This is a genomic window from Streptomyces sp. (assembly GCF_031181705.1).
Classification (GTDB): domain Bacteria; phylum Actinomycetota; class Actinomycetes; order Streptomycetales; family Streptomycetaceae; genus Streptomyces.
The window spans coordinates 1-90,517 of sequence record NZ_JAPSKN010000004.1; the positions used below are offsets into that span (position 1 = coordinate 1).

Sequence of the window (90,517 nt, forward strand, 5' to 3'; positions counted from 1 at the left end):
CCGGGTCTGGACTTCGCGGACGCCTTCGACGACCTGGACTGAGCGCGGTACCTGGACTGAGCGCGGTACGCCGGGACCGTGAGGGCAGGGCCGCGCCGCACCCGGCGTCGTCCACATGGACCCGGCGCCGTCCACAGGACCCCGTCCCCCGGGGCACGAACGGCTAGGCTCGCGCCCGTACGAGACGAGCCGTAACCGGGAGACCCATCGATGGCCAAGAAGCGACCCCAGACGAAGGCCAAGCGCCCGCAGACCACGGGCGGGGCCGCCGCCGTCGGCACCGAGGGAGACGTTCCGGTCGTCGGCGCCCGCGAACCCTGCCCCTGCGGCAGCGGCCGCCGCTACAAGGCCTGTCACGGCCGGGCCGCGGCCCACGCCGTGACCGAGCTGGTGCGCCGCCCCTTCGAGGGCCTGCCCGGCGAGTGCGACTGGGTCGCCCTGCGCGAGCTGGTCCCGGCGGCCACGGTCGAACTGCCCCTGAAGGACGGTCTGCCCGAGGGCGTCCCGGCGGTCACGCTGGCCACGGTCCTGCCGATGGCCTGGCCCGCCCTGCGCCGCGACGACGGCTCGGTCCTGCTCGGCCTGCAGAACGACACCTCGTCGGGCGACATCAGCCGCGACCTCGCCGACACCCTCCAGCGCGCCCTGGAAGCGGAGCCGGGCACACCGGTGCAGGGCCGCCGCGCCCCGGCCGACGGTCCGCGCCTGCAGGACCTGCTCGACCCGGAGGGCGGCTTCGAGCCAGAAGTGCACAGCGGCTTCGAGTTCTGGGTCCCGGACCCGCAGAACGCCACGCCGGAGGTGGCCGCCTCCCTGGAGCGGGCCAACGCCGCGGCCATCCCGACGGTCAAGCTCCGGGGCGTGGACGCCGCGTACTGGTGCCAGACGCCGGAGAAGAACCACCTGCGGTGGGTCATGCCGCACCCCGAGGAGCAGCTTCTGGACGCTCTCGCGCGGTTGCACGCCGCGGGCCGTTCCAGCCTCGGCGAGGGCACCCGCCTGGTCGGCTCCTTCCGCGCTCACGGGCTCACGGTGCCGGTCTGGGACCTGCCGAGCGGCGTCTCGGCCGAGGACGTGGAGAAGCCGGCGGCGGAGTTCGCCGAGCGCCTCGCGACAGCCCTGGCCGCGGACGCGCCGCTGACGGCGGACGAGCGCCGGGCACGGGGCGGGCTGACCAACCGGCAGGTCACGCTGAGCTGAGGCCCGGCGCGCGGCAGGCCGGCCGGGACACCGCCCGGCCGGTCCCCCGTGCTCCCGGCGGGTCACAACTCCCGTGGGGGACACGCCAGTCGGTGACTGGAAAGGGCGAGATCGAATTTGCGAACCGCCGATCTCTTGTTACCGTTCCTGTAGCCCGGTTGCTGGTGCATCCCCCGTCGCCAGCAACCGGGTCTTTTCATGGACCCGGCCGCTCACGCCACGCGGTTGCGTGTCAACTCCCCGTTTGCGTTGGTCAGTTGCTCCCGGACCGCAGCAGCAGCGGCCCCTGTCCGGCCCGCCGGGCGAACTCCGCGATCGCCGTGTACGCCACCGGCTCGCCCCGTGCGGGCTCCCGGGGCGTCTCGCAGGTGCCCGGCTCGTCCTCGGCGCCCACCGCGCAGGTGATCCGCACGGTCCGGGCCTGCGGCCCCATCAGGGTGAGCGCGGCGTCGAGCGCCTCACCGGTGGCGTTGCGGTAGTAGGTCCGCGCCCAGGTCCGCGCGCCCTGCGTCATCACACAGGTCTGCGCCTCGACGCCGTCGGGGGAGGAGAGTTCGGGACCGCAGCGCACGGCGGTCGCCAGGCCCTGGCCGAGCGTGGGAGGGTGCGGGACGGCGGACGACGCCCCGGGCGCCTTGCCGTCGGGCGGGGAGGAACGCCGCCCGACGTGTTCCGTGCCGGAGGCGGCCGTGCCGCCCTCGGACCGCACGGCTCCCGCTGCCGCCACCGCCAGCGGCAGGGCGACCGCGCACGCCACCCCGACCCCCGCGAGGGCGAGCAGTCGGGTCTTACGGGGGTCCCGGCGGCGGCCCCGGGAATGACGCGGCATGGCCCCGGAACTTAACGCGCCGGGGCGTGTGCGGCGCCCGGCGCGCCCGACGGTCCTAGAACTCGGGCGCGCTCACACCCGTACGAGTGAGGGCCTCGACCACGGCGTCCACCACGGCCTCGACATCGGGCACCCACGGGGAGGCCGAGCCGGGCAGTGGCGCCCGCTCCCAGCGGATCTCGCCCTGGCCCGTCTCGGAGGGCGGCAGGGCCAGGTAGCCGCCCTCGCCGTGGAAGCGGAGGGAGCCGGGCACGAAGTCCTTGGCGTAGAGCAGTTCGCCGAGCTGCTCCATGGAGTACGGCTTGACCAGGATCGCCCAGCGGGTGGGCGAGGCGACGACCGGGCCGAGCCGCATGCCCGCGTGGTCGAGGACCTTCAGGGCGCGGGCGGCCGGGAGGGCCGGCAGGGAGACCGCGCAGGGGGCCTTGCCGCCGGTGGCCAGGACGATCGGCGCCGCCGGGCGGTTGCTCCACCACCAGCGGACCATGCGCCCGTCGGTGGTGGCCGCGAGCAGGCCTGGGTCGAAGGGATGCGCGCCGGGCACCGTGCAGTCGGGGTCGGGGCAGCTGCAGCGGGAGTGCCCCTGCGGGTCCGCCGCGACGCCCGGCAGCACGGGCCACTGCCATTCCGTCGCGTAGGTCAGGGCCGCGCCGATCAGCTCAGGCCTCCCGTCACTGCGCTGGAACAGGAGCCTGCGTCGCCTTCCGGGGATCTCGCGCATGAGCGCTCGTCCTTTCCGTTGCACGCCTGGCAACACGGTGGTCCATCACAACATGTGTCGATCACTTCACTGTGCGTACCTGTTGGCGCATCACACCCCTGCTTGAGGCAAGGGGAACCCCTATGGGTCGAGCAAGGGCTGCCTCCGCGGCCGTCCCGCCCATACTGCGTCCATCAAGAGCACGGGCGTGGCGTAGGGGTGGCGAAGTATGGCGTTTGCCGTCGCGCGTATTTCTCTCCGCCTCCGCCGCGGGAGGATGGGGCACGGTCGTCGGTGGATAGGACGCCCGGTTCCGTCACCAGGTTCCGGATGGTTCCCAACCACCCCTGGCCTTCTCCGAGTACGTACCCATCACGACCGTTGTGACGCTCCGTCGAGCAAGCCCAGTCGACCGCAATAAGCCGTCCCCTGCGGCAGTTTTAAGCCAACTTTGCATTTCCGCAAGAGGAAGGGGAGTTGTTCTCTCGAACCTCACGGACACCAGGAATCCCAGCAGGACAATGCTGGACATCTCCTCACGAGTGCGTGTACATGTGGAGCCACTGCTGGCGGCGCAGAATGACATGGGGGTTTGCGATGCTTTTGAGCAGTACGCGCCGGTCGGAAGGCCGGACGCCATGAACGCCCCGCACCCTGCGAAAGTGGCTGGAATCGATTCAACGGTTCCGGCCCCCGCACACACTGTCGCGCCCGTCACGGGTATCACCCCGGCCGCCCCGGCAAACCCACCCGCCCCACCCGGCGCGGTGCTCCAGGACCGTCTCGCCGGCTGGGTGTCCGACCTCACCACCCTGCACGAACTGACCGAACGGCTGGCCCGCACCACCGCGCTCGACGAGGCGCTGCACGAGACGCTGCGAGCGGGCGCCGCCCTCGTCGGCGCCCGGCGCGGCCTCGTCGTCCTGGAACCGGGCGACGGCCTCGGCCCGGACACCACCATCGGCCTGGGCCTGGCCCGCGCCGACCTGGGCCACATCGAGACCGTGCCCCGCAGCTCCCTGTCCCACGGCCGGATCCTCGACGGGCTGCCGGGCGGCGAGGCCGCGATCGCCCAGCCCGACCTCTTCGCCGAGGAGAAGCTCGACCCCCGCCACCGCGAGGTCGCGGCCCGCCTCGGTTACGCCGCCAGCTACGCCCTCCCCCTGACCCCCGAGACCGCAGGCCGTCTCGGCGCAGCCGTCTGGCTCTACGACGAACCCGCCGAGCCCAGCGAGCGCCAGCGCCACCTCGCCGGCCTGTACGCCCGCTACGCCGCCGAGCACCTCGCCCGGCTCCTGGAACTGGAGCGCACACGCGCGTCCATGGCGACCATGTCCGACGAGCTGCTGCCCTCCCGGCTGCCCCGGGTGGCCGGTGTCCAGCTCGCCGCCCGGCACCGCACCGGCCCGCGCGGCGGCGGCGACTGGTACGACGCGCTGCCGCTGCCCGAGGCCGCCCTCGGTCTCGCGGTCGGCTCCGTCACCGGCGCGGGACCCAGCGCCGTCGCCGCGATGGGGCGGCTGCGGGCCTCCCTGCGCGCCTACGCCGTGATGGAGGGCGAGGACCCGGTCGCGGTCCTGTCCGACCTGGAGCTGCTGCTGCGGCTGACCGAGCCCGCCCGCTCGGCGACCGCCCTGTTCGGTTACTGCGAACCGGCCGCCCGCAAGATCACGCTGGCCGGTGCCGGCCACAGCCCGCCGCTGCTGATCGGGCAGCGGCGCACGGAGTTCGTGGAGACCTCCGTCTCCGCCCCCCTCGGCATGCTCGCCTGCTGGGAGGCGCCCAGCGTGGAGATCCTCGCCGAGCCCGGAGAGACGGTTCTGCTCTACACGGACGGGCTGCTGCACCGCACCGGCGAGGCCACGGACCGGGCCTTCGCCCGGCTGCACGCGGCCGCTGCCGGGGTGCCCCGGGCGCTGCGGGGCGATCCGGGCGCGATCGCCGACCACGTCCTGCGCAGCGTGCTGCCGGACGGGCTGGACGCGGCGCGGGGGACGGAGGACGTCGTGCTGCTGGCGGCGCGCTTCGAGTAACGCTCCTCGTCACCGGCCCCGGGCCCCCTTCCGCGCCGCCGTACAGTGGACGGTGGTCCAGTGCCGTATCGAGGAGGATGACCGTGGCCGAGGATCTCGCGGAGACCCCGGAGACTGCCGAAGAAGAGCCGATCAAGCAGCGGAAGAACGGACTGTACCCCGGCGTGTCCGACGAGCTGGCCGAGAACATGAAGAGCGGCTGGGCCGACACCGAGCTGCGCGACCTCGAGCCCGTCCCCCAGGCCGCCGAGACCGCCGCCCGCCGGGCCGCGCTGTCCGCGCGCTTCCCGGGCGAGCGTCTGGTGATCCCCGCGGGCAACCTCAAGACCCGCTCGAACGACACCGAGTACGCCTTCCGCGCCTCCGTCGAGTACGCCTACCTCACCGGCAACCAGACCGAGGACGGCGTCCTGGTCCTGGAGCCCAAGGGCGAGGGCCACGAGGCGACGATCTACCTCCTGCCGCGCTCCGACCGCGAGAACGGCGAGTTCTGGCTGGACGGCCAGGGCGAGCTGTGGGTCGGCCGCCGCCACTCCCTCACCGAGGCCGAGCAGCTCTACGGCATCCCCGCCTCCGACGTGCGCGAGCTGCCCGGGAAGCTGCGCGAGGCCACCGGCCCGGTGCGTGTCGTGCGCGGTTACGACGCCGGTATCGAGGCCGCGCTCACCGACAAGGTCACCGCCGAGCGCGACGAGGAGCTGCGGGTCTTCCTGTCCGAGGCGCGCCTGGTCAAGGACTCCTTCGAGATCGGCGAGCTGCAGAAGGCGGTCGACTCGACCGTGCGCGGCTTCGAGGACGTCGTGAAGGTCCTCGACAAGGCCCAGGCGACCTCCGAGCGCTACATCGAGGGCACGTTCTTCCTGCGCGCCCGCGTGGAGGGCAACGACGTCGGCTACGGCACGATCGCCGCGGCCGGCCCGCACGCCTGCACGCTGCACTGGGTGCGCAACGACGGCCCCGTCCGTTCCGGCGACCTGCTGCTGCTCGACGCGGGCGTCGAGACGCACACCTACTACACGGCCGACGTGACGCGCACGCTGCCGATCAGCGGCCGCTTCAGCGAGATCCAGCGCAGGATCTACGACGCCGTGTACGACGCCCAGGAGGCCGGGATCGCGGCGGTGAAGCCGGGCGCCAAGTACCGGGACTTCCACGACGCGGCCCAGCGGGTGCTGGCCGAGCGCCTCGTGGAGTGGGGGCTCGTCGAGGGCCCGGTCGAGCGGGTGCTGGAGCTCGGGCTGCAGCGGCGGTGGACGCTGCACGGCACGGGCCACATGCTGGGCATGGACGTGCACGACTGCGCCGCCGCCCGGACCGAGACGTACGTGGACGGTGTGCTGGAGCCGGGCATGTGCCTGACGGTGGAGCCGGGGCTGTACTTCCAGGCCGACGACCTGACGGTGCCCGAGGAGTACCGGGGAATCGGGGTGCGGATCGAGGACGACATCCTCGTGACGGAGGACGGCAACCGGAACCTCAGCGCCGGGCTGCCCCGGCGCTCCGACGAGGTCGAGGCGTGGATGGCCGCCCTCAAGGGCTGATCCCCCGCCGGAAGGCACCAAAAATGCGCAGGTCAGCGCTGGTTGACGTGTGAGATCATGACCGACCTTGCCGGGCCGAATCGGGGAACGGGCGCGATCATCATGAAGAACGTTCAGACGGCGCTGACCATGCAGGACGCCATCCTCACCCTGCAGAAGTACTGGAGCGACAACGGCTGCATGATCACGCAGCCGTTGAACACCGAGGTCGGAGCCGGTACGGCGAACCCGGCCACGGCCCTGCGGGTGCTCGGCCCGGAGCCGTGGAGCGTGGCCTACGTGGAGCCCAGCGTGCGGCCGGACGACTCGCGCTACGGCGAGAACCCCAACCGGCTGCAGACCCACACCCAGTTCCAGGTGATCCTCAAGCCCGACCCGGGCAACCCGCAGGAGCTGTACCTCGGCAGCCTCCGGGCCCTCGGCGTCGACCTCAACGCGCACGACGTGCGGTTCGTCGAGGACAACTGGGCCTCCCCCGCGCTCGGCGCCTGGGGGCTGGGCTGGGAGGTCTGGCTGGACGGCATGGAGATCACCCAGTTCACCTACTTCCAGCAGGTCGGCGGCGTCGCCCTGGACCCGGTGTCGGTGGAGATCACCTACGGCCTCGAACGCATCCTGATGAACCTCCAGGGCGTGTCCCACTTCAAGGACATCGCCTACGCGCCGGGCATCACCTACGGCGAGGTGTTCGGTCAGAACGAGTACGAGATGAGCCGGTACTACCTCGACGACGCCGACCTCGACACCAACCACCGGCTGTTCGACGCCTACGCGGCCGAGGCCCGCCGGCTGCTCGACCTGGAGCTGCCGGTACCGGCGTACACGTACGTGCTCAAGTGCAGCCACACCTTCAACGTGCTCGACGCGCGCGGCGCGATCAGCACCACCGAGCGGGCCAAGGCGTTCGCGCTGATGCGCGGCCTGACGCACGAGTCGGCCAAGCTCTGGGAGCGGCGGCGGGCGGCGCTGGAGCATCCGCTCGGGGTCGCGCCCGCGCCCGCCCCGGCCGTACGGGCCCCGCTGCCCAAGGTGCCCGGCGTCGAGACGCTGCTGTTCGAGATCGGCGTGGAGGAGCTGCCCTACGCCGACGTCGTCGCCACCACCGAGGCGGTGCGCGAGTCGGTCACCGCGAAGCTCGCCGAGACACGGCTCGGGCACGGGGCGATCACGGTGATGGCCACGCCGCGCCGGATCGTGATCACCGTCGACGGTGTGCAGCCGCGCGAGCGGGACACCGTGCGGACCGTGCGCGGCCCCAAGGTCGCCGCCGCCTTCAAGGACGGCGCCCCGACGCCCGCGCTGCTCGGCTTCGCCCGCAGCCAGGGCGCCGAACCGTCCGACGTGCGGATCATCGAGGTCAAGGGTGTCGAGTACGTGTCGCTCACCCGGCACGAGTCGGGGCGGCCGGCCGTCGAGGTGCTCAGCGACCTGCTGGCCGAGGTGGTGTCCGGGCTGCGCGCCGGGCGGAACATGCGGTGGAGCGACCCGGGCCTGTCCTTCTCGCGTCCGGTGCGCTGGCTGCTGGCGCTGCTGGGCCGTACTCCGCTGCCCGTGGTGGTCTCCTCGCTCTCCTCGGGCGACACCACGCGGGTGCAGCGGCAGGCGCCCTACCCGGAGGTCCGGGTGACCTCCGCCGAGGGCTATCCGCACTTCCTGCACATGCACGGCATCCTGCTCGACCGGGAGGCCCGCCGCGGGGCGGTGGTGCGCGGGGCCCTGGAGGCGGCGGCCGAGGTGGGCGGACGCATCGACGTGGAGGACCAGGCCGGGCTGATCGACGAGATCACCGACATCCTGGAGTTCCCGTACGCCGTGCGCGGGTCGTTCGACGAGCGCTACCTCGAACTGCCCGCGAGCGTCCTGACCACCGTCATGCGCAAGCACCAGCGCTATCTGCCCGTGCTGGACGGCGACCGGCTCATGCCGTACTTCGTCACCTTCGCCAACGCCCTGTGCGACGACGACGTGGTGCGGGCGGGCAACGAGGCGGTGCTGCGGGCGCGGTACGAGGACGCCGCGTTCTTCTGGCGGGCGGATCTGAAGGTGGCGCCGGAGGAGTTCCGCCGCCGGCTGGACAAGCTGACCTTCGAGGACCGGCTCGGCACGGTCGCCGACCGCGCCGGGCGGCTCGGCTCGCTCGCCCTTGACCTGGCCGGACGCGCCGGGCTGCCGGAGGAGACCGTGCAGGTGGTGCGGCGGGCCGGGGCGCTGGCCAAGTTCGACCTGGCCTCCCAGATGGTGATCGAGTTCTCCGGTCTCGCCGGGGTGATGGCCGAGGAGTACGCCCGCCGGGCCGGCGAGTCCCCCGAGGTCGCCCGGGCCCTGGCCGAGATGGAGCTGCCGCGCTCCGCCGGAGGCGCCCTGCCCGCCGGGGACGCGGGTGCCGTGCTGTCGCTCGCCGACCGGTTCGACCTGGTGACGGGCATGTTCGTCATCGGGGCGGCGCCGACCGGGAGTTCGGACCCGTACGGGGTGCGGCGGGCCGCGATCGGGCTGCTCAACGTGTTGCGCAGCGTCCCGGCCGTGGCGGGGATCCGGGTGGGTGACGGGCTGCGCGCCGCTGCCGTGCGGTACGCGGCGCAGGGCGTGGCGGTGCCCGCCGACCGGGTCGCCGAGGCCGCCGAGCTGATCACCCGGCGGTATGAGCAGCAGCTCACGGACGCCGGGCACGAGCACCGGCTGGTGCAGGCCGTGCTGGTGTGGGCCGACCGGCCCGCGCACGGGGACCGGACGCTCGCCACGCTGGAGCGGCATGTCGGCAGCGAGGCGTTCGAGGCGCTCGCCGCCGCGTTCCAGCGGGTGGTGCGGATCCTCCCCGAGGACGGTGTCGACGGGGCCGATCCGTCCCTGCTGACCGCGCCCGCCGAGCTGCGCCTGGCCGAGAGCGTGCGGACCGTGCGTCAGGCCCTGGAGGGCCGTGAGGACGATCTCGGCGCGCTGATCGAGGTCTCCGCCCCGCTGGTCGAGGCGATCGGCATGTTCTTCGACGAGGTGCTGGTGATGGATCCCGACCCGGCCCTGCGGGCGGCGCGGCTGGCGCTCCTGACGGAGGTGGCGGGGCTCGCGCGGACGACGCTGGACTGGGGAGCGCTGTAGGGCGCACTGCGCAGGGGACACGGCGGTGTTTCACGTGAAACACCGCCCTGCCGGGCCGGTCAGACCGCCATCAGCGGTGCGTCCTCGCGCCACTTGAGGACCTTGTCGAAGCTCACCACGGCTCCGCCCCGGCCCGGCTTGTTGCCGATGTGGACGTGGTCGGCGAGCTCCTCGATGAGGCACAGCCCCCTGCCGTTCTCGGCGTCGGTGGGCGCCGGCCGGACCGGGGGGCGGGACCGGGGGGCGGAGGCCGCGGGGAATCCGGGGCCCGCGTCGGCGACCTCGATCCGGCACTTCTCGCCGTCGAGGTAGGCGGTGACCCGGTAGGCCTCCGAACCGGGGCCGCGTCCCGTGTCCCCGCCGTGCTCCACGGCGTTCGCGCAGGCCTCGCTGAGGGCGACGGAGAGGTCGTAGGAGATGTCGGGATCCACGCCCGCGGTCTCCATCGTGCCGATCAGCAGGCGGCGGGCGAGCGGCACGCTCGCGGCTTCGCGCCGCAGATGGAGTGACCACCAGATGCTCATGCTCCAGCCTCCTGGCCGCGGCTCGACATACCGTTACGTATTGCCCTCCGTGCCCGCGTGTAAGCGTGAAGTTGACGTGAGGCCGCCCATACGGCGGATGCGCACTGGTCCTGATCGGTGTATGTGAGGCGGGCGGCGGCGCAGCGGGGAGCGAGGATCGGCGCAACCGGGGGCGCGCCGGACCAGAGCGTGACGTTCCGGTCGTACGGCATCTTGTGGACCTGCCGCACGGGAGCGGCGGGGCCAGTGCGATGATGAGCCCGCCATGCTTGCCCCCCACACGCCCACGAAGCGCTCCGGAGCCACGCTCCGGATCCTGCGGGCCGCGGTGTTCGCCGCGGTCTGCGTCGTGCTGGCCGGGGCAGGTCACGCACTGGCCTCCTGCGACGGCATCCCGCTGTGGACGCTGGGTGCCGGGTTCCTCGGCGTGGCCGCGGTGGCCGTCCCGCTCGCCGGGCGCGCCCGCACGCTGCCGGGCATCGCCGCCCCGCTCGCGGTCGGCCAGACGGTGCTGCACATGCTGTTCGGCCTGGGCCAGCACGGTACGGCCGCCGTCGCCGCACCGCGGCCGGCGGGTCTGAGCGACGCCGCTCTGGTCCAGCAGGCCGCGCGGTTCGTGTGCGGCACGACGGCGGCGGCGATCAGCCCGGCACAGGCCCACAGGATCCTCACCGACGCCAGGGTCCAGCCGCCCGCGGGAGCGCACACGCACCTGGCCACGGACGCCGCGTCCGGGGCGCCGGTCCCGCTGTGGCCGTCCCTGCCGATGCTGCTCGGTCACGTCCTCGCGGCGCTCGCCGCGGGCTGGCTGCTGCGCCACGGCGACCTGGCGGTGCTGCGCCTGGCCGAACTGTCGGCGCAGGGTGTCGCCGAAGGGGCGCTGATCCGCTCGCTGCGGGCCGCGCTCGCGCTGGTCCGAGTCCTGCGCGCCGGCCTGCCCGGCGCGCCCGAGAACCGTCCGCGCCCGGCGCACGCCCTGCGGCCCGTGCCCCCGATACCCCGCACCATCGCGCTCCAGCACACGGTGATCCGGCGGGGCCCGCCCGCCGCGACGGCTTCCGCAGCCGCACTCGCCCTCGCCGCCTGACACGACGCGACCGCCACCGCTCCGCCGTCCCGGAATCCCGGTTCTTCGAGCCCACGGATGCCCGGACACCCCGGAGGAGGGGCCGCCGTCGTGCGGCACGCGCGCGTGCGCGTTCCCTCTTCCTCATCCCGACTCACAGCGGAGTGCTTCCTTCCATGAAGGCTTCCCGTATCGCCGCGGCCGGTGCCGCCGCCGGTGTCACCGTCCTCGCCCTGGCCGCCCCCGCCTTCGCGCACGTCACCGTGCAGCCCGAGGGCACCGCCGCCAAGGGCGGTTACGCGGTCGTCGACTTCAAGGTGCCGAACGAGCGCGACGACGCCTCCACCACCAAGCTCGAGGTCACCTTCCCGACCGACCACCCGCTGGCCTCCGTCATGCCCGAGCCGATGCCCGGCTGGAAGATCGAGGTCACCAAGTCCAGGCTGGACAAGCCGCTGGAGATGCACGGCGAGAAGATCACCGAGGCGGTCTCCAAGGTCACCTGGACCGCCGACGGCAAGGGCATCGAGCCCGGCTACTTCGAGAAGTTCCCGCTCTCCGTCGGCCAGCTGCCCGAGGACACCGACCAGCTGGTCTTCAAGGCCCTCCAGACGTACTCCAACAAGGAGGTCGTCCGCTGGATCGAGGTGCCGCAGGAGGGCCAGGAGGAGCCCGACAACCCGGCCCCCGTGCTGGAGCTGTCCGCCGCCTCCGAGGACGGGCACCACGACGCGGCCGCCGGCGACGACGCCGACTCCGAGTCGGCCGAGAAGGCCTCCGCCGAGACCGCCGCGGACGACTCCGGCTCCTCCGACGGCACGGACACCACCGCCCGCGTCCTGGGCATCGTCGGCATCGTCGTCGGCGCGGCCGGTGTCGCCTACGGCGTGCTCGCCGGACGTCGGCGCAGCAACGCCTGACGCCGCTTCCCCGCACGGCGCGCACCGGAGCACGCCCCGGTTCACGGGGTCACCCCGGTGCGCGCCGGGCCACCGACATCTGGGACATTTCTCTATGCGCACCAAGACCTTCGCCGCGGCCGCCCTGCTCGCCGCCGCATCCCTGACCCTGACCGCCTGCGGCAGCGGCGACGACAGCAACAAGCCCGTCGCCGTGGTGTCGGAGGAGGCCGGTACCGACAAGGCCGCCACGGTCCTCGACAAGCCCTTCGAGAAGCCGGACCTGGTCCTCACCGACACGCAGGGCAAGAAGTACGACCTCCGCGAGGAGACCGCGGGCAAGCCCACGCTGATCTACTTCGGCTACACGCACTGCCCCGACGTCTGCCCGCTGACGATGAACAACATCGCCGTCGCCACGAAGCAGCTGCCCAAGGCCGAGCAGGACGACCTGCGCGTGGTGTTCGTCACCACCGACCCCGAGCGCGACACCCCGGCCGAGCTGGGCAAGTGGCTCAAGGGCATCGACTCCCGGTTCGTCGGCCTCACCGGTGACTTCGCCACCGTCCAGGCCGGTGCCCGCACCCTCGGCATCTCCATCGATCCGCCGCACAAGGACAAGAACGGCAAGATCGTCTCCGAGCACGGCACCCAGGTCATCGCGTTCTCGCCGAAGACCGACGGCGGCTATGTGCTCTACGGCGAGGACGCCACCGTCCAGGACTACACCAAGGACCTGCCCAAGATCGTCAAGGGGGAGAACCCGTGAGGCGCCTCGGCCCGGCGGCCCTCGTCATAGCAGGGGCCCTGGCCCTGGCGGGCTGCGCGGACTCGGACGCGGGCGGCGACGGCGGCCCGGGCGGCGAGGCGGAGCTCTCCGTCGGCTCCGCCTACATGCCGCAGCCGGTCTCCGAGGAGTTGGCGGCAGGTTTCCTCACCGTCACCAACAAGGGCGGTGCCGCCGACGAGCTGACGTCGGTCTCCAGCGACATCGCCGGCCGGGTCACCGTGCACGAGACCACCGGCGGGGCCATGCGGGAGGTCAAGAGCCTCAAGATCCCAGCCCATGGGCGGCTGGTGCTGAAGACCGGCGGCGACCACCTGATGTTCGAGCAGCTCAAGCGCAGGCCGAAGGAAGGCCAGACCGTCTCCGTCGAGCTGCGCTTCGCCCACTCCGACCCCGTCGAGGTGGAGATGCCGGTGAAGGCCGCCACCTACACCCCGACGACCGGACACTGACGGAGGGACCCCTGTGACCCCGACCATCGCCCCCCGCGTCCGGACCCTGGTGCTGCTGCTCCTGGCCGCGGTCTGCGCCCTGCTCGCCGGGGCCGGCCCGGTCTCCGCGCACGCCGCGGTGACCGGCAGCGACCCCGCGCAGGGGGCGGTGGTCGACCAGGCCCCGTCCCGGATCTCGCTCAGCTTCTCCGAGCAGGTCGCGCTCTCCGACGACTCGCTGCGCGTACTCGACCCCGACGGCAAGCGCGTCGACACCGGCAAGCCGTCCGTGGTCGGTGGCACGACGTACGCCGTGCGCCTGCAGCCGGGCCTGTCCGACGGCACCTACACGGTGGCCTACCAGGTCGTCTCGGCGGACAGTCACCCGGTCGCCGGCGCCTACACCTTCTCCATCGGTGCCCCCTCCAAGACGAGCGTGGCCGTCTCCGGGCAGGGAGCCGACGACGGCGTCGTCGGCTGGCTGTACAACTTCGGCCGGTATGTGTCGTACGCCGGGTTCATCGTGATGGCCGGCGGTGCCGCCTTCGTGCTCGCCTGCTGGCCGCGCGGGTCCGGGGTGCGGCCGGTGCAGCGGTTCGTCGTCTCCGGGTGGCTCGCGCTGACCGCCGCGACCCTCGCCCTGCTCCTGCTGCGCGGCTCCTTCACCGGCTCCGGGAAGGTCACCGACATCGTCGACCTGTCCCTGCTGGGGCAGGTGCTGCAGACCAAGACCGGCGCGGCCCTGGTCTCCCGGCTGCTGCTGCTGGCCGCCGCCGCGCTGTTCATCGCCGTGCTGTTCGGCGCGTACGACAAGCGTGAGGACCCGCAGGAGAAGCGGGACCTGACCTTCGGGCTCGCCATCGGCGGTGCCGTCGTGGCCGCGGGGCTCGCCGCGAGCTGGGCGATGTCCGAGCACGCCTCGGTCGGCATCCAGGCGGGCATCGCCATGCCGGTCGACGTCCTCCACCTGCTGGCCGTCGCCGCCTGGCTCGGCGGACTCGGCGCGCTCCTGGTCGCCCTGTACCGTGCGCCGGCCGGCACCCCCGTCGACGCGTCCGCCGTACGCCGCTTCTCCCGGGTCGCCTTCGGCAGCGTGCTCGTGCTCATCGTGACCGGGACGTACCAGTCGTGGCGGCAGCTCGGCTCCTGGTCGGCCTTCACCGACACCCGGTACGGCCAGCTCCTCCTGGCCAAGATCGTTCTCGTCGTCGTCCTCCTCGGCGTCGCCTGGATCTCGCGCCGGTGGACGGGCCGGCTGGCGCAGACCGTGCCGGCTGCGGCGGAGCGGCAGAAGGTACGGGCCGGGGCGGGGGCCTCCGGTGACACGGAGGCCGCCCTCGACGCGGGTGTGGCGCCTGCCGGGGAGTCCGCCGCCGAGGAACCCGGCGCGGGGAAGTCCAGTGCCGAGACCCCCACCGGGACCCCCGCCGAGCCCACCGACGAGACCCCCGCCGAGCCCGCCGACGCCGAGCGCGCCGCCCAGCTCGCCCGGCAGCGGGCCGCGCGGGACGCCGCCCGGCAGAAGCGGCTGCGGGACGCCGACCCCAACCGCTTCGGGCTGCGCCGCTCGGTGCTGGCCGAGGCCGGCGTCGCGGTCGTCCTGCTCGCCGTCACCACCGTGCTGACCCAGACCGAGCCGGGGCGTACGGAGCAGGAGGCCAAGGCGGCCACCTCGTCCTCCTCGTCGTCCTCCACCGCCGACGCGGCGACGTCCGGGGCGCTCACCCTGAACATGCCCTTCGACACCGGCGGCCAGGACGGCAAGGGCGTCGTCACCGTCGACCTCGACCCCGCCCGCGTGGGCGCCAACGAGATGCACGTCTACGTGGAGCGACCAGACGGCCAGGCCTTCGACATCCCCGAGGTCAAGGTCGAGTTCACCCTCGAGGCCAAGGACATCGGGCCCCTGCCCGTCGTCCCCGACCACCTCGCTACCGGACACTGGTCGGCGAACGGAGTGCAGATCCCCATGGCCGGCGACTGGCAGGTCGACGTGACCGTGCGGACCTCCGACATCGACGAGGTGACCGTCACCAAGAACGCGCAGATCGGCTGAACGACCATGCCCGACCAGTCCTTCCCCCAGGCCCGCAGCCCCGAAGCCGCCCCGGACCGCACCGAGGCGGCCTCCGCCCGCGAGGGCATCTCCCGGCGACGGCTGCTCGGCACCGCCGGCGCCACCGGACTCGTGCTCGGCACGGCGGGCGCCGCCGCGGGATACGCCGCCGCGCCCTCCGAGGCGGCCGCTCCGCTCACCTCGCTCGGCACCGACCGGGCGATGTTTCACGGGAAACATCAGCCCGGCATCATCGACGGCCTCCAGGCCCGTGGCCATCTCGTCGCCTTCGACCTGGCGGCGGGCGCCGGCCGCAAGGAGGCCGCCGCCCTGCTCCGCCGCTGGTCGGAGACGGCCCGGAGGTTGATGGCGGGCGAGCCGAGCGCCCACGGGGACACCGACGTCGCCCGCGACGCCGGCCCCTCGTCGCTGACGGTCACCTTCGGCTTCGGGCACAGCTTCTTCGCCCGGACGGGCCTGGAGAAGCAGCGCCCGGTGGCGCTGGACCCGCTGCCCGAGTTCTCCTCCGACCGCCTCGACAAGAAGCGCAGCAACGGCGATCTGTGGGTGCAGATCGGCGCCAACGACGCCCTGGTCGCCTTCCACGCCCTGCGCGCGATCCAGAAGGACGCGGGCCGGGCCGCCAGGGTGCGGTGGCAGATGAACGGCTTCAACCGCTCGCCCGGCGCCACCGCCCACCCCATGACCGCCCGCAACCTCATGGGCCAGATCGACGGCACCCGGAACCCGAAGCCGGACGAGCCCGACTTCGACCAGCGGATCTTCGTCCCGGAGAAGGGTGAGCCGGCCTGGATGGCGAACGGCTCCTACGCCGTCGTCCGCCGGATCCGCATGCTCCTCGACGACTGGGAGAAGCTCTCCGTCAAGGCGCAGGAGGACGTCATCGGGCGCCGCAAATCCGACGGGGCCGCGCTGTCCGGCGGTACCGAGACGACCGCGATGGACCTGGAGAAGACCGACGCCGAGGGCAACCTCGTCGTCCCGATCAACGCCCACGCCCGCATCACCCGGCCCGACCAGAACGGCGGCGCCGCGATGCTGCGCCGCCCGTTCTCCTTCCACGACGGCATCGACGCCGACGGAGTGCCCGACGCGGGCCTGCTCTTCATCTGCTGGCAGGCCGATCCGCTGCGCGGCTTCGTCCCGGTGCAGCGCAAGCTCGACCGGGGCGACGCCCTGTCGCCGTTCATCCGGCACGAGTCGAGCGGGCTGTTCGCCGTGCCGGGCGGGGCGGCGGAGGGGGAGTACGTGGGGCAGAAGCTGCTGGAGGGGTGAGAGTGGGTCCGTGGGCGGAATTGCGGGGATAGCGCTTCCGCGGGCCTATTAGGGTGAGGTCATGCCAGCGAGCTATGCGTATCTCGGCCCCGAGGGCACCTTCACCGAAGTCGCCCTGCGCACGCTTCCCGAGGCCGCCACCCGGGAGCTCATCCCGTACGTGTCCGTCCAGTCCGCGCTCGACGCGGTACGCGCCGGCGAGGCCGAGGCCGCGTTCGTGCCGATCGAGAACTCCGTCGAGGGCGGCATCACGACCACGCTCGACGAGCTCGTCGCCGGGGCCCCGCTGATGATCTACCGCGAGGTGCTGCTCTCCATCACCTTCGCGCTGCTCGTCCGCCCGGGCACGAAGCTGTCGGACATCAAGACCGTCTCCGCGCACCCGGCCGCCCAGCCGCAGGTGCGCAACTGGCTGAAGAAGCACCTGCCGGACGCGCACTGGGAGTCGGCCGCCTCGAACGCGGACGCCGCCCGGCTGGTCCAGGAGGGCCGGTACGACGCCGCCTTCGCCGGGGAGTTCGCGGCCGCCCGCTACGGCCTGGAGGCCCTGGAGACCGGCATCCACGACGCCGAGAACGCCCAGACCCGGTTCGTGCTGGTCGGCCGGCCCGCCCGGCCCGCCGCCCCGACCGGCGCGGACAAGACCTCCGTCGTGCTGTGGCAGCGCGACGACCACCCCGGCGGCCTGCGCGACCTGCTCGGCGAGTTCGCCACCCGGGGCATCAACCTGATGCTGCTCCAGTCCCGGCCGACCGGCGCCGGCATCGGCAACTACTGCTTCTGCATCGACGCGGAGGGCCACATCTCCGACCGCCGGGTGGCCGAGGCCCTGACGGGCCTGAAGCGGATCTGCCTCCAGGTGCGCTACCTCGGCTCGTATCCGCGCGCCGATGTGCAGCCGGAGCAGGTGCGGCAGCCGCGGCCGGGGACGTCGGACGAGGAGTTCGTGGCGGCGGCGGACTGGGTCGCGCGGTGTCAGGACGGCCGCTTCTAGGCTGGTCGCCGGCCGGTCCACCGGCCGGTCGTACCTGCTGATGGTCGTTATCCACAGAAGTTATCCACAGGTTCGCTTCTCGACCTGGGGACAAGTCGACAACGAACCATGAGTCAGTCGACAAATCGCCCTAGAGGCTCCTGATGCGTCCATCGGCGGGCAGGTCACCCTTCGTCCACCGTTTCCCCTTGCGTAACTCTTTGGGGTGACCCGTTTCCACTCGAAAGTGAGGATAGAGGGGGTTTGCGGTGGGAATTCTCAAGGACGGCCGCGTCTTGCGGAGTGATCAATTCCGAAGTCCACAGATCTTCCACACAGCCTGTGGATAACTCTTCGGCGCATGTGGATTCCTGTGGACAACCGAATCCCAAGTCCCGCTCCCCACAAGGGATTCAGGTCAATGCGGCGCCCGCCGGATGCCTCGTTCCGGGGAGAGGCGTCTCCTTTATTGACACGGCACGCAATTCACTCATAACGGTACGTAAGACCCGACGGGAATAGTGAGTCGTGGGCGGTCATCCCACACCGGTAGCCTGGAGCGCGTGATTGACCTTCGCCTGCTCCGTGAGGACCCCGACCGTGTGCGCGCCTCCCAGCGCGCCCGTGGAGAGGACGTCGCGCTCGTCGACTCCCTCCTGTCTGCCGACGAGCGGCGCAGGTCGTCCGGCGTCCGCTTCGACGAGCTGCGCGCCGAGCAGAAGGCGCTCGGCAAGCTGATCCCCAAGGCGTCCGGGGACGAGAAGGCAGAGCTGCTGAAGAAGGCGAGCCAGCTCGCCGCCGACGTCAAGGCCGCCGACGCGGAACGCGACGCCGCGGCCACCGAGACCCAGGAGCTGCTCCAGAAGCTCGGCAACCTCGTCCACCCGGACGTGCCCGTGGGCGGCGAGGAGGACTTCGTCACGCTGGAGACGCACGGCACGATCCGTGACTTCGCCGCCGAGGGCTTCGAGCCCCGGGACCACCTGGAACTCGGCCACCTCCTCGGCGCGATCGACGTCGAGCGCGGCGCCAAGGTCTCCGGCTCGCGCTTCTACTTCCTCACGGGGGTGGGCGCCCTGCTGGAGCTCGCCCTGGTGAACGCGGCGATGGCCCAGGCCACGGCGGCCGGCTTCACGCCGATGCTGACCCCGGCCCTGGTCCGCCCCCAGTCCATGGCGGGCACGGGCTTCCTCGGCCAGGCCGCCCAGGACGTCTACCACCTCCAGGACGACGACCTCTACCTGGTCGGCACCTCCGAGGTCGCGCTCGCGGCGTACCACATGGACGAGATCCTCGACGCCGACCGCCTCCCGCTGCGCTACGCGGGCTTCTCGCCCTGCTTCCGCCGCGAGGCCGGCTCGCACGGCAAGGACACCCGCGGCATCTTCCGCGTGCACCAGTTCGACAAGGTCGAGATGTTCTCCTACGTCACCCCGGAGGACTCGCAGGCCGAGCACCAGCGGCTGCTGGAGTGGGAGAAGCAGTGGCTGACCTCGCTCGAGCTGCCGTTCCGGGTCATCGACGTCGCCTCCGCCGACCTCGGCTCCTCGGCCGCCCGCAAGTTCGACTGCGAGGCGTGGATCCCCACCCAGGGCAAGTACCGCGAGCTGACCTCGACCTCGGACTGCACGGAGTTCCAGTCCCGCCGGCTGTCGATCCGCGTCCGTGACGGCAAGCAGGTCCGCCCGCTGGCCACGCTGAACGGCACGCTCTGCGCGGTCCCGCGCACCATCGTGGCGATCCTGGAGAACCACCAGCAGCCCGACGGCTCGGTGCGCGTGCCCGAGGTGCTGCGCCCGTACCTGGGCGGCCGGGAGGTCCTGGAGCCGGTGGCCAAGTGAGCGACACGGCCCCCTCCGGCGGCTTCCCGTACAAGCTGGTCGCCACCGACCTCGACGGCACGCTGCTGCGTTCCGACGACACGGTGTCGCAGCGCACCCGTGACGCGCTCGCCGCCGCCACCGCGGCGGGCGCGGCGCACATCGTCGTCACCGGCCGCGCGGTCCCCTGGACCCGGCACATCCTCGACGACCTGGGCTACGAGGGTCTGGCCGTCTGCGGCCAGGGTGCGCAGGTGTACGACGCCGGCGCCCGCCGCCTGCTGACCTCGGTCACGCTGGACCGGCAGCTCGCCGGGGTGGCCCTGGCCAAGATCGAGGCGGAGGTGGGCCCGCTGTACCTGGCCGCGAGCCGCGACGGCCTGGACGGCGAGGTGCTGGTGGGCCCGGGCTACGCGGCGCACGGCAAGCTGCCCGCGACCCCCTTCACGGACGCGTCGGACCTGTGGACCGCGCCCCTGAACAAGCTCTACATCCAGCACCCGACCCTGTCGGACGACGAGCTGTGCGAGGCGGCCACCCGGACCGCCGGCGGTTTCGTCACCGTCACGATGGCGGGCCCGGGCATCGTCGAGCTGCTCCCGCTGGGCCTGTCCAAGGCCACCGGGCTGTCGCTGGCGGCCCGCCGCCTCAAGCTGAAGGCGGCCGACACGATCGCCTTCGGCGACATGCCCAACGACATCCCGATGTTCGCCTGGGCCTCCTACGGTGTCGCCATGGCCGACGCCCACGCGGAGCTGAAGGCGGTGGCCGACGAGGTGACGTCCTCCAACGAGGAGGACGGGATCGCGGTGGTGCTGGAGCGGTTGCTGGGCTGAACCTTCGTGACGCGGTGCGGCGGAGGATGCACGGATCGAACGTGCGCGGGCTTCAGCCCGACCATGGCTTAGCAAGCCAGTGCCTTACCACTCGGCCAATCCTCCGGGTGGGCGGCCCACGCGAGGTGCGAGTCGCGTGCTCGAAGCGGCCGCCCCGGGCAGCTCCCCGTGCGGGGCGGGCTCCACGGAGGGGTAGCGACTACTCCGGAACCCGCCGCGGGCTGCCCTGAAGGGAGCTGGACGTACTGCCGTGCATGGACATCGTCCCGCTCCTCCCCAGACCGTGGCGCCGGGCTCCTCGCCCGGCAGGGACACGACTACTCTGCCTGCCGGGCGAATGGGACGCCACCGATTAAATCGGCGGGCGGGGGCCACCGGTCGGCGGGCATACGGCCGGTCGGGGGCACAAGCCACCGGGCGGGGGCGCATGCCACCGGGCGGCAGCCGAGGGAGGATCAGGCGGCGGGGCAGGGGACCGGACCGGACGGCGCGGACGTCGGACGTCGGACTGCCAAGGCACGGGACCGGACGGCGGTCGCTAGCGCTTGCGCCTGCGCCACCTGCGCCGCCTGACCTTGCTGAAGAACCAGCCCGCGGGCGGCTCGTCGGAGCGCCAGGGCTGCGGCTCCGGTGACTCGCGGCGCCAGCGCGCGGCCAGCATCCGGGCCCGGGCCGACGGCTCGGAGGTCTCGGCGGAGCGTATGAAGTCGTCGTCCAGGACGAGGCCGTCCCAGGTGTCGTCCCCGGACCCGGATCCCGGGTGCCCGCGGTCGTCGTACTGAGCCCTCTCGCCCGCCATGTGTGTCCCTCCCGGCCGTCCAACTCCCGTGCGGTGGCGCTATGTCCTGTTCGCCCAGTGTGCCTCGACGGGGGTGAAGCCCCCGTCAAGGCCGGGGCACGTCACTCCTCGCCGGCCAGCGTGAGCGAGCGCAGCTTCTGACCGGCGTACCAGGTGGCCAGCACCGTGACGGCGACCAGCAGCACCGTCGCCGTGGTCAGGCCCACGTCCGAGGTCACCAGCTCCCCGCCGGCCACCTTCTGCGCCACCGCCAGCGACCACTGCTGGACGCTCAGCGTGCGCGCGCCCGGCACCAGGGAGCCGAACAGGGCCTCCCAGACCAGGGCGTAGACGAGGCCGAACACCACGGCGTGCCGCGAGACCGTGCCGAGCAGCAGGAACAGGGCCGCGTAGGCGATGGACGCGACCAGGGCCGCCACCGTGTAGGCCACGGCGATCTGCTGGCCGTTGCCGTTGAGGATGAAGCCGGCGATGAGCGTCGGCACCGCGGAGAAGACCATGGTCACCGCGATGGCCACGATCAGCTTGGTGAAGATGATGGTCGGCCGCTTGATCGGCTTGGACAGCAGGTACACCACCGAGCCGTCGTCGATCTCCGGGCCGATGGCGCCGGTGCCGGCGATGACGCCGATGATCGGCACCATGGTGGCCAGGGCGAGGCCGCCGAGCAGGTCGGACGCCGTCTGGTCGTCCGCTCCGGCCAGGGCGCGCACGGCCACGGCGATCACGATGAGCAGCAGCGGCAGCGCGCCGAGGATGAGGGCCCGGCGCCGGCCGAGCAGGGCCCGGTAGGTGAGCCGGGCGACTGTGGGGTCGTACATCAGGGCCTCCTACGCCGCGACCAGGTACGAGAAGACGGACTCGAGGGACTCGTCGGACGGCGAGACCGTGAGCAGCCGGATGCCGTGGTCCCTGGCGACCCTGGGCAGCAGCGCGGTGAAGCGGCCGAAGTCGACGGCCTGGATGCGCAGGGCGCCCTCGGCGTGGTCGACCTCGATGCCGGACGTCGACGGGTCGGCGATCAGCGCGGCCGCGAGAGCCCGGTCGTCGCTGGAGCGCACCAGGTAGCGGTGCGGCCGGTCGGTCATCAGGCGGCGGATCTTGCGGAAGTCGCCGCTGGCGGCGTGCCGTCCGGCGACGACGACCTCGATGTGCCAGGCGAGTTGCTCGACCTCTTCGAGGATGTGCGAGGAGAACAGCACCGTGCGGCCCTCGTCGCCCATGCGGCGCAGCAGGTCCATCAGCTGCATGCGCTGGCGCGGGTCCATGCCGTTGAACGGCTCGTCGAGCAGCAGCAGCGACGGGTCGTGCACGAGGGCGGAGGCCATCTTCACGCGCTGGCGCATGCCCTTGGAGTACGTCTGGATCTTGCGGTCCTGCGCGTACTCCATCTCGACCGTGGCCAGGGCCTTCTGGGCCGCCTTGGCGCCCAGGCCGTGCAGCTCGGCGTTGGCGAGGACGAACTCCTTGCCGGTGAGGAAGTCGTACATCGCCTCCCGCTCGGGGACGACACCGATGTGCTTGTAGATCTGCTCGTTGCGCCACACGGCCTGGCCGTCGAGGGTGACCGTGCCGGTGGAGGGGGCCAGGAAGCCGCCCATCATGTTGATGAGGGTGGACTTCCCGGCGCCGTTGGGGCCGAGCAGGCCCGTGACGCCGGGGCCGATGGTCATGGTGATGTCGTTGACGGCGACCACGTTGCCGAACCAGCGGGAGACGTGGTCGATGGAGAGCGTGGTCACAGTCCCACCTTCTTGTAGCGGCGCATCAGGAGGCCGTAGCTCGCCGCGATCAGGCCGAGGGCGACGAGGACGAAGACGACGCCCTCGGCGTTGCCCGGACCCACCCCGCCGGGGAAGGCCGAGGTCGCGCCCAGGAACGCCGACTGCACACCGTCGACCAGGGTGATCGGCGAGAACAGCCCGATCCACGGCACGGCGTCGGCGCTGCCCTGGGCGTCGGCGATGGCCTGGAGGGTGGAGACCGCGCCGTAGGTGATGGTCAGCACGGCGATCACGGCCGCGATGCCGAAGCCGCGGCGCGGGGTGAAGGACGCGATGACCAGGCCGATGCCGGCGAAGAGCAGTGAGAGCAGTGCCACGGAGACGAGTCCCTGTGCGAATCCCTTGGTCTGGTCGGCGAAGTCGAGCTTGGCCAGCAGCGCGCCGACGTAGAGCACGAGCAGGGGAGCGGCCGTGAGGACGAACAGCGCCGAGGCCAGCGCCGCGAACTTGGCGCGGACGTAGTCGGCGGTCTCGATCGGCCGCGAGAAGTACAGGGGTACGGTCTTGAAGCGCAGGTCCCGCGAGACCGACTGGGGTGCCTGCGAGGCGACGTACAGGCTGATGACCGCCTGCATGACGATCGCGTAGCGCGTGTAGTCCAGGGGCAGATCCTTGGCCTTGGTGGCGACCGCGACGGCGACCATGATGGCCGCGGGCACGCACATCACCACGAACAGCAGCATCGGCAGGACCTTGGACTTCACCGAGCGGCCGAGGCCGTAGGCGCCGCGCAGCGACTGCGAGTACAGCGAGCGGCGGGCGTAGGCCCGGCCCAGGCGGGGGCCGTCGTAGCTGCGGTAGCCGATGTTGTGGATGCGGGTCTGGTCGCCCGGTGCCGGGGCCGGTGTCCCCGTGGAGTGCTCAACCGCCATGGCCGACCGCCTCCTTCCGCTGCTCGTGCCGGTCGCCGGCCGTGAAGACCTCGGAGATGTGGTGCCGGCGCTGCTCCATGCGCACCAGGCCGAGTCCGAGGTCGGCGATCACATCTCTGACCAGGTCGTAGGTCTCCTCGCCCTGCGCGCTCAGGTGCAGGACGTGGCCCGCGCCGGGCAGGCCGCTGCCGTCCTCGACGCTCACCCCGCGCGCGTGCAGCGCCTCGCGGACCGCTCGGGTGCCGTCCGGGTGCTCGTCGGTGTCGGTGACCTCGATGGCGAGGGTCGTGGTGATCTGCGTGAAGTCCGTGGTGGAGCTGGAGCGCAGGAGCGTGCCGCCGTCGATGACGACGACGTGGTCGCAGGTGCGCTCCAGCTCGCCCAGGAGGTGCGAGGTGACCAGGACCGAGATGCCGAAGTCGGTGTGGATGCGGCGGATCAGGCCGAGCATCTCGTCGCGGCCGACCGGGTCGAGGCCGTTGGTCGGCTCGTCGAGGAAGACCAGCTGCGGGTCGTGGACGAGGGCCTGCGCGAGCTTCACGCGCTGCTTCATGCCGGTCGAGTAGCCGCCGATCGGGCGGTAGCGCTCCTCGTACAGGCCGACGTGGCGCAGGGTGTCGGCCGTGCGCTCGCGCGCGGCCGTGGGCGGCAGGCCGGACATGCGCGCCATGTGGACGACGAACTCGGTGGCCGAGACGTCGGGCGGCAGGCAGTCGTGCTCGGGCATGTACCCGACCCGCTCGCGGATGGCGGCGCCCTCGGTGGCGACGTCCAGGCCGAGCACTTCGGCACGGCCCTCGGTGGCGGGGGACAGACCCAGCAGGATCTTGATCAGTGTGGACTTGCCGGCCCCGTTGGCTCCGACGAGTCCGGTCACACCGGGCCCGACGTCCACGGAGAGCCGGTCAAGCGCGGTCACCCGGGGGAACCGCTTGCTCAGGCTTTCGGTCGCGATCACAGTCACCCTTCGAAGGTAGGGGCCGTGCGCGTGGCGGTCGTCACTCCGCAGAGCTGTCTTGGGATCAGTCTCGAGTATTACGGGCCCTTAGGGGACCTGGTTCTTGAGAGTTACCACGGGCGGGGAGCCGCTATTGACGAACTCTCTAACAACTGCCAGATTCGCCGGATGACGTTGCTCACGGGTGCGCGGGAGCGCCGGGTGCACACCGGCGGAGTCGAGCTGTGCGTGGCCGAGCTGGGTGATCCGGAGCGGCCCACCGTCGTCCTCGTGCACGGCTACCCCGACAGCAAGGAGGTGTGGTCGCAGGTCGCCGCACGGCTCGCCGGGGACTTCCACGTGGTCGCCTACGACGTCCGCGGCCACGGCCGGTCCACCGCCCCGCGGCCCCTGCGCGGCGGGTTCACGCTGGAGAAGCTGACGGACGACTTCCTGGCCGTGGCGGACGCCGTGAGCCCGGACCGGCCGGTGCACCTGGTCGGGCACGACTGGGGGTCGGTGCAGGCCTGGGAGTTCACCACCGTCCGGCGCACCGAGGGCCGCGTCGCCTCCTTCACGTCGATGTCCGGGCCGTCCCTCGACCACTTCGCCCACTGGATCGACCGGCGTGTGAAGCGCCCCACTCCGCGCCGGGTCGGCCAGCTCCTCGGACAGGGCGCCCGGTCCTGGTACGTCTACCTGCTGCACACGCCCGTGCTGCCCGAGCTGGCCTGGCGCGGCCCGCTCGGCAAGCGGTGGCCGAAGGTCCTGGAGCGGGTGGAGAAGGTGCCCCGGGGCGACTACCCCACCTCGTCCCTGCCTTCGGACGCCGCCCACGGGGCCTGGCTGTACCGCGACAACGTCCGGCCCCGGATGCGCAGCCCACGTCCGGACGCGTACGCGCACGCGCCCGTGCAGGTCATCACGCCCCTGGCGGACCGGTTCCTGTCGGAGCGGCTCGACGAGGAGCTGGAGCACTGGGTTCCGCGGCTGACCCGCAGGACGATCCAGGCCGGGCACTGGATCCCGCGGACCCGCCCGGACCGGCTGGCCGCGTGGATCGGGGAGTTCGTGACGTCCGTGGAGGGCGGAAGCACGCCACAGACGGCCGGCGGGACGCACGCCGAGCGGTTCTCCGGGCAGCTGGTGCTGGTCACCGGCGCGGGCAGCGGCATCGGGCGGGCCACGGCGCTGGCCTTCGCCGAGGCCGGCGCACGAGTGGTGGCCGTCGACCGGAACGCCGAGGCCGCGGCCCGCACCGCCGAGTCGTGCCACCGGGCCGGTGCGCCCGGGGCCTGGGCGGAAACGGCCGACGTCTCCGACGAGCGGGCCATGGAGGAGCTCGCCGAGCGGGTCACCGGCGCGTACGGCGTGGTGGACGTCCTGGTCAACAATGCCGGGATCGGGCTGTCCGGCTCCTTCTTCGACACCACGACGGAGGACTGGAGGAAGGTCCTCGACGTCAACCTGTGGGGCGTGATCCACGGCTGCCGGCTGTTCGGCCGGCGGATGGCCGAGCGGGGGCAGGGCGGCCACATCGTCAACGTCGCGTCTGCGGCGGCCTACCAGCCGTCCCGGGCGCTGCCCGCCTACAGCACCTCCAAGGCGGCCGTGCTGATGCTCAGCGAGTGCCTGCGCGCGGAACTCGCCGGACAGGGGATCGGCGTGACGGCGGTCTGTCCCGGCTTCGTCGACACCGCCATCACGTCGACGGCACACTTCGCCGGGGTCGAGGGGCCGGAGGAGAAGCGGCTCCAGCAGCGGGCGGCCCGCCTGTACGGGCTGCGCGGCTACCCGCCGGAGAAGGTCGCGCGGGCTCTCCTCCGGGCGGTCGCGCGTGACGAGCCGGTGGTGGCGGTGACGCCGGAGGCCAGGACCGCCCGGATGCTGGCGCGGCTCGCGCCGGGGGTGCTGCGCAGGATCGCGAGGGTCAGGCCTCCCCTGTGACAGGACGCCCAAAATCCCTGTCCGGACCGCCAGTTGTCCACAGAGCCGGCCATTTTTCCTGTGGATAACACCACTTGGTTGTGGATCAAACCTGAAGAGTGAAACTCGATCGCGTGATTCACGTCTCTCCCCCACCCTGGTGGGATGGACAACCTCGGCGGGATGGACGAGAGACGCACCGTGAAGGTGTCGAAGTACCTGTCGAAGCATCTGCGCCACCAGCCGGAACGGATCGGGCTCGCTCTCGACGAGGCCGGCTGGGTGGAGATCGACACCCTGATCGCCGCGGCCGCCGCCCACGGCTTCCGGTTCACCCGCGCGGAACTCGATCATGTGGTCGCCACCAACGACAAGCGGCGCTTCGCCGTCGAGGGCACGCGCATCCGCGCCAGCCAGGGCCACAGCATCGAGGTCGGCCTCGGCCTGCCGACGGCGGCCCCGCCCGCGTACCTGTACCACGGCACGATCGTCCGTCATCTGGAGGCGATCCGGGCCGAAGGGCTGCGGCCGATGAACCGGCATGCCGTGCATCTCTCAGCGGACCGTGAGACGGCGACCCGTGTCGGCGCCCGCCGCGGCCGGCCGGTCGTCCTGACCGTGGACGCGGGCGCCATGCACCGCGACGGCCACGTCTTCCACGTCAGCGCGAACGGCGTCTGGCTGGCCCAGGCCGTGCCCTCACGCTATCTGCGCTTCCCGGACCCCGCTGACCTGCCGCGTTCCTCCGACTGGCCGAGGTGACCGTTTCACGTGAAACACGGCGGACCCGCCGGACTCCCTTAGGCTCGTCGGCATGAGTCTGCGTCTGAGCACCGTGATCCTCCCGTACCGCCGCTGGCACGAAGGCGGCCGTACGGCCTGGACCCGTGCCGAGCAGCTCGGCTTCCACACCGCGTACACCTACGACCACCTCTCCTGGCGCACCTTCCGCGACGGCCCGTGGTTCGGTGCCGTGCCCACCCTCACCGCCGCCGCGACCGTCACCGACCGGCTGCGGCTGGGCACGCTGGTGACCTCGCCGAACTTCCGGCACCCCGTGACCCTCGCCAAGGAGCTGATCACCCTCGACGACATCTCCGGCGGACGGGTCACGCTGGGCATCGGCGCGGGCGGCTCCGGCTTCGACGCCACCGCGCTCGGGCAGGAACCGTGGACGCCGCGTGAGCGCGCCGACCGCTTCGCCGAGTTCGTCCCGCTCCTCGACCGGCTGCTCAGCGAGGACGCGGTGTCGTACGAAGGCGACTTCTACGCGGCTCACGAGGCCCGCAACATCCCCGGCTGTGTGCAGCGCCCCAGGCTGCCGTTCGCGGTGGCCGCGACCGGGCCCCGCGGGATGCGCCTCGCCGCCCGGTACGGACAGGCATGGGTGACCACCGGCGACCCCAGGCTGTACGAGAACGGCACTCCTGAACAGTCGCTTCAGGCCGTCCGCGCACAGACCGACAGGCTCGCCGACATCTGCGCCGAGACCGGCCGCGACATGACCGGCCTCGACCGGATCCTGCTCACCGGGTTCACCCCGGAGCGCACCGGCCCGCTGCGGTCGCTGGACGCCTTCGTCGACTTCGCCGGACGGTACGCGGAGCTGGGGTTCACGGAACTCGTGATCCACTGGCCGATCCCCGACTCGGACTTCGCGGCCGACGAGAAGGTCTTCGAGCAGATCGCCATGGAGGCACCGGCGCAGCTGCGCTGAGCGCTTGGCGAGGCCCGGGCAGGAAGCCCTGGTGACGGCGGTATCCACTCACCTGTGCACGGCCCCGCACGCCCGTGCAGGCATATGCGGGACAATGGCCGGGTGACCTCAGCGACCCGACAGCACGAGACAGCGGCCGAGACCCTCCCCCCGCGGCTGATCGCCACCGACCTCGACGGCACCCTGCTGCGCGACGACAAGTCGGTGTCCCCGCGCACGGTCGCCGCGCTGGCCGCCGCCGAGGAAGCGGGCATCGAGGTCTTCTTCGTCACCGGCCGGCCGGCCCGCTGGATGGATGTCGTCAGCGACCATGTGCACGGCCACGGCCTCGCCATCTGCGGCAACGGCGCCGCCGTCGTCGACCTGCACGGCGGCCCCGGGGCCCACCGCTTCGTGAAGGTGCGCGAGCTGGCCCGGGGCAACGCCCTCGACGCCGTGCGGCTGCTGCGCGAGGCGGCGCCGGGCACGGTGTACGCGGTGGAGCAGACGTACGGCTTCTACCAGGAACCGGCGTACCCGAAGCTGCACATGGAGATACCCGACAGCCTCGCCCCGGCCGAGGAACTGCTCTCCGCGGATCACCGGGCGGCCGGCGAGCCCGTGCTGAAGGTCCTCGCCTACCACCCCCAGCTGGACCCCGACGCCTTCCTGACCCTGGCCCGGCTCGCCATCGGGGAGCGCGCCAACGTGACCCGCTCCAGCCCCAGCGCTCTGCTGGAGATCAGCGGCCCCGGGGTCTCCAAGGCCAGCACCCTCGCCCTGTGCTGCGCCGAGCGCGGCATCTCGCACGAGGAGGTCGTCGCCTTCGGCGACATGCCCAACGACGTGGAGATGCTCACCTGGGCGGGCCGGTCGTACGCGATGGGCAACGCCCACCCGGACGTCATCGCCGCCGCCTCGGGACAGACCGTCGCCAACAACGAGGACGGGGTGGCGGTCGTGATCGAGCGGTTGGTGGCCGAGCGGCTCCGGCCGCGCGGCTGACCGGTCAGAGCAGCACTCCACGCGCCGCGAGCCAGGAGACCGGGTTCACCGCCGAACCCGACTCCGGCGTGACCCGCGCCTCGAAGTGCAGGTGCGGCCCGGTGGAGTTGCCCGTGGTGCCCGACTGGCCGATCCACTGGCCCGGATCGACCTGCTCGCCCTGGTCGACCGCGACGGACGCGAGGTGGGCGTACTGGGTGTAGTAGCCGCCCGCGTGCCGCAGCACGATCTCCATGCCGAAGGGCCCGCCGCAGGAGACCCTCACCACCCGCCCCGCCCCCACGGCCCGCACCGGCGTGCCGATCGGCACCGCGAAGTCCTGCCCGGTGTGCCGGTTCGCCCACCGGGCACCGCCGCTGCCGTAGGACGCGGACAGCGTGTACGTCTCCACAGGAGCGACCCACGCGCTCGTGAACGCCGTCTCCGGCTGGTCGAGCCGGACGGCTCCGCGGCAGGCCCCGGCGGCGACCGCGGCGTCCGCCTCTCCTTGGAGCTGTGAGCGGGCCGACTCCAGCTTCTGCTCGATGTCCGCCTTCAGCGCGGCCAGTTGCGTGTTCCGCTTCTCCAGGGCCTGCCACTGGGCCGCGGCCTTCGCCTCGTCCGCGGCGAGCCGGGCCTCGGCCCGGCGGTTCTTGGAGATCGCGTTGTTCACGGCGAGATCGGCCTGTGCGAACGCGTGGTGACCGCGCATCAGGCCGTCGGGGCTGTCGGCCAGGATCATCTGAGCGGCCACCGGCAGGCCTCCGCTCGTGCGGTACTGGGCGCGGGCGATGCGGCCCAGGTCCTCGTGCAGGGCCGCGATGTGCCGCCGCTGGGTGCCGAGGAGTTCCTCCGCCCGCCGGGCCTTGGCCCGTTGCTCCTCCGCCTCCTCGCGGCCGGCCTCGTACACCTGCGTCGCCACCGCGGCCTCCTCGTACAGCCGCACCACCTCGGCGCTGAGACCCGTAACCCCGCCCCCGCTGTGCATCTCGGGGCCCCCGGCGGGATCGGCGGCTTCCTCGTCCGCGGCCATGGGCCGGGCCCCGAGGACCGCCAGCACGCACAGCAGGACCGGAACGACCACGCGGTGGCGGCGAAGTGAACGCATGTCAGAGATCGTCGCCCAGGATCGGGGCCCGGTCGCGCTCATGTCGTACGGCCGGGGGACCGGCTGAGCCGAACGGCTCAGCACGGCACCCCGGCCGGCCCGCTTAGGGCACGACGACGAGCGACTCCGACGCCGCCTCGCGCTCGGCCATCTCCCGCAACGGCCCGTCCACCGCCACCAGCTCCGCATACCGCCCGCGCTGCACTACCCGTCCCCGGTCCAGCACGATCACCTCGTCCACCGCCTCAAGACCCGCCAGCCGGTGGGTGATGAGCAGCGTCGTGCGGCCCTCGGTGGCGGCCAGCAGGTCGGCGGTGAGCGCGTCGGCCGTCGGCAGGTCCAGGTGCTCGGCCGGTTCGTCGAGCACCAGGACGGGGAAGTCGGCGAGCAGCGCCCGGGCCAGAGCCAGTCGCTGCCGCTGCCCTCCGGACAGCCGCGCCCCGTGCTCGCCGACGAGGGTGTCGAGCCCTTCGGGCAGGCTGTCGGCCCAGTCCAGCAGCCGGGCACGGCCGAGCGCGGCACGCAGGTCGTCCTCGCCCGCGTCCTTCCGGGCCAGCAGCAGGTTCTCGCGCAGCGAGCTGTCGAAGAGGTGCGCGTCCTGTGCGCACAGCCCGACGAGCGCGCGGACGTCGTCACCGTGCAGCGCGTACGCGTCCACGCCCGCGAGCGTGTACGCGCCCGTGTGCGCGTCGAGGAACCGCAGCAGCACCTGGGCCAGCGTCGTCTTGCCGGAGCCGGAGGGGCCGACCACGGCGATCCGGCGGCCCTCGCCGAGGGTCAGGTCCAGCCCGGTGAGCGCGTCCCGGCCCTGCCCCGCGTGCCGCGCGGCCAGCCCCTTGACGACCACCGGGAAGGGCGACGCGGGCGCCTGCCGGGGCCGCTCCGGCTCGACCACCGGCTCCGGCGCGTCCAGCACCTCGAAGACCCGCTCGGCACTGCGGCGCACCCGCTGCCGGTACTGCACGGCGAGCGGCAGCCCCAGCACGGCCTCGAACGCGGCGAGCGGGGTCAGCACGACGACGGCCATGGCGACACCGTCCAGCCGCCCGGCGGCGACGGCCTGCGCCCCCGCCAGTGCCGCGGCCGTGACGGTCAGGCCGGAGATCAGCGCGGTCAGCCCGTCGCCCAGTGCCGTGGCCTTGGCCGCGCGCGAGGCGATCCGGGTGAGTGCCCCGTCCGCCTCACGGGCCTCGGCGGTCCGCGCGGGCAGGGCACCGGCGACGGTCAGCTCAGCGGTGCCGGTGAGCAGATCGGCCACCCGTGTCGCCAGCACCCCGCGGGCCGGTGCCAGCCGGTGTTCGGCCCGCCGGGCCACGGCACCGGTGAGCAGCGGCACGCCCACGCCCGCGGCCAGCAGCCCGGCCGCGAGCAGGGCCCCGGCCTCGGGCAGCAGCCACGCCGTGAAGCCGACGGACGCGGCCGAGACGACCACGGCCGCCCCGGCCGGGAGCAGCCACCGCAGCCAGTAGTCCTGCAGCGCGTCCACGTCCGCCACGAGCCGCGAGAGCAGATCACCCCGGCGGGTCCGGCGCAGCCCGGCGGGCGCGAGCCGCTCCAGCCTGCGGAACACCGCGACCCTGGTGTCCGCCAGCATCCGCAGCACGGCGTCGTGCGACACCAGCCGCTCGGCGTACCGGAACACGGCCCGCCCGATGCCGAAGGCCCGCGTCGCCGTCACGGCCACCATCAGGTACAGCACGGGCGGCTGCTGGGAGGCGCGGGAGATCAGCCACCCGGAGGTGGCCATCAGCCCCACGGCACTGCCGAGCGCGAGACTCCCCAGCAGCAGAGCGAGCCCGAGCCGCCCGCGCCGGGCACCGGACAGGGCCCGGACACGCGCGAGGACACCGCCGGAGGCAGGCAGGCCGACCGGCTCGGCCACGGCAGCGGGCACCGTCGGGCCGGTTCCGGCCGACCGCGCTCCACGGATCGCGGCAGGCGCGGTGGGCGCCCCGGATGCCTCCGGTTCCGCCAGCCGCACCACCCGGTCCGCCACCTGAAGCAGCGCCGGCCGGTGCACCACCAGCAGCACCGTCCGCCCGGCCGCCAGCCGCCGCACCGCCGCCACGACCTCCGCCTCCGTGGCACCGTCCAGCGCCGCCGTCGGCTCGTCGAGCAGCAGCACGGGCCGGTCGGCGAGGAACGCCCGGGCCAGCGCCAGCCGCTGCCGCTGCCCGGCGGACAGGCCCGCCCCGTCCTCGCCGAGCACGGTGGCGGCGCCCTCGGGCAGCGCGTCCACGAACTCCAGCGCCCCGGCGTCCCGCAGCGCCCGCCGCACCGCCTCGTCGTCCGCGTCGGGCCGCGCCAGCCGTACGTTCTCGGTGATGGTCCCGGCGTACAGGTGCGGCCGCTGCGGGACCCAGGCGATCCGGGACCGCCACTGGTCCAGGTCCGCGTCGGTGAGATCGACTCCCCCGGCCAGGACCCGCCCCTCGGCCGGGGTGACGAATCCGAGCAGGGCGGCGAGCAGCGTCGACTTGCCGGCACCGCTCGGGCCGACCAGCGCGACCGTCTCCCCGGGCTCGACCCGGAACGTCACCTCACGGACGGCGTCACCCGACCGGCCCGGGTACCGGACGGTCACGCCCTCGAAGGCCAGCGTGCCCTCGGGCACGGCCCGGGAGCCGGACACCGGCAGGGGTGTCTCCAGGACCTCGAAGATCTCCTCGGCCGCGGCGAGCCCCTCCGCTGCCGCGTGGTACTGCGCCCCGACCTGCCGCAACGGCAGATACGCCTCCGGCGCCAGGATCAGGATCACCAAGCCGATGTAGAGGTCCATCTCCCCGTGCACCAGCCGCATGCCGATCGTCACGGCGACCAGCGCCACCGAGATCGTCGCGAGCAGTTCCAGTGCGAAGGAGGAGATGAAGGCGATCCGCAGCGTCCGCATGGTCGCCCGCCGGTACTCGGCGGTGATCCGCCGGATGGACTCGGCCTGGGCCTTGGCCCGCCCGAAGACCTTCAGCGTCGGCAGCCCGGCGACGACGTCCAGGAAGTGCCCGGACAGCCGCGACAGCAACCGCCACTGACGGTCCATCCGGGACTGGGTGGCCCAGCCGATCAGCACCATGAAGACCGGGATGAGCGGCAGGGTGCCCACGATGATGGCCGCCGAGACCCAGTCCTCGGTGACGATCCGCGCCAGCACCGCCACCGGCACGACCACCGCGAGCCCCAGCTGGGGCAGGTACCGCGAGAAGTAGTCGTCGAGCGCGTCGACGCCCCGGGTGGCCAGGGCGACCAGCGATCCGGTCCGCTGCCCGCTCAGCCAGCCCGGCCCCAGCCGGGTGGCACGCTCCAGCAGCCGCCCCCGCAGCTCCGACTTGACCGCCGCGCTCGCCCGGTGCGCGGCGAGCTCGGTGAGCCAGCCGACCAGCGCCCGCCCGGCCGCGACGGCGACCAGGAGGAGCAGGGGAGTGCCGAGTTCGGACACCGTCCTGCCGTGCTGGAAGGCACCGACCACCACCTCGGCGATGAGCATCGCCTGCGCGATGACCAGCCCGGCCCCGAGCGCTCCCAGGGCGACGACCGCCACCAGGAAACCCCGGGTGGCACGGGCGTAGCGGAGCAGACGCGGATCGATTGGTTTCACGTGAAACACACCTCAGTGCGCGGGATCGGCGATGTGCTGCGTACCGATCCGCTTGCGGAAGACCCAGTACGTCCAGCCCTGGTAGACCATCACGAGCGGCGTGGCGACCGCCGCGCACCACGTCATGATCTTCAGCGTGTACGGGCTGGACGAGGCGTTGGTGACCGTCAGGCTCCAGTCCGGGTTCAGCGTCGACGGCATGACGTTCGGGAACAGCGTCAGGAACAGCACCGCCACCGTGGCCACGATGGTGAGGCCGGACAGGGTGAAAGCCCAGCCCTCGCGCCCGGCCCGGGCCGCGACCAGCGCCATGACCAGCGACGCGACGGCCACGACCACGGCGACGAGCGATGCCCCGTCACCCCGGTCGGACTGCGTCCACAGCAGGAAGACGAGAGCCAGCAGGGCGGTCACCGCTCCGACGCGCAGCGCCAGCTTCCGCGCCCGCTCCCGGATGTCGCCGACGGTCTTGAGCCCGACGAACACCGTCCCGTGGAAGGTGAACAGCGCCAGCGTCACCAGGCCGCCCAGCAGCGCGTACGGATTGAGCAGGTCCAGCACGCCACCGGCGTAGTTGAAGTCCTGGTCGATCTTCACGCCGCGCACGATGTTGCCGAAGGCCACGCCCCACAGGAACGCGGGCAGCAGCGAGGTCCAGAAGATCGCCGTCTCCCAGTTGCGCTGCCAGTTCTCCTCGGGTCGCTTGACGCGGTACTCGAAGGCCACGCCCCGGACGATGAGGCAGACCAGGATGAGCAGCAGGGGCAGGTAGAAGCCGGAGAAGAGCGTGGCGTACCACTCGGGGAAGGCGGCGAAGGTCGCGCCGCCCGCCGTGAGCAGCCACACCTCGTTGCCGTCCCAGACGGGCCCGATCGTGTTGATCAGCACCCGCTTCTCGGGCCGGTCGCGGGCGAGCAGCCTGGTGAGTACTCCGACGCCGAAGTCGAAGCCCTCCAGGAAGAAGTAGCCGGTCCACAGGACGGCGATCAGAACGAACCAGACGTCGTGCAGTTCCATGACGGTGCAGCTCCCTCGGCCTAGTAGGAGAAGGCCATCGGCTTGTCGGCGTCACGGAGTTCGCCGCCGATCTTCGTGGGCGGGTTGAGGTCGGCCTCGGTGAGCTCGGGCGGGCCCGCCTTGACGTACTTGACCAGCAGCTTGACCTCGATGACGGCGAGGATCGCGTACAGCACGGTGAAGACGATCATCGAGGTGAGGACCTCGGCCTGGGAGACACCGGGGGAGACCGCGTCCCGCGTCTGGAACAGTCCGTAGACGACCCACGGCTGGCGGCCCATCTCGGTGAAGATCCAGCCCCAGGAGTTGGCGATCAGCGGGAAGGCCATCGTCCAGACCGCCACCAGCCAGTACAGGCGGGTCAGCCGCGGCCGCAGCGGCGTGCGGAGCAGCACCAGATGCGGCACCTCGTCGTCCCCGGTCCGGAACGCCGCCGGCAGCAGGAACTTCTTCCGGGTGAGCCACAGTCCCAGCAGGCCGATCGAGAACGACGCCATGCCGAAGCCGATCATCCAGCGGAAGCCCCAGTAGGCGACGGGGACGATGGGCTTGTAGTCGCCGGGGCCGAACTTCTCCTGGAGCGCCTTGTTGGTGTCGTTGATGCCCGGCACGTACGACTCGAAGTCGCTGTGGGCCAGGAAGGAGAGCAAGCCGGGTATCTCCAGGGCGACCTTGTTGTGGCCCTTGTCGACGTCGCCGTACGCGAACACCGAGAAGGGTGCCGGCTTCTCGCCGTTCCACAGCGCCTCGGCAGCGGCCATCTTCATCGGCTGCTGCTCGTACATGACCTTGCCCAGGGTGTCCCCGCTGACCGCGGTGAGCAGACCGCCGACGGCGACGGTGACCAGCCCGAGCCGGAGCGAGGTCCGCATCACCGGGATGTGCTTCTTGCGCAGCAGGTGGAAGGCGGCGATCCCCACCATGAAGGCGCCGCCGGTCAGGAACGCCGCGGAGAAGCTGTGGAAGACCTGGTTGAGCGTGGTGTTCTGGGTCAGCACCAGCCAGAAGTCGGTGAGCTCGGCCCGGCCCTTCTCGCCGTTGATCCGGTAGCCGACCGGGTGCTGCATCCAGGAGTTCGCGGCGAGGATGAAGTACGCCGACAGCAGCGTGCCGATCGAGACCATCCAGATGCAGGCCAGGTGGATCTTCTTGGGCAGCTTGTCCCAGCCGAAGATCCACAGGCCGATGAAGGTGGACTCGAAGAAGAAGGCGATCAGGGCTTCGAAGGCGAGCGGCGCACCGAAGACGTCACCGACGAACCGCGAGTAGTCCGACCAGTTCATTCCGAACTGGAACTCCTGCACGATGCCGGTGACCACACCCATGGCGATGTTGATCAGGAAGAGCTTGCCCCAGAACTTGGTCGCCCGGAGGTACTTCTCCTTCTCCGTCCGCACCCAGGCGGTCTGCAACCCGGCCGTGAGCGCGGCCAGCGAGATCGTCAGGGGGACGAACAGGAAGTGATAGACGGTGGTGATGCCGAACTGCCATCGCGCCAGGGTCTCCGGCGCCAAAGCCAGGTCCACGTCGCCGCTCCTTACCTACGCTTGTGAAAGCGTTCACATTCACAAGCCATTATGCAGCACGCACTTTCGACGGGCGGACGGGGGCCTGTGTGATGCTCGTCAACCCTGACGTCCAGGGCGCGAGGGTGCCGGTTTCACGTGAAACAAGAGGCCGGGCATGCAGCGAGCCGGCCGGCGCCACGCGCCGACCGGCTCCGCCTCCCTCTCCTGCTCAGCCGCTAGAGCTCCTTGTGGAACCCTTCCGCCACCTTCAGGAAGATGTCGTTCGCCTCGGCCTCCCCGACCGTCACCCGCACACCCTCGCCCGGGAACGGCCGGATCACCACACCGGCCTGCTCGCACGCCTCCGCGAAGGCCACCGTGCGCTCCCCCAGCCGCAGCCAGACGAAGTTGGCCTGGGTCTCCGGCACCGTCCAGCCCTGGGCGCGCAGCCCGTCGACCACGCGCGTGCGCTCGCACACCAGCGAGCCGACCCGCCCCAGCAGCTCGTCCTCGGCCCGCAGCGAGGCGATCGCCGCCTCCTGCGCGAGCTGCGTCACGCCGAACGGCACGGCCGTCTTGCGCAGCGCCGCCGCCACCGGATCGTGGGCGATGGCGAAGCCGACCCGCAGCCCGGCCAGGCCGTACGCCTTGGAGAAGGTCCGCAGGACGCAGACGTTGGGCCGGTTCCGGTACAGCTCGACACCGTCCGGCACCTCGGGGTCGCGGATGAACTCGCGGTAGGCCTCGTCGAGCACCACCAGCACGTCACCGGGGACCCGGTCCAGGAACCGCTCCAGCTCCGCCCGCCGCACGACCGTGCCGGTCGGGTTGTTCGGGTTGCAGACGAAGATCAGCCGGGTCCGGTCGGTGATCGCGTCGGCCATCGCGTCCAGGTCGTGCACGTCACCGTCGGTCAGCGGCACCTGCACCGAGGTCGCGCCGCTGATCTGCGTGATGATCGGGTACGCCTCGAAGGACCGCCAGGCGTAGATCACCTCGTCGCCGGGGCCGGAGGTGGCCTGGATGAGCTGCTGGGCGACGCCGACCGACCCGGTGCCGGTGGCCAGGTGGGACAGCGGCACACCGAACCGCTCGGACAGCTCGTTCATCAGCCCGGTACAAGCCATGTCCGGGTAGCGGTTGAAGGAACAGGCCGCCGCCGTCACGGTCTCCATCACACCGGGCAGCGGCGGGTAGGGGTTCTCGTTGGAGGACAGCTTGTAGGCCACCGGCCCGCCGGCCGCGGCCGGCTTGCCCGGCTTGTAGGTGGGGATTCCCTCCAGCTCGGCGCGCAGCTTCGGGCTCGTCTCGCTCACCGCAGTCCTCCTCGCGAAGACCGGCGGCCCCTGACCGCCGCCGACATCCAATACTCCTCACCTTATGAGGATTCGGCGCCGCTGCGTATAGCCACGACGAACCGGCGGATGCCGACCTCCCGTGTCCCACCGGCATCACGGGCATCACCGTACGAAGGCGTACGAATGTGGGGGCGCGCCGCACATATATCTACGCGCCGGTGATGCACGCCGTGGCGCGCATCCCCCGTGCAGGTGAGTTGAGACCTCTTCGCAACCTCGGTGCCTTGGCAGGCCCGTGCGGGGCGACACGTCACGTCCTGGCATGAGAGCGCTCAACTCCCTTGCTTTCCACGGTAATTGATCCTTAATGATCATGCAGAAACGTGCCTGTCAACGCGTGCATATGCGTCCGCACTACCCCACCGCATGAGCCCTACTATCGGCTCGCCATGACAGCAGCAGGGAAGCACCAGGTGAGCCGCGCGGAAACCTCACGGCGAGGCAGCCGGCCGGGTCGGGCGGGTATCAGAGACGTGGCCGCCGCCGCCGGAGTCTCCATCACGACCGTCTCCGACGCCCTCAACGGCAAGGGCCGGCTCCCGGACGCCACCCGGCGCCACGTCCGCGAGGTCGCCGACCGGCTGGGCTACCGGCCCTCGGCCGCCGCCCGGACCCTCCGTACCGGCAAGTCGGGCCTCATCGGCCTGACCGTGACCACATACGGGGATGAACCTTTCACCTTCACCGAGTTCGCGTACTTCGCCGAGATGGCGCGCGCCGCCACCTCCGCCGCGCTCGCCCGCGGGTACGCCCTCGTCATCCTGCCCGCGACCTCCCGCCACGACGTGTGGTCGAACGTCGCCCTGGACGGCACGGTCGTCATCGACCCCTCCGACCAGGATCCGGTCGTCAGCGAGCTCGTCCGGCAGGGCCTCCCGGTCGTCTCCGACGGCCGCCCGGCCGGCGCGCTGCCGGTCACGGCCTGGGTGGACAACGACCACGAGGCCGCCGTCCTCGGCATCCTCGACCACCTGGCCGCCGCCGGCGCCCGCCGCATCGGCCTGCTGACCGGCACGACCACGGACACGTACACCCACCTGTCGACCACGGCGTACCTGCGCTGGTGCGAGCGCGTCGGCCAGGATCCGGTGTACGAGGCCTACCCGGCGCACGATCCGTGCGCGGGCGCCGTCGCCGCCGACCGGCTGCTCGCCCGGCCGGACCGCCCCGACGCGGTCTACGGACTGTTCGACCCGAACGGCACCGACCTGCTCGCCGCCGCCCGCCGTTACGGCCTGCGCGTCCCCGACGACCTGCTGCTGGTCTGCTGCAGCGAGTCCACCGTCTACGCCAGCACCGAGCCGCCGATCACCACGCTCTCCCTGAAGCCGCGCCGCATCGGCACGGCGGTGGTGCAGCTGCTGATCGACGCCATCGAGGGTGTGGAATCCGACCATCCGGTGGAGCAGGTGATACCGACGGAGCTGATCGTGCGCACGTCGTCCCAGCGGCGCCCGCCGCGCACGACGGTCAGCCCGCCGCGTTCCCCCGAGGACACCTAGGCCCGCAGCCGGGCCGGGAAAAGGGCGCCCTCCTGGGGAGAAACAGGGCCGGTCCCCCGGAGAGACGGCACCGTTCTCGCGAAGAGAAGAAGAGCGAGGACGGTCACACGGTGGTCGAAGCCCGGCCCAATCGGGGCGAAAGCCGCGGTGAACTGGAGCCTTGCTCTGATTCACCACCCCTGGGTCATCACATGGCGCGATCCGCATTCCTATGATGGGCCCACGACACCGGCGGGCCGCTACGACCAGGCAGTCCGATGCGGTGCAGATGCGGCGCGATGGTGGAGGGGTCGATGACTCAGGGGGCCGGTCAGGGACCCGAGGTGGAGCGGACGGCGACGTTGCGCGACTTCCGGGTGCCCGCGTACGTCCACGAGACCGGTCCGTACGTCCACAGCGTCCACCCCGGCGAGGTCGCTCCGCCGCCGGAGGAGACCTATCCCGAGGGCTACACGCCGACCGAGCGTGACCTCCCCGTCATCAACCGGGGCGACACTGTGCAGGTGACCGTCGACCCCGAGACCACCGTCACCCCGCCGGCCTCCACCGGGCAGGGCCCGCTGTACGTGGTGGGTGACGTGCACGGCTACCTCGACCAGCTGGTGGCCGCCCTCCAGGAGAAGGGCCTGCTGGACGCCGCCGGGAACTGGTGCGCGGGCACCGCCCGGCTGTGGTTCCTCGGCGACTTCACCGACCGCGGGCCGGACGGCATCGGCGTCATCGACCTCGTGATGCGGCTGTCCGCCGAGGCCGCCGCGGCCGGCGGCTACTGCAAGGCGCTCATGGGCAACCACGAGCTCCTGCTCCTCGGCGCCAAGCGGTTCGGCGACACACCCGTCAACTCCGGCGCCGGCACCGCCACCTTCCAGGCGGCCTGGCTGCTCAACGGCGGCCAGAAGACCGACATGGACCGCCTCCAGGACCACCATCTGCAGTGGATGGCCCGGCTGGACGCCGTCGAAGAGGTCGACGGCCACCTGCTCGTGCACTCCGACACCACCGCCTACCTCGACTACGGCCGCTCCATCGAAGAGGTCAACGACACCGTCCGCGAGACGCTCACGCGCAACGACGCGGACGAGGTCTGGGACCTGTTCCGCAAGTTCACCAAGCGGTTCTCCTTCCGCGACGAGGGCGGCGCGGAAGCCGTGCGCTCCCTGCTCGATACGTACGGGGGCACCCGGATCGTTCACGGCCACAGCCCCATTCCGTATCTGCTGGGCGAGGTCGGCTCCGAGGAGGACGAGGACCGCACCGACCCCGTCGTCGAGGGACCGCACGTCTACGCCGACGGACTCGCCATCGCGATGGACGGTGGCGTGACCATGGCCGGAAAACTCCTGGTCCAGCAACTGCCGCTGGCCACGTGAACGTTCACTGGGCAGGCGTGTCCCGTCACCGGTCCGGACCGGTGACGGGTCAATTTCGGTAAACCCCCTGTCACCGGCCACCGTCACCGCTCTACCATCGGCTTATCCGTAGCAGGCTCCCCTCCGTTTCTGCCCGACGGCTCGTCAGCATGCCGAGCCACAAGCCCTACGGAGCATCGGGGGATGCAGATGAACAGCGTTCCGCAGCACCTGCTGAGCGAGGACCGCCAGGAATACGAGCGGATCCTCGATGAGGCGCTGCGCTCCGCACCACACCGCCCGGACCTCGCCGCCGTCGGACAGCGGCTCAACTCCGAACAGCTGCGCACCATGGCACTGAACGCCACCGCGCTCGTCACGGCCGCCGCGTCGGCCGAGTACCAGCACTACGTCAAGGTCCGCGACGAACTCCGCCAGCCGGCGTCATCGAGCTCGCCGTCCGTGCGCGAGTCCGGTGCCGGCGAGCCGGGCACGGGCGGCTCCGGGATCGCCGCGACCATGGGGGAGGTCGCGGCCGAGACCGCGGGCGCGGGCGCCGTCGCCGTCGTCGCCGTCCTCGCGCCGGTCCTGGCCGGAACCGCCGCGGCGATCTTCCTGCTCGTCGGCTACATCCTGCAGATGCTCGACCCGGAGCAGGGGTTCGCCCGGACCATGCTCACCACGGGCTGGGTCTTCGGCGCCGTGGCCGCGGTGGCGATCCTCGTCGCCGCCGTGGGACTGCTGCTCACGGCCCTGCGCAACAAGCCGACGGCGGAGGGCGGTCCTCACGACGCACGGCAGCGAGAGGTGGAGCAGGCCAGAGAGGCCTGGCGGGAGGCGCTGCTGGAGCGCGGCATCCTGCCCTTCCTGCGGGAGGCGCTCGCGGATCCGGGCGCGGCCGCCGCGCTGCACCCCACGTCCGCCCCCGCGCCGGTCAGCCGCATGCCGCACCTCGGCTACGACCGCCCGGGTTTCACCAGCCCGGACGACGGCAGCCGCGGCTCGCGGCCGAGCTTCAGCAGTCCGGACTACACCAGCCCGGACTTCGGAGGACCGGAGCACCAGCCGGAGTAGCCGTCGGCACGCGTGCCGGCACCCGTCGGCTTGCGCTTTCCCTGCGGGGGCGAGCTTTGGGCAGCGCAAACCGGACATTCCGGCAGCGCGTCCTGAGCGGCGTCGGAGGGCCTGCCCCGCGGCCCGCTCGACCGTGCGGCGGCTGAAGGCGTGCACCAGCGCGAGGTGGTAGAGCGCCGGTGCCGTCCGGGGCCACCGGTGGAAACGGTCGTCGCCCAGCAGGTACCGGACGACCGCCACGGCTGCTGGAACAGCACGGCGAACCCCCTGCCGGGGCCGGCCCACGACGCCGTTGGCACATCGATCCCATCCAAGTCTGTGACCTCGGGGATCTCGGGCCGGGCCGGCTTCGCCGTGCTGTTTCCGTGACGCGGTCCTTGAGTCCGGGTCAGTCCGCGATCGGCAGGTACACGCGGTTGCCGCTCGCCGCGAACTCCTTCGACTTCTGGACCATGCCCTCCTCGATCTCGGTCCGGCTGCCCCCGTGTTCACGGCGGATGTCCTGCGAGATCTTCATGCTGCAGAACTTCGGGCCGCACATCGAGCAGAAGTGGGCCGTCTTGGCGGGTTCCGCCGGCAGGGTCTCGTCGTGGAACTCCCGTGCCGTGTCCGGGTCGAGGGCCAGGTTGAACTGGTCCTCCCACCGGAACTCGAAGCGGGCGTCGGACAGGGCGTCGTCCCACTCCTGCGCACCCGGGTGTCCCTTGGCCAGGTCGGCGGCGTGGGCGGCGATCTTGTAGGTGATGACGCCGGTCTTGACGTCGTCGCGGTTCGGCAGGCCCAGGTGCTCCTTGGGCGTGACGTAGCAGAGCATCGCCGTACCCCACCAGGCGATCATCGCGGCGCCGATGCCGGAGGTGATGTGGTCGTACGCCGGCGCGACGTCCGTGGTCAGCGGGCCGAGCGTATAGAACGGGGCTTCATCGCAGATCTCCTGCTGAAGGTCGATGTTCTCCTTGATCTTGTGCATCGGGACGTGGCCCGGGCCCTCGATCATCGTCTGTACGTGGAAACGCTTCGCGATCCGGTTGAGTTCCCCGAGGGTCCTCAACTCCGCGAACTGCGCCTCGTCGTTGGCGTCCGCGATCGAGCCGGGCCTGAGGCCGTCACCGAGGGAGTAGGTGACGTCGTACGCGGCGAGGATCTCGCAGAGCTCCTCGAAGTTCTCGTACAGGAACGATTCCTTGTGGTGGGCCAGGCACCACGCGGCCATGATCGAGCCGCCGCGCGAGACGATGCCGGTCTTGCGGTTCGCCGTCAGCGGTACGTACGCCAGGCGCACACCCGCGTGGACCGTCATGTAGTCCACGCCCTGCTCGGCCTGTTCGATGACCGTGTCCTTGTAGATCTCCCAGGTCAGCTCCTCGGCCCGGCCGTCGACCTTCTCCAGGGCCTGGTAGAGCGGCACCGTGCCGATGGGGACGGGGGAGTTGCGCAGCACCCACTCGCGCGTGGTGTGGATGTTGCGCCCGGTGGACAGGTCCATGACCGTGTCGGCGCCCCAGCGGGTCGCCCAGGTCATCTTCTCGACCTCCTCCTCGATGGAGGAGGTCACGGCCGAGTTGCCGATGTTGGCGTTGACCTTGACCAGGAACCGCTTGCCGATGATCATCGGTTCGATCTCGGGGTGGTTGACGTTGGCCGGGAGCACCGCCCGGCCCGCCGCGATCTCGTCGCGCACGACTTCCGGGGACACGTTCTCCCGGATGGCCACGTACTCCATCTCGGGTGTGATCTCGCCGCGGCGGGCGTACGCGAGCTGGGTGACGGCCTTGCCGTCCCGGCTGCGGCGCGGCTGGCGGGGCCGTCCGGGGAAGACGGCGTCGAGGTTCCGCAGACCGCCGCGGGGTGAGGTGTGCTTGATGCCGTCGTCCTCGGGGCGGACGGGGCGGCCCGCGTACTCCTCGGTGTCGCCGCGGGCGATGATCCAGTTCTCGCGCAGCGGCGGCAGACCCCTGCGGACGTCGGTCTCGACGAGCGGATCGGTGTAGGGGCCGGATGTGTCGTACAACGTGACGGACTGCCCGTTGGTGAGATGCACCTGACGGACCGGCACCCGCAGGTCGGGGCGGGTGCCCTCGACGTACGCCTTGTGCCAGCCGATGGACTTCCCGGCCTCCGCGGACTGTCCGTCCTGAACGGAGGCAGGCGTGCGTGCGTCCTTGTTGGTCATGAGACCTACTCCCTACGCCGGCATTACCCGGTAACAGGTTCGGCGGTCGACGCAGCGGCTTCCGTCTGCCGACGTTCCGTGTGAAACATCACTCGACGTCGGTGATGTTTCATGTGAAACATCGCTGGGACGGAGGTCAGCGCCCTCTCAGCCCGGTGCTCCGAGCTCCCGCGTGTACAAAAGGTGCCTCCACGCTAGCGGCAATCCTGGCGCGGTGAACAGAGGGCCCCCGTCGTTCTTGCGATGATCGGTCGGTGACCACGACACAGCGTCCCCCGTACCCTCCGCCCGAACCGCCCCGCGGATCCGGCGCCGGACACGGCAACGGCCCTGGTGACGGCCGAGAGACCGCCGCCGGGGCCGGGCACGGGCCTGCCCGGGGGGCTGCCCCGGGGCCTGCCCGGGCGCAGGAGCGCGGATACCGGTCGGACTCGGCTTCCGGTGATGCCAGATTCGACGCCCCGGCCTCCGGTGCGGCTTCCGGGAGAGAGCCCGGTGACGGTTCCCCGGGCGAGTACGGGACCGGCTCCGGCGGCGCGTACCGGCCTCGGTCGGATGGCGCGTACTCGCCGCGTGACGACGGCGGGCGCTCACCGCGTGGCAGCGGCGGATACGCGCCGCGCGACGGTGCCCCGTTCGGGCAGGGCGACAGCGGTCGCTACGGTCCGGGAGGCGGTGGCGGGTACGAGCCGGACGACGCGGGCGGCTACGGCCGCGGCGACGGTGGCGGATTCGGGTCGGGCGACCGGGGCGGATTCGGGTCGGACGCCGGTGGCCGCCAAGGCGACGGGTCCGGTGGCGAGTACGGCCCGGGCTCCCCGGGGGCGCGTCCCGGCCCCGGGGGCGGTGGGCAGGGCCCCGGCCCGGGAGGCGGCGGTCACGGCGCCGGCGGAGGTGACGGGCACGGCCACGGTCACGGGTCGGCGCCGGGCGGTGGGCACGGGCATTCCCACAACCACGGTCCGGCCACGCCCGTCTCGACGCATCTGCGCAAGGTCATCGCGGCGATCCTGATTCCGTTCGCCGCGGCGGTGCTGGTGGGTCTCGCCGTGCTGTGGCCCGGCGGCGCCCCGCCGCACGAGCGCACCGGCGTCGGTTTCGACCGACAGACCCAGCAGGCCACGGTCACCGAGGTCGTGGACATCAGCTGCAAGGAGGCCGGTGCCTCGGGCGTCCCGCCGACCGGCGACACCTCCACCGCCGAGGGGTCCTCCGCGGTGCAGCAGGAGAACGGCACCTGCAAACGGGCCACGATCCGGGTCGACAGCGGCAAGGACAAGGGCCGCACCTTCACCGAGATCGTCCAGCCCGACCAGTCCCGCCAACTGCACGAGGGCCAGGAGGTCGTGGTCGCCTACGAGCCCTCGGCGCCGCGGGACCTGCAGTACTCCGTCACGGACGTCAACCGGCGGGTGCCCCTGGCGATGCTCGCCGGCATCTTCGCACTCGCCGTGGTGGCCGTCGGCCGGCTGCGGGGTGTGATGGCGCTGGTGGCGCTGGCCATCAGCTTCCTGATCCTGAACCTGTTCATCCTGCCCGCGATCCTCCAGGGCTCGAACCCGCTGGTCGTGGCGGTGGTCGGCGCGAGCGCCATCATGCTGATCGCCCTGTACCTGTGTCACGGCCTGTCCGCCCGGACGTCCGTGGCGGTGCTCGGCACCCTCGTCTCCCTGCTGCTGATCGGCGTCCTGGGATCGGTGTTCATCGGCTGGGCCGCGCTCACCGGCAACACCGACGACAACACCGGTCTGATCCACGGGCTCTACCCGACGATCGACATGAGCGGTCTGCTCCTCGCCGGCGTCATCATCGGCTCGCTCGGCGTCCTCGACGACGTGACGGTCACCCAGACCTCCGCGGTCTGGGAGCTGCACGAGGCCAACCCGTCGATGGGGTGGCGCGGGCTCTACCGCGCGGGCATCCGCATCGGCCGCGACCACATCGCCTCGGTCGTCAACACGCTCGTCCTCGCCTACGCGGGTGCCGCGCTGCCGCTGCTCCTGCTGTTCTCCATCGCGCAGAGCAGTGTGGGCACCGTCGCCAACAGCGAACTGGTCGCGGAGGAGATCGTGCGCACGCTGATCGGTTCGATCGGCCTGGTCGCGTCGGTGCCGGTCACCACGGCCCTGGCCGCGCTGGTGGTCTCGGCCGACCGCCCGGGAACGGAGACCGCCGCGGAACCCGCCGCGGTGCGCGGGGGGAAGGGGCGGCGCCGCAAGCGCTGATCCCCACGGGCGTGGACCGGATACGGATAAGCGTTCCTGCACGGCCCGGCGGCATCCGGTGAAGCGTTCCTCCACCGTGCCGCCGGCCGAGGTCTCACCCGGCGCCCTGCTCCGCGAGGATGCGGTCGAGGGCCTCGTCGAGATGGGCGTCGAAGTCGGCGAGCGAACCCTCCTGGCCCAACGGGACCAGCTTGTCCGTGCGGTCGAGGAAAGCGACCAGCGGCGCCGTGGACGACCGGAACAGCGCTTGGTCGCTGCCCACCTGAAGCCGGATGAGCACCTCGCCCAGGGCGTCCGGTTCGACCGGCGTGACCCGCACATCGCCCTCGCCGCACGGCCGGCCGACGCCGTCGATCAGCAACTCCCGTCCGAAAGCCCAGGTCACCGGGGCATCACCGGGCAAGTGAAAGGTCAGCCGCACGGCATAGGGATCACTGGTCTCATAGCGCAGCTCCACCGGAATGCGGAAGGAGAGCTCCTCCGACACGAGAAAGCTCATCATGACCTCTGCTTGTACGGACTCGCGCATCGATAACCCCGTCATTCGCCGTCGACTGGCCGGGTACGAACCTCTGACATCTGGTGGAATCTTGCTGAACGTACACAGCAGATCACAAGGAGTGAGTTTTCACATACTGATAGAAAGTGCGAGCGACCCGAGAAGTCGCCCGATCTCGTTCTGCAACTGCCGGGCCACGGGCAGCAGTCGATCCGACTGGTGGGCGGGCAGGGAGATGGCCACCGTCGCCGCCGTGGTGCCCAAGGTCAGCGGAATCGCGGCGCACACCGCGCCCAGCGCGTACTCCTGACGCTCGATCACCGGTTCCATCCGGCGGATGCGCTCCAGGCGTCTCAGCAGGCTGTGGTTGTCCCGCACCGTGTAGGGCGTCAGGGGCTGCACGGGATAGCGGTCGAGGTGATCGCGGCGGGCTTCCTCGTCCAGTTGGGACAGCAGGCACTGGCCGATGGCGTGCGCGTGCCCCGTCTCCCGGAAACCGGCCCACTCCTCGACCGCCGGGTTGCCGGGGGTGTCGGAGACGCACATGACCTCGATCTCGCCCTCGCGGTAGACCGCGTAGTACACGGGCACGCCCAGCGCGTCCCGCCAGCGCGCGAGGGCGTCGACCATCGTGCTGCGACGTTTCTGCCGTGCTCCGCTGCTGCTCAGCAGCTCGGCCGCCTCGCCGAGGAAGAACAGGCCCTTGTCCCGGCGCAGATAGCCCTCGTGCACGAGGGTGCGCAGCAGGTGGTACGTCGTGGGCAGCGCCAGCCCGGTCTCGCGGGCCAGTTGCTTGGCCGGGGCGCCGTATTCGTGCCGGGCGACGGTCTCCAGCAGGCGCATCGCGCGCTGCACGGATCCGATGAGGGTCGCCGGGGGCGAGGGCGGGGAGGGGGCCGCCGAACGGGGTTGCGCGGGAACGGTGTGGAGGTGGACAGGGGCGGTGTCAGCCGGGATCAAGGGTCACTCCCGAGGCGCGAGGGGGCAGCCCGTGCGGAGGAACACGGGTGGGGGTGTACGCCGCTCGCGGGGATGTCCCCGCGTCGAGTTCCGGACTCTATTCGCCTGCCACCGCACGCAGACGGCCCGGGCGGGAAACTTCCCCCGGCCGAGGGAACCGGTGATTCCAGGCGTTTCCCGCTACCCCCACCGGTTTCCCACCGGTCTCACCAGTCGCTGCGCGACGAGGACCCCGCGGTGAACTTCCGTACGACGTAGATCAGTCCGCCGACCAGTGCCACGAAGACCAGCAGCTTGAAGAGCAGTCCGATGACGAAGCCCACCACGCTGGCGATCAGCCCTCCGAACACGACGAGGGCGATGACAGGCACCGCGATCCACTTCACCCACCACGGCAGTCCCGTGAAGATCTCTCGCATCGCCCTCGTCCTTACCTCTCCGCCCGTTCGAGTGCCGGGTCCTGTCGGTCCTTGATGTCCTGCACTCGATGCTAGGTCCGGGACGGGGTGCCACGGGGGCCTCGCACCCCTTGTCCTCCCCTGACCGATCCCCTAGGGAACCCGGGGGCGGCCCCTCAGCTCTCCGGCGGAGAGAACACCACCATGACCCGCAGGTCCTCGGTGATGTGGTGGAACTTGTGTGCGACACCGGCCGGCACATAGATCACGCTGCCGCGTGCCACCTGGGTCGTCTCCATGCCCACGGTGATCGCCGCCCGGCCGCTCACCACGAAGTACACCTCGTCCTGCTCGTGCGGCTTCTGTGGATCCTGCTCGCCCGCGTCCAGGGCGTACAGGCCGACCGACATGTTCCGCTCCCGCAGAAACTGCAGGTAGGCGCCGTCGTTGGCGGCGCGCTCCGCCTCCAGTTCATCCAGCCGGAATGCCTTCATCGCCTTGTCCGCCCCTGCCTCTTGTGCCCTTGTCCGATCAGGTCTGCCACGATCAGACACATGATGAATTTCCTAGTCAAGACGATCGCCAACGCGGGTGCCCTGGCAGTCGCCGTATGGCTGCTCGACAAGATCACCCTGACCGGTGACAGCACGGGCAAGAAGGTCGGCACCCTGATCGTCGTCGCACTGCTCTTCGGCCTGGTGAACTTCCTGGTCAAGCCGGTCGTCAAGCTCCTCAGCCTGCCCCTGCTGATCCTGACGCTGGGCCTGTTCACCCTGGTCGTCAACGCGCTGATGCTTCTGCTCACCTCGTGGCTGGCCGGCAAGCTCGACCTGGGTTTCCACGTGGAGGGCTTCTGGACGGCCGTCCTGGGCGGCCTGATCATCTCGGTCGTCTCCTGGGCGCTGCACGTCGTCCTGCCCGACGAGGACTGAGCCACCGTGACGTACCGCGTCTGTTTCGTCTGCACGGGCAACATCTGCCGCTCCCCGATGGCCGAGGTCGTCTTCCGCGCGCGGGTCGCCGAGGCCGGGCTCGACGGCCTGGTGGAGGTGGACAGCGCCGGCACGGGCGGCTGGCACGAGGGCGACGGCGCCGATCCGCGCACGGTGGCCGTCCTGGCGGAGAACGGCTACTCCACGAGCCACACGGCCCGGCAGTTCCAGCCGTCGTGGTTCTCCCGCCTGGACCTGGTGATCGCGCTAGATTCCGGCCACCTCGGGGCCCTGCGCCGGCTGGCCCCCACGGAGCAGGACGCGCGCAAAGTGAAGCTGCTGCGCTCGTACGACCCCGCCGCCGGTGACGACCTCGACGTGCCGGACCCGTACTACGGGGGGCCGGAGGGCTTCGAGGAGTGTCTTGAGATGGTGGAGGCGGCGAGCACCGGTCTGCTCGCCGCGGTGCGCGAGGACATGGAGGGACGGGCGGCATGAGTGATTCCGTGACGGGTGACCAGGGCGGAACGACGGGAGGCGCGGGCCGGGCGGCCGCGGCCCCCGGTGACGGCACGCGCGCGGTGCGGGCGGGGCTGCCCGAGGCGGTCAAGCACGAGCCCACCCTGCCCGGTCCCGTGTTCGCCGCCCACTTCCACCTGCCGGGCGACCCGACCGGCCCCTACACCTACGGCCGGGACGAAAACCCGACCTGGACGCTGCTGGAGCGCGCCATCGGCGAGCTGGAGGCGCCCGGCGCGGACGATGCCGAGACGCTCGTCTTCGCCTCGGGCATGGCCGCGATCTCGGCGGTGCTCTTCTCCCAGCTGCGCGCCGGTGACGTGTGCGTCCTGCCCGACGACGGCTACCAGGCGCTGCCGCTGGTCCGCGCCCAGCTGGAGGCCTACGGCATCGAGGTGCGCACCGCGCCGACCGGGGGCGACGCACAGCTCGACGTGCTGGACGGCGCGAAGCTGCTGTGGATCGAGACCCCCTCGAACCCGGGGCTCGACGTGTGCGACATCAGGCGGCTCGCCGAGGCGGCACACGCGCGTGGAGCGCTGGTCGCCGTCGACAACACGCTCGCGACCCCGCTCGGTCAGCGCCCGCTGGACCTCGGCGCCGACTTCGCGGTGGCCAGCGCCACCAAGCAGCTCACCGGCCACGGCGACATCCTCCTCGGCTATGTCGTGGGCCGTGACTCCGGGGCCATGGCCGCCGTACGCCGCTGGCGCAAGATCGTCGGCGCGATCCCCGGGCCCATGGAGGCCTGGCTGGCCCACCGTTCGATCGCGACGCTCCAGATGCGCGTCGACCGGCAGTGCGCGACGGCTCTGACGGTCGCCGAGGCGCTGCGCGCTCGGCCCGAGGTGACCGGGCTGCGCTACCCCGGGCTCCCCGAGGACCCCTCGCACAAGATCGCCGCGCAGCAGATGCGGCGCTTCGGCTGCGTGGTGTCGTTCACGCTGCCCACGCGCGCGCGTGCCGACCGTTTCCTCGACGCCCTGCGGCTCGTGGACGACGCGACGAGCTTCGGCGGTGTGCGGTCCACTGCCGAGCGGCGCGGACGCTGGGGCGGGGACGCCGTTCCGGAGGGCTTCATCCGCCTGTCCGTCGGGGCCGAGGATCCGGACGACCTGGTCGCGGACCTTCTGCGTGCCCTGGACGCGTCGGCCGTCTGACCTCCCCGCGGGCGGTCCGAGCCTCCCCCCTCGTGGCTCGGACCGCCCTCCGGTTCCGCGCGCAAGAACCGTCTGACCAAGGCTAGTTGACTCTCTGTCAGTGTCCAATCACGGTAGCGACAGAGACCTATCGACTTATTTATAGTTGGGCGCGGCCGGGGCGCCGGGAGCGGGGGCCGACGACGGGAGGGTGTCAGTGGACCTGGCCTTGCTGCGGACCTTCGTGACCGTGCACCGGGCCGGCTCCTTCACTCGCGCCGCCGCCCTGCTCGGTCTCTCCCAGCCGGCCGTCACCTCGCAGATCAGGACCCTGGAACGGCAGCTGGGTCGCCCCCTGTTCCTGCGGCAGGCCCGCGGCGTGACCCCGACCAGCATCGGCGACGAACTCGCCCACAAGGCCGCGCCGCATCTCGACGCCCTGGTGGAGATCACCGAGACCGGCCTCCACGACCACTCCTCCTTGCGGACGCTGCACCTCGCGGGGCCTTTGGAGTTCACCGCCGAACGAGCCCTGCCCGCGCTCACCGAACTCACCGGCGAGGACGGGCAGGGCTTCGCGCTGCGCGCCTCCTTCGGGAACGCCGAAGAGACCCTGGAAGGGCTTTCCGCCGGGCATCATGATCTGGCCATCAGCACGGCCCGTCCGCGGGGCGCCCTGCTCACGGCGACTGCGCTCTGCGACGAGGAGCACGTCCTGGTCGCCGCCCCGCGCTGGGCCGAGCAGATCGGCACCGGAGATCCGGACCGCAAGCCGGAGCCGTCCCTGGAGCAGGTGCCCGTGGTGGAGGTTCACGAGTCGCTGCCCTTCGTCTCCCGCTACTGGGCCTCCGTCTTCGACTCACGCCCGGCCGCCCCGGGCACGGTCGTCGTCCCCGACCTGCGTGCGGTCCTCGCCTGCGTGATCGCGGGGGCGGGACTGGCGGTGCTGCCGCGGTATCTGTGTGCAAAGGCGCTGGAGCGGGGCGATGTCGTCGCGCTGCACGAGCCGGCGGTGCCGCCCCTGCGCACATACTTCCTGGTCGTCCGGACCGGGACCATGGCCATGCCGCACATCGCGCGGGCACACGACTGGTTGCAGCGGGCGGCGAGCGAGTGGTGCTGAGCCTCTGGCAAGCGAGTGCGGCGGGGGTCACGAAGGCAGGTCGGCCGGGACTCGGGAGCGGGGGTCACGGGGCGCCGGGCCGCTCAGGGAAGGCCCGTCACCCGGGGCACCCGCCCGGTGACATGTCGCGATGTTTCACGTGGAACCAGCCGGGCCACATTTCCCCCATGACCGTCCGACCCGTGGTCAAGCGCACCGCCCGCGCCGTTCTCCTGGACGGTGACGACCTGATCCTGATCAAGCGCACCAAGCCGGGCCTCGATCCCTACTGGGTGACGCCCGGCGGCGGGGTCGAGCCCGACGATCCGACCGTCGTCCACGCCCTCCACCGGGAGGTGTACGAGGAACTCGGCGCGAAGATCGCCGATGCGGTGCCCTGCTTCGTGGACACCGTGGAGCACATCGGGGAGGACGGTGGCGCCACGGGTGTGAAGGTGCAGCACTTCTTCGTCTGCCGCCTGGAGTCCATGGACACCTCCCTCCGCCACGGCCCCGAGGTCGACGAACCCGTCGGCACGTACGAGATCGTGCGCGTGCCGTTCACCCGGGTCGGCATCGCCTCCGTGCATCTCGTTCCGCTGTCGCTGCGGCACTACCTCGACGGCAACATCGAGGGCGTACGGGCCATGCACGCGCCTGACCTGGGCTGAGGCCAGGGCGGATCAGTTCCCGGCGGAGACCAGTTCCTCGAGGGAGTCGTGCCGTATGCGGTCCGACGGGATGCCGATGTCCCTCAGGGCGTCCACACCGCTGCGGATCATCCCCGGCGGGCCCGAGAGGTAGGCGTCGTACTCGTTCCACGGCCCGTAGGCCCGTACGGCGTCCGGGAGCTGCTGGTGCGCCTGCTGGTCGATGATCGCGCGGACCGAGAGCCAGGGGTGGGCCTGCTGGAGGCGGAGCATCGTGTCGATGTCGTACAGGTCGTGGTCGGTGCGGGCGCCGTAGAAGACCTCGACCGGGCGGCGCTCCCCGTGCTCGGCGACATCCTCGACCAGGGCCTTGATGGGCGCGATGCCGGTGCCGCCGCCCAGGCAGAGCAGCCCGCTGTCGGAGGTGTGGTCCACGGTCATGGAACCGGCGGGCGGACCGAGCCGGATGATGTCGCCGGGGCGGGCGCGGTGCACCAGGGCATTGGAGACCCAGCCGGCCGGAACGGCCTTCACGTGGAACGACAGCAGCCCGTCGGAGCGCGGCGCCGAGGCGAAGGAGTAGTGCCGCCAGATCCGCGGCCACCAGGGGGTCTCCACGCTGGTGTACTGCCCCGCGAGGAACGGATACGGCTGGTCGGGCCGGACGGTGACGACCGCGATGTCCGGGGTTCTGAGCTCGTGGGTGACGACCTCGGCGTACCACCAGGCCGGTGCCCGCAGTTCGTCGGCGGCCGCGGCGTCGATCATGATCTGCGAGATGGTGGTGTAGGTCCGGACCCAGGCGGCCTCCATCTCCTCGTTCCAGACCCCCGCGGCGTACTTGCTCAGCGCGCCGATGAGGCATTCGCCGACGGCCGGGTAGTGCTCGGGGCGGGTGCCGTACTTGCGGTGCCCCCGGCCGAGATTCTGGAGGTAGTCGACGAGGACGTCGGTGTTGTCGATGTGCTCGGCGGCCGTGAGCAGCGCCCGGAGCAGCCGGTCCCGTTGGGTGTCCATCGACGCGGGGAACAGTGACCGCAGGTCCGGATGGCGGACGAAGAGCAGGGCGTAGAAGTACGAGGTGACCTTGTCGGCCACGGGGGCGATCTCGGCCATGGCGCGGCGGACGAGGAGGGCGTCCGGGGACGCCTCGGGAGCGCAAGGGGACGGCGCCGGTGCGGGCCGCTGGGCAGGGACACGTGAGGCTGCGGGAGGTGCCACGGCCGAGGCGAAGGGTGCCGGGGTCAGCGTCGTGGGCGCGGGACCCGTCGGCGGGGCCGTGGGCCGGCCCACGGGGCGTATCGCCGCCGGGCGGCGTCCTTCCGCGGGAGCGGGCCGTTGTGCCGGGCCGGGTCCGCTGACAGGCTCCGGCTTCTTGCGGGGCGTGAACCATTCGCCCCCGCCGCCAGAAGTGCCGTTGTCGGCCGACGTGGTGGTCGGAGCGTCCATGGTGTGCCTCGCCTCGAGCATCTTTCGGTCGGTCTGCGCACCTCCCTGTGGGAAGGTGCCTGCTTTCCCCCGTGGACGGGCCGTGTTCCCATCCCTGTCGCGGCCAATGCGGCCACATTCAACCCGTGATCCGGCTCCGTACGGACAAGTAAGGCGGGAGTGTGACATTGCCCGCAGAACTCTCCTCGAGCTTCCCACTCGCCTGGGCGGTTCTCGTCGCATTACCGGAAACGCGGGTCTTCGATCTCTCCGTCCCTTTAGGCTGCATTGCCTGCCCTCGGTCCACACGAAACGGGTCACCCGTCCCTGAAGCGAACCGGAGTCGACCCTACCGGCAGCCGCTGTGCACACAAGTCCCCCCTGCCCCCGTCACGAATGAGAGCAGGACGCGAATCATCGAGGGGCCAACGGGCGCGCGGAATAGACCCATTGCCCCTCCCCGTCGGTCACCTGCTGTTCTTACGTGTTTCACGTGAAACAGCAACTTCGCGTGCACGCGCTCCGCATGCGACTGCAACTGGCCAAAAGCTCGTATGACTCCGCCGAAACAGGTGGACGCCGGGGGCTCCTGTCGGACAGCCTGACCTGCGTGTCGACTCCTTCCCTTGCCGCTCTGCCCATCCGCCGTCTGACGCTGCGCGACCTCGCCGCCTGCGCCGACTTGTCCGAGGACCGGGGGTGGCCGCGGGAGGAGCACAAGTGGGGCTTCCTCCTCACGGCCGGGAAGGGTTGGGGCATCGACGACCCCGACGGCGGCCTGGTCAGCGCCTGCGTCGTCACCGAGTACGGACCGCACGAACGCCCCGCCCTCGCCGCGATCGGCATGGTCCTGGTGGCCGGACGGCATGCCCGGCAGGGCGTCGGACGCCGGCTGATGCGCCACGTCATCTCAGCGATGGGCACCACGCCTCTCACCCTGCACGCGACGCCGAACGGCCGCCCGCTCTACGAGGAACTCGGCTTCAAGGCCACCGGACGGGCGGAGATGGTGGTGGGGCGCTTCACCCCCGGTGGACCGGAGCCGGAGGTCGCCACCCGTGCGGCGACCGCCGAGGACCTCCCGGCGATCCTCCGGCTCGACGAGCAGGTCTTCGGGACCGACCGCACCCACATCGTCACCCGACTGCCCGCCTTCGCGGACCAGTTGCGCGTGGCCGAGGAGGACGGGCGGATCGTCGGCTACGCGGCCGCCTGGCCGAACATGGCGACACACGTCGTCGGTCCGCTCATCGCCCGGGACACGGTCGTGGCCCAAGCTCTCATCGCGTCTCTCGCGGCCCGCACCGACCGCCCGCTGCGCACCGACATCGACGTGCGGCACGAGGAGTTGCTCACCTGGGTGAAGGAGCACGGTCTGGCATCCGTCGCCTTCAACTCGGTGATGACATACGGCCTCACCGAGCTGCCCGGGGACTGGAGTCGGCGCTTCGCTCCGGTCACGGTCGCGGCGGGCTGACGGGCCTGGACACGCCGAACGCCGGCTCCCCGGACATCGGGGAACCGGCGTCGCGATCCGAGGGCCCTGCCGGTCAGGCCAGGGCTTCCACGGCGGCCGTGGCGAAGGCGTGGTCCTGCTCGGGGGCTCCGCCACCGACGCCGATCGCGCCGATGAGGCGGCCGTCGCGGTGCACCGGCACACCGCCGGCGATGAACAGCAGCGGCCGGTCCAGCGCGGTGGGCAGGGTGTGGAAGAGGCCTCCGGGCTGTACGGCGTCGACGAGGTCGGCCGTGGGCGCGTTCAGCTGGAGCGCCGTGTAGGCCTTGCGGGTGCTGGTCTCGCCGGAGATCAGCACGGCGCGGTCGTCCCGCCGGAAGGCGAGCAGGTGCCCGCCCGCGTCCAGGACGGTGACACTGACGGTGACCCCTGCGGCTTCGGCGGCACGGCTCGCGGCGGCGACGAGGGCGTCGGCGTCCTGGGTGGTCAGCGGGGCGACAGCGGTGGTGGTGTTCATGGGGGTGGTTCTCCTGGAGGTTGTGCGGGTGGAACGGGTCGGAGTGGTCCGACCGCTCAGTGGTGGACAGCGGGGCGCTGCTCGGCGGGAGCGGACCCGGTGACGACCGGGCTGGGCGCACCGGCGCGGCGCTCCAGGGCGGCCGAGAGAACGGCCAGGAGCAGGGCGCCGGCGGCGAGGGCGGCGCCGACCCAGTTGGGGGCGGTGTAGCCGAGGCCCGCCGCGATCACCAGGCCGCCGAGCCAGGCCGACAGGGCGTTGCCGAGGTTGAAGGCGCCGATGTTCACCGCGGAGGCCAGGGTCGGGGCGCCGTGCGCCTGGTCGAGGACCCGCTTCTGGAGCGGGGGGACGGTGGCGAAGCCCAGGGCGCCGATCAGCGCGATCGTGACAGCCGACAGGACCTTGTCGTGCGCGGTGAGGGTGAACAGCGCCAGGACGACGGCCAGGGCGCCCAGGGAGACGTACAGCATGGGCATCAGGGCGCGGTCCGCGAACCTGCCGCCGACGAGGTTGCCGCCGACCATGCCGAGGCCGAACAGGACCAGCAGCCAGGTCACCGAGCCGTCGGCGAAGCCGGCGACGTGGGTCATCATCGGCGCGATGTAGGTGATGGCGGCGAAGACGCCGCCGAAGCCGAGGACGGTCATCGCCATCGCGAGCAGGACCTGCACGTTCTTGAAGGCCGCCAGCTCGTGCCGCAGGCGCACACCCTCCGGCTTGGGCATGTCGGGGACGAGCCGGGCGATGCCGATCAGACCGATGACGCCGAGGGCGGCGACGAGGCCGAAGGTGACCCGCCAGCCGACGGACTGTCCGACGAGCGTGCCCAGCGGGACGCCGACGACGTTGGCGACGGTCAGGCCGGTGAACATCATGGCGATGGCTCCGGCCTTCTTGTCCGGGGCGACCAGATCGGCGGCGACGACCGAGCCGATGCCGAAGAAGGCGCCATGAGCCAGCGAGGCGACGATCCGGCCGATCAGCATGACGCCGAAGGCGGGGGCGAGTGCCGAGAGCAGGTTGCCGATGACGAACAGGCCCATCAGCAGCATCAGCATCCGCTTGCGGGAGATTTTGGTGCCGAGGACGGTCATCAGCGGGGCGCCGAACATGACGCCGAGCGCGTAGCCGGTGACCAGGTATCCGGCGGTGGGGATGGAGACCCCGTAGTCGCCCGCGACCTCGGGCAGCAAGCCCATGATCACGAACTCTGTCGTTCCGATCCCGAAGGCCCCGATCGCGAGGGCCAGAAGCGCGAGAGGCATGGAGGGGTAACCTTCCCAGACGATTGCAGGAGCGCTTTGCGTGCGTCCACAATAGTTGCACACGCGGGCTAAGTGCAACCGCCTTATATTGCGCCGGTGCTCTATCCTGGATGTCAGCGGCTCCGGGACGGAGGAACCTCAATGACAGCGACGGACCCCGCGCTCACCGCCCTCGCCCAGGGCTGGTGCGCCCTCTCCCTGCTGCACGGGAGGATCGAGGCCCACATCGAGCGCGCCCTGCAGGCGAAGCACGACCTCAGCGCGCGCGAGTACTCCCTGCTGGACGTGCTCAGCCGGCAGCACGACGGCGACGGCGGCCATCTGCAGATGAAGCAGGTCGCCGACGCGGTCGTCCTCAGTCAGAGCGCCACCACACGCCTGGTGACCCGCCTGGAGGACCGTGGGCTCCTGGAGCGCTACCTGTGCCCCACCGACCGCCGGGGCATCTACACGAACGTCACCGAGTCGGGCCTGAAGCTGCTGGAAGAGGCGCGGCCGACCAATGACGCCGCCCTGCGCGACGCCCTCGACGAGGCGGCGAAGAACCCCGAACTGGCCCCGCTGGTCCGGGTCGTCGAGACGCTGAAGGCCCCGGTGCCCGCATAAGCCGCCCCGGTGCCGCACCTGCGTAGGGTGCACCCATGGGAGATCTCGACATACGCACCGCCGTCGCCGAGGACGTCCCGGCGATCGTCGCCCTGCTGGCGGACGACCCGCTGGGCGCACAGCGCGAGTCACCGGACGACCTCACCCCGTACCTGACCGCGCTGGAGCGGCTCAGCGCCGACCCGAACCAGCGCCTGGTCGTCGCGGTCCGCGAGGGCCGTGTCGTCGGCACGCTCCAGCTGACGATCATCCCCGGGCTGTCCCGGCGCGGCGCGACCAGGTCGATCATCGAAGGCGTGCGCATCCACGCCGAGGAGCGCGGCGGCGGTCTGGGGTCCCAGCTCATCGAGTGGGCCATCGACGAGTCCCGTGCGGCGGGCTGCCAGTTGGTCCAGCTGACCTCCGACAAATCCCGCACCGACGCCCACCGCTTCTACGAGCGGCTCGGCTTCACGGCCTCCCACACGGGTTTCAAGCTCCCGCTCTAACCGGTAGGCCGAGGCGCCCGTGTTTCACGTGGAAAACGGGCGCCTGGCGTCACCTCCCGCTCAGCCGATCCCGCGCCAGCCCTCGGGGTCGACCCCTCCGGGCACCGGAGCCGTCCCGTCGTACGGCTGCCGGGTGAACACGAACGAGCCGAGGTCCAGATGGCTCACGGATCCGTCCGGCCTCCGTACGGCCTTGAGCAGCTCTCCGGCGTAGTAGCCCTCCAGGCCGGTCCAGGTACCGTCCCCGTTCGGGCGGAAGCGCGAGCGGCGCCCGTTGCCGGACAGCGGCTCCAAGGAGGCGAGGCCGTCGGCCGTGAGCCGCAGGGCGAAGGCGTACGTCCCCCAGTACCACTGGCCCGTCAGCTCCAGCGCGGCCGGCTCCACCTCACGCATCGGGGTCCACGGAGCGGGGATGCGCGGCTCCGCCTCGGCGACGATGCGGACGAGGTCGGCGGCGACCGCCGACACCAAGGGGCCCGAGGTGCAGTTGGCCAGGACGACCGCGGCCGCGTCGTCCTCCACGCTGACGCTGATGTTCGCCAGGAAGCCCGGCAGGGATCCGCTGTGCCCCACGAGCAGGCGGCCGTGGCGGTGCTGGATCTGCAGGCCGAGACCGTAGGCGTCGCCGGACATGACGTCCACGGCCTCCGCGGGCGCCGCCGGCGTCCGCATCTCCAGCAGGGACTCGGGGCTCAGCACCCGCTCGTCGCCCCGCACGAGGAAGGCCGCGAACCGGGCCAGGTCCGCGGTGGTCGACCAGAGTTGCCCGGCGGGTGCCATGCGACCGAGGTCCTCGGCGGGCTCTGGCAGCAGCACGTCGGCCCAGGGGTGCACCGCCCATCCGCCCGCATGCGGGGTACTCGGCCGTGCGCTCGTCCGGTCCAGCCCCAGGGGTTCGAGCACTTCGCGCCGTAGTGCCTCCTCCCAGGAGGTCCCGCGCAGTTCCTCCACGAGCGCGCCCAGCAGCGCGTAACCGGGATTGGAGTAGTGGTGCCGTCGGCCGACGGGGTGCAGAAAGGGCTGCTCGCCGAGGACGTCGGACAGCTCCGGCCGCAGGGATCCCGGGGTGCGTTCCCACCAGGGCTCGGGCGTCTCGGCCACCAACCCGCTCGTGTGCGCGAGCAGTTCGGCGATCGTGGCCTCCCCCGCGCCCGTTCCCGGCAGATGCTTCTCCAGCCGATCCCCGAGCCCGAGCAGTCCTTCGTCGCGCAGCCGCATCACGAGGACGGCGGTGAAGGTCTTGGTGATCGAGCCGATCCGGTACTGCACGGTGTGATCGGGCCCGTGCCCCTCCACCGATGTCCGGGCCCCGTGCCACACCACCCGGCCGTCCCGGACCACGGCCGCGACCAGCGACGGCGCCCGTCCCTCAGCCTGTGCCACGGCGATCCGGTGCTGCAGTGCGCGCCCCGTGGCGGGAAGCAGTTCTTCCTGAGGTGTCGTCATGGGCCCAGTCCATCCGGCCCGGTCGCGGGAGTCGACTTCTTTTGCCGCGCGTCTTGTCACCGCGCGGCGTGGATCAGGTCTGCGCCATGTCCACGAACCGCGAGTAGTGGCCCTGGAAGGCGACGGTGATCGTCGCCGTCGGGCCGTTTCGGTGCTTGGCCACGATCAGGTCCGCCTCGCCCGCGCGGGGCGACTCCTTCTCGTAGGCGTCCTCGCGGTGCAGCAGGATGACCATGTCGGCGTCCTGCTCGATGGAACCGGACTCACGCAGGTCGGAGACCATCGGCTTCTTGTCCGTGCGCTGCTCGGGGCCTCGGTTCAGCTGGGAGAGCGCGATGACCGGGATCTCCAGTTCCTTGGCGAGCAGCTTGAGGTTACGGGACATGTCCGAGACCTCCTGCTGACGGCTCTCCGCCCGCTTGGACCCGCCGGACTGCATCAGCTGGAGGTAGTCGATGACGACCAGCCGCAGGTCGTTGCGCTGCTTGAGGCGACGGCACTTCGCGCGGATCTCCATCATCGACAGGTTCGGGGAGTCGTCGATGTAGAGCGGAGCGGCGGAGACGTCCGGCATCCGCCGGGCCAGACGCGTCCAGTCGTCGTCCGTCATCGTGCCGGAGCGCATGTGGTGCAGGGCGACCCGTGCCTCGGCGGACAGCAGGCGCATCGCGATCTCGTTGCGCCCCATCTCGAGGGAGAAGATCACGCTCGGCAGGTTGTTCTTGATCGAGGCCGCGCGGGCGAAGTCGAGCGCCAGCGTCGACTTACCCATGGCGGGACGTGCGGCGATGACGATCATCTGGCCGGGGTGCAGACCGTTGGTGAGCGAGTCGAAGTCCGTGAACCCTGTGGGCACGCCGGTCATCTCGCCGCTGCGCGAGCCGATCGCCTCGATCTCGTCGAGCGCGCCCTCCATGATGTCGCCGAGCGGCAGGTAGTCCTCACTGGTGCGCTGCTCGGTGACGGCGTAGATCTCAGCCTGGGCGCGGTTGACGATCTCGTCCACGTCGTCGTCGGCCGCGTATCCCATCTGCGTGATCCGCGTGCCCGCCTCGACCAGGCGGCGCAGGACCGCACGCTCGTGGACGATCTCCGCGTAGTAGGCCGCGTTGGCCGCCGTGGGCACCGTCTGGACGAGGGTGTGCAGATAGGAGGCCCCGCCGACCTTGTTGATCTCGCCGCGCTTGGTGAGCTCGGCCGCGATCGTGATCGGGTCGGCCGGCTCGCCCTTGGCGTAGACGTCGAGGACGGCCTGGTAGATCGTCTCGTGCGCCGGCTTGTAGAAGTCGTGGCCCTTGAGGATCTCGACGACATCGGCGATGGCGTCCTTGGACAGCAGCATGCCGCCGAGGACGGACTGCTCGGCCTCGATGTCCTGGGGGGGCACCCGCTCGAACGACGTGCCCGAGCCGCCGTCCCACACCCCGTTGTCCGGACCGCGCTCGTGCTGTTCCTCGCGGGCCCGGGCGCCGTCGCCCCGTCGGCGGGAGGAGGGCAGACGATCACTGGGCCCGCTGTCGGCCCACGGGTCGTCCAAGGGCTCGGAAATGCTCACCGAGCCACCTCCTCCCGTCCGCCGCAGCAGACCTCACCGTGCCTCTCTGTTCTACGGCACGGCACTGACAAATGAGAGGCCCAACTCCGGTTGACCAGCGCCGGTTTTGTGGCGTTTCGAAAACCGGCGGACGGAGCGGGCGCCGGACCACGGTAGGCCTCTCGGCACCGTCAGCCAATCTGGTTATCCACAGGCCATGTGGACGACGGCCCAGATGCTGTGGAGAACTCGGCCAAACCTGTGCACGACCCGGTGGACAGGCCTGTGAACAAGCAGCACCCCAACCTAAAGAGCCCTCTCTGACCTGCATCTTTGCCATCCACCGGCTGTGCAGAAGAAAAACTTCCCCAACCGGCGCAAGATCGCTGCGAAAGGTGCACAGCAGTGCGCGTCCCCGAACGGAAAGTAAGGGTCACAAAAGCTTTGCATCTCTTACCTGTGGACGATTAGATTGGTGCGCATGACACAGGCCCCCGCGCGCCGCCGAGACGGCCGCAGACAGCACGACCGAGAGATCGTCGCGCTGGCCGTGCCGGCCTTCGGCGCACTCGTCGCCGAGCCCCTCTTCCTGCTGGCCGACACCGCCATCGTCGGCCATCTGGGCACGGCCCAGCTCGCCGGTCTCGGTGTCGCCTCGGCCTTGCTGATGACCGCCGTCAGCGTCTTCGTCTTCCTCGCCTACGCCACCACGGCGGCGGTCGCCCGCCGCGTCGGCGCGGGTGATCTCCAGGCCGCCATCCGTCAGGGCATGGACGGCATCTGGCTGGCGCTGCTCCTCGGCGCCGCCGTCGTGGCCGCCGCCCTGCCCACGGCACCCCACCTCGTGGACCTCTTCGGGGCGTCGGAGGCGGCAGCCCCCTACGCCACCACCTACCTGCGCATCTCCGTGCTCGGCATCCCCGCCATGCTCGTCGTCCTCGCCGCGACCGGCGTTCTGCGCGGACTGCAGGACACCAAAACCCCGCTCTACGTCGCCATCGCCGGATTCATCGCGAACGGTGCCCTCAACGTCGGGCTCGTCTACGGGGCCGACCTGGGGATCGCCGGCTCCGCCTGGGGCACGGTCATAGCGCAGTGCGGGATGGCCGCCGTCTACCTCGTGGTGGTCCTGCGGGGCGCCCGCAAGCATGGTGCCTCGCTGCGTCCGGACGCCGCAGGGATCAGAGCATCCGCGCAGGCGGGTGTGCCCTTGCTCGTCCGCACCCTCTCCCTGAGGGCGATCCTGATGATCGCCACGGCGGTCGCCGCCCGGCTCGGGGACGCCGACATCGCGGCCCACCAGATCATCCTGTCCCTGTGGAGTCTGCTCGCCTTCGCCCTCGACGCCATCGCCATCGCGGGGCAGGCCATCATCGGCCGCTACCTCGGAGCCGGTGACGCCCAGGGCGCCCGTGACGCCTGCCGTCGGATGGTCGAGTGGGGCATCGCCGTCGGGGTTGTCCTCGGCATCCTGGTGGTCATCACCCGCCCGGTGCTCCTGCCCCTGTTCAGCAGCGACCCCGCGGTCAAGGACGTGGCCCTGCCTGCCCTGGTCATCGTCGCCCTCTCCCAGCCGATCTGCGGCATCGTCTTCGTGCTGGACGGGGTGCTGATGGGTGCCGGCGACGGCCCCTATCTCGCCTGGGCAATGCTGCTCACTCTCGCGGTGTTCACCCCGGCAGCTCTGCTGGTGCCGGTGCTGGGCGGCGGGCTCACCGCGCTGTGGGCCACCATGACGCTGATGATGACCGTACGGATGCTGACCCTGTGGCTCCGCAGCCGCTCGGGGCGCTGGATCGTGACGGGCGCGACCCGCTGACCGTTTCACGTGAAACATCGACGGTTTCACGTAACAGTGACGTCCACGGAACGGGCCGTTTCACGTGAAACCGGCTCCGTCGTCCGGAGACGGAATCCAACGCCAGACACGACGATGGGGCCGCACCCCGCAGGGCACGACCCCATCACTCACTGCTTCAGCGAGTGCGGCACTCAGGCCGCGACGACCTCGACGTTGACCTTGGCGGCAACCTCGGGGTGCAGACGCACGGACGTCTCGTGAGCGCCCAGCGTCTTGATCGGCGAGCCCAGCTCGATGCGGCGCTTGTCGACCTCGGGGCCACCGGAAGCCTTGATCGCGGACGCGATGTCGGCCGGGGTGACGGAACCGAAGAGACGACCGGCGTCGCCCGAGCGGACGGCCAGACGGACCTTGACGCCCTCGAGCTGGGCCTTCACCTGGTTGGCCTGCTCGATGGTCTGGATCTCGTGGATCTTGCGAGCACGACGGATCTGCTCGACGTCCTTCTCGCCACCCTTGGTCCAGCGGATCGCGAACTTCCGCGGGATCAGGTAGTTGCGAGCGTAGCCGTCCTTGACGTCGACGACGTCGCCAGCGGCGCCGAGGCCGGAGACCTCGTGGGTGAGGATGATCTTCATGAGTCGGTCACCCTTCCCTTATCGCGCGGTGGACGTGTAGGGCAGCAGCGCCATCTCACGGCTGTTCTTGACGGCCGTGGCGACGTCACGCTGGTGCTGCGTGCAGTTGCCGGTCACGCGGCGGGCACGGATCTTGCCGCGGTCGGAAATGAACTTCCGCAGCATGTTCGTGTCCTTGTAGTCCACGTACGTGACCTTGTCCTTGCAGAAAGCGCAGACCTTCTTCTTCGGCTTGCGCACAGGCGGCTTCGCCATGGTGTATCTCCTGTGTGATCAAGAAGTGTGGGTGCGAACCCGCCCTTAGAAGGGGGGCTCGTCCGAGTAGCCGCCGCCACCGCCGCCGCCGGAGTTTCCACCCCAGCCGCCGCCACCGCCCTGGCTGCCACCGGCGGGAGCGCCGGTCGCCCACGGGTCGTCGGCAGGAGCTCCGCCGCCCTGCTGGCCGCCGCCGGGGCCGCCGCCCCAGCCGCCGCCACCCTGGCCGCCGCCGCTGCCGCCGCCGTAACCGCCCTGGCCACCGCGGCCGCTGGTCTTGGTGACCTTGGCCGTGGCGTTGCGCAGGCTGGCGCCGACTTCCTCGACGTCCAGCTCGTAGACCGTGCGCTTGACACCCTCACGGTCCTCGTAGGACCGCTGCTTCAGCCGGCCCTGCACGATGACGCGCATGCCTCGCTGGAGCGACTCCGCGACGTTCTCCGCCGCCTGACGCCAGACCGAGCAGGTCAGGAACAGGCTCTCGCCGTCCTTCCACTCGTTCGTCTGGCGGTCGAAGGTGCGGGGAGTGGACGCGACACGGAACTTCGCGACGGCCGCACCGGAGGGGGTGAAGCGCAGCTCGGGGTCGTCGACAAGATTGCCGACCACCGTGATGACGGTCTCGCCTGCCATGGGGGAACCTCTCGGCGGGTTTGCTCTGGCTGCTTGCTACTCGAATCCCGGGATCAGCTGAGCGTGGAAGCTCAGTGCATCTCGGGACGGAGGACCTTGGTCCGGAGGACCGACTCGTTCAGGTTCATCTGGCGGTCGAGCTCCTTGACGACCGCAGGCTCGGCCTGCAGGTCGATGACCGAGTAGATGCCCTCGGGCTTCTTCTTGATCTCGTACGCGAGACGACGACGACCCCAGGTGTCGACCTTCTCGACCTTTCCGCCGCCGTCACGGACGACAGAGAGGAAGTTCTCGATCAGCGGGGAGACAGCGCGCTCCTCGACGTCGGGGTCGAGGATGACCATCACCTCGTAGTGACGCATGTGGAACCCACCTCCTTTGGACTCAGCGGCCACGGTCGTTCCGTGGCAGGAGGGTTGTGATGCGTAGGCAACGGTATCGGCCACCACTGACAATCAGGGGATCTGTGGAGAAGCCCTTGCCATGACATGGGCAGACACCGGTGCGGACGGTACACAGTACCCGCACGACGGCTTCCGGTTGAAATCCGGTCGCGAGGGCAGCCAATCTGTACACATCGGGTGTGTATGGCGCTACGATGCGCCGACTTTCGCAGGAGGTGCCCTATGGCACAGGTATTGCGACCCAACGCCGCCGGCGGCCTCTTCGCCACGGACGGCAAGCCCCACCCCCTCCAGGACACGCTGCTCGCGGTGACCCTCGTGCTGGGCCTCACCGCGTTCCTCACGGCGATCATCAGCGACGACCTGCACGTGCTCAGCTCCTGGGCCGGCCTGGTGGGCATTCTCACGGGCGCCTACGGCCAGTGGGTCTCGGAGACGACGCGGGAGCGCTTCGGCCTGATCCTGGGCCTGGGCGCGTCGGGTGTCGGTTTCTTCCTGGGCATGATGCACGGCGGCCTCATCGGCTGACGCCGGAGCACCCCTTCTCGAACAGCGGACGACGCCCCGGCCGTCCTCGGGCCGGGGCGCAGGTTCCGTACGCCCAACCGGCGCGCTCCCACGGCGCAGTAGGCTTCGCGCGAGAGCCGGAGCCCCTGAACCCATGGGGACACACCAGCCCGAGGAGCGCCCCGAATGAGCCTGACCCTGAGGACCATCAGTCGAGAGCAGCATCTGGCCTACATCCAGAGCCTGCCGTCGGCGAGTCACATGCAGGTCCCGGCCTGGGCTGATGTCAAGGCGGAGTGGCGCTCCGAGAACCTCGGCTGGTTCGACGAGCGCACCGGCGAGCTGGTCGGCGTGGGTCTCGTCCTCTACCGGCAGCTTCCCAAGATCAAGCGCTACCTCGCGTACCTGCCCGAGGGCCCGGTCATCAACTGGTTCGCGCCGAATCTGCAGGAGTGGATCGAGCCGATGCTGGCGCACCTGAAGCAGCAGGGTGCCTTCTCGGTGAAGATGGGACCGCCGGTGATCATCCGGCGCTGGGAGGCCACCTCCATCAAGGCGGGCATCCAGAACCCTGACGTGAAGCGGCTGCGGGACATCGAGGCCGACCACATCGAGCCGCGCGCGTTCGAGGTGGCCGACAAGCTGCGCCGCATGGGCTGGCAGCAGGGCGAGGACGGCGGCGCGGGCTTCGGCGACGTCCAGCCGCGCTACGTCTACCAGGTGCCGCTGGCGAACCGTTCCCTGGAAGAGGTCCACAAGAACTTCAACCAGCTGTGGCGCCGCAACATCAAGAAGGCCGAGAAGGCCGGCGTCGAGGTCGTCCAGGGCGGCTACCAGGACCTCGAGGAATGGCAGCGGCTCTACGAGATCACGGCCGTGCGCGACCACTTCCGGCCGCGCCCGCTGTCGTACTTCCAGCGCATGTGGACGGCCCTCAACTCCGAGGACCCCAACCGCATGCGGCTGTACTTCGCGCGGCACAACGGCGTGAACCTGTCGGCGGCGACGATGCTGATCGTCGGCGGACACGTCTGGTACTCCTACGGCGCCTCCGACAACATCGGCCGCGAGGTCCGGCCGTCGAACGCGATGCAGTGGCGGATGCTGCGGGACGCCTACGCGCTCGGGGCGACCGTCTACGACCTGCGCGGCATCTCGGACTCGCTGGACGAGACCGACCACCTCTTCGGCCTGATCCAGTTCAAGGTGGGCACCGGTGGCCAGGCGGCCGAGTACCTCGGCGAGTGGGACTTCCCGCTCAACAAGCTGCTGCACAAGGCGCTCGACATCTACATGTCGCGTCGTTGATGTCCCGTTCAGTGCTTCTATACCTCTGACACACGGCAACCACGAGAAAGGTTCCAGGTCCGGCCATGGCGCTCACGCTCTACGTCGACACCGCGCGCTGGCGGGCGCACCACAAGCACGTGCAGGAGCAGTTCCCCGGCCTCGTGCCGGTCTGCAAGGGCAACGGCTACGGTTTTGGGCACGAGCGGCTGGCGGAGGAGGCCACGCGGCTGGGCTCGGACATCCTCGCCGTCGGCACGACGTACGAAGCCGCCCGGATCAAGGACTGGTTCAGCGGGGACCTGCTGGTGCTGACGCCCTACCGGCGCGGCGAGGAGCCGGTGCCGCTGCCGGACCGGGTGATCCGCTCGGTCTCGTCGATAGACGGTGTGTACGGCCTCGTCGGTGCCCGTGTGGTGATCGAGGTGATGTCCTCGATGAAGCGGCACGGCATCGGTGAGCAGGACCTGGCCCAGCTGCACGCCGCCATCGAGAACGTCCGCCTGGAGGGCTTCGCGCTCCACCTGCCCCTGGACCGTACCGACGGCTCGGACGCGGTCGAGGAGGTCATCGGCTGGATGGACCGGCTCCGCGCGGCCCGGCTGCCGCTGCACACGATGTTCGTCAGCCACCTCAAGGCCGAGGATCTCGTCCGGCTCCAGCAGCAGTTCCCGCAGACCCGGTTCCGTGCCCGCATCGGCACGCGCCTGTGGCTGGGGGACCACGACGCCACCGAGTACCGCGGCGCCGTCCTCGACGTCACGCGCGTCGCCAAGGGCGACCGTTTCGGCTACCGGCAGCAGAAGGCGGCCTCCGACGGCTTCCTGGTGGTGGTGGCGGGCGGAACGTCGCACGGGGTGGGCCTGGAGGCCCCGAAGGCGCTGCACGGCGTCATGCCGCGCGCCAAGGGCGTCGCCCGCGCAGGCCTCGCGACGGTGAACCGGAACCTTTCTCCCTTCGTCTGGGGCGGCAAGCAGCGCTGGTTCGCCGAGCCGCCGCACATGCAGGTGTCGATCCTGTTCGTCCCCGCGGACGCGCCCGAGCCGAAGGTCGGTGAGGAACTGGTGGCCCATCTGCGGCACACCACCACGCAGTTCGACCGGCTCGTGGACCGCTGACCGCCGTGGTTCAGCGAGAAGGCCGTACAGGGTCTCCCTGTACGGCCTTCCGCATGACCGGTCCGGCGTCCGGCGTCGTTCGCTCAGAGCGAACCACCGGCGGCGTCCTGCTTGCCCCACTCGATCGGCGTTCCCGTGGCGTGGGCGTCGTCTGCCTGCCGCCGGGAGCGCGCCGCGGGTCCGAGCACGAAGACGTCCGCGGCACCGTCGAGCACTCCGCCCGAGGGATCGTCGTCGCCGGACCGGCGCACCGGGTCGCGCTCCGGCAGGAAGATGTCGCGCACCACCATCACGCAGAGGTAGAGCGTGCCCAGCAGGTGCAGGGCGATGGCCCAGTGGTAGCCGTCGGTGGGCAGCCCCTTGTGGGCGTCCCCGCTGGTCGTGTACGCGAGGTACAGCCAGATCCCCAGGAAGTACGCCACCTCGCAGGCCTGCCAGATCAGAAAGTCCCGCCACTTGGGCCGGGCGAGGGCGGCCAGGGGCACCAGCCACAGCACGTACTGCGGTGAGTAGACCTTGTTGGTGAGGATGAACGCCGCGACGATCAGAAAGGCGAGCTGGGCGAACCGCGGACGGCGCGGAGCGGTCAGCGCGAGGGCCGCGACACCCGCGCAGCACACCAGCATCAGCAGCGTGGCGAGGGTGTTGACGGTGTCGGTGGCGAGCGGGTCGTCCGAGTTCTGGGCCATGATCAGCCAGAAGGAGCCGAAATCGACGCCCCGTTCCTGGCTGAACGTGTAGAACTTCGACCAGCCTTCGAAGGCGAAGAGCATCACCGGCCCGTTCACGACGATCCAGGCGACGGCCGCGCCGCCCACGGCCGTGGCGAACTCGCGCCATCGGCCGGCGCGCCAGCACAGCACCAGCAGCGGCCCCAGCAGCAGGAAGGGATAGAGCTTGGCGGCCGTGGCGAGCCCCAGCAGGACACCGAAGGCCAGTGAGCGGCCGCGGGACCACATCAGCATCGCCGCGGCCGTCAGAGCGACCGCCAGCAGGTCCCAGTTGATCGTCGCCGTCAGCGCGAAGGCGGGCGCCAGGGCGACCAGCAGCCCGTCCCAGGGACGCCGGGCGTGGGTACGGGTCACGCAGACGGCGATGACGGACGCGCAGACCATGAGCATCCCGGCATTGACCATCCAGTACCACTGCTCCTGGTCCTGGATGGTGCCGCTGCCGGGCGTGAGCCAGGAGGCGACCTCCATGAAGACGCCGGTCAGCACCGGGTACTCCAGGTACTGCATGTCGCCGGGGAGCCGGTCGAAGTACGGCACGAGCCCGTCGGCGAATCCGCGCCCCTGGTAGAGGTGCGGGATGTCCGAGTAGCAGGCGTGCGTGTACTGCGAGCTGGCGCCGAAGAACCAGGCGCCGTTGTAGCAGGGTGCTTTCTGGACCAGGCCGAGGGCGAACATCCCGATCGCCACCATGGCGATCACCCGGACGGGAGTCCACCAGGACGCCCCGAGCAGGGCGCGCCGCCCGAGCGGGCCGCCGATCAGCTCGCTGCCGGCCCGGGCGACCTTGTCCTCCTGGGTCGGCCGCACCAGGTCCGGCTCGTGGACGCTCGCTGGCGTCGTTTCTGCGCTGGGCATGTCGCACATCCTGCCGTACGTGTCCGGAAAAACGTCGAGGGCCGCCGTACCCGAGGGGGTGCGGCGGCCCATGTTTCACGTGAAACAGCGTGTTTCACGTGAAACACCCAAGCCGGGCGATCGTCGGCTATCCGGCAGGGCCTCCGAAGATGCCTCCGTTGCCATTGCCTCTGGTGCTGCCGCCGTCCAGGTTCGTATCGGTCGGCGTGGGCTCGCTACTCGCTCCTCCGTCCGTGCCCCCGTTGTCCTCGCCGCCGTTCTGCCCGCCGTTGTCCTCCTCGTCGCAGCCGAAGAAGCCACAGGTGTCGCTGGGCGTGGGCGACGGCGAGGTCGGCGTCTCGCTCGGGGTCTCGCTCGGGGTCTCGCTCGGCGTCTCACTCGGCGTCTCACTGGGAGTCGGCGTCGGCGACGGGGCGCCCACCGCGTCCTGGACGTCGCCGATCGGCTCGGCCTCGGGGAAGCCGAGGTCGGGCTTGCCCTCGAGCGCGGCCTTCATGTACTCGGTCCACACCAGCGTCGGGACGTCACCACCGTGGATGGACTCCTCGCCCGCCGTGCCGTTCATGGAGAGAAGCTTGGCGCTCTTGGGGTCCTCACGGAACATCGCGACCGAGGTCGACAGCTGCTGCGTGTAACCGACGAACCACGCCGACTTGTTCTCGTCCGTCGTACCGGTCTTGCCGGCCGCCGTACGGCCCAGGGACAGCGCGTTCTTACCCGTACCGTTCTGGATGACGTTCTCCAGGACGTCCGTGACGTTGTTCGCCACGTTCTCGGGCATCGCCTGCGTGATCCTCGGCTTCTCGAAGCCGTCGATTTCCTGACCGTTGAACTTGACGCTGGTCACCGAGTACGGAGCGGCCTGCTTGCCGGCGGCGGCGAACGTCGCGTAGGCATCGGCCATGCGGATCGCGCTGGGGGTGGAGGTACCGAGCGCGAACGACGGGTTGAGCGTGGCGAAGCTGCTGTCCAGGATTCCGGCCTTCTCGGCCACATCCCGCACGTTCCTCATCCCCACGTCCATGCCGAGCTGCACGAACGGCGTGTTGACGGACTGCTCCATCGCCTTGCGCAGGGTGATGTAGCCCCAGGGGCGGGGGCTCTCGTTCTTCTGCAGGAACGGCGTGTTGTCCTTCTTCAGGACGTACGAGCCGTCGTTGTTCAGGACCTTCAGGCGGTCGTTGCCGTTGTACTTGCTCATCGGCGAGAGCGGACCGTCACTGCGGTAGGTCCCGTACTCCATGGCGGCCGCGAGCACGAACGGCTTCCACGTCGAACCGACGGGGACACCCGAGGTGTCCGCGTTGTTGTTGAAGTGGCCGTTCTCGTAGCCGGCGCCGCCGTAGAGGGCGACGATCGCACCGTCCTTGGGCTTCACCGACGCCGCGCCGAACTGGACGTGCTTGTCCCGCTCGCGCTTCTCCGGGTCCAGCTTCTCCTTCTCGATCTTCTTGACGGCCTTGGCCAGGGCCTCGACCTTGCTCTTCTCGAAGGTCGTCCTGATCTGGTAGCCGCCCTGGTCGAACTGCTGCTCCGTGATGTCGGAGTGGTTCAGGACGTACTTCTTGGCCGTGTCCACCAGGTAGCTGATCTGGCCGCTCATGCCCTTGGTGGCCTTACGGCCCTGCGGCGTGGGGTACTCCTTGATCGCTTTCTGGTACTGGGCGTCCGTGAGCTTGTCGTCGTTGTGCATCTGCTCGAGGATCCAGGCCCAGCGCTCCTTGGACCGCTTGAGGTTGTCGTCCTTGTTCGCCGCAGGGTCGAGGCTCTCGTTGCCCGCCGGGTCGTAGTACGTCGGGCCCTTGAGCAGGGCCGCGAGGAAGGCGCACTCGCTCGGCTCGAGTTCGTGGGCGTCCTTGCCGTAGTACGTCTGGGCGGCGGCCTGGATGCCGTAGGCGCCCCGCCCGTAGTACGAGGTGTTGAGGTAGCCCTGGAGGATCTGCTTCTTGCCGAGCTTCGTGCCCACCTTGATGGAGATGAACATCTCCTTGAACTTGCGGGAGACCGTCTGCTCCTGGCTCAGGTACGTGTTCTTCACGAACTGCTGGGTGATCGTCGAACCACCCTGCGTGTCACCGCCCCGGGCCATGTTCGCCAGGGCCCGCGCGATGCCCATGGGGTCGACGCCCGAGTCCTCGTAGAAGGTCTTGTTCTCGGCCGAGATCACGGCGTCCTGCATGGCCTTCGGGATCCGGTCGATCGTGACGTTCTGCCGGTTCTGGCCACTGCCCGTCGCGACCATCTGCTGGCCGTTGGACCAGAGGTAGACGTTGTTCTGCGAACGGGCCGCCGCGTTCTCCTCGGTGGGGACGCCCACCATGGCGTACCCGATGCCCGCCACGGCCACCAGGCTGCCGAAGAAGCCGAGGCACAGGCCGGAGACGAGCTTCCAGGACGGCAGCCAGCGCTGCCAGCCGTATTTGGCGGCCCGCGGATAGTCGATCAGCCGCTTCCTGTCGGACACGGCGCCCGCACGCCCTCGGCCGGCGGCGGCCCCGGCCGCGCCCATGGCTGCGCCACGCCGGCCGCCTCGCGGCGGTTCGGCCGCTCTGCGGCGGCCGCCCCCACTTCTCTGCTGCGCCGCACGCCGGGCCTCGGCACGGCCGCCGTACGCACGCTCCTCACCCCCCGAGCCGTAGGAGTCCGACCCATAGGAGTCGGACGGAGACCCGGTGGCGCCTCGCGGTGCCGCTCGGCGGCCGGAGGACGAGCCGGACTGGCCGCGTCGGGCCGCGGCACGTCCGCCTCCCTGCGGCTGCGGCGGTTTGCGACGGTGCTCGCTCATCGAACGACTACTCCTCGGGCAGGCGCACCCGTGCGCGCCTGGAAACGGCGGCTGGTTTCCGGTCCCCCCGAAGTACGGATGCGGTCGGCTCCGCATTCATCGGTCCCGCATGCACCCGTACTACACCGAAGACCACGACGCTCTCGGGCGTCACTCGGTTCCCGGTGATGTGCATGGCGCACAGACTACGCACCGTCAAAACCTGCCGAGGCCCGAAGTTCACCTCAAATCAGGCAACTCGCATCCGATGAATCGGTGATGTGATCCCGTTCACCACACCCCCTCTTGTCGCGTGCGGAAGGCCGTTCTATCGTCGTGATGTATCGAGTCGATACATCAGCTCGACACATCGCTCCGAGACATCGGAGCGATACACCGGACGGAGACCCGCACACCGGGCGGAGAGGAGGCGACGATGAGCCGGCGTTCCGGCATCCTCGAGTTCGCCGTACTCGGCCTGCTCCGCGAATCTCCGATGCACGGCTACGAGCTGCGCAAACGCCTCAACACGTCCCTGGGCGTGTTCCGTGCGTTCAGCTACGGGACGCTCTACCCCTGCCTCAAGACGCTGGTCGCCAACGGCTGGTTGATCGAGGAACCGGGGAACGAGTCCGAGGCCGTGCCCCTCACCGGCCGCCGCGCCAAGATCGTCTACCGATTGACGGCGGAAGGTAAGGAACACTTCGAGCAGCTGCTCTCGCAGACCGGGCCCGACGCCTACGAGGACGAGACCTTCGCCGCCCGTTTCGCGTTCTTCGGGCAGACCTCACGCGATGTACGCATGCGCGTACTGGAAGGCCGCCGCAGCCGGCTGGAGGAGCGCCTGGAGAAGATGCGCGCCTCCCTGGCCCGGACCCGCGAGCGACTCGACGATTACACGCTTGAGCTCCAGCGCCACGGGATGGAGTCCGTGGAGCGCGAGGTGCGCTGGCTGAACGAGCTCATCGAGAGCGAGCGGGCGGGACGGGACCTCAAGGGCCCCGCCTCCGGGGACCCCGCCTCGCGTGACACCACATCTGGAGCGTCGGGCGGCCTGCCCCGGCCGGGGGACGACTCCCGGCCGGATACGCCCGACGACACCGCCACGTGAGAGCCCTTCGCGGGCCTCACTCGTACACACAGGGAGCAACCGGAATGGGTTCGGTGCGCGTAGCCATCGTCGGCGTGGGCAACTGTGCCGCGTCGCTGGTGCAGGGAGTCGAGTACTACAAGGACGCCGACCCGGCGGCCAAGGTGCCGGGCCTGATGCACGTCCAGTTCGGCGACTACCACGTCCGCGACGTCGAGTTCGTCGCCGCGTTCGACGTGGACGCCAAGAAGGTCGGTCTCGACCTCGCGGACGCCATCGGCGCCTCCGAGAACAACACCATCAAGATCTGCGACGTGCCCCGCACCGGCGTGACGGTCCAGCGCGGCCACACCCTCGACGGCCTCGGCCGGTACTACCGCGAGACCATCGAGGAGTCCGCCGAGGAGCCCGTCGACGTCGTCCAGGTCCTCAAGGACCAGCAGGTCGACGTCCTGGTCTGCTACCTGCCCGTCGGCTCCGAGGACGCGGCGAAGTTCTACGCCCAGTGCGCCATCGACGCCAAGGTCGCCTTCGTCAACGCCCTCCCGGTCTTCATCGCCGGCACCAAGGAGTGGGCCGACAAGTTCACCGAGGCGGGCGTCCCGATCGTCGGCGACGACATCAAGTCGCAGGTCGGCGCCACCATCACGCACCGTGTCATGGCGAAGCTGTTCGAGGACCGGGGCGTCGTCCTGGACCGCACGATGCAGCTGAACGTCGGCGGCAACATGGACTTCAAGAACATGCTCGAGCGCGACCGCCTCGAGTCGAAGAAGATCTCCAAGACGCAGGCCGTCACCTCCCAGATCCGCGACCGCGAACTGGGCGAGGGCAACGTCCACATCGGCCCGTCCGACTACGTCGCCTGGCTCGACGACCGCAAGTGGGCCTACGTCCGCCTGGAAGGCCGCGCCTTCGGTGACGTCCCGCTGAACCTGGAGTACAAGCTGGAGGTCTGGGACTCCCCGAACTCCGCCGGCGTCATCATCGACGCCCTGCGCGCCGCGAAGATCGCCAAGGACCGCGGCATCGGCGGCCCGATCCTGTCGGCGTCGAGCTACTTCATGAAGTCCCCGCCCGTGCAGTACTTCGACGACGAGGCCCGCGAGAACGTCGAGAAGTTCATCAAGGGTGAGGTCGAGCGCTGACGCGCCACAACCAGTCGCTCCTGCCAGGGCTGTGAGGGTCCCCGGGTCGCATGACCCGGGGACCCTCCCCGTATGTGAGGCTGGTCCCCATGGCCGTCGTCCGTGACCTGCGCGTACTGCTGCGCTTCCAGGGCTTCCGGCGCCTGCTCGCCGTCCGTCTGCTCTCCCAGGGCGCCGACGGTGTGTACCAGGTCGCGCTCGCCGCCTACGTCGTCTTCTCCCCGGAGAGACAGACCTCGGCGGTCGCGATCGCCTCCGCGATGGCCGTACTGCTGCTCCCGTACTCGCTCGTCGGCCCCTTCGCCGGCGTCCTGCTGGACCGCTGGCGGCGCCGCCAGGTCCTGCTCCACGGCAGCCTGCTGCGCGCTCTGCTGGCCTGCGCGACGGCCCTGCTGATACTCAGTCCGGCGCCGGACTGGCTCTTCTACGTCTCCGCCCTGTGCGTCACCGCCGTCAACCGCTTCGTGCTGTCCGGCCTGTCCGCCGCGCTGCCGCGCGTGGTCGACACCGAGCGGCTGGTCCTCGCCAACTCCCTCTCCCCGACCGCCGGAACGCTGGCGGCCACCGCGGGCGGTGGCCTCGCCTTCGTCGTCCGCCTGGTGGTGGCGGACTCCGACGCCGCCGTGGTGCTCGTGGCGGCCGGGCTGTACCTGTGCGCGGCCCTGGCGACGCTGAGCATGGCACGGGAACTCCTCGGCCCCGACCGCAGCGCGGTGGGTGTGCGGATCGGCGACGCGATCACCGGCACGGTGCGCGAACTCGCGGCAGGCGTGAGGCACCTGGCCGCACCGGCACGCCGGGAGGCAGCCTGGGCCCTCGCGGCGATGTCCCTGATGCGGTTCTGCTACGGCGCTCTGCTCGTCATGCTGCTGATGCTCTGCCGGTACGCGCTCACCTCGACCACGGACGACGGGCTCGCCCTGCTGGGGCTCGTGTTGGGCGTCTCGGGCGCCGGCTTCTTCGCGGCGGCGGTGGTGACCCCCTGGGCCGCGGGGCGGCTCGGACCGGGTCGCTGGATCGTCGTGTGCGCCGGTGCCGCAGCCCTGCTGGAGCCCGCGCTCGGGCTGCCGTTCGCCACCGTGCCCCTGCTGGTCGCCGCGTTCGTTCTCGGTCTGACCACCCAGGGCGCGAAGATCGCCACGGACACCATCGTCCAGTCCTCCGTCGACGACGGCTTCCGTGGCCGGATCTTCTCCGTTTACGACGTCCTGTTCAACGTCTTCTTCGTCGGTGCGGCCGCCGTGGCCGCCCTGATGCTGCCGCCGGACGGCCGATCCGTGCCGCTGGTGATCACGATCGCCGTTATCTACGCGACGGTAGCGGCTGCTATGGCCCGGTATGGCCGTGAGTCAGTGTCACATCAATGACACAGAGCCACTTCTGACTACTGCGTTGTCAGTGGGGACCGTTACCTTACGTGGGTCTTATCTCGCGACATGTTCGCGTCACTCATCCATGTTTTTAGGGGGACCCCCAAGTGTCTACTCCGCCGCCCCAGGGCAACCCGTTCGCACAGAACCAGCCCGCGGGTCAGCCCCAGGCTCCGTACCCGCCGCAGGGCGGCTACCCCCAGCAGCCCGGCCAGCCCGGCATCCCGCCGCAGGGCGCGGGTCCGTACGCCCCGGTTCCGCCGCAGCCGTCCGGCCGCAAGCTGAGCTTCAAGACCATCAAGAACGTCGTGATCGTCGTCGCGGTGGCGGGCATTGCCATCGGCGGCTGGATCACCAGCCGGGACGACGCGAACACGGCGGCCGTCGGCGACTGCATGCACCGCGGCAGCACCAACGACAACAACCCGGACCTCGAGGTCGTCGAGTGCAGTGACGCGAAGGCTCAGTTCAAGGTGCTGGCCAAGATCGAGGGTTCCTACATGACGGAGACTCTGGCGTCGAGCAAGTGCGAGGCCGAGGCCAAGGACTTCCAGTACACGTACACCGAGAGCGGTGACGGCAAGGACTTCCTGCTCTGCCTGCAGGACCACAAGAAGTAGCGCGGACGCGGAGAGGGGCGGTGTTTCACGTGAAACACCGCCCCTCGTGCTGTTCCCGGGTCATGTTTCACGTGAAACATGACCCCGTTCCCGTTCCGCAGGCTCAGCCCTCCTGCTCGGCCCACCACTCCTTGAGCACCGCGACGGCCGCGTCATGCTCCATCGGCCCGTGCTCCAGCCGCATCTCCAGCATGTGCTTGTAGGCGCGACCGATGACCGGACCGGGGCCCACGCCCAGGATCTCCATGATCTGGTTGCCGTCGAGGTCGGGACGGATGGAGTCCAGCTCCTCCTGCTCCTGCAGCCGGGCGATCCGCTCCTCCAGCCCGTCGTACGCCCGGGACAGTGCCGCCGCCTTGCGCTTGTTGCGCGTGGTGCAGTCCGAGCGCGTCAGCTTGTGGAGGCGGTCGAGGAGCGGGCCGGCGTCACGGACGTAGCGGCGGACCGCGGAGTCCGTCCACTCGCCGGTGCCGTAGCCATGGAAACGAAGATGGAGTTCGACGAGGCGGGAGACGTCCTTCACCAGCTCGTTGGAGTACTTCAGCGCGGTCATGCGCTTCTTGGTCATCTTCGCCCCGACCACCTCGTGGTGGTGGAAGGAGACCCGGCCGTCCTTCTCGAAGCGCCGGGTGCGCGGCTTGCCGATGTCGTGCAGCAGGGCGGCCAGCCGGAGCGTCAGATCGGGACCGTCGTCCTCCAGCGCCATCGCCTGCTCCAGGACGATCAGCGTGTGGTCGTAGACGTCCTTGTGCCGATGGTGCTCGTCACGCTCCAGACGCAGGGCCGGCAGCTCCGGCAGCACGCGGTCGGCGAGGCCGCTCTCCACGAGCAGCGACAGTCCCTTGCGCGGGTGCGGAGAGAGGATCAGCTTGTTCAGCTCGTCCCGAACCCGCTCGGCCGAGACGATCTCGATCCGTCCGGCCATCTCCTTCATCGCGGAGACGACCTCGGGGGCGACCTCGAAATCGAGCTGGGCCGCGAAGCGCGCGGCCCGCATCATCCGCAGCGGGTCGTCCGAGAAGGAGTCCTGCGGAGTGCCCGGGGTGCGCAGGACACGCGCCGCGAGATCCTCCAGGCCCCCGTGCGGGTCGACGAACTCCTTCTCCGGCAGCGCGACGGCCATCGCGTTGACGGTGAAGTCCCGGCGGACGAGATCCTCCTCGATCGAGTCGCCGTACGACACCTCGGGCTTGCGCGAGGTCCGGTCGTACGCTTCCGACCGGTAGGTGGTCACCTCGATCTGGTAGCCGCCCTTGTGGGCGCCGACCGTGCCGAAGGCGATCCCGACCTCCCAGACGGCGTCCGCCCAGGGGCGCACGATCTTGAGCACGTCCTGGGGACGGGCGTCGGTCGTGAAGTCGAGGTCGTTGCCGAGCCGGCCCAGCAGCGCGTCCCGGACCGAGCCGCCGACCAGGGCGAGTGAGAACCCGGCCTCCTGGAAGCGGCGGGCGAGGTCGTCGGCGACAGGGGCGACCCGCAGCAGTTCACCCACCGCGCGGTGCTGCACCTGGCTCAGGACACTGGACGTTTCTTCGTTGGCGTTCGGCACAAAAGAAGAGGGTACGTGGCCCGGGCACCCGTGAGCGCCCCGTATATCGGGTGGGGACACGCCCCGCCATACACACACAAGCGCTGCCCTTGCGCGGGAAAGAACCGCTCCCTTCCATAGAGCCGCATACCGGGCAACGGAGCGCCGGTCCGCGATCTTGTGGGGCGGACCGCGGCACTTCCCCTCAGCGCGCATCGTTACCATGCGTGGACGCACATTCCGACGACCACTGACGACGACGAGGGACGGGCGAGCGCGTGGCCGACGCGGCAGACTTCCAGGGGACCAGTGCCTCACCTGCCCGCCGGTGGCTGCGGCGCACCGGGGCACTGCTCGCCGGTGCGCCCCTGCTGGCCGGACTCCTCCAGCTGCCCGGCGCGACCCCCGCGGACGCGGCGGGCCAGGAGTCCCCGCAGGCGGCCTCCGGCGCGGGCTCGGTCTCCGTCGCGGTCGACTCGCTCACCCCCAGCGCCCCCACCGAGGGGGACACGGTGACGGTGTCGGGCACGGTCACCAACAACGGCAAGCAGGCGGTCACCGACGCCCACGTCGACCTGCGGGTGGGCCCTCAGGTCGGCACCCGCTCGTCGATCGACACCCTGGCCAGGAAGAGCGACGACATCCAGGGCCCCGTCGGCGAGGAGGTCGGCGGCAAGTACACCGAGAAGTTCCCCAGACTCACCCCGGGCGTTGCGGAGCCCTTCACGATCTCCGTACCGGTGGACGAGCTGGACCTCGGCGGGGACGGCGTCTACCAGCTGGGCGTCACCCTCTCCGGGGAGACGGCCGCGCAGCCCTGGGACCGGGTCCTCGGCATCCAGCGCACGTTCCTGCCCTGGCAGCCGGAGGAAGCCGGCACGAAGACCAGGACCACGTTCCTGTGGCCGCTCGTCTCCACCTCCCACATGGCGGCCGAGACCGGGTCGAACGAGCAGCAGACGCCGGTCTTCCGCGACGAGGAGCTCGCGAAGGAGATCTCCCCGGGCGGCCGCCTCGACCAGATGGTGTCGCTGGGCAAGAGCCTCGACGTCACGTGGGTGGTCGACCCGGACCTGCTGGCGTCCGTCGACGCGATGACGAGGAGCTACGAGGTTCGCGCCGCGGACGGCACCACCACCGCCGGCAGGAACCAGGAGCTCGCCAAGAAGTGGCTGACCGAGCTCCAGCAGGCGGTCGCCGGCAAGGAGGTCGTCGCCCTGCCCTACGGCGACCCCGACCTGGCCTCCCTCGCCCACAACGGCACGAGCGTCACCGGCTCGCTGAGCCACCTCAAGGAAGCCACCGACGTCGTCGACGACACGGTGAAGACGATCCTCCATGTGAAGCCGGACACGGACTTCGCCTGGCCCGTCGACGGTGCCGTCGACCCGTCGATCGTGAAGGTCGCGACGTCCGCGGGCGCCGACAAGGTGATCGCCCGCGGCGACAGCCTCCAGGACAACCTGTCGTACACGCCCTCCGCCGCCCGGCCCATCGGCGGCGGCACCACGGCGGTCGTGGCGGACGCCAGGATGTCCACGCCGTTCCAGGGCGATCTGACGAAGGCCTCCGCGTCCACCCTCGCCGTGCAGCGCTTCCTCGCCCAGAGCCTGACGCTGGGCCTGCAGACCGGCAAGCAGCGCAGCGTCGTCGTCGCCCCGCAGCGCATGCCCACGGTCAGCCAGGCCCAGGCCATGTCGGAAGCCCTTGCGGCCCTGCAGGGCGGGAACTGGTCCGAGTCGCAGGACCTCGCGGACGCCGCCAAGGCCAAGCCCGACCCCGCGGCGAACACGAAGGTGCCGCCGGCGTCGGACTACCCCCGTGACCTGCGCAGGCAGGAACTGCCGCGGGCCGCGTTCGAGCAGATCGCCAGGACACAGGGCAAGCTCGACAAGTTCAAGGTGATCCTCACCATCCAGTCGCGGGTGGTCACCCCGTTCGGCCGGGCCATGAACCGCGAGATGTCCACGTCCTGGCGCGGCCGGAACGTCGCAGCCGTGGGCTACCGCAGCGACATCGAGTCCTACCTCGACGGGCTCATCGACGGGGTCAAGCTGATCAAGAAGACGGAGACCAAGCTCTCCGGCCGCAGCGCCACGATCCCCGTGACCGTTCAGAACAACCTGGTGCAGGGCGTCGAGCACCTGCAGCTGCGGCTCACGTCGCAGAACCCGACCCGCCTCAAGATCGGCGACGCCGCGTACAAGGAGCAGCCCGTCGCGGTCAACGGCGGCCACAGCCAGTCGGTGAAGTTCACCACGTCCGCCAACGCCAACGGTCAGGCCAAGGTGGTCGCCCAGCTGTACACGGAGGACGGCCGGCCCTACGGGGACCCCGTCGCCTTCGACGTGCGGGTGACCGAGGTCACCCCCACCGTGATGCTGGTCATCGGCGGCGGCTTCCTGCTCCTGGTCCTGGCCGGCTTCCGGATGTACACCCAGCGCAAGCGCGCCGCCGCCCGCGAAGCCGCCGAGCCGGAAGAGGCCGCCGAACGCGAGGAGACTGCCGGCGACCCGCAGGAGCCGGTCGGCGCCCCGCAGAACCCGCACACCGCCGGCGACCGTCGCAGGGAGGAGTCCGCTGCCGGCTCCCGGGCAGGCGCCCCGGAGCAGCCGAGTGACCCGGCCCCGGACACCGCAGCGGAAAGCGCCGACCCGTCCGGCACGGGTGAGAGAGTGGACCGTTGAGATGTCGTGGCCGGTGGGCCCGGGACGATGAGGTGGGGTAACCATGAACGCGCCGTACGACGGTGACCGCGGTCGTGCCGCGGGGAGCCCGGGCCACCCCGAGTCGGGCGGGCCCGAGGGCTCGCCGGCCGAGCACGGCCAGGTACCGCCGCAGCCGCCCGCGGACATGTACCTCCAGGACGCCTACGCCCCGGACCCCTACCAGGCACACGACCTCGCCGCCCAGGACCCGGTCGGCGAGGCGCTCTACGACCGCGCCGCGCACCCGCCGCCCACCCCGGGCACCTACCAGCCGCAGCAGCAGCTGTACGCCCAGCCGCCGCAGTCACCGTACGCCCCCGACCCGCGGGTGTGGGCCCAGACGCCCGCGCCCGAGCCGGACGGCCCGACGCGGCACCTGCCGTACGGCGACGACCCCCGCACCACGCAGTTCGTCGGCGTGGACGACCTCGTCTCCCACGCGGGCGAGCCGCGCCAGGAGCCGGACGCGTTCGCGCACCTCTTCCGCGACCAGCAGCAGAGCAGCGGCCACCCCTCGTACGAGTCGCCCTCGCTCCCCGGCCCGTCCCCGGCGCCCATGGCGCAGGGCCGGTACGCGGCACCGGAGCAGACCGCGGCGACGGCCTCCCTGACCGACGAGCCCTCCGACCCGGAGCCCACCGCCGCGCCCGCCCCGAAGAAGGCCGGCCGCGCCGGGGGCCTGATGAAGTCCAGCGCCGTGATGGCGGCGGGCACGATGGTCTCCCGCCTCACCGGCTTCGTCCGGTCGGCGCTGATCGTCTCGGCGCTGGGCGTCGGCCTTCTCGGTGACACCTTCCAGGTCGCCTACCAGCTGCCGACGATGATCTACATCCTCACCGTCGGCGGCGGTCTGAACTCCGTGTTCGTACCGCAGCTGGTGCGCGCCATGAAGGAGGACGAGGACGGCGGCGAGGCGTACGCCAACCGGCTGCTGACCCTGGTCATCGTCACGCTCGGCGGGCTCACCGCGCTCTCGGTGCTCGGCGCGCCGCTGTTGATCCGCGTGCTGTCCAACGGCGTCGCCAGCGATCCCGCGGCGAACCAGGTCGCCATCACCTTCGCCCAGTTCTTCCTGCCCACGATCTTCTTCATGGGCATCCATGTCGTGATGGGCCAGATCCTCAACGCCCGCGGCAAGTTCGGCGCGATGATGTGGACCCCGGTCCTGAACAACATCGTCATCATCGTGACGCTGGGCATGTTCATCTACGTCTACGGCACCGCCGCCGACTCCGGGATGGAGGCCGCGACCATCCCGCCGGAGGGCCAGCGCCTGCTCGGCGTCGGCGTCCTGCTCGGCCTCGTGGTCCAGGCCCTGGCGATGATCCCCTACCTGCGGGAGACAGGGTTCCGGCTGCGGCTGCGCTTCGACTGGAAGGGCCAGGGGCTCGGCAAGGCCGTCACGCTCGCCAAGTGGACGGTCCTGTTCGTCCTCGCCAACCAGGCGGGCGCCATGATCGTCATCCAGTTGTCCACCGCGGCGGGCAAGGCCTCGCCCGTCGACGGCACCGGCTTCGCCGCCTACGCCAACGCGCAGCTGATCTGGGGCCTGCCGCAGGCCATCATCACGGTCTCCCTCATGGCCGCGCTGCTGCCGCGACTGTCGCGCTCGGCGGCCGAGGGCGACGGCGGCGCGGTCCGGGACGACATCTCCCAGGGTCTGCGCAACACGGCCGTCGCGATCGTGCCGATCGCCTTCGGGTTCCTCTCGCTCGGCATCCCGATGTGCACGCTGATGTTCGGCTCCTCGGGCACCAGCGAGGCGACCAACATGGGCTACATGCTGATGGCGTTCGGCCTCGGCCTGATCCCGTACTCCGTGCAGTACGTGGTCCTGCGCGCCTTCTACGCCTACGAGGACACCCGAACTCCCTTCTACAACACGGTCATCGTCGCCGCGGTGAACGCCGGCGCCTCGGCGGTCTGCTACTTCGTCATCCCGTCCCGCTGGGCCGTGGTCGGCATGGCCGCCTCCTACGGACTGGCCTACGCGATCGGCGTCGGCGTCGCCTGGCGCCGACTGCGCAAGCGGCTCGGCGGGGACCTCGACGGTGCCCGCGTCCTGCGGACGTACGCCCGGCTGTGCATCGCGTCGGTCCCGGCCGCCCTGCTCAGCGGCGCTGCCGTCTACGGCATCGGCCACACGCTCGGCCAGGGCGTCGCGGGCTCGCTCGCCGCGGTGTTCGCCGGAGGTGCCGTGCTGCTCGGGGTCTTCTTCGTCGCCGCCCGCCGCATGCGCATCGAGGAACTCAACTCGCTGGTCGGCATGGTCCGCGGGCGCCTGGGACGCTAGGGCGGGGTGGTAGGCGCACAACCATCGTCAGCCACCGCGTGTCGTGCATAGCGGCGGACTGTGGGCACAATTGGTTTCGGCGTCGGACGGCGCGCAACGGCTGCCGGCCGGCGCGCAATGGATGGGGAGGCAGGAACGACGGTGGCGGAACGGAGTACGGCTGCCGTCGACGTGGCAGACAACAGCGGCGACACGTCGCTGACCGCACAGGCGGACCAGTCCACGGCCGACGGGGTGGCCAAGAACCGGGAGCGGGACACGGACAGCGACGAGGTACAGGAGAGCACCCGGGCCGACGGTTCCGGAAAGACCTCGACGCCTGAGCTGCACAGCGGCCACAAGCTCGCCAGACGCTACCGCCTCGAGGAGTGCGTCACCCGTCTGGACGGTTTCAGCAGCTGGCGTGCCGTGGACGAGAAACTCCGCCGTGCCGTCGGCGTGCACATCCTGCCCGCGGACCACTCACGGGCCCGGTCCGTCCTGGCCGCCGCCCGCTCCTCCGCGCTCCTCGGTGACCCGCGGTTCGTGCAGGTCCTGGACGCGGTGGAGGAGAACGACCTCGTCTATGTGGTCCACGAGTGGCTCCCGGACGCGACGGAGCTGACCACGCTCCTCGCCTCCGGGCCGCTGGAGCCGTACGACGCCTACCAGATGGTCAGCCAGGTCTCCGCCGCCATGGCCGCCGCCCACCGTGAGGGCCTCGCCCACCTGCGCCTGAACCCCAACGCCGTCCTGCGCGCCTCGACCGGCCAGTGGCGCATCCGCGGCCTCGCCGTGAACGCCGCGCTGCGCGGCATCTCGTCCGACACCCCGCAGCGCACCGACACCGAGGCCATCGGCGCCCTGCTGTACGCGGCACTGACCCAGCGCTGGCCGTACGAGAGCGACGCCTACGGGCTGTCGGGGCTTCCGAAGGACATCGGCCTCATCGCACCGGACCAGGTGCGGGCCGGGGTGCACCGCGGCCTGTCCGAGCTCGCCATGCGCGCCCTCGCCAACGACGGTGCCACCGCCTCACGGCACGAGTCGCCGTGCACCACGCCCGAGGAGCTGGTGAAGGCGATCGGCGAGATGCCGCGCATCCGCCCGCCGGAGCCGGCGTTCACCGCCCCGCCCGAGTACCAGCGCACGACCTACCAGCAGGGTACGTACGGCCGCCAGGCCCCCGGTGCCGCCCAGCCGATCGTGCCTCCGCCGCCCCCGTTGCAGAGCCGCACCGGCAAGGCCCTGAAGTGGGCCGTGTCCGCACTCCTGATCGCCGCGCTGGGTCTGGGCAGCTGGCAGCTGGCCGACGCCCTCATGGACCAGGGCGGCTCCTCGGACGACCCGACCAAGACGCAGAACAACGAGGGCGGAGACAAGAACAAGAACCGCCCGGCCCCGAAGCCGCTCGTTATCAAGGGCTCCGAGGAGTACGTCGCCAAGGGCCAGGCCCAGCACGCCGCCGACGTCGGCAAGACCTACGACGGCGACACGTCCACGGGCTGGCGGACCAACAGCTACCTCGACGGTCCGAAGATGGTGATAAAGCCGGGTGTCGGCATCGTCTACGACCTCGGATCCGAGCAGCAGGTCTCGGCCGCGTCCCTGTCGCTCCGGTACGGCGGCGACCACACCACGGTCGAGCTGTACGCGACCGACTCCCTCGGTTCCTCCACCCCGCTGAGCTCCATGAAGAAGCTCGGCGACGCGACGACGAGCGGCACCTCCGCGAAGGTCACCGTCGACAAACCCGTGCAGAGCCGGTACGTCCTGGTCTGGCTGACGGCGCTGCCGTACTCGGGCGCCGACCCGTCGAACTTCAGCGACCCGGGTTACAAGCAGGCCATCACCGAAGTGAAGTTCACGGGCTGAGAGCCGACCGAGGGGAGGGGTTCCATGGGGGACCGCGCCGAGCACAGCGGTGCCACGGATCAGGATCTCCTCGCCCGGCATGTCGAGGGCGACCCCGATGCCTTCGGTGAGATCGTCCGGCGGCACCGCGACCGGCTCTGGGCCGTCGCCCTGAGGACGCTGGGGGACCGCGAGGAGGCCGCTGACGCGGTCCAGGACGCCCTCGTCTCCGCCTACCGGGCCGCCCACACCTTCCGGGGCCAGTCGGCGGTCACGACCTGGCTGCACAGGATCACGGTGAACGCCTGCCTGGACCGGGCCCGCAAGGTCGCCTCCCGGAAGACCTCCCCCGTCGACGACACCGAGCGGCTGGAGCAGCTGCTGGAGCCGCACGAGTCGGCCTCGGCCCCCGCCGAGCGCAACGATCTGCACCGGCAGCTCGTCGAAGCGCTGGGCACGCTGCCGGCCGACCAGCGCGCGGCACTGGTCCTGGTGGACATGCAGGGCTACCCCGTCGCGGAGGCGGCCCGCATCCTGGATGTGCCGACCGGCACGGTGAAAAGCCGGTGCGCACGCGGCAGAGCCAGACTCCTGCCGCTGCTCACCCACCTCCGGCCGGAGGGCAGAGGCAAGAAGACGGGCGCGGAACGGAACCGGACGCCGGAGCCGGCCGTCCCACCCGCAGCGGGACCGCTCCCGGCGGAACCGCCGGACACAGGACCGAGCGACTCAGCTGTAGTGAAGGGCGGAGGTGGACGAGCGTGACGTCGACGACCGACATGGCCGGGCACCCGGATGTCGCGGAGATCTCCGACCTCGCCGAGGGCCTCCTCCCACCGGCCCGGAGCAGCGTCCTGCAACAGCACCTCGACTCCTGTGAGCTCTGCGCGGACGTCTACGCGTCCCTGGAGGAGATCCGCGGGCTGCTCGGCACCCTGCCGGGCCCGCCGCGCATGCCCGCCGAGGTCGCCGGCCGCATCGATGCCGCTCTCGCCGCCGAGGCTCTGCTGACGGCCACGCGCCCGGAGGTCTCCGAGAACCCGGCCGCAGCCACCGATGCTTCCGGCTCAGGGCCGGGCTCGGCTACCGAGGCCGACGAGGGCGCCCGTCCCGACAGCGACGCCGCCGGCTCCGATTCCGCCTCCGGTTCCGGTTCGGAGGACGCAGACGGTGCGCATGTTTCACGTGAAACATCGACGCCCGCTGACCGGCCCGCCGGACGCCCTCGCTCCTCCACCACCGGCCCCGGACGCAAGGGACGCACACGGAACGGACGGCGCAGGATCGCCGTTCTCGGCACCGTCTTCACCGCCGCAGCCCTGGGCCTGGGATCCGTCCTGCTGTCGTCCCTCGGCGACGGACAGCCCGCGCGCGACACGGCAGAAGGTCGGCAGACCGCCCCCGCGGACACCTTCTCCGAGGGCAAGCTGCGGAGCCAGGTCTCCGACATCCTCTCCGAAAACAAGAGCGAGACCGAGGGCGGCGGCGACTCCCGCAGCCCCTTCGGTGCGGCCACTGCCCCGGGCACCAACCACCCCAGGGTTCTGAAGGGGGTCGTAGTACCCGGCTGCGTGCGTGAGGGCATCGGGCGTGAGGACAACGCCCTCGCCGTCGAGAACGGCAGGTATCAGGGGAAGAAGGCCATGCTCGTGCTGCTTCCCGATGCTGCCGACGCGACGCGGGTCGCCGCCTACATCGTCGACGCGACGTGTGTGGATCAGCAGGGCTCCGCCTCCAAGGGCACGGTCCTCCTGGAGCGCTCCTACCCGTCTCCCTGAGCCGGCGCTTCGTCTCCCCCTGCGCGGTATCCGCGCAGGGAGACATCTCCGTGTGCCCGGACACAGCGGGAATGCGCGCCCCTTAGGATCCGTTGGGTGGGGTGAGAGCTTCGAGAGAAGCTCCCACCGGTCCATCGACGCAGTCCAGAGACGAGGAATCAAGCCGTGAGCGACGTCCGTAACGTGATCATCATCGGCTCCGGGCCCGCCGGTTACACGGCGGCGCTGTACACCGCACGCGCGTCGCTGAAGCCCCTGGTGTTCGAGGGCGCCGTCACCGCGGGTGGTGCGCTCATGAACACCACCGACGTCGAGAACTTCCCGGGCTTCCAGGACGGCATCATGGGCCCCGAGCTCATGGACAACATGCGCGCCCAGGCGGAGCGCTTCGGTGCCGAACTCGTCCCGGACGACGTGGTGGCCGTCGACCTGACCGGTGAGATCAAGACCGTCACGGACACGGCCGGTACCGTCCACCGGGCCAAGGCCGTCATCGTGGCGACGGGCTCGCAGCACCGCAAGCTCGGTCTGCCGAACGAGGACGCCCTCTCCGGTCGTGGCGTGTCGTGGTGTGCCACCTGTGACGGGTTCTTCTTCAAGGACCAGGACATCGCCGTGATCGGTGGCGGCGACACCGCGATGGAGGAAGCCACCTTCCTGTCCCGGTTCGCCAAGTCCGTCACCGTCGTCCACCGGCGTGACACCCTGCGTGCCTCCAAGGCCATGCAGGAGCGTGCCTTCGCCGACCCGAAGATCTCGTTCGTGTGGGACAGCGAGGTCGCCGAGATCCAGGGCGACCCGAAGCTCTCCGGCCTGAAGCTGCGCAACCTCAAGACCGGCGAGCTCTCGGACCTGCCGGTGACCGGTCTGTTCATCGCCATCGGTCACGACCCCCGCACCGAGCTCTTCAAGGGCCAGCTCGACCTGGACGAGGAGGGCTACCTGAAGGTGAACGCGCCGTCGACGCGCACGAACCTGCCGGGCGTCTTCGGTGCCGGCGACGTCGTGGACCACACCTACCGGCAGGCGATCACCGCGGCCGGCACCGGCTGCTCCGCCGCTCTGGACGCCGAGCGCTTCCTGGCCGCCCTCGCGGACGAGGAGCAGCCGGAGCCCGAGAAGACCGCAGTCTGACCCCTCCCTACCCGCCCCACGCACCAACAGTTAAGGAGCCCGCCGTGGCCGGCACCCTGAAGAATGTGACCGACGACTCCTTCGAGCAGGACGTCCTCAAGAGCGACAAGCCCGTCCTGGTGGACTTCTGGGCCGCCTGGTGCGGCCCGTGCCGTCAGATCGCGCCGTCCCTCGAGGCGATCGCCTCCGAGTACGGCGACAAGATCGAGGTCGTCAAGCTGAACATCGACGAGAACCCGGGCACGGCCGCCAAGTACGGCGTCATGTCGATCCCGACCCTGAACGTCTACCAGGGTGGCGAGGTCGCCAAGACCATCGTGGGCGCCAAGCCGAAGGCCGCGATCGTTCGCGACCTGGAGGAGTTCATCGCCGAGTGAGACGGCTGAGCAGTCGCTCCTGCGGAGCATGTTTCACGTGAAACACGAATGGGCCGGCCCGGAAGGGCTGGCCCATTCGTGTGTCTGCCTGCCACTACAGCGGCCGGAGCGCCGGTTCCTTCTGAACGGCTCCCAGGAGCCGGTCAAGTGCCATCTCCACGTCTTCCTTCCACGAGAGCGTGGATCGCAGCTCCAGTCTCAACCGTGGGTGGGTGGGATGTTGCCGGACCGTCTTGAAGCCCACCGCCAGGAGATGGTCGGCCGGCAGCACACAGGCCGGCTCCTTCCAGCGCGCGTCTCCGAATGCCTCGATCGCCTTGAAGCCGCGCCGCAGCAGATCCTTCGCCACCGTCTGCACCATCACCCGGCCCAGCCCCTGCCCCTGGTAGTCCGGCACGATGAACGCGGTCATCAGTTGGACGGCGTCAGGAGAGACCGGGCTCGTGGGGAACGCCGTGGAGCGGGGGACATAGGCGGGAGGGGCGTAGAGCACGAAGCCCACCGGCACGTCATCCACGTAGACGACCCGGCCACAGGAGCCCCAGTCCAGCAGGACCGCTGAGATCCAGGCTTCCTTCTCCAGGTCGGACGTGCCCGCCTTTACCGCTGCCTCACCGCTGACCGGGTCGAGTTCCCAGAAGACACACGAGCGACAGCGCTGGGGAAGGTCCTGAAGGTTGTCCAGCGTGAGCGGTACAAGCCGACGCCCCATGAAGGCTGTTCCTCGCTTCCTTCGCCCGCCGCATCGCAAGCGGCTGTGAGAGCACTCCGTTCCCTGAGGAGACTGCCGATGAACCCACCGACGGCTCCCAGCCCCAAACCGGCGCTCACCAGACCGGTGCGGCTCATCGTTCGCATCGCCCTTGTCTCCCTCTCAGAGGTGCTGCCGGGTGGTCGCGCCGTACCCGAACGCATCGTATCGATGATGCGATTCCATCGAAACCGCCCGAAAGGAAAGAGCGGGCCACGTTCCGGTACACACCGGACACGGCCCGCTCTGTCGGATGCACAGCCGAGACTCCGTCCGGAGACTCAGGACTCGCTTTCCTCGGAGTCGCCCTCCAGAAGACTCTTCTGCAGGACCGGACCCTCGCCGGGAGCGAGGGAACCGAGGATCCGCTCAAGGTCCTCCATTGAGGCGAACTCGACGGTGATCTTGCCCTTCTTCTGCCCGAGGTCGACCTTCACCCGCGTCTCGAAGCGGTCCGAGAGCCGCGTGGCGAGCTCGGACAGCGCGGGCGAGACCCGCGCCCCGGCCCGCGGCCCCTTGGGCCGCTGAGCCTTCTGGGGCCGCGACCCCATGAGGGTCACGATCTCCTCGACGGCACGCACCGAGAGCCCTTCGGCGACGATGCGGTGGGCCAGCTTGTCCTGCTCCTCCGAGTCCTCGACGGACAGCAGGGCCCGGGCATGGCCGGCGGAGAGCACACCCGCGGCGACCCGGCGCTGCACGGCAGGCGAGAGCTTCAGCAGCCGCAGGGTGTTGGAGACCTGCGGCCGGGAGCGGCCGATGCGGTCCGCCAGCTGATCATGCGTGCAGTTGAAGTCCCTGAGCAACTGGTCGTAGGCGGCGGCCTCTTCCAGCGGGTTCAGCTGAGCGCGGTGCAGGTTCTCCAGCAGGGCGTCCAGGAGGAGCTTCTCGTCCTCTGTGGCCCGGACGATCGCCGGGATCGCCTCCAGGCCCGCCTCACGGCAGGCCCGCCAGCGACGCTCGCCCATGATGAGCTCATAGCGGGCGGGGCCCACCTGGCGGACGACGACCGGCTGGAGGAGCCCCACTTCCTTGATGGAGGTGATGAGCTCGGAGAGCGCGTCCTCGTCGAAGACCTCACGCGGCTGCCGCGGGTTCGGCGTGATCGCGTCGAGCGGGATCTCGGCGAAGTGCGCACCGATGGGCGCAGCAGGCAGGGCCGGGGCAGCGGGCTGCGCCGGTTCCTCGGTTTCACGTGAAACAGCCGGCAGCGTCGCTACCTTCGCTGCGGCCACCCCACGCTCGTTGGGCAGCACGGGCACTGCCGCGGGGGATGTGGCAGCGGCACCCCCCGTCGCGGCCTGGGCCACCGACTTCTCTGTCGGGGCGGCAGGGATCAGTGCGCCGAGACCACGGCCCAGCCCCCTCCGTCGCTCGCTCACTGAATGCCCTCCACCATGCTCGGGTCGTTCTGCTGTGCGCCGATGTGGGCGTGTGTGGCGTCATAGCTGATGCCCACGCCCCTCAGCGCGATCTCTCGTGCCGCCTCAAGATATGAGAGGGCACCACTCGATCCTGGATCGTAAGTCAGGACGGTCTGCCCGTAACTCGGCGCTTCGGAGATACGGACGGACCGGGGGATGCTCGTCCGCAACACCTCGTCGCCGAAGTGCGTGCGCACCTCCTCGGCGACCTGCGACGCCAGACGCGTCCGGCCGTCGTACATGGTGAGCAGGATGGTCGACACGTGCAGGGTGGGGTTGAGGTGCCCCCGCACCAGGTCGACGTTGCGCAGCAACTGGCCCAGACCCTCCAGCGCGTAATACTCGCACTGGATCGGAATCAGGACCTCCTGGCCCGCCACCAACGCGTTGACCGTGAGGAGCCCGAGCGAGGGCGGACAGTCGATGAGGATGTAGTCCAGCGGCTGCTCGTACGCCTGGATGGCGCGCTGCAGTCTGCTTTCCCGCGCCACCAGGGAAACCAGCTCGATCTCCGCACCGGCGAGATCGATCGTGGCG

At 70.8% G+C, this 90,517-nt stretch carries 77 protein-coding genes, 1 tRNA gene and 1 riboswitch; of the genes, 44 read left to right on the top strand and 34 right to left on the bottom strand.

From position 1 onward, the window contains the following. The first annotated feature begins 210 nt into the window (after window positions 1-210). On the top strand, window positions 211-1,200 hold the full coding sequence (locus tag RIN80_RS01635) for a DUF5926 family protein (RefSeq protein WP_309093634.1): 990 nt from the start codon (window positions 211-213) through the stop codon (window positions 1,198-1,200). 253 nt (window positions 1,201-1,453) lie between these two features. On the opposite strand, the gene RIN80_RS01640 is transcribed toward RIN80_RS01635, so the two are convergent. Next, window positions 1,454-2,029: a hypothetical protein gene (locus RIN80_RS01640; protein ID WP_309093635.1), complete on the bottom strand. Its 576-nt coding sequence runs from the start codon at window positions 2,027-2,029 to the stop codon at window positions 1,454-1,456. Window positions 2,030-2,084: 55 nt separating this feature from the next. After that, on the bottom strand, window positions 2,085-2,750 hold the full coding sequence (locus tag RIN80_RS01645) for a bifunctional DNA primase/polymerase (RefSeq protein ID WP_309093636.1): 666 nt from the start codon (window positions 2,748-2,750) through the stop codon (window positions 2,085-2,087). A gap of 500 nt (window positions 2,751-3,250) precedes the next feature. On the opposite strand from RIN80_RS01645, the gene RIN80_RS01650 reads away from it, so the two are divergent. The 3 genes from RIN80_RS01650 to RIN80_RS01660 all read left to right on the top strand — a co-directional run bounded on the left by RIN80_RS01650 (window position 3,251) and on the right by RIN80_RS01660 (window position 9,399). Then, window positions 3,251-4,762 carry a PP2C family protein-serine/threonine phosphatase gene (locus tag RIN80_RS01650; RefSeq protein WP_309093637.1) on the top strand — a complete coding sequence of 504 codons (1,512 nt, stop codon included), beginning with the start codon at window positions 3,251-3,253 and terminating at the stop codon, window positions 4,760-4,762. A gap of 77 nt (window positions 4,763-4,839) precedes the next feature. Then, window positions 4,840-6,303, top strand: coding sequence for an aminopeptidase P family protein (locus RIN80_RS01655; protein ID WP_309093638.1), 1,464 nt, complete (start codon window positions 4,840-4,842; stop codon window positions 6,301-6,303). A 102-nt stretch (window positions 6,304-6,405) separates the two neighbouring features. Then, a complete protein-coding gene (locus tag RIN80_RS01660; protein WP_375141581.1) occupies window positions 6,406-9,399 on the top strand; it encodes a glycine--tRNA ligase in 2,994 nt (997 codons plus the stop codon). Window positions 9,400-9,458: 59 nt separating this feature from the next. On the opposite strand, the gene RIN80_RS01665 is transcribed toward RIN80_RS01660, so the two are convergent. Continuing rightward, complete coding sequence (locus RIN80_RS01665) at window positions 9,459-9,923, bottom strand: ATP-binding protein (RefSeq protein WP_309093639.1); 465 nt, start codon at window positions 9,921-9,923, stop codon at window positions 9,459-9,461. A 265-nt stretch (window positions 9,924-10,188) separates the two neighbouring features. Between RIN80_RS01665 and RIN80_RS01670 the strand changes: the two genes are divergently transcribed. The 9 genes from RIN80_RS01670 (at window position 10,189) to RIN80_RS01710 (ending at window position 20,087) form a co-directional block, all read left to right on the top strand. Then, the gene (locus RIN80_RS01670; RefSeq protein WP_309093640.1) at window positions 10,189-11,010 is read left to right on the top strand and encodes a hypothetical protein; all 822 of its coding nucleotides are present in this window, start codon (window positions 10,189-10,191) and stop codon (window positions 11,008-11,010) included. A 155-nt stretch (window positions 11,011-11,165) separates the two neighbouring features. Further along, complete coding sequence (locus RIN80_RS01675) at window positions 11,166-11,909, top strand: YcnI family protein (RefSeq protein WP_309093641.1); 744 nt, start codon at window positions 11,166-11,168, stop codon at window positions 11,907-11,909. Window positions 11,910-12,003: 94 nt separating this feature from the next. After that, window positions 12,004-12,657: an SCO family protein gene (locus RIN80_RS01680; protein ID WP_309093642.1), complete on the top strand. Its 654-nt coding sequence runs from the start codon at window positions 12,004-12,006 to the stop codon at window positions 12,655-12,657. Further along, the gene (locus tag RIN80_RS01685; protein WP_309093643.1) at window positions 12,654-13,127 is read left to right on the top strand and encodes a copper chaperone PCu(A)C; all 474 of its coding nucleotides are present in this window, start codon (window positions 12,654-12,656) and stop codon (window positions 13,125-13,127) included. The genes RIN80_RS01680 and RIN80_RS01685 overlap by 4 nt, the downstream gene beginning before the upstream one ends. 13 nt (window positions 13,128-13,140) lie before the next feature. Beyond that, complete coding sequence (locus RIN80_RS01690; protein ID WP_309093644.1) at window positions 13,141-15,162, top strand: copper resistance protein CopC; 2,022 nt, start codon at window positions 13,141-13,143, stop codon at window positions 15,160-15,162. A gap of 6 nt (window positions 15,163-15,168) precedes the next feature. Then, the gene (efeB, locus tag RIN80_RS01695; RefSeq protein WP_309093645.1) at window positions 15,169-16,458 is read left to right on the top strand and encodes an iron uptake transporter deferrochelatase/peroxidase subunit; all 1,290 of its coding nucleotides are present in this window, start codon (window positions 15,169-15,171) and stop codon (window positions 16,456-16,458) included. 61 nt (window positions 16,459-16,519) lie between these two features. Continuing rightward, window positions 16,520-17,452 carry a prephenate dehydratase gene (gene pheA, locus RIN80_RS01700; RefSeq protein WP_309093646.1) on the top strand — a complete coding sequence of 311 codons (933 nt, stop codon included), beginning with the start codon at window positions 16,520-16,522 and terminating at the stop codon, window positions 17,450-17,452. A gap of 542 nt (window positions 17,453-17,994) precedes the next feature. Next, the gene (gene serS, locus RIN80_RS01705; RefSeq protein WP_309093647.1) at window positions 17,995-19,272 is read left to right on the top strand and encodes a serine--tRNA ligase; all 1,278 of its coding nucleotides are present in this window, start codon (window positions 17,995-17,997) and stop codon (window positions 19,270-19,272) included. Further along, window positions 19,269-20,087, top strand: a complete 819-nt coding sequence (locus RIN80_RS01710; protein ID WP_309093648.1) for an HAD family hydrolase — start codon at window positions 19,269-19,271, stop codon at window positions 20,085-20,087. The genes serS and RIN80_RS01710 overlap by 4 nt, the downstream gene beginning before the upstream one ends. A 20-nt stretch (window positions 20,088-20,107) precedes the next feature. Here the strand turns inward: RIN80_RS01710 and RIN80_RS01715 are convergent. The 6 genes from RIN80_RS01715 to RIN80_RS01740 form a co-directional block, all read right to left on the bottom strand. Further along, window positions 20,108-20,192: transfer RNA gene (locus RIN80_RS01715), tRNA-Ser, on the bottom strand. 433 nt (window positions 20,193-20,625) lie between these two features. Beyond that, complete coding sequence (locus RIN80_RS01720; RefSeq protein ID WP_309093649.1) at window positions 20,626-20,886, bottom strand: hypothetical protein; 261 nt, start codon at window positions 20,884-20,886, stop codon at window positions 20,626-20,628. A 101-nt stretch (window positions 20,887-20,987) separates the two neighbouring features. Beyond that, entirely contained in the window at window positions 20,988-21,707 is a 720-nt protein-coding gene (locus RIN80_RS01725) for an ABC transporter permease (RefSeq protein WP_309093650.1), read from the bottom strand. Window positions 21,708-21,716: 9 nt separating this feature from the next. Further along, on the bottom strand, window positions 21,717-22,628 hold the full coding sequence (locus RIN80_RS01730) for an ABC transporter ATP-binding protein (RefSeq protein WP_309093651.1): 912 nt from the start codon (window positions 22,626-22,628) through the stop codon (window positions 21,717-21,719). Beyond that, entirely contained in the window at window positions 22,625-23,542 is a 918-nt protein-coding gene (locus RIN80_RS01735; RefSeq protein ID WP_309093652.1) for an ABC transporter permease, read from the bottom strand. The genes RIN80_RS01730 and RIN80_RS01735 overlap by 4 nt, the downstream gene beginning before the upstream one ends. Further along, a complete protein-coding gene (locus RIN80_RS01740) occupies window positions 23,532-24,500 on the bottom strand; it encodes an ABC transporter ATP-binding protein (RefSeq protein WP_309093702.1) in 969 nt (322 codons plus the stop codon). Before RIN80_RS01740 ends, RIN80_RS01735 begins: the two co-directional genes overlap by 11 nt. Before the next feature lie 168 nt (window positions 24,501-24,668). Between RIN80_RS01740 and RIN80_RS01745 the strand changes: the two genes are divergently transcribed. The 4 genes from RIN80_RS01745 (at window position 24,669) to RIN80_RS01760 (ending at window position 29,106) form a co-directional block, all read left to right on the top strand. Continuing rightward, on the top strand, window positions 24,669-26,426 hold the full coding sequence (locus RIN80_RS01745; RefSeq protein ID WP_309093653.1) for an SDR family oxidoreductase: 1,758 nt from the start codon (window positions 24,669-24,671) through the stop codon (window positions 26,424-26,426). Between the two features lie 162 nt (window positions 26,427-26,588). After that, window positions 26,589-27,167: an RNA 2'-phosphotransferase gene (locus RIN80_RS01750; protein ID WP_309093654.1), complete on the top strand. Its 579-nt coding sequence runs from the start codon at window positions 26,589-26,591 to the stop codon at window positions 27,165-27,167. 52 nt (window positions 27,168-27,219) lie between these two features. Beyond that, window positions 27,220-28,122 (top strand): LLM class flavin-dependent oxidoreductase, encoded by a 903-nt coding sequence (locus RIN80_RS01755; RefSeq protein WP_309093655.1) that lies wholly within the window; start codon window positions 27,220-27,222, stop codon window positions 28,120-28,122. Between the two features lie 84 nt (window positions 28,123-28,206). Continuing rightward, window positions 28,207-29,106 carry a Cof-type HAD-IIB family hydrolase gene (locus RIN80_RS01760; protein WP_309093656.1) on the top strand — a complete coding sequence of 300 codons (900 nt, stop codon included), beginning with the start codon at window positions 28,207-28,209 and terminating at the stop codon, window positions 29,104-29,106. A gap of 4 nt (window positions 29,107-29,110) precedes the next feature. Here the strand turns inward: RIN80_RS01760 and RIN80_RS01765 are convergent, their stop codons facing one another. The 5 genes from RIN80_RS01765 to hisC all read right to left on the bottom strand — a co-directional run bounded on the left by RIN80_RS01765 (window position 29,111) and on the right by hisC (window position 37,626). Continuing rightward, window positions 29,111-30,193, bottom strand: a complete 1,083-nt coding sequence (locus tag RIN80_RS01765) for a M23 family metallopeptidase (protein ID WP_309093657.1) — start codon at window positions 30,191-30,193, stop codon at window positions 29,111-29,113. Between the two features lie 103 nt (window positions 30,194-30,296). After that, window positions 30,297-33,785 carry a thiol reductant ABC exporter subunit CydD gene (cydD, locus tag RIN80_RS01770; RefSeq protein WP_309093658.1) on the bottom strand — a complete coding sequence of 1,163 codons (3,489 nt, stop codon included), beginning with the start codon at window positions 33,783-33,785 and terminating at the stop codon, window positions 30,297-30,299. Between the two features lie 12 nt (window positions 33,786-33,797). Continuing rightward, the gene (gene cydB, locus RIN80_RS01775) at window positions 33,798-34,802 is read right to left on the bottom strand and encodes a cytochrome d ubiquinol oxidase subunit II (RefSeq protein WP_309093659.1); all 1,005 of its coding nucleotides are present in this window, start codon (window positions 34,800-34,802) and stop codon (window positions 33,798-33,800) included. Between the two features lie 20 nt (window positions 34,803-34,822). Beyond that, entirely contained in the window at window positions 34,823-36,328 is a 1,506-nt protein-coding gene (locus RIN80_RS01780; protein WP_309093660.1) for a cytochrome ubiquinol oxidase subunit I, read from the bottom strand. 218 nt (window positions 36,329-36,546) lie between these two features. Beyond that, on the bottom strand, window positions 36,547-37,626 hold the full coding sequence (gene hisC / locus RIN80_RS01785) for a histidinol-phosphate transaminase (RefSeq protein ID WP_309093661.1): 1,080 nt from the start codon (window positions 37,624-37,626) through the stop codon (window positions 36,547-36,549). Between the two features lie 431 nt (window positions 37,627-38,057). Here hisC and RIN80_RS01790 point away from each other — a divergent pair, with 431 nt between their 5' ends. From RIN80_RS01790 to RIN80_RS01800, 3 genes are all read left to right on the top strand, one after another. Beyond that, the gene (locus RIN80_RS01790) at window positions 38,058-39,170 is read left to right on the top strand and encodes a LacI family DNA-binding transcriptional regulator (protein WP_309093662.1); all 1,113 of its coding nucleotides are present in this window, start codon (window positions 38,058-38,060) and stop codon (window positions 39,168-39,170) included. 278 nt (window positions 39,171-39,448) lie between these two features. Beyond that, window positions 39,449-40,540, top strand: coding sequence for a metallophosphoesterase (locus RIN80_RS01795; RefSeq protein ID WP_309093663.1), 1,092 nt, complete (start codon window positions 39,449-39,451; stop codon window positions 40,538-40,540). A 183-nt stretch (window positions 40,541-40,723) separates the two neighbouring features. Next, window positions 40,724-41,593 carry a hypothetical protein gene (locus tag RIN80_RS01800; protein ID WP_309093664.1) on the top strand — a complete coding sequence of 290 codons (870 nt, stop codon included), beginning with the start codon at window positions 40,724-40,726 and terminating at the stop codon, window positions 41,591-41,593. Window positions 41,594-41,981: 388 nt separating this feature from the next. Here the strand turns inward: RIN80_RS01800 and thiC are convergent, their stop codons facing one another. Further along, a complete protein-coding gene (gene thiC, locus RIN80_RS01805) occupies window positions 41,982-43,766 on the bottom strand; it encodes a phosphomethylpyrimidine synthase ThiC (protein ID WP_309093665.1) in 1,785 nt (594 codons plus the stop codon). Then, window positions 43,759-43,948, bottom strand: a riboswitch (TPP riboswitch). Its footprint overlaps the gene before it by 8 nt. A gap of 849 nt (window positions 43,949-44,797) precedes the next feature. Between thiC and RIN80_RS01810 the strand changes: the two genes are divergently transcribed. Next, window positions 44,798-45,991 carry a YibE/F family protein gene (locus tag RIN80_RS01810; RefSeq protein WP_375141583.1) on the top strand — a complete coding sequence of 398 codons (1,194 nt, stop codon included), beginning with the start codon at window positions 44,798-44,800 and terminating at the stop codon, window positions 45,989-45,991. A gap of 94 nt (window positions 45,992-46,085) precedes the next feature. On the opposite strand, the gene RIN80_RS01815 is transcribed toward RIN80_RS01810, so the two are convergent. The 4 genes from RIN80_RS01815 to RIN80_RS01830 form a co-directional block, all read right to left on the bottom strand. Continuing rightward, a complete protein-coding gene (locus tag RIN80_RS01815; RefSeq protein WP_031115219.1) occupies window positions 46,086-46,520 on the bottom strand; it encodes an SsgA family sporulation/cell division regulator in 435 nt (144 codons plus the stop codon). 99 nt (window positions 46,521-46,619) lie between these two features. Next, window positions 46,620-47,345, bottom strand: a complete 726-nt coding sequence (locus RIN80_RS01820) for an IclR family transcriptional regulator C-terminal domain-containing protein (RefSeq protein ID WP_309093666.1) — start codon at window positions 47,343-47,345, stop codon at window positions 46,620-46,622. A gap of 311 nt (window positions 47,346-47,656) precedes the next feature. Beyond that, window positions 47,657-47,869, bottom strand: a complete 213-nt coding sequence (locus tag RIN80_RS01825; protein WP_094054830.1) for a DUF5326 family protein — start codon at window positions 47,867-47,869, stop codon at window positions 47,657-47,659. A gap of 155 nt (window positions 47,870-48,024) precedes the next feature. Next, entirely contained in the window at window positions 48,025-48,342 is a 318-nt protein-coding gene (locus RIN80_RS01830; RefSeq protein ID WP_309093667.1) for a cupin domain-containing protein, read from the bottom strand. A gap of 60 nt (window positions 48,343-48,402) precedes the next feature. On the opposite strand from RIN80_RS01830, the gene RIN80_RS01835 reads away from it, so the two are divergent. From RIN80_RS01835 to RIN80_RS01855, 5 genes are all read left to right on the top strand, one after another. After that, window positions 48,403-48,780, top strand: coding sequence for a phage holin family protein (locus tag RIN80_RS01835; protein ID WP_309093668.1), 378 nt, complete (start codon window positions 48,403-48,405; stop codon window positions 48,778-48,780). A gap of 6 nt (window positions 48,781-48,786) precedes the next feature. Further along, window positions 48,787-49,278, top strand: coding sequence for a low molecular weight protein-tyrosine-phosphatase (locus RIN80_RS01840; protein WP_309093669.1), 492 nt, complete (start codon window positions 48,787-48,789; stop codon window positions 49,276-49,278). Further along, window positions 49,275-50,459, top strand: coding sequence for a cystathionine gamma-lyase (locus tag RIN80_RS01845; protein ID WP_309093670.1), 1,185 nt, complete (start codon window positions 49,275-49,277; stop codon window positions 50,457-50,459). Before RIN80_RS01840 ends, RIN80_RS01845 begins: the two co-directional genes overlap by 4 nt. A 196-nt stretch (window positions 50,460-50,655) precedes the next feature. Next, complete coding sequence (locus tag RIN80_RS01850; RefSeq protein WP_309093671.1) at window positions 50,656-51,561, top strand: LysR family transcriptional regulator; 906 nt, start codon at window positions 50,656-50,658, stop codon at window positions 51,559-51,561. 167 nt (window positions 51,562-51,728) lie between these two features. Then, entirely contained in the window at window positions 51,729-52,211 is a 483-nt protein-coding gene (locus tag RIN80_RS01855) for an NUDIX hydrolase (RefSeq protein ID WP_309093672.1), read from the top strand. Between the two features lie 12 nt (window positions 52,212-52,223). Here the strand turns inward: RIN80_RS01855 and RIN80_RS01860 are convergent, their stop codons facing one another. Continuing rightward, a complete protein-coding gene (locus RIN80_RS01860) occupies window positions 52,224-53,660 on the bottom strand; it encodes a globin domain-containing protein (RefSeq protein WP_309093673.1) in 1,437 nt (478 codons plus the stop codon). Between the two features lie 568 nt (window positions 53,661-54,228). Between RIN80_RS01860 and RIN80_RS01865 the strand changes: the two genes are divergently transcribed. Further along, a complete protein-coding gene (locus RIN80_RS01865; protein WP_309093674.1) occupies window positions 54,229-55,095 on the top strand; it encodes a GNAT family N-acetyltransferase in 867 nt (288 codons plus the stop codon). 73 nt (window positions 55,096-55,168) lie between these two features. Here RIN80_RS01865 and RIN80_RS01870 read toward each other — a convergent pair whose 3' ends face one another. After that, window positions 55,169-55,591 carry a heme-binding protein gene (locus RIN80_RS01870; protein ID WP_309093675.1) on the bottom strand — a complete coding sequence of 141 codons (423 nt, stop codon included), beginning with the start codon at window positions 55,589-55,591 and terminating at the stop codon, window positions 55,169-55,171. A 56-nt stretch (window positions 55,592-55,647) separates the two neighbouring features. Beyond that, window positions 55,648-56,856, bottom strand: a complete 1,209-nt coding sequence (locus tag RIN80_RS01875; protein WP_309093676.1) for an MFS transporter — start codon at window positions 56,854-56,856, stop codon at window positions 55,648-55,650. Window positions 56,857-56,997: 141 nt separating this feature from the next. Between RIN80_RS01875 and RIN80_RS01880 the strand changes: the two genes are divergently transcribed. Continuing rightward, entirely contained in the window at window positions 56,998-57,462 is a 465-nt protein-coding gene (locus RIN80_RS01880; protein WP_309093677.1) for a MarR family transcriptional regulator, read from the top strand. Between the two features lie 35 nt (window positions 57,463-57,497). After that, window positions 57,498-57,950, top strand: a complete 453-nt coding sequence (locus tag RIN80_RS01885; RefSeq protein WP_309093678.1) for a GNAT family N-acetyltransferase — start codon at window positions 57,498-57,500, stop codon at window positions 57,948-57,950. Between the two features lie 60 nt (window positions 57,951-58,010). Here RIN80_RS01885 and RIN80_RS01890 read toward each other — a convergent pair whose 3' ends face one another. Both RIN80_RS01890 and dnaB read right to left on the bottom strand, forming a co-directional pair. Next, on the bottom strand, window positions 58,011-59,396 hold the full coding sequence (locus RIN80_RS01890; protein ID WP_309093679.1) for a serine hydrolase domain-containing protein: 1,386 nt from the start codon (window positions 59,394-59,396) through the stop codon (window positions 58,011-58,013). Window positions 59,397-59,469: 73 nt separating this feature from the next. Further along, window positions 59,470-60,951 carry a replicative DNA helicase gene (dnaB, locus tag RIN80_RS01895; protein ID WP_309093680.1) on the bottom strand — a complete coding sequence of 494 codons (1,482 nt, stop codon included), beginning with the start codon at window positions 60,949-60,951 and terminating at the stop codon, window positions 59,470-59,472. Window positions 60,952-61,411: 460 nt separating this feature from the next. On the opposite strand from dnaB, the gene RIN80_RS01900 reads away from it, so the two are divergent. Next, window positions 61,412-62,749: an MATE family efflux transporter gene (locus RIN80_RS01900; RefSeq protein ID WP_309093681.1), complete on the top strand. Its 1,338-nt coding sequence runs from the start codon at window positions 61,412-61,414 to the stop codon at window positions 62,747-62,749. Between the two features lie 173 nt (window positions 62,750-62,922). Here the strand turns inward: RIN80_RS01900 and rplI are convergent, their stop codons facing one another. The 4 genes from rplI to rpsF all read right to left on the bottom strand — a co-directional run bounded on the left by rplI (window position 62,923) and on the right by rpsF (window position 64,619). Further along, on the bottom strand, window positions 62,923-63,369 hold the full coding sequence (gene rplI / locus RIN80_RS01905) for a 50S ribosomal protein L9 (protein ID WP_094054815.1): 447 nt from the start codon (window positions 63,367-63,369) through the stop codon (window positions 62,923-62,925). Between the two features lie 18 nt (window positions 63,370-63,387). Then, the gene (gene rpsR, locus RIN80_RS01910) at window positions 63,388-63,624 is read right to left on the bottom strand and encodes a 30S ribosomal protein S18 (RefSeq protein ID WP_003949403.1); all 237 of its coding nucleotides are present in this window, start codon (window positions 63,622-63,624) and stop codon (window positions 63,388-63,390) included. 45 nt (window positions 63,625-63,669) lie between these two features. After that, the gene (locus RIN80_RS01915; protein WP_309093682.1) at window positions 63,670-64,257 is read right to left on the bottom strand and encodes a single-stranded DNA-binding protein; all 588 of its coding nucleotides are present in this window, start codon (window positions 64,255-64,257) and stop codon (window positions 63,670-63,672) included. A gap of 71 nt (window positions 64,258-64,328) precedes the next feature. After that, window positions 64,329-64,619 (bottom strand): 30S ribosomal protein S6, encoded by a 291-nt coding sequence (gene rpsF, locus RIN80_RS01920; RefSeq protein WP_030237450.1) that lies wholly within the window; start codon window positions 64,617-64,619, stop codon window positions 64,329-64,331. A gap of 264 nt (window positions 64,620-64,883) precedes the next feature. On the opposite strand from rpsF, the gene RIN80_RS01925 reads away from it, so the two are divergent. From RIN80_RS01925 to RIN80_RS01935, 3 genes are all read left to right on the top strand, one after another. After that, the gene (locus RIN80_RS01925; protein ID WP_309093683.1) at window positions 64,884-65,189 is read left to right on the top strand and encodes a hypothetical protein; all 306 of its coding nucleotides are present in this window, start codon (window positions 64,884-64,886) and stop codon (window positions 65,187-65,189) included. A 165-nt stretch (window positions 65,190-65,354) separates the two neighbouring features. Further along, window positions 65,355-66,476, top strand: coding sequence for a peptidoglycan bridge formation glycyltransferase FemX (gene femX / locus RIN80_RS01930; protein WP_309093684.1), 1,122 nt, complete (start codon window positions 65,355-65,357; stop codon window positions 66,474-66,476). 65 nt (window positions 66,477-66,541) lie between these two features. Beyond that, window positions 66,542-67,573, top strand: a complete 1,032-nt coding sequence (locus RIN80_RS01935; protein ID WP_309093685.1) for an alanine racemase — start codon at window positions 66,542-66,544, stop codon at window positions 67,571-67,573. An 83-nt stretch (window positions 67,574-67,656) separates the two neighbouring features. Here the strand turns inward: RIN80_RS01935 and RIN80_RS01940 are convergent, their stop codons facing one another. Both RIN80_RS01940 and RIN80_RS01945 read right to left on the bottom strand, forming a co-directional pair. Beyond that, complete coding sequence (locus tag RIN80_RS01940) at window positions 67,657-69,171, bottom strand: glycosyltransferase 87 family protein (RefSeq protein ID WP_309093703.1); 1,515 nt, start codon at window positions 69,169-69,171, stop codon at window positions 67,657-67,659. A gap of 118 nt (window positions 69,172-69,289) precedes the next feature. Further along, window positions 69,290-71,947, bottom strand: coding sequence for a transglycosylase domain-containing protein (locus tag RIN80_RS01945; protein WP_309093686.1), 2,658 nt, complete (start codon window positions 71,945-71,947; stop codon window positions 69,290-69,292). Between the two features lie 415 nt (window positions 71,948-72,362). On the opposite strand from RIN80_RS01945, the gene RIN80_RS01950 reads away from it, so the two are divergent. The 4 genes from RIN80_RS01950 to RIN80_RS01965 all read left to right on the top strand — a co-directional run bounded on the left by RIN80_RS01950 (window position 72,363) and on the right by RIN80_RS01965 (window position 76,154). After that, window positions 72,363-73,037 (top strand): helix-turn-helix transcriptional regulator, encoded by a 675-nt coding sequence (locus RIN80_RS01950; RefSeq protein WP_309093687.1) that lies wholly within the window; start codon window positions 72,363-72,365, stop codon window positions 73,035-73,037. A 44-nt stretch (window positions 73,038-73,081) separates the two neighbouring features. Beyond that, complete coding sequence (locus RIN80_RS01955; protein ID WP_309093688.1) at window positions 73,082-74,164, top strand: inositol-3-phosphate synthase; 1,083 nt, start codon at window positions 73,082-73,084, stop codon at window positions 74,162-74,164. Window positions 74,165-74,253: 89 nt separating this feature from the next. Next, window positions 74,254-75,531, top strand: coding sequence for an MFS transporter (locus tag RIN80_RS01960; RefSeq protein WP_309093689.1), 1,278 nt, complete (start codon window positions 74,254-74,256; stop codon window positions 75,529-75,531). 110 nt (window positions 75,532-75,641) lie between these two features. Continuing rightward, window positions 75,642-76,154 (top strand): hypothetical protein, encoded by a 513-nt coding sequence (locus tag RIN80_RS01965; RefSeq protein ID WP_309093690.1) that lies wholly within the window; start codon window positions 75,642-75,644, stop codon window positions 76,152-76,154. Window positions 76,155-76,257: 103 nt separating this feature from the next. Here the strand turns inward: RIN80_RS01965 and RIN80_RS01970 are convergent, their stop codons facing one another. Next, on the bottom strand, window positions 76,258-77,703 hold the full coding sequence (locus RIN80_RS01970) for a CCA tRNA nucleotidyltransferase (RefSeq protein ID WP_309093691.1): 1,446 nt from the start codon (window positions 77,701-77,703) through the stop codon (window positions 76,258-76,260). 257 nt (window positions 77,704-77,960) lie between these two features. On the opposite strand from RIN80_RS01970, the gene RIN80_RS01975 reads away from it, so the two are divergent. From RIN80_RS01975 to trxA, 7 genes are all read left to right on the top strand, one after another. Next, the gene (locus RIN80_RS01975; protein WP_309093692.1) at window positions 77,961-80,369 is read left to right on the top strand and encodes a DUF6049 family protein; all 2,409 of its coding nucleotides are present in this window, start codon (window positions 77,961-77,963) and stop codon (window positions 80,367-80,369) included. Window positions 80,370-80,412: 43 nt separating this feature from the next. Next, window positions 80,413-82,683 carry a murein biosynthesis integral membrane protein MurJ gene (gene murJ / locus RIN80_RS01980; RefSeq protein ID WP_309093693.1) on the top strand — a complete coding sequence of 757 codons (2,271 nt, stop codon included), beginning with the start codon at window positions 80,413-80,415 and terminating at the stop codon, window positions 82,681-82,683. Window positions 82,684-82,824: 141 nt separating this feature from the next. Further along, window positions 82,825-84,537 carry a protein kinase family protein gene (locus RIN80_RS01985; RefSeq protein WP_309093694.1) on the top strand — a complete coding sequence of 571 codons (1,713 nt, stop codon included), beginning with the start codon at window positions 82,825-82,827 and terminating at the stop codon, window positions 84,535-84,537. A gap of 24 nt (window positions 84,538-84,561) precedes the next feature. After that, on the top strand, window positions 84,562-85,281 hold the full coding sequence (sigM, locus tag RIN80_RS01990; RefSeq protein WP_309093695.1) for an RNA polymerase sigma factor SigM: 720 nt from the start codon (window positions 84,562-84,564) through the stop codon (window positions 85,279-85,281). Further along, window positions 85,278-86,294, top strand: a complete 1,017-nt coding sequence (locus RIN80_RS01995; protein ID WP_309093696.1) for a hypothetical protein — start codon at window positions 85,278-85,280, stop codon at window positions 86,292-86,294. The genes sigM and RIN80_RS01995 overlap by 4 nt, the downstream gene beginning before the upstream one ends. 165 nt (window positions 86,295-86,459) lie before the next feature. Continuing rightward, complete coding sequence (gene trxB / locus RIN80_RS02000) at window positions 86,460-87,428, top strand: thioredoxin-disulfide reductase (protein WP_309093697.1); 969 nt, start codon at window positions 86,460-86,462, stop codon at window positions 87,426-87,428. A 44-nt stretch (window positions 87,429-87,472) separates the two neighbouring features. Further along, complete coding sequence (gene trxA / locus RIN80_RS02005; protein ID WP_010032728.1) at window positions 87,473-87,805, top strand: thioredoxin; 333 nt, start codon at window positions 87,473-87,475, stop codon at window positions 87,803-87,805. Between the two features lie 94 nt (window positions 87,806-87,899). On the opposite strand, the gene RIN80_RS02010 is transcribed toward trxA, so the two are convergent. The 3 genes from RIN80_RS02010 to RIN80_RS02020 form a co-directional block, all read right to left on the bottom strand. Next, window positions 87,900-88,517: a GNAT family N-acetyltransferase gene (locus RIN80_RS02010; RefSeq protein ID WP_309093698.1), complete on the bottom strand. Its 618-nt coding sequence runs from the start codon at window positions 88,515-88,517 to the stop codon at window positions 87,900-87,902. A gap of 320 nt (window positions 88,518-88,837) precedes the next feature. Next, window positions 88,838-89,938 (bottom strand): ParB/RepB/Spo0J family partition protein, encoded by a 1,101-nt coding sequence (locus RIN80_RS02015; RefSeq protein WP_309093699.1) that lies wholly within the window; start codon window positions 89,936-89,938, stop codon window positions 88,838-88,840. Further along, window positions 89,935-90,517: ParA family protein (locus RIN80_RS02020; RefSeq protein ID WP_309093700.1), on the bottom strand; the 583-nt coding region annotated here is incomplete at its 5' end. The genes RIN80_RS02015 and RIN80_RS02020, both read right to left, overlap by 4 nt.

Bases quoted from the DNA above. Each gene is read 5' to 3' on its own strand.
- RIN80_RS01635 (WP_309093634.1), top strand. From the start codon at position 211: ATGGCCAAGAAGCGACCCCAGACGAAGGCCAAGCGCCCGCAGACCACG.
- RIN80_RS01640 (WP_309093635.1), bottom strand. From the start codon at position 2,029: ATGCCGCGTCATTCCCGGGGCCGCCGCCGGGACCCCCGTAAGACCCGA.
- RIN80_RS01645 (WP_309093636.1), bottom strand. From the start codon at position 2,750: ATGCGCGAGATCCCCGGAAGGCGACGCAGGCTCCTGTTCCAGCGCAGT.
- RIN80_RS01650 (WP_309093637.1), top strand. From the start codon at position 3,251: ATGCTGGACATCTCCTCACGAGTGCGTGTACATGTGGAGCCACTGCTG.
- RIN80_RS01655 (WP_309093638.1), top strand. From the start codon at position 4,840: ATGACCGTGGCCGAGGATCTCGCGGAGACCCCGGAGACTGCCGAAGAA.
- RIN80_RS01660 (WP_375141581.1), top strand. From the start codon at position 6,406: ATGAAGAACGTTCAGACGGCGCTGACCATGCAGGACGCCATCCTCACC.
- RIN80_RS01665 (WP_309093639.1), bottom strand. From the start codon at position 9,923: ATGAGCATCTGGTGGTCACTCCATCTGCGGCGCGAAGCCGCGAGCGTG.
- RIN80_RS01670 (WP_309093640.1), top strand. From the start codon at position 10,189: ATGCTTGCCCCCCACACGCCCACGAAGCGCTCCGGAGCCACGCTCCGG.
- RIN80_RS01675 (WP_309093641.1), top strand. From the start codon at position 11,166: ATGAAGGCTTCCCGTATCGCCGCGGCCGGTGCCGCCGCCGGTGTCACC.
- RIN80_RS01680 (WP_309093642.1), top strand. From the start codon at position 12,004: ATGCGCACCAAGACCTTCGCCGCGGCCGCCCTGCTCGCCGCCGCATCC.
- efeB (WP_309093645.1), top strand. From the start codon at position 15,169: ATGCCCGACCAGTCCTTCCCCCAGGCCCGCAGCCCCGAAGCCGCCCCG.
- pheA (WP_309093646.1), top strand. From the start codon at position 16,520: ATGCCAGCGAGCTATGCGTATCTCGGCCCCGAGGGCACCTTCACCGAA.
- RIN80_RS01720 (WP_309093649.1), bottom strand. From the start codon at position 20,886: ATGGCGGGCGAGAGGGCTCAGTACGACGACCGCGGGCACCCGGGATCC.
- RIN80_RS01725 (WP_309093650.1), bottom strand. From the start codon at position 21,707: ATGTACGACCCCACAGTCGCCCGGCTCACCTACCGGGCCCTGCTCGGC.
- RIN80_RS01735 (WP_309093652.1), bottom strand. From the start codon at position 23,542: ATGGCGGTTGAGCACTCCACGGGGACACCGGCCCCGGCACCGGGCGAC.
- RIN80_RS01745 (WP_309093653.1), top strand. From the start codon at position 24,669: ATGACGTTGCTCACGGGTGCGCGGGAGCGCCGGGTGCACACCGGCGGA.
- RIN80_RS01750 (WP_309093654.1), top strand. From the start codon at position 26,589: ATGGACGAGAGACGCACCGTGAAGGTGTCGAAGTACCTGTCGAAGCAT.
- RIN80_RS01755 (WP_309093655.1), top strand. From the start codon at position 27,220: ATGAGTCTGCGTCTGAGCACCGTGATCCTCCCGTACCGCCGCTGGCAC.
- RIN80_RS01760 (WP_309093656.1), top strand. From the start codon at position 28,207: ATGCGGGACAATGGCCGGGTGACCTCAGCGACCCGACAGCACGAGACA.
- RIN80_RS01765 (WP_309093657.1), bottom strand. From the start codon at position 30,193: ATGCGTTCACTTCGCCGCCACCGCGTGGTCGTTCCGGTCCTGCTGTGC.
- cydB (WP_309093659.1), bottom strand. From the start codon at position 34,802: ATGGAACTGCACGACGTCTGGTTCGTTCTGATCGCCGTCCTGTGGACC.
- RIN80_RS01790 (WP_309093662.1), top strand. From the start codon at position 38,058: ATGACAGCAGCAGGGAAGCACCAGGTGAGCCGCGCGGAAACCTCACGG.
- RIN80_RS01795 (WP_309093663.1), top strand. From the start codon at position 39,449: ATGGTGGAGGGGTCGATGACTCAGGGGGCCGGTCAGGGACCCGAGGTG.
- RIN80_RS01800 (WP_309093664.1), top strand. From the start codon at position 40,724: ATGCAGATGAACAGCGTTCCGCAGCACCTGCTGAGCGAGGACCGCCAG.
- thiC (WP_309093665.1), bottom strand. From the start codon at position 43,766: ATGACCAACAAGGACGCACGCACGCCTGCCTCCGTTCAGGACGGACAG.
- RIN80_RS01815 (WP_031115219.1), bottom strand. From the start codon at position 46,520: ATGCGCGAGTCCGTACAAGCAGAGGTCATGATGAGCTTTCTCGTGTCG.
- RIN80_RS01825 (WP_094054830.1), bottom strand. From the start codon at position 47,869: ATGCGAGAGATCTTCACGGGACTGCCGTGGTGGGTGAAGTGGATCGCG.
- RIN80_RS01830 (WP_309093667.1), bottom strand. From the start codon at position 48,342: ATGAAGGCATTCCGGCTGGATGAACTGGAGGCGGAGCGCGCCGCCAAC.
- RIN80_RS01835 (WP_309093668.1), top strand. From the start codon at position 48,403: ATGATGAATTTCCTAGTCAAGACGATCGCCAACGCGGGTGCCCTGGCA.
- RIN80_RS01845 (WP_309093670.1), top strand. From the start codon at position 49,275: ATGAGTGATTCCGTGACGGGTGACCAGGGCGGAACGACGGGAGGCGCG.
- RIN80_RS01855 (WP_309093672.1), top strand. From the start codon at position 51,729: ATGACCGTCCGACCCGTGGTCAAGCGCACCGCCCGCGCCGTTCTCCTG.
- RIN80_RS01860 (WP_309093673.1), bottom strand. From the start codon at position 53,660: ATGCTCGAGGCGAGGCACACCATGGACGCTCCGACCACCACGTCGGCC.
- RIN80_RS01870 (WP_309093675.1), bottom strand. From the start codon at position 55,591: ATGAACACCACCACCGCTGTCGCCCCGCTGACCACCCAGGACGCCGAC.
- RIN80_RS01875 (WP_309093676.1), bottom strand. From the start codon at position 56,856: ATGCCTCTCGCGCTTCTGGCCCTCGCGATCGGGGCCTTCGGGATCGGA.
- RIN80_RS01880 (WP_309093677.1), top strand. From the start codon at position 56,998: ATGACAGCGACGGACCCCGCGCTCACCGCCCTCGCCCAGGGCTGGTGC.
- RIN80_RS01885 (WP_309093678.1), top strand. From the start codon at position 57,498: ATGGGAGATCTCGACATACGCACCGCCGTCGCCGAGGACGTCCCGGCG.
- RIN80_RS01890 (WP_309093679.1), bottom strand. From the start codon at position 59,396: ATGACGACACCTCAGGAAGAACTGCTTCCCGCCACGGGGCGCGCACTG.
- RIN80_RS01900 (WP_309093681.1), top strand. From the start codon at position 61,412: ATGACACAGGCCCCCGCGCGCCGCCGAGACGGCCGCAGACAGCACGAC.
- rplI (WP_094054815.1), bottom strand. From the start codon at position 63,369: ATGAAGATCATCCTCACCCACGAGGTCTCCGGCCTCGGCGCCGCTGGC.
- rpsR (WP_003949403.1), bottom strand. From the start codon at position 63,624: ATGGCGAAGCCGCCTGTGCGCAAGCCGAAGAAGAAGGTCTGCGCTTTC.
- RIN80_RS01915 (WP_309093682.1), bottom strand. From the start codon at position 64,257: ATGGCAGGCGAGACCGTCATCACGGTGGTCGGCAATCTTGTCGACGAC.
- rpsF (WP_030237450.1), bottom strand. From the start codon at position 64,619: ATGCGTCACTACGAGGTGATGGTCATCCTCGACCCCGACGTCGAGGAG.
- RIN80_RS01925 (WP_309093683.1), top strand. From the start codon at position 64,884: ATGGCACAGGTATTGCGACCCAACGCCGCCGGCGGCCTCTTCGCCACG.
- femX (WP_309093684.1), top strand. From the start codon at position 65,355: ATGAGCCTGACCCTGAGGACCATCAGTCGAGAGCAGCATCTGGCCTAC.
- RIN80_RS01935 (WP_309093685.1), top strand. From the start codon at position 66,542: ATGGCGCTCACGCTCTACGTCGACACCGCGCGCTGGCGGGCGCACCAC.
- RIN80_RS01940 (WP_309093703.1), bottom strand. From the start codon at position 69,171: ATGTGCGACATGCCCAGCGCAGAAACGACGCCAGCGAGCGTCCACGAG.
- RIN80_RS01945 (WP_309093686.1), bottom strand. From the start codon at position 71,947: ATGAGCGAGCACCGTCGCAAACCGCCGCAGCCGCAGGGAGGCGGACGT.
- RIN80_RS01950 (WP_309093687.1), top strand. From the start codon at position 72,363: ATGAGCCGGCGTTCCGGCATCCTCGAGTTCGCCGTACTCGGCCTGCTC.
- RIN80_RS01955 (WP_309093688.1), top strand. From the start codon at position 73,082: ATGGGTTCGGTGCGCGTAGCCATCGTCGGCGTGGGCAACTGTGCCGCG.
- RIN80_RS01960 (WP_309093689.1), top strand. From the start codon at position 74,254: ATGGCCGTCGTCCGTGACCTGCGCGTACTGCTGCGCTTCCAGGGCTTC.
- murJ (WP_309093693.1), top strand. From the start codon at position 80,413: ATGAACGCGCCGTACGACGGTGACCGCGGTCGTGCCGCGGGGAGCCCG.
- sigM (WP_309093695.1), top strand. From the start codon at position 84,562: ATGGGGGACCGCGCCGAGCACAGCGGTGCCACGGATCAGGATCTCCTC.
- RIN80_RS02010 (WP_309093698.1), bottom strand. From the start codon at position 88,517: ATGGGGCGTCGGCTTGTACCGCTCACGCTGGACAACCTTCAGGACCTT.